The sequence below is a fragment of the Ruegeria sp. CE6 genome (assembly GCF_056537485.1).
The window spans coordinates 55067-167233 of sequence record NZ_JBQFRR010000003.1; the positions used below are offsets into that span (position 1 = coordinate 55067).

112 protein-coding genes, 1 tRNA gene and 2 pseudogenes (2 of these 115 only partly in view) are annotated in these 112167 nt (G+C 54.8%); 66 read left to right on the forward strand and 49 right to left on the reverse strand.

Annotated elements, in window-relative coordinates:
• The 4 genes in view from flgG to ACR0DK_RS14180 are tightly spaced (at most 11 nt apart) and all read left to right on the forward strand, a layout consistent with a single transcriptional unit that may run on beyond the window.
• Positions 1-589: the 3' portion of a flagellar basal-body rod protein FlgG gene (gene flgG / locus ACR0DK_RS14165; RefSeq protein WP_170395277.1), read on the forward strand. Its footprint begins 197 nt before the window's first position; only the last 589 of its 786 coding nucleotides appear in the window; its start codon lies off the left edge, out of view; the stop codon is at positions 587-589.
• Positions 589-1002, forward strand: coding sequence for a flagellar basal body P-ring formation chaperone FlgA (gene flgA, locus ACR0DK_RS14170; RefSeq protein ID WP_170734156.1), 414 nt, complete (start codon positions 589-591; stop codon positions 1000-1002). Before flgG ends, flgA begins: the two co-directional genes overlap by 1 nt.
• Entirely contained in the window at positions 1002-1733 is a 732-nt protein-coding gene (flgH, locus tag ACR0DK_RS14175) for a flagellar basal body L-ring protein FlgH (protein WP_170395282.1), read from the forward strand. The genes flgA and flgH overlap by 1 nt, the downstream gene beginning before the upstream one ends.
• Before the next feature lie 11 nt (positions 1734-1744).
• The gene (locus ACR0DK_RS14180; protein ID WP_170408681.1) at positions 1745-2239 is read left to right on the forward strand and encodes a flagellar basal body-associated FliL family protein; all 495 of its coding nucleotides are present in this window, start codon (positions 1745-1747) and stop codon (positions 2237-2239) included.
• Positions 2240-2250: 11 nt separating this feature from the next.
• On the opposite strand, the gene ACR0DK_RS14185 is transcribed toward ACR0DK_RS14180, so the two are convergent.
• The 7 genes from ACR0DK_RS14185 to ACR0DK_RS14215 form a co-directional block, all read right to left on the reverse strand.
• Positions 2251-2610 (reverse strand): hypothetical protein, encoded by a 360-nt coding sequence (locus ACR0DK_RS14185; RefSeq protein WP_480736710.1) that lies wholly within the window; start codon positions 2608-2610, stop codon positions 2251-2253.
• A gap of 23 nt (positions 2611-2633) precedes the next feature.
• Positions 2634-3719 carry a flagellar type III secretion system protein FlhB gene (flhB, locus tag ACR0DK_RS14190; protein ID WP_480736712.1) on the reverse strand — a complete coding sequence of 362 codons (1086 nt, stop codon included), beginning with the start codon at positions 3717-3719 and terminating at the stop codon, positions 2634-2636.
• Positions 3716-4489, reverse strand: coding sequence for a flagellar biosynthetic protein FliR (locus ACR0DK_RS14195; protein ID WP_170664349.1), 774 nt, complete (start codon positions 4487-4489; stop codon positions 3716-3718). Before ACR0DK_RS14195 ends, flhB begins: the two co-directional genes overlap by 4 nt.
• The gene (gene flhA, locus ACR0DK_RS14200; RefSeq protein WP_170515397.1) at positions 4486-6573 is read right to left on the reverse strand and encodes a flagellar biosynthesis protein FlhA; all 2088 of its coding nucleotides are present in this window, start codon (positions 6571-6573) and stop codon (positions 4486-4488) included. The genes ACR0DK_RS14195 and flhA overlap by 4 nt, the downstream gene beginning before the upstream one ends.
• A 9-nt stretch (positions 6574-6582) precedes the next feature.
• Positions 6583-7251, reverse strand: a complete 669-nt coding sequence (locus ACR0DK_RS14205; protein ID WP_223117450.1) for a transglycosylase SLT domain-containing protein — start codon at positions 7249-7251, stop codon at positions 6583-6585.
• 72 nt (positions 7252-7323) lie between these two features.
• Positions 7324-7752 (reverse strand): Lrp/AsnC family transcriptional regulator, encoded by a 429-nt coding sequence (locus ACR0DK_RS14210; protein WP_170613652.1) that lies wholly within the window; start codon positions 7750-7752, stop codon positions 7324-7326.
• A gap of 56 nt (positions 7753-7808) precedes the next feature.
• On the reverse strand, positions 7809-9128 hold the full coding sequence (locus tag ACR0DK_RS14215) for an MFS transporter (protein WP_480736716.1): 1320 nt from the start codon (positions 9126-9128) through the stop codon (positions 7809-7811).
• A gap of 143 nt (positions 9129-9271) precedes the next feature.
• On the opposite strand from ACR0DK_RS14215, the gene ACR0DK_RS14220 reads away from it, so the two are divergent.
• The 7 genes from ACR0DK_RS14220 (at position 9272) to ACR0DK_RS14250 (ending at position 14051) form a co-directional block, all read left to right on the forward strand.
• Complete coding sequence (locus ACR0DK_RS14220; RefSeq protein WP_480707575.1) at positions 9272-9886, forward strand: ribonuclease D; 615 nt, start codon at positions 9272-9274, stop codon at positions 9884-9886.
• The gene (locus ACR0DK_RS14225; protein ID WP_480736718.1) at positions 9883-10845 is read left to right on the forward strand and encodes a KpsF/GutQ family sugar-phosphate isomerase; all 963 of its coding nucleotides are present in this window, start codon (positions 9883-9885) and stop codon (positions 10843-10845) included. The genes ACR0DK_RS14220 and ACR0DK_RS14225 overlap by 4 nt, the downstream gene beginning before the upstream one ends.
• Positions 10846-10849: 4 nt before the next feature.
• A complete protein-coding gene (locus ACR0DK_RS14230) occupies positions 10850-11458 on the forward strand; it encodes an LPS export ABC transporter periplasmic protein LptC (protein WP_170408672.1) in 609 nt (202 codons plus the stop codon).
• Positions 11459-11461: 3 nt separating this feature from the next.
• Positions 11462-11953 carry an LptA/OstA family protein gene (locus ACR0DK_RS14235; RefSeq protein ID WP_255611996.1) on the forward strand — a complete coding sequence of 164 codons (492 nt, stop codon included), beginning with the start codon at positions 11462-11464 and terminating at the stop codon, positions 11951-11953.
• On the forward strand, positions 11953-12711 hold the full coding sequence (gene lptB, locus ACR0DK_RS14240; protein ID WP_170395315.1) for an LPS export ABC transporter ATP-binding protein: 759 nt from the start codon (positions 11953-11955) through the stop codon (positions 12709-12711). The genes ACR0DK_RS14235 and lptB overlap by 1 nt, the downstream gene beginning before the upstream one ends.
• A gap of 252 nt (positions 12712-12963) precedes the next feature.
• Positions 12964-13527: a ribosome hibernation-promoting factor, HPF/YfiA family gene (hpf, locus tag ACR0DK_RS14245; RefSeq protein WP_039541074.1), complete on the forward strand. Its 564-nt coding sequence runs from the start codon at positions 12964-12966 to the stop codon at positions 13525-13527.
• Positions 13528-13586: 59 nt separating this feature from the next.
• Positions 13587-14051, forward strand: coding sequence for a PTS sugar transporter subunit IIA (locus tag ACR0DK_RS14250; RefSeq protein ID WP_170395318.1), 465 nt, complete (start codon positions 13587-13589; stop codon positions 14049-14051).
• A 72-nt stretch (positions 14052-14123) separates the two neighbouring features.
• Here ACR0DK_RS14250 and dalA read toward each other — a convergent pair whose 3' ends face one another.
• A complete protein-coding gene (dalA, locus tag ACR0DK_RS14255; protein ID WP_255611997.1) occupies positions 14124-14639 on the reverse strand; it encodes a divisome-associated lipoprotein DalA in 516 nt (171 codons plus the stop codon).
• 169 nt (positions 14640-14808) lie between these two features.
• Here dalA and ACR0DK_RS14260 point away from each other — a divergent pair, with 169 nt between their 5' ends.
• Both ACR0DK_RS14260 and ACR0DK_RS14265 read left to right on the forward strand, forming a co-directional pair.
• Positions 14809-15408 carry a L,D-transpeptidase gene (locus ACR0DK_RS14260; RefSeq protein WP_170395325.1) on the forward strand — a complete coding sequence of 200 codons (600 nt, stop codon included), beginning with the start codon at positions 14809-14811 and terminating at the stop codon, positions 15406-15408.
• A gap of 139 nt (positions 15409-15547) precedes the next feature.
• Positions 15548-15730 (forward strand): hypothetical protein, encoded by a 183-nt coding sequence (locus ACR0DK_RS14265; RefSeq protein WP_010442520.1) that lies wholly within the window; start codon positions 15548-15550, stop codon positions 15728-15730.
• 76 nt (positions 15731-15806) lie between these two features.
• Here ACR0DK_RS14265 and hemH read toward each other — a convergent pair whose 3' ends face one another.
• Entirely contained in the window at positions 15807-16856 is a 1050-nt protein-coding gene (gene hemH / locus ACR0DK_RS14270) for a ferrochelatase (RefSeq protein WP_480736723.1), read from the reverse strand.
• 55 nt (positions 16857-16911) lie between these two features.
• Positions 16912-17742, reverse strand: coding sequence for a methyltransferase domain-containing protein (locus ACR0DK_RS14275; protein WP_480736725.1), 831 nt, complete (start codon positions 17740-17742; stop codon positions 16912-16914).
• On the opposite strand from ACR0DK_RS14275, the gene ACR0DK_RS14280 reads away from it, so the two are divergent.
• From ACR0DK_RS14280 to ACR0DK_RS14300, 5 genes are read left to right on the forward strand one after another with little or no spacing between them, the layout of a single operon-like run.
• Positions 17723-18487, forward strand: coding sequence for a double zinc ribbon domain-containing protein (locus ACR0DK_RS14280; RefSeq protein WP_480437386.1), 765 nt, complete (start codon positions 17723-17725; stop codon positions 18485-18487). The genes ACR0DK_RS14275 and ACR0DK_RS14280 overlap by 20 nt on opposite strands.
• A 37-nt stretch (positions 18488-18524) precedes the next feature.
• A complete protein-coding gene (gene grxC / locus ACR0DK_RS14285; RefSeq protein WP_223117456.1) occupies positions 18525-18782 on the forward strand; it encodes a glutaredoxin 3 in 258 nt (85 codons plus the stop codon).
• Positions 18782-19612 carry a carbon-nitrogen hydrolase family protein gene (locus tag ACR0DK_RS14290; RefSeq protein ID WP_480736728.1) on the forward strand — a complete coding sequence of 277 codons (831 nt, stop codon included), beginning with the start codon at positions 18782-18784 and terminating at the stop codon, positions 19610-19612. The genes grxC and ACR0DK_RS14290 overlap by 1 nt, the downstream gene beginning before the upstream one ends.
• Before the next feature lie 14 nt (positions 19613-19626).
• Positions 19627-20067, forward strand: coding sequence for a MarR family winged helix-turn-helix transcriptional regulator (locus tag ACR0DK_RS14295; RefSeq protein WP_170395340.1), 441 nt, complete (start codon positions 19627-19629; stop codon positions 20065-20067).
• 36 nt (positions 20068-20103) lie between these two features.
• Positions 20104-20793, forward strand: a complete 690-nt coding sequence (locus ACR0DK_RS14300; RefSeq protein ID WP_223117458.1) for a hypothetical protein — start codon at positions 20104-20106, stop codon at positions 20791-20793.
• 71 nt (positions 20794-20864) lie between these two features.
• On the opposite strand, the gene ubiG is transcribed toward ACR0DK_RS14300, so the two are convergent.
• Positions 20865-21611, reverse strand: a complete 747-nt coding sequence (ubiG, locus tag ACR0DK_RS14305) for a bifunctional 2-polyprenyl-6-hydroxyphenol methylase/3-demethylubiquinol 3-O-methyltransferase UbiG (protein ID WP_170664356.1) — start codon at positions 21609-21611, stop codon at positions 20865-20867.
• 48 nt (positions 21612-21659) lie between these two features.
• Between ubiG and pip the strand changes: the two genes are divergently transcribed.
• The 6 genes from pip (at position 21660) to infB (ending at position 28939) form a co-directional block, all read left to right on the forward strand.
• Positions 21660-22637 (forward strand): prolyl aminopeptidase, encoded by a 978-nt coding sequence (pip, locus tag ACR0DK_RS14310; RefSeq protein WP_170636522.1) that lies wholly within the window; start codon positions 21660-21662, stop codon positions 22635-22637.
• The gene (locus tag ACR0DK_RS14315) at positions 22634-23446 is read left to right on the forward strand and encodes an ABC transporter substrate-binding protein (protein ID WP_170408665.1); all 813 of its coding nucleotides are present in this window, start codon (positions 22634-22636) and stop codon (positions 23444-23446) included. Before pip ends, ACR0DK_RS14315 begins: the two co-directional genes overlap by 4 nt.
• Before the next feature lie 160 nt (positions 23447-23606).
• Complete coding sequence (gene rimP, locus ACR0DK_RS14320; RefSeq protein ID WP_480736733.1) at positions 23607-24197, forward strand: ribosome maturation factor RimP; 591 nt, start codon at positions 23607-23609, stop codon at positions 24195-24197.
• Positions 24197-25810: a transcription termination factor NusA gene (gene nusA, locus ACR0DK_RS14325; protein WP_170423355.1), complete on the forward strand. Its 1614-nt coding sequence runs from the start codon at positions 24197-24199 to the stop codon at positions 25808-25810. Before rimP ends, nusA begins: the two co-directional genes overlap by 1 nt.
• 22 nt (positions 25811-25832) lie before the next feature.
• Positions 25833-26456 (forward strand): RNA-binding protein, encoded by a 624-nt coding sequence (locus tag ACR0DK_RS14330; protein WP_170395356.1) that lies wholly within the window; start codon positions 25833-25835, stop codon positions 26454-26456.
• 8 nt (positions 26457-26464) lie between these two features.
• Positions 26465-28939: a translation initiation factor IF-2 gene (gene infB / locus ACR0DK_RS14335; RefSeq protein ID WP_170395359.1), complete on the forward strand. Its 2475-nt coding sequence runs from the start codon at positions 26465-26467 to the stop codon at positions 28937-28939.
• A gap of 58 nt (positions 28940-28997) precedes the next feature.
• Here the strand turns inward: infB and ACR0DK_RS14340 are convergent, their stop codons facing one another.
• From ACR0DK_RS14340 to ACR0DK_RS14360, 5 genes are all read right to left on the reverse strand, one after another.
• A complete protein-coding gene (locus tag ACR0DK_RS14340) occupies positions 28998-29828 on the reverse strand; it encodes an alpha/beta hydrolase (RefSeq protein ID WP_223117460.1) in 831 nt (276 codons plus the stop codon).
• 3 nt (positions 29829-29831) lie between these two features.
• A complete protein-coding gene (locus ACR0DK_RS14345; RefSeq protein ID WP_223117461.1) occupies positions 29832-30707 on the reverse strand; it encodes a tryptophan 2,3-dioxygenase in 876 nt (291 codons plus the stop codon).
• Between the two features lie 63 nt (positions 30708-30770).
• Positions 30771-31799: an L-threonine 3-dehydrogenase gene (gene tdh / locus ACR0DK_RS14350; RefSeq protein ID WP_170818669.1), complete on the reverse strand. Its 1029-nt coding sequence runs from the start codon at positions 31797-31799 to the stop codon at positions 30771-30773.
• Positions 31800-31813: 14 nt separating this feature from the next.
• Positions 31814-32998, reverse strand: a complete 1185-nt coding sequence (locus ACR0DK_RS14355) for a glycine C-acetyltransferase (RefSeq protein WP_480736739.1) — start codon at positions 32996-32998, stop codon at positions 31814-31816.
• A gap of 109 nt (positions 32999-33107) precedes the next feature.
• Positions 33108-33671 carry a helix-turn-helix domain-containing protein gene (locus ACR0DK_RS14360; RefSeq protein ID WP_170395365.1) on the reverse strand — a complete coding sequence of 188 codons (564 nt, stop codon included), beginning with the start codon at positions 33669-33671 and terminating at the stop codon, positions 33108-33110.
• Positions 33672-33783: 112 nt separating this feature from the next.
• Here ACR0DK_RS14360 and ACR0DK_RS14365 point away from each other — a divergent pair, with 112 nt between their 5' ends.
• Positions 33784-34959 carry an acetyl-CoA C-acyltransferase family protein gene (locus ACR0DK_RS14365; protein WP_170647239.1) on the forward strand — a complete coding sequence of 392 codons (1176 nt, stop codon included), beginning with the start codon at positions 33784-33786 and terminating at the stop codon, positions 34957-34959.
• Between the two features lie 97 nt (positions 34960-35056).
• On the opposite strand, the gene ubiB is transcribed toward ACR0DK_RS14365, so the two are convergent.
• Together ubiB and ubiE are read right to left on the reverse strand one after the other, a co-directional pair.
• A complete protein-coding gene (ubiB, locus tag ACR0DK_RS14370; protein WP_170408659.1) occupies positions 35057-36586 on the reverse strand; it encodes a 2-polyprenylphenol 6-hydroxylase in 1530 nt (509 codons plus the stop codon).
• Positions 36587-37339: a bifunctional demethylmenaquinone methyltransferase/2-methoxy-6-polyprenyl-1,4-benzoquinol methylase UbiE gene (gene ubiE / locus ACR0DK_RS14375; protein ID WP_223117462.1), complete on the reverse strand. Its 753-nt coding sequence runs from the start codon at positions 37337-37339 to the stop codon at positions 36587-36589. It lies immediately after the preceding gene.
• Positions 37340-37425: 86 nt separating this feature from the next.
• Between ubiE and mutM the strand changes: the two genes are divergently transcribed.
• The 6 genes from mutM (at position 37426) to recF (ending at position 44021) form a co-directional block, all read left to right on the forward strand.
• Entirely contained in the window at positions 37426-38277 is an 852-nt protein-coding gene (gene mutM / locus ACR0DK_RS14380; RefSeq protein ID WP_170567539.1) for a bifunctional DNA-formamidopyrimidine glycosylase/DNA-(apurinic or apyrimidinic site) lyase, read from the forward strand.
• A gap of 66 nt (positions 38278-38343) precedes the next feature.
• A complete protein-coding gene (locus tag ACR0DK_RS14385; protein ID WP_170395375.1) occupies positions 38344-39120 on the forward strand; it encodes an enoyl-CoA hydratase in 777 nt (258 codons plus the stop codon).
• Between the two features lie 227 nt (positions 39121-39347).
• Positions 39348-39611 carry a 30S ribosomal protein S20 gene (gene rpsT, locus ACR0DK_RS14390; RefSeq protein WP_010442545.1) on the forward strand — a complete coding sequence of 88 codons (264 nt, stop codon included), beginning with the start codon at positions 39348-39350 and terminating at the stop codon, positions 39609-39611.
• A gap of 543 nt (positions 39612-40154) precedes the next feature.
• Positions 40155-41537 carry a chromosomal replication initiator protein DnaA gene (gene dnaA / locus ACR0DK_RS14395; RefSeq protein ID WP_223117463.1) on the forward strand — a complete coding sequence of 461 codons (1383 nt, stop codon included), beginning with the start codon at positions 40155-40157 and terminating at the stop codon, positions 41535-41537.
• Between the two features lie 225 nt (positions 41538-41762).
• Positions 41763-42884: a DNA polymerase III subunit beta gene (gene dnaN, locus ACR0DK_RS14400; protein WP_010442547.1), complete on the forward strand. Its 1122-nt coding sequence runs from the start codon at positions 41763-41765 to the stop codon at positions 42882-42884.
• 39 nt (positions 42885-42923) lie between these two features.
• Entirely contained in the window at positions 42924-44021 is a 1098-nt protein-coding gene (gene recF / locus ACR0DK_RS14405; RefSeq protein WP_480736748.1) for a DNA replication/repair protein RecF, read from the forward strand.
• Here the strand turns inward: recF and ACR0DK_RS14410 are convergent.
• A complete protein-coding gene (locus tag ACR0DK_RS14410) occupies positions 44018-44584 on the reverse strand; it encodes a carboxymuconolactone decarboxylase family protein (RefSeq protein WP_170423365.1) in 567 nt (188 codons plus the stop codon). The two genes, recF and ACR0DK_RS14410, sit on opposite strands and share 4 nt — an antisense overlap.
• Positions 44585-44683: 99 nt before the next feature.
• Between ACR0DK_RS14410 and ACR0DK_RS14415 the strand changes: the two genes are divergently transcribed.
• From ACR0DK_RS14415 to ACR0DK_RS14425, 3 genes are all read left to right on the forward strand, one after another.
• On the forward strand, positions 44684-45256 hold the full coding sequence (locus ACR0DK_RS14415) for a TetR/AcrR family transcriptional regulator (protein WP_170613687.1): 573 nt from the start codon (positions 44684-44686) through the stop codon (positions 45254-45256).
• A 102-nt stretch (positions 45257-45358) separates the two neighbouring features.
• Positions 45359-47776 carry a DNA topoisomerase (ATP-hydrolyzing) subunit B gene (gyrB, locus tag ACR0DK_RS14420; RefSeq protein ID WP_170734132.1) on the forward strand — a complete coding sequence of 806 codons (2418 nt, stop codon included), beginning with the start codon at positions 45359-45361 and terminating at the stop codon, positions 47774-47776.
• A 1253-nt stretch (positions 47777-49029) separates the two neighbouring features.
• Positions 49030-49218 carry a hypothetical protein gene (locus tag ACR0DK_RS14425; RefSeq protein ID WP_223117465.1) on the forward strand — a complete coding sequence of 63 codons (189 nt, stop codon included), beginning with the start codon at positions 49030-49032 and terminating at the stop codon, positions 49216-49218.
• A 248-nt stretch (positions 49219-49466) separates the two neighbouring features.
• Here ACR0DK_RS14425 and ACR0DK_RS14430 read toward each other — a convergent pair whose 3' ends face one another.
• Together ACR0DK_RS14430 and ACR0DK_RS14435 are read right to left on the reverse strand one after the other, a co-directional pair.
• Complete coding sequence (locus ACR0DK_RS14430) at positions 49467-51011, reverse strand: ShlB/FhaC/HecB family hemolysin secretion/activation protein (protein WP_480437374.1); 1545 nt, start codon at positions 51009-51011, stop codon at positions 49467-49469.
• A gap of 124 nt (positions 51012-51135) precedes the next feature.
• A complete protein-coding gene (locus ACR0DK_RS14435) occupies positions 51136-51435 on the reverse strand; it encodes a hypothetical protein (protein ID WP_170513675.1) in 300 nt (99 codons plus the stop codon).
• Between the two features lie 569 nt (positions 51436-52004).
• Between ACR0DK_RS14435 and ACR0DK_RS14440 the strand changes: the two genes are divergently transcribed.
• From ACR0DK_RS14440 to ACR0DK_RS14455, 4 genes are all read left to right on the forward strand, one after another.
• Positions 52005-52520, forward strand: coding sequence for a DUF805 domain-containing protein (locus ACR0DK_RS14440; RefSeq protein WP_170395437.1), 516 nt, complete (start codon positions 52005-52007; stop codon positions 52518-52520).
• A 116-nt stretch (positions 52521-52636) separates the two neighbouring features.
• Complete coding sequence (locus tag ACR0DK_RS14445) at positions 52637-53365, forward strand: hypothetical protein (protein WP_480736755.1); 729 nt, start codon at positions 52637-52639, stop codon at positions 53363-53365.
• Between the two features lie 1271 nt (positions 53366-54636).
• Positions 54637-56526 carry an SLC13 family permease gene (locus tag ACR0DK_RS14450; protein WP_480736756.1) on the forward strand — a complete coding sequence of 630 codons (1890 nt, stop codon included), beginning with the start codon at positions 54637-54639 and terminating at the stop codon, positions 56524-56526.
• A 229-nt stretch (positions 56527-56755) separates the two neighbouring features.
• On the forward strand, positions 56756-57661 hold the full coding sequence (locus ACR0DK_RS14455) for a haloalkane dehalogenase (RefSeq protein ID WP_480736758.1): 906 nt from the start codon (positions 56756-56758) through the stop codon (positions 57659-57661).
• Positions 57662-57693: 32 nt separating this feature from the next.
• On the opposite strand, the gene ACR0DK_RS14460 is transcribed toward ACR0DK_RS14455, so the two are convergent.
• Positions 57694-58581 (reverse strand): LysR family transcriptional regulator, encoded by an 888-nt coding sequence (locus ACR0DK_RS14460; RefSeq protein ID WP_170567635.1) that lies wholly within the window; start codon positions 58579-58581, stop codon positions 57694-57696.
• A 104-nt stretch (positions 58582-58685) separates the two neighbouring features.
• On the opposite strand from ACR0DK_RS14460, the gene ACR0DK_RS14465 reads away from it, so the two are divergent.
• The 8 genes from ACR0DK_RS14465 (at position 58686) to ACR0DK_RS14500 (ending at position 63982) form a co-directional block, all read left to right on the forward strand.
• Positions 58686-58976: a putative quinol monooxygenase gene (locus tag ACR0DK_RS14465; RefSeq protein WP_170408604.1), complete on the forward strand. Its 291-nt coding sequence runs from the start codon at positions 58686-58688 to the stop codon at positions 58974-58976.
• 26 nt (positions 58977-59002) lie between these two features.
• Positions 59003-60016: a zinc-binding alcohol dehydrogenase family protein gene (locus ACR0DK_RS14470; RefSeq protein WP_170408725.1), complete on the forward strand. Its 1014-nt coding sequence runs from the start codon at positions 59003-59005 to the stop codon at positions 60014-60016.
• Complete coding sequence (locus ACR0DK_RS14475; RefSeq protein WP_223117470.1) at positions 60017-60397, forward strand: VOC family protein; 381 nt, start codon at positions 60017-60019, stop codon at positions 60395-60397.
• A 145-nt stretch (positions 60398-60542) separates the two neighbouring features.
• Positions 60543-60926, forward strand: a complete 384-nt coding sequence (locus tag ACR0DK_RS14480) for a nuclear transport factor 2 family protein (RefSeq protein WP_223118240.1) — start codon at positions 60543-60545, stop codon at positions 60924-60926.
• Between the two features lie 136 nt (positions 60927-61062).
• Complete coding sequence (locus ACR0DK_RS14485) at positions 61063-61566, forward strand: aggregation factor core (protein ID WP_480736761.1); 504 nt, start codon at positions 61063-61065, stop codon at positions 61564-61566.
• A 25-nt stretch (positions 61567-61591) separates the two neighbouring features.
• Positions 61592-62032 (forward strand): TspO/MBR family protein, encoded by a 441-nt coding sequence (locus ACR0DK_RS14490; RefSeq protein WP_480444246.1) that lies wholly within the window; start codon positions 61592-61594, stop codon positions 62030-62032.
• Between the two features lie 65 nt (positions 62033-62097).
• Positions 62098-62598 carry a CIA30 family protein gene (locus tag ACR0DK_RS14495; RefSeq protein ID WP_480736763.1) on the forward strand — a complete coding sequence of 167 codons (501 nt, stop codon included), beginning with the start codon at positions 62098-62100 and terminating at the stop codon, positions 62596-62598.
• A gap of 211 nt (positions 62599-62809) precedes the next feature.
• Positions 62810-63982, forward strand: coding sequence for an adenylate/guanylate cyclase domain-containing protein (locus ACR0DK_RS14500; RefSeq protein WP_170513686.1), 1173 nt, complete (start codon positions 62810-62812; stop codon positions 63980-63982).
• A gap of 351 nt (positions 63983-64333) precedes the next feature.
• Here ACR0DK_RS14500 and ACR0DK_RS14505 read toward each other — a convergent pair whose 3' ends face one another.
• Positions 64334-65866 (reverse strand): phospholipase D family protein, encoded by a 1533-nt coding sequence (locus tag ACR0DK_RS14505; RefSeq protein ID WP_170408446.1) that lies wholly within the window; start codon positions 65864-65866, stop codon positions 64334-64336.
• Positions 65867-66109: 243 nt separating this feature from the next.
• Here ACR0DK_RS14505 and ACR0DK_RS14510 point away from each other — a divergent pair, with 243 nt between their 5' ends.
• Positions 66110-66970 (forward strand): hypothetical protein, encoded by an 861-nt coding sequence (locus ACR0DK_RS14510; protein ID WP_480736764.1) that lies wholly within the window; start codon positions 66110-66112, stop codon positions 66968-66970.
• Positions 66971-67007: 37 nt separating this feature from the next.
• Here ACR0DK_RS14510 and ACR0DK_RS14515 read toward each other — a convergent pair whose 3' ends face one another.
• The 5 genes from ACR0DK_RS14515 to ACR0DK_RS14535 all read right to left on the reverse strand — a co-directional run bounded on the left by ACR0DK_RS14515 (position 67008) and on the right by ACR0DK_RS14535 (position 71553).
• Positions 67008-67457: a MarR family transcriptional regulator gene (locus ACR0DK_RS14515; RefSeq protein WP_170647199.1), complete on the reverse strand. Its 450-nt coding sequence runs from the start codon at positions 67455-67457 to the stop codon at positions 67008-67010.
• Positions 67447-68547 (reverse strand): Acg family FMN-binding oxidoreductase, encoded by a 1101-nt coding sequence (locus ACR0DK_RS14520; protein WP_480736766.1) that lies wholly within the window; start codon positions 68545-68547, stop codon positions 67447-67449. The genes ACR0DK_RS14515 and ACR0DK_RS14520 overlap by 11 nt, the downstream gene beginning before the upstream one ends.
• Positions 68548-68762: 215 nt before the next feature.
• Positions 68763-69440 (reverse strand): GntR family transcriptional regulator, encoded by a 678-nt coding sequence (locus ACR0DK_RS14525; protein WP_170395106.1) that lies wholly within the window; start codon positions 69438-69440, stop codon positions 68763-68765.
• Entirely contained in the window at positions 69437-70468 is a 1032-nt protein-coding gene (locus ACR0DK_RS14530) for a Gfo/Idh/MocA family protein (RefSeq protein ID WP_480736769.1), read from the reverse strand. The genes ACR0DK_RS14525 and ACR0DK_RS14530 overlap by 4 nt, the downstream gene beginning before the upstream one ends.
• Positions 70465-71553: an isocitrate/isopropylmalate dehydrogenase family protein gene (locus ACR0DK_RS14535; RefSeq protein ID WP_480736771.1), complete on the reverse strand. Its 1089-nt coding sequence runs from the start codon at positions 71551-71553 to the stop codon at positions 70465-70467. The genes ACR0DK_RS14530 and ACR0DK_RS14535 overlap by 4 nt, the downstream gene beginning before the upstream one ends.
• A gap of 135 nt (positions 71554-71688) precedes the next feature.
• On the opposite strand from ACR0DK_RS14535, the gene ACR0DK_RS14540 reads away from it, so the two are divergent.
• From ACR0DK_RS14540 to ACR0DK_RS14580, 9 genes and pseudogenes are all read left to right on the forward strand, one after another.
• Positions 71689-72696 (forward strand): Bug family tripartite tricarboxylate transporter substrate binding protein, encoded by a 1008-nt coding sequence (locus ACR0DK_RS14540; protein ID WP_170513339.1) that lies wholly within the window; start codon positions 71689-71691, stop codon positions 72694-72696.
• Positions 72697-72752: 56 nt separating this feature from the next.
• Positions 72753-73502: a hypothetical protein gene (locus tag ACR0DK_RS14545; RefSeq protein WP_480736773.1), complete on the forward strand. Its 750-nt coding sequence runs from the start codon at positions 72753-72755 to the stop codon at positions 73500-73502.
• A gap of 4 nt (positions 73503-73506) precedes the next feature.
• Positions 73507-75018 (forward strand): tripartite tricarboxylate transporter permease, encoded by a 1512-nt coding sequence (locus ACR0DK_RS14550; RefSeq protein ID WP_170465851.1) that lies wholly within the window; start codon positions 73507-73509, stop codon positions 75016-75018.
• Positions 75018-75305, forward strand: a complete 288-nt coding sequence (locus ACR0DK_RS14555; RefSeq protein WP_223117478.1) for a putative quinol monooxygenase — start codon at positions 75018-75020, stop codon at positions 75303-75305. The genes ACR0DK_RS14550 and ACR0DK_RS14555 overlap by 1 nt, the downstream gene beginning before the upstream one ends.
• On the forward strand, positions 75302-76102 hold the full coding sequence (locus ACR0DK_RS14560; RefSeq protein ID WP_223117479.1) for an N-acyl homoserine lactonase family protein: 801 nt from the start codon (positions 75302-75304) through the stop codon (positions 76100-76102). The genes ACR0DK_RS14555 and ACR0DK_RS14560 overlap by 4 nt, the downstream gene beginning before the upstream one ends.
• A complete protein-coding gene (gene otnK, locus ACR0DK_RS14565) occupies positions 76096-77373 on the forward strand; it encodes a 3-oxo-tetronate kinase (protein WP_480736777.1) in 1278 nt (425 codons plus the stop codon). The genes ACR0DK_RS14560 and otnK overlap by 7 nt, the downstream gene beginning before the upstream one ends.
• Entirely contained in the window at positions 77370-78011 is a 642-nt protein-coding gene (otnC, locus tag ACR0DK_RS14570) for a 3-oxo-tetronate 4-phosphate decarboxylase (RefSeq protein WP_223117481.1), read from the forward strand. Before otnK ends, otnC begins: the two co-directional genes overlap by 4 nt.
• 438 nt (positions 78012-78449) lie before the next feature.
• A pseudogene (locus ACR0DK_RS14575) lies at positions 78450-78569 on the forward strand (Hint domain-containing protein); the annotation flags it as partial.
• A gap of 197 nt (positions 78570-78766) precedes the next feature.
• The gene (locus tag ACR0DK_RS14580) at positions 78767-79798 is read left to right on the forward strand and encodes a GlxA family transcriptional regulator (RefSeq protein ID WP_170408434.1); all 1032 of its coding nucleotides are present in this window, start codon (positions 78767-78769) and stop codon (positions 79796-79798) included.
• Here the strand turns inward: ACR0DK_RS14580 and ACR0DK_RS14585 are convergent.
• Genes ACR0DK_RS14585 through ACR0DK_RS14615 form a run of 7 tightly spaced genes read right to left on the reverse strand, consistent with a single transcriptional unit; the run spans position 79776 to position 87253 of the window.
• Positions 79776-80708 carry a 3-hydroxyacyl-CoA dehydrogenase NAD-binding domain-containing protein gene (locus tag ACR0DK_RS14585; RefSeq protein WP_223117482.1) on the reverse strand — a complete coding sequence of 311 codons (933 nt, stop codon included), beginning with the start codon at positions 80706-80708 and terminating at the stop codon, positions 79776-79778. The genes ACR0DK_RS14580 and ACR0DK_RS14585 overlap by 23 nt on opposite strands.
• Entirely contained in the window at positions 80708-81448 is a 741-nt protein-coding gene (locus tag ACR0DK_RS14590) for an SDR family NAD(P)-dependent oxidoreductase (protein ID WP_223117483.1), read from the reverse strand. Before ACR0DK_RS14590 ends, ACR0DK_RS14585 begins: the two co-directional genes overlap by 1 nt.
• A complete protein-coding gene (locus tag ACR0DK_RS14595; protein ID WP_223117484.1) occupies positions 81448-82866 on the reverse strand; it encodes an aminobutyraldehyde dehydrogenase in 1419 nt (472 codons plus the stop codon). The genes ACR0DK_RS14590 and ACR0DK_RS14595 overlap by 1 nt, the downstream gene beginning before the upstream one ends.
• 10 nt (positions 82867-82876) lie before the next feature.
• Positions 82877-83809: a 3,5-dioxohexanoate:acetyl-CoA acetone transferase gene (gene kce, locus ACR0DK_RS14600; protein ID WP_480736781.1), complete on the reverse strand. Its 933-nt coding sequence runs from the start codon at positions 83807-83809 to the stop codon at positions 82877-82879.
• Positions 83809-84576: an SDR family NAD(P)-dependent oxidoreductase gene (locus ACR0DK_RS14605; protein WP_255612000.1), complete on the reverse strand. Its 768-nt coding sequence runs from the start codon at positions 84574-84576 to the stop codon at positions 83809-83811. Before ACR0DK_RS14605 ends, kce begins: the two co-directional genes overlap by 1 nt.
• A 32-nt stretch (positions 84577-84608) precedes the next feature.
• Positions 84609-86135, reverse strand: coding sequence for a choline-sulfatase (betC, locus tag ACR0DK_RS14610; protein WP_223117486.1), 1527 nt, complete (start codon positions 86133-86135; stop codon positions 84609-84611).
• A complete protein-coding gene (locus ACR0DK_RS14615) occupies positions 86132-87253 on the reverse strand; it encodes an aromatic ring-hydroxylating oxygenase subunit alpha (protein ID WP_223117487.1) in 1122 nt (373 codons plus the stop codon). The genes betC and ACR0DK_RS14615 overlap by 4 nt, the downstream gene beginning before the upstream one ends.
• 666 nt (positions 87254-87919) lie before the next feature.
• Between ACR0DK_RS14615 and ACR0DK_RS14620 the strand changes: the two genes are divergently transcribed.
• From ACR0DK_RS14620 to ACR0DK_RS14630, 3 genes are all read left to right on the forward strand, one after another.
• Positions 87920-88282 (forward strand): hypothetical protein, encoded by a 363-nt coding sequence (locus ACR0DK_RS14620; RefSeq protein ID WP_170567680.1) that lies wholly within the window; start codon positions 87920-87922, stop codon positions 88280-88282.
• A gap of 1305 nt (positions 88283-89587) precedes the next feature.
• Positions 89588-89800 carry a hypothetical protein gene (locus ACR0DK_RS14625; RefSeq protein ID WP_170395513.1) on the forward strand — a complete coding sequence of 71 codons (213 nt, stop codon included), beginning with the start codon at positions 89588-89590 and terminating at the stop codon, positions 89798-89800.
• A gap of 241 nt (positions 89801-90041) precedes the next feature.
• A complete protein-coding gene (locus tag ACR0DK_RS14630) occupies positions 90042-90851 on the forward strand; it encodes a hypothetical protein (RefSeq protein WP_170395515.1) in 810 nt (269 codons plus the stop codon).
• 341 nt (positions 90852-91192) lie between these two features.
• Here ACR0DK_RS14630 and ACR0DK_RS14635 read toward each other — a convergent pair whose 3' ends face one another.
• The 4 genes from ACR0DK_RS14635 to ACR0DK_RS14650 all read right to left on the reverse strand — a co-directional run bounded on the left by ACR0DK_RS14635 (position 91193) and on the right by ACR0DK_RS14650 (position 95652).
• Positions 91193-92140 carry a DMT family transporter gene (locus ACR0DK_RS14635; protein ID WP_480437132.1) on the reverse strand — a complete coding sequence of 316 codons (948 nt, stop codon included), beginning with the start codon at positions 92138-92140 and terminating at the stop codon, positions 91193-91195.
• 471 nt (positions 92141-92611) lie between these two features.
• Positions 92612-93976 (reverse strand): alpha/beta fold hydrolase, encoded by a 1365-nt coding sequence (locus ACR0DK_RS14640; RefSeq protein WP_480736786.1) that lies wholly within the window; start codon positions 93974-93976, stop codon positions 92612-92614.
• Positions 93977-94456: 480 nt separating this feature from the next.
• On the reverse strand, positions 94457-94963 hold the full coding sequence (locus ACR0DK_RS14645; RefSeq protein WP_480736789.1) for a luciferase domain-containing protein: 507 nt from the start codon (positions 94961-94963) through the stop codon (positions 94457-94459).
• Positions 94964-95061: 98 nt separating this feature from the next.
• A complete protein-coding gene (locus tag ACR0DK_RS14650) occupies positions 95062-95652 on the reverse strand; it encodes a YceI family protein (RefSeq protein WP_480437128.1) in 591 nt (196 codons plus the stop codon).
• 124 nt (positions 95653-95776) lie between these two features.
• On the opposite strand from ACR0DK_RS14650, the gene ACR0DK_RS14655 reads away from it, so the two are divergent.
• Positions 95777-96358, forward strand: coding sequence for a TetR/AcrR family transcriptional regulator (locus ACR0DK_RS14655; RefSeq protein ID WP_170408611.1), 582 nt, complete (start codon positions 95777-95779; stop codon positions 96356-96358).
• 195 nt (positions 96359-96553) lie between these two features.
• Here the strand turns inward: ACR0DK_RS14655 and ACR0DK_RS14660 are convergent, their stop codons facing one another.
• The gene (locus ACR0DK_RS14660; protein ID WP_480736795.1) at positions 96554-97141 is read right to left on the reverse strand and encodes a TetR/AcrR family transcriptional regulator; all 588 of its coding nucleotides are present in this window, start codon (positions 97139-97141) and stop codon (positions 96554-96556) included.
• An 80-nt stretch (positions 97142-97221) separates the two neighbouring features.
• On the opposite strand from ACR0DK_RS14660, the gene ACR0DK_RS14665 reads away from it, so the two are divergent.
• Positions 97222-97695, forward strand: a complete 474-nt coding sequence (locus ACR0DK_RS14665; RefSeq protein WP_480736798.1) for a cupin domain-containing protein — start codon at positions 97222-97224, stop codon at positions 97693-97695.
• A gap of 261 nt (positions 97696-97956) precedes the next feature.
• Here the strand turns inward: ACR0DK_RS14665 and ACR0DK_RS14670 are convergent, their stop codons facing one another.
• Positions 97957-98598 carry a TetR/AcrR family transcriptional regulator gene (locus tag ACR0DK_RS14670; RefSeq protein WP_480736800.1) on the reverse strand — a complete coding sequence of 214 codons (642 nt, stop codon included), beginning with the start codon at positions 98596-98598 and terminating at the stop codon, positions 97957-97959.
• Between the two features lie 171 nt (positions 98599-98769).
• Between ACR0DK_RS14670 and ACR0DK_RS14675 the strand changes: the two genes are divergently transcribed.
• Both ACR0DK_RS14675 and ACR0DK_RS14680 read left to right on the forward strand, forming a co-directional pair.
• Positions 98770-99846: an efflux RND transporter periplasmic adaptor subunit gene (locus tag ACR0DK_RS14675; RefSeq protein ID WP_170465870.1), complete on the forward strand. Its 1077-nt coding sequence runs from the start codon at positions 98770-98772 to the stop codon at positions 99844-99846.
• A 12-nt stretch (positions 99847-99858) separates the two neighbouring features.
• Positions 99859-103002: an efflux RND transporter permease subunit gene (locus ACR0DK_RS14680; protein WP_480736802.1), complete on the forward strand. Its 3144-nt coding sequence runs from the start codon at positions 99859-99861 to the stop codon at positions 103000-103002.
• A gap of 278 nt (positions 103003-103280) precedes the next feature.
• Here the strand turns inward: ACR0DK_RS14680 and ACR0DK_RS14685 are convergent, their stop codons facing one another.
• The 3 genes from ACR0DK_RS14685 to ACR0DK_RS14695 all read right to left on the reverse strand — a co-directional run bounded on the left by ACR0DK_RS14685 (position 103281) and on the right by ACR0DK_RS14695 (position 107282).
• Positions 103281-104180 (reverse strand): hypothetical protein, encoded by a 900-nt coding sequence (locus ACR0DK_RS14685; RefSeq protein ID WP_480736804.1) that lies wholly within the window; start codon positions 104178-104180, stop codon positions 103281-103283.
• Between the two features lie 169 nt (positions 104181-104349).
• Entirely contained in the window at positions 104350-105963 is a 1614-nt protein-coding gene (locus ACR0DK_RS14690) for a mechanosensitive ion channel family protein (RefSeq protein ID WP_223117489.1), read from the reverse strand.
• A complete protein-coding gene (locus ACR0DK_RS14695) occupies positions 105960-107282 on the reverse strand; it encodes a mechanosensitive ion channel family protein (protein WP_170567857.1) in 1323 nt (440 codons plus the stop codon). The genes ACR0DK_RS14690 and ACR0DK_RS14695 overlap by 4 nt, the downstream gene beginning before the upstream one ends.
• 963 nt (positions 107283-108245) lie before the next feature.
• Between ACR0DK_RS14695 and ACR0DK_RS14700 the strand changes: the two genes are divergently transcribed.
• Together ACR0DK_RS14700 and ACR0DK_RS14705 are read left to right on the forward strand one after the other, a co-directional pair.
• Entirely contained in the window at positions 108246-108398 is a 153-nt protein-coding gene (locus ACR0DK_RS14700; RefSeq protein ID WP_223117490.1) for a hypothetical protein, read from the forward strand.
• Positions 108399-108542: 144 nt separating this feature from the next.
• Positions 108543-108773, forward strand: a complete 231-nt coding sequence (locus ACR0DK_RS14705) for a hypothetical protein (protein ID WP_223117491.1) — start codon at positions 108543-108545, stop codon at positions 108771-108773.
• Positions 108774-109204: 431 nt separating this feature from the next.
• On the opposite strand, the pseudogene ACR0DK_RS14710 reads toward ACR0DK_RS14705, so the two are convergent.
• The 5 genes and pseudogenes from ACR0DK_RS14710 to ACR0DK_RS14730 all read right to left on the reverse strand — a co-directional run.
• A pseudogene (locus ACR0DK_RS14710) lies at positions 109205-109381 on the reverse strand (integrase); the annotation flags it as partial.
• Positions 109382-109437: 56 nt separating this feature from the next.
• A complete protein-coding gene (locus tag ACR0DK_RS14715; RefSeq protein WP_223117493.1) occupies positions 109438-110214 on the reverse strand; it encodes a nuclease-related domain-containing protein in 777 nt (258 codons plus the stop codon).
• 234 nt (positions 110215-110448) lie between these two features.
• Complete coding sequence (locus tag ACR0DK_RS14720; RefSeq protein ID WP_370644341.1) at positions 110449-110886, reverse strand: helix-turn-helix domain-containing protein; 438 nt, start codon at positions 110884-110886, stop codon at positions 110449-110451.
• Between the two features lie 63 nt (positions 110887-110949).
• Positions 110950-111025: transfer RNA gene (locus ACR0DK_RS14725), tRNA-Ala, on the reverse strand.
• A 137-nt stretch (positions 111026-111162) separates the two neighbouring features.
• Entirely contained in the window at positions 111163-111486 is a 324-nt protein-coding gene (locus ACR0DK_RS14730) for a TIGR02300 family protein (RefSeq protein WP_170395552.1), read from the reverse strand.
• A 100-nt stretch (positions 111487-111586) separates the two neighbouring features.
• Between ACR0DK_RS14730 and ACR0DK_RS14735 the strand changes: the two genes are divergently transcribed.
• A protein-coding gene (locus tag ACR0DK_RS14735; RefSeq protein ID WP_255612001.1) for a M48 family metallopeptidase crosses the window boundary here: on the forward strand, positions 111587-112167 show its 5' portion. Its footprint extends 112 nt past the window's final position; only the first 581 of its 693 coding nucleotides appear in the window; its start codon is at positions 111587-111589; its stop codon lies off the right edge, out of view.

Here is a 112167-nt window from a genome sequence, read left to right on the forward strand (position 1 = left end):
TCAGTTGGGGTTGGGCGTGCGCCCTGCCGCCGTCACCGTACAGCTGGAACAGGGCGGGCTTTCGGCAACGGGCAGTGATCTGGATGTCGCCATCGAAGGGCGGGGTTACCTTGAGGTCACCATGCCGAATGGCCAATCCGCCTTTACCCGAGACGGAAGCCTGAAACGTTCGGCCGAAGGTCTGATCGTAACTTCTGATGGCTTTGCCGTTGCCCCTGAAATTACCATTCCAGACGATGCCAGATCGATCTCGATCAATGCGGCGGGTGAGGTCTATGCCTATTTCGATGATACGGCCGAGGGGCAGTTGCTGGGCGAGTTTACGCTGGCCAGCTTCTCGAACGCCAAGGGTCTTGAGGCCATTGGTAGCAACCTCTTCAAGGAAACCGAAGCCTCGGGTGCACCGGTGGTCGGCACCCCGGGCGAAGATGGGCTGGGCACATTGCGGCAGGGTTATCTTGAGGACAGCTCTGTCGATGCGGTGCGCGAGGTCACGGAACTGATCGAAGCGCAGCGTGGCTATGAAATGAACGCCAAAGTTATTTCCGCCGTCGACCAGATGATGGGCGCGACCACGCAGGTCCGGTGATGCGCCTGTTAACCCTCATACTATGCATGATGCCGATGCCAAGCTTGGCCGAGATCGTTGTGCCGACCCGCACGATCCGCGCCAAAGAGGTCATTGTCTCATCCGACCTCGAAATCAAAACCACTGAGGTCAATGGGGCGGTTCGTAGGCCAGAGGATCTTATCGGTCAGGAGGCACGTGTTGCGCTTTATCCAGGTCGGCCAATCCGCCCTGCCGATGTCGGTCCGCCTGCGATCGTGGACCGAAACGATCTGGTGACGCTGGTGTTCGATCACATCGCGCTATCGATCACTGCCGAAGGCCGCGCGTTGGGCCGGGGCGCAGCAGGCGAGCGTATCCGTGTCATGAATCTGGCGTCTCGCACAACAGTAACGGGCGTAATCCGTCCCGATGGACAAATTGAGGTTAAATGATGCCGAGCCTTTCGAAACCCCTGCTATTTGTCGTTCTGAGTGTTGCGGCGTGTGGACGATTGGACCACCTTGGCAAGCCGCCCAGCCTGACACCAAACACGGAATCGCCCGAACATGTTGCCATGCTGTGGCCCGGGCTTCCGCTGCACAGCCAGCCGCAGCGAACGGTCGACCAGTCCTCTTTGTGGAGCGGTGGGCAGCATTCTTTGCTTGGGGATCAGCGCGCGATGAAAAAAGGGGACATTCTAACGGTCGTGATCGAGCTGGATGAAAAGGCCGAAATTTCCAACGATACCAATCGATCGCGCGCGGGGTCGGAAAGCCTTGCAGTGCCGGAACTCTTCGGCTTGCCGCAGCGTGCAGGTGAACGACTACCTGAAGGGGCCTCACTTGATGATGCCGTTTCAATTGACTCGGCTTCGGTCAGCAAAGGGAAGGGATCGGTCAAACGCAAAGAAAAATTGACCTTGCGCGTGGCGGCAACGGTCGTCGACGTGTTGCCAAACGGTGTGCTTTCGATTTCTGGATCGCAAGAACTGCGGGTGAATTTCGAACTTCGGGAACTGCTGGTCTCGGGTTATGTCCGCCCCGAAGATATCTCGCGCCAGAATGAAATCACCTATGACAAGATCGCGTCAGCGCGGGTGTCTTATGGTGGCCGCGGGCAGATCACGGATGTGCAGCAACCACGCTATGGACAACAGATACTTGATACCTTGCTACCTTTCTGAGGGCCGCGCTTATGGGAAAACTACTACCGATCGTTTTTCTGGTTTTCGGCCTGGCTGCCGGTGCGGGCGCCCGGATCCTATTGTCCCCTTCCGGGGAAGCTGAAGATCTTGCGGAGGCTGGGCAAAAACCCAATGAAGACAAGAAAAACAAAACTAAACCCGGCAAAGATGATCAATCAGAAACACATGAGTATCTGAAACTCACCAAACAGTTCGTGGTCCCCGTGGTTTCCGAGGACGAGATATCGGCGCTCGTCACCATGTCCCTCAGCCTTGAGGTGAGGCCGGGGATTGCCGAAGCGTTTTATGAGATCGAGCCAAAATTAAGGGACCGGTTTCTGCAAGTTCTGTTTGATCACGCCAATATCGGCGGGTTTGACGGCGCATTCACGCGGTCAGACAACCTGACGGCATTGCGCAATGCGTTGCTGGAGGTTGCGAGAAAGGATCTGGGCGAAGATGTCTCGCAAGTTCTGATCATGAGTGTCAGCCGACAGGATACCTGAACGGGTTGGGGTTACGAATCCTGAGCCTTAGATTGTCGCACGCGTCGCTTGTGTTCCTGCAGGCGGCGCGACAAATCGGCAACGGCCAGTTTGCGCCCAAATGCCCCACGCAATTCTTCCATTGCCGCAAGCTTTTGTGATCGCAGGCGCGCCAACTCGGTGTTCAGGTTGCGCCGTGTCAAAGATTCCCAGCCGTGCCACAACAGGTCTGCGCCGGTGACCTCATAGCCATCCGACTGTGAACTCGTCGATTTTACTTCGGCTAATTGAGAATCCAGACGCGTCAATTGCTGAAGCAACTGGGCTTCGCGCTGCAACAAAGGGTGCAATTTTTGGTGTTCCCGTTGATAAACAGCTTCGGCGACGGTCAAAAGGTTGCCCATGCGATCTTGCGTCATCCGACCTGACCCTTCGCTCGTTTGCGCATGGCTTCGGCAAACCGAATAGCAGCTGCAACGGGTCGGTAGTATTCTTCGGTAATTTCCTGTCCGATCCCGACGGTCGCGTGCAATGCGCGTGCTGTTGGTGGATCGGAATGAATAGGAATGCCTGCGTCTCCGGCCGTGGCCCTGATTGTTGCCGCGATTTCATCTACCCCTTTGGCGACGCAAACCGGAGCGCTGCCACTTGTTCGCGACCATTTCAGCGCCACCGCATAGTGCGTCGGGTTGACGATCACCACATCGGCCTTGGGCACATCCGCCATCATCTGATTGGTTGCTATGTCCTGCGCGCGTTGGCGACGCTGCTGTTTGACGTGCGGATCACCCTCGGAATCCTTGGTTTCATCCTGAATTTCTTTGCGTGACATTCTGTTTTTGCGAAGGTGTTCGGCATGTTGCCACAGATAGTCGATCACGCCGATCGCCAGCGCGATCATTATGGCGATAAACAGAAATTGGCTTAGTAAGTTCGTCATCAACAGAATTGAGGATCTCGGAGCGGCTGCACTAGCTGTCAGAATCTCTGGCAGGTGGACGTGTAAAAATAGGGTCAGGCATGTTCCATAGATCAACAATTTAACAAAGCTCTTGGCGAATTCGAACAACCCGCCCCGGCCAAACTTGTTCTTTGCGTTTGAGACGATCGAGATGCGTGAACCGCGTGGTTTCAGCTTTTCCGGCGCGAAGATCAGTGCGCGCTGGGCGATCAGGCTGAGCAACACCGCGACTGCCGGAACGATAAACAACGCGGCGATTGGTGCCAGAGTTGATCTCAGAATCCCAGCGACGGTGGATGTCGCGGGTCCGACAGTCAGCAAGCTTGCGAATTGATCTGATTGGTCGATCAAGACCACGAACACAGTCCCCAGGTGCTCTGCCGTGAATTGCCCCGTGAGCAAAAGTGCGACGAGCAGTCCCATGTATGCAGCCACCACCGACAGATCATTGGACTTCGCCACCTCGCCTTTTTTGCGGGCTTTTTCCAGCTTTTGCGGGGTCGCCTCAAATGACTTATCACTGTCGTCTGATGCGCTCATCTCAGCCCTCCCAGAGGGTTTTGGAGAAAGGTGAACAAAGCGTCAGACCAGGTTGCCAGGATCAATGGTGCCCCGGCGAAAAGCAGGAAAAGGCCTGCGAAAGTGATTGCTGGGGCACCGACAAAAGCGACCATGAGCTGCGGCATGGCGCGGTTAATTACGCCCAGTGCGAGGTTGTAGATCAGCGATGCGATGACAAAGGGCATCGCCAGCGCAAAGGCCAGTCCAAAGCTGCGGGCGACTTGCGCAACGCCCCATTGCGACAGATCAGGCGCAGTTGGAAGCGCGCCCATCGGAAACAGCATGTAGCTGTGGATCATGAACTGCGCTGCACGGATATGAAGGCCAAGCAATACCGCCAGCGCCAAGCCGGCCAGCGTCAGCAGATACCCCATCGCCGGGACAGGTTCTGCGGCCGCTCCGCCCAGGATCTGAGACAAGGATGTCGCTTGCGCCGCGATTGAACCTGCAGTTTGTAGTGCAAGGACAAATAGGCGCAACCCGATGCCGAGCATAAGACCGATCAAGACTTCGATGGTGATTAATCCAATCATTTTGTGAAAGCCTGGCATAACACCCGATGCGGGTATGGCGGGAATGACAATCATTGTGAAAGCAACTGCCACGCCCAGTTTGACCCGCACAGGGACGCTGCGTTCACCAAAGGCCGGTAGTAGCGAAACCAATGCGGACACACGAAGAAATACGGCAAACAGATGCCACAGGTTTTGCCCCAGATGTGGCAAAAGCTCTGACGGGACTGAGATCACGCGGGCACCGTTCCGACCAAGGCGGGGCGCGCCTCAAGCCCGATCTCTTCAAAAGACAGGACGGGGTTGGCGACGCCGCGCGCGTGCATAATGGTCCTGAGCAATCTGCGTCGGCGGGTCGTGGTTACGACCGCCGGGAACAACCCGTGATCTGCTGATTTTGCGACGCTATCGACAACTCCATCGGCCAGCTTATTGAACAGGTTGGGCGGTAGTGCCACGTCGATACCTGCGTTCGCGGCGTCGATCTGGTAGGTGGCAAATGTGTCCTCCCATTCCGGCGCGAGTTGGATCAGAGGGATCGAGCCGTCCTCGCGCTTCATGTCGGCAACCAGTTGAAAGCCCAGCCGCTGGCGGACCAGTTCGCAGATCCCTTCGGGCTGGGTGGTGGTCAATCGTGCTTCGGCAACGCTTTCAAGGATCAGCGCCATGTTCCGGATCGAGACCCGCTCGTCTAGCAACAGCCGCAGAACAGCATGCAGTGTGTCGATCGGCACCTTGTCTGGGATCAATTCGTCCAGCATTTTGCGGTTGGCTTCAGCTCGGGTCGGATCGCTGAGCCGCGTCATCTCGGACAGCAGGCGGCGAAGGGATTTCAGGGTCAAAAGGCGCGAGAAATTCTGTTTGATGATCTCAAGCAGATGGGTCGCCAGAATTTCAGGAGGGGTGACGATGGTGGCCCCATTCAGTGCGGCGACCTCCTGGTCCTTGGGCAATATCCAGCGCGCCGGGGCACCGTAGACGGGTTCGGTCACATCGGTGCCATCAGGTAGAAAGTCGTGCCCGTCCTGTACCAGTGCGAGCACGAGTTCAGAATTCAGAACACCACGCGCCTGTTCGACCCCTTGTACTTTGATCACATAAGTTCCGGTCGGAAGATCGGCGCGGTCAGTCAATCGAATTTCGGGCAGGATAAGCCCAAAGCTTGAGGCGACATAGGTCCGCATGTTGGCGATCCGCGCGTCAAGGCCGGTACCGGGATTCAGCACCATGCTGACCAGATCGGGGGCGAATTCTAAGTGAACGTCGTCGAGGTCAAGGATATCACCGATGGCCTGTGAAACCGGAGTGTCAGACTCGGCCTCGGGCGTCTGTGCCTCTGCCTCGCTGGCGTTGCGTTTTCTGAGGCCTGAATAAGCCGCATAGCCCAGTACCCCGGCCCCAAGAATGAACGGTAAGAACGGCAATCCAGGCACCAGGGCGAACAGCACCATCAGAACCGCTACGGTGCCCAACGCCGCCGGGTGGCGTCCAAGCTGCGAGAAGATCGCATTGTCGGTTGCACCCTGCGTACCGCCACGCGCCAACAGCAAGGCGGACGCAATCGAGATGATCACTGCTGGTATCTGCGACACCAACCCGTCCCCAACGGTCAGGATTGCATAGGTTTCGAAGGCGGACGATACCGGCATCCCATGCACGATGACCCCCATGACCAATCCCATCACAAGGTTGAGAAGTGTGATCAGCAACCCGGCAATCGCATCGCCTTTGACGAATTTCGACGCGCCGTCGAGCGAACCGAAAAAGGTGGTCTCCTGCTGCTCGCGCTCGCGTCGTTCTTTGGCTTGCTGGTGATCGATGGCTCCAGCCGACATGTCACTGTCGATGGCCAACTGTTTGCCTGGCATCCCGTCCAGCGCGAACCGGGCACCCACTTCGGCCATGCGGGCCGCACCCTTTGTGATGACCATGAAGTTCACGATCAGCAGAACGCCAAACACCACAAGGCCCAGAAAGATGCTGCCGCCCATGACAAACTGGGCGAAACCTTCGATCACGTCACCAGCGGCGTTGGTGCCGGTGTGCCCCTGACCGATGATCAGCTTGGTTGAGGACACGTTCAGCGACAAGCGCAACATCAGTGAGGCCAGCAAGATCGTCGGGAAGGATGAGAAATCCAGTGGCCGTTCGATGAACAGCGTCAATGTGAAGATCAGTATCGCCAGCGCAAAGGATGCCGCCAGCCCCACGTCCAGTACCCAGGCTGGCATGGGCAGGATCATCATCACGATGACCGCCATCAGCGCCAGCGCCAGCAATATGGTCGGAGAGAACAAGGTGCGGGGATCGATACGGGGCACTATCTGCTCCTAATTGAAAGCGATAAAGGCGGTGGCTGTAGAGGTTTCGGGAACCAGTGATCCCAGCGCGTTCTGGCCGACCGGATGAGCGTTCAGCGGGATGAGCGGACTGGCAGATGCTGTGAATGGATCGCGTTCGTGGGCTGTGCCCGAGCCATCCAGCTGCGCCAGGACGGTCTGAAAACGATCAGAATATGAGGCCGCAAGGTGCTGCGTGCGCGAGTGGTAGGCGCCGGCAGCGGCAGGCCATGATCCAAGCTCCGCATAAAGCTGGGCCAGAAACCGCGCCGCATAGGTTGCGTTTTCATCCGGATCGAACATCGCGTCGATCGAGCGAAAAGCCTTGCCGTGCCAGCGATAGTTGATCTGAAAGCAACCGACGTCAAAGCTGCGTACACCGGATTTGAAGATGTCGAACACGTAAGACTTTGCCTCAACCTCGGAGGCAAACCAATATCCCTGTCCTTCACGATTGACGGTCCATGGCCAGGGTTCCAGTGCTCCGTTTTGCGTGCGGCCTGTTTCTACGCGGGCAATTGCCTTTAGAACATCGAGCGGAACGTCTTCGGCCAGCGCAGCCCGTTGCGCTGCGCGGTCACAAAGAGCTGCCGTTGTCGCCGCGTCTGCGGCCTGCGCCAAAAACATAAGCGCCGCAATCAGGAGGTTTTGAATTGGCATTCTGCCGGTCCGGGATTCTGATCAGTCCGGGCCAAGCTATCCAGTTACCTGTTTACAGAGAGTTAGCGTGCCTTAGTTCCGATCAATCTTTCGACCGAAGACCACGCTGGTGTTGGTGCGCGACACGCCAGGGATGCGCGCAAGTTCATCGACCAGAATGTCGAGGTCTTCGATCCGTGGCGCTTCGGCGGAAAGCAGCAGGTCAAATTCGCCATTGATCGACAAACACAGTTTGACCTCGGGATAAGCTTCAAGCCGCTTGATGATACGTGTGGTCTCTTTCTGCTGCACTTCAAGCAGGACGATGATCTGAACGCGTGGCGTATCTTCGGTTTCGCGCAGGACGACCGAGTAACCAGCGATGACGCCCCGCTCTTCCATTCGATTGATGCGTTCATGCACCGTTGTTCGGGCGACGCCAAGCTTAGAGGCGATGAGGGTCGTCGAATCGCGTGCATTGTGTTGCAAAGCGGCGATGATGCGTCGGTCAAGCTGGTCCATTGCGGCTCCGGGTTCAGGCAACTTCGCCTCGGTTTAGGGTAGTTTGGTGTTCGGGCTCAAGGCTGGTGCGGATAACGGGGATGCAGTTCATCAATGATGATCGGATGCGCATGAGGTTTTGGCCCAGACAGGTGGGGGTGATCCTGTGGAAGGTCAGGATGATTATGGACCACCGCATTGTCTTCGCGCCGTGGCCAGGCAATGAGCACAAGAACCAGACCCAGAATCGCGGCAGTTACCATTCCGGCCATGGCCACAGTTACGCCAAAGCGGGTCATCAGCCACCCGGCCAGGGGATAAAGCACCAGCCAGCAAGCATGAGACAGAGTGAACTGTGCGGCAAACACAGCGGGTCGATCTTCGGGGTGGGCGGATCGGGTCAGCAGGCGGCCCGAGGGCGTCAACGTGCTGGAGTATCCAAAGCCGACCAATAGCCAGGTCGTTGTCAGTAAGCCCAGCGTCATCGGTAGGGTGGCAGATAGCAGCGCCGCTGCTGCCATGGTGCCCGTCGCCAATGATGCACCTCCCAGCATGACGCGACGCTCTGGAATGTGATCAAGAAGGCGTGGCAGTGCAAATGCTGCGAGCATCGAACCGCCACCGAACCCGGCCAGCGCGACGGCAACGGCGCTTTCAGAAAGACCAAGATCGCCGCGCACGATCACGACCGTGTTGACGATGACCATCGAACTGAGCGCGGCCGCGCTCCAACTCAGCGCCAGCAGGCCCCGCAGGCGCGGGGTTTTAAGGTAAATTCGAATGCCGCGCGTTGTGCGGTCATAGATGCCACGCGGCTGGGATGGTTTGGGTGAGGGCAAAGTTGCAGACACCACAAGCAGGGCCGAGGCGACAAAACCGACACAGGTGCCCAGAAACAGGCTGTCGAAACTGACGAACAGCAGCAAGGTGGCGGCCAGCATCGGGCTCAGCAGGCTTTCCAGATCGTAAGCCAGCCGCGACAGGGACAGGGCTTTGGTATAGTCCTGTTCGTTGGTCAGCACATCCGGGATGGTGGCCTGAAACGCGGGTGTAAATCCGGCTGAGGCGGATTGCAGCACAAAGATCAGCACGTAGACCTGCCAGATTTCGGACACGAAAGGCAGGCAGAGCGCAACCACAGCGCGCACCAAATCCAGTGCGACCAGCATCCGGCGACGATCCAGCCGCTCGGCAAAGGCAGCAGCAAGCGGGGCAACGGTGACATAGGCGATCATTTTGATCGTAAGAGCGGTACCAAGGACCATCCCGGCGGCCTCTCCGGCCAGATCAAAGGCTAACAGCCCCAAGGCAACCGTCGCCAGCCCGGTTCCGGTCAGCGCCACGATCTGCGCGGCCAGCAGATGTCTGTAGGTACGGTTTTTCAGGATGCTGAGCATTGTCGGAATTTCTCAATCGCGGTGTCGCATCCATAGTTCTCGTGTTGGCCATAAGGTCAAGGGTGCCGCTTTTCCAAGGACGGCGTTGAGTTTGCGGACCAAACCGCCTATCTCGGGGCCGAAAGCGCACAAAGGACATTTCCGTGGCGAACCATCTGTATAAAAATGACCTGCCGGACGGGCTGGATCTGGGCCCCATCGTGGCCATTGACTGTGAAACCATGGGGTTGAACCCGCATCGAGATCGCCTGTGCGTGATCCAGATGTCAGGAGGGGACGGCAACAGCCATATCGTTCAGGTCGAGATTGGGCAGACGCAGGCGCCGAACCTCTGTGCGATGCTGGAAAATCCGAATGTTTTGAAGCTGTTCCACTTTGGCCGCTTCGATATTGCTGCGATGTATCACACCTTCGGCGCTTTGGCCGCCCCGGTCTATTGCACCAAGATCGCCAGCCGCTTGGTGCGCACCTATACTGATCGTCATGGTCTTAAGAACCTGTGTCAGGAACTGATTGGAGTCGATATCTCGAAACAACAACAGATGAGCGATTGGGGTGCTGAAACGCTGACCGATGCCCAGTTGGACTATGCGGCATCGGATGTTTTGTACCTGCACCAACTGCGGGATGCACTGGACGGACGTCTGGCCCGCGAAGGCCGCACCGAAATGGCGCAGGCGTGTTTTGACTTCCTGCCAATGCGTGCGAAGCTTGACCTCGCAGGCTGGCCCGAAACCGATATTTTTGCGCACTCATGACTGACACCGAAGCATTCCTCAGAACCGCCCGGCAGGTCGTTACCGACGAAGCCCGCGCATTGGAGGCCCTTGCCGAAAGCTTGGACGAGCATTTCGCCGAAGCCGTGCAACTGATCCTGCAGGCCACTGGCCGCATCATTATCAGTGGTATAGGCAAATCCGGCCATATTGGCCACAAGATCGCGGCGACTCTGGCCAGCACTGGCACGCCCGCCTATTTTGTCCATCCCGCCGAAGCCAGCCATGGTGATTTGGGCATGGTCTCGAAAGGCGATGTGGTCCTTGCGATCTCGAACTCAGGTGAAGCGCCGGAACTGGCGAACTTACTGGCCTTTACGCGTCGCTTTGGAATTCCGCTGATCGGGTTGTCAAGCAAGCCGGAAAGCACCTTGATGAAACAGGCGGATGTGCATCTGCTTATCCCTTCACTGGGAGAGGCCTGTGGTTTTGGGATGGTGCCCTCAATCTCGACGACGCTGACACTGGCGATGGGCGACGCGCTGGCGATTGCGCTGATGAAGTACCGGGATTTCAAACCCGAAGACTTCCGCGCTTACCACCCCGGTGGAAAGTTGGGGGCGCAACTGTCTACTGTGCGCGATCTGATGCATGAAGATTTGCCCTTGGTGACCGCTGGCACCCCGATGAGCGAGGCGCTGCTGGTCATGAGTCAGAAGAGCTTTGGAGTTGTGGGAGTCACTGACCAGGCAGGTCGTTTGCTGGGTATTGTGACCGATGGCGACCTGCGCAGGAACATGGACGGGCTATTGAGCAAAAACACCGAAGAGGTGATGACCGAAAATCCAATGACCATTGCGCCAAGTGCCATGGCGGAGGAGGCGGTTGCAATCATGAACGATCGCAAGATCACGTCACTCTTTGTGGTTGATCCTGACACAAATGGCCCAGCCTTGGGTCTGCTGCACATACATGACTGTCTGCGTGTAGGATTGGGTTAGGAAGATGGCAGAAGTTGATCGCCATTCCCGATGGGTGCAGTTCCTGAAGGTACTGCTACCGCTTGTGGCGATTTTGTTGCTGTCTTCTGTCTTTCTTCTTTCTCGCAGCGTCGACACCAATGTCTCGGTGCCGTTCAGTGATCAGGATATTGACGACCGGCTGACAGATCAGGTGGTCACGCGGCCCGACTATAAAGGTGTCACCCGCAAGGGCGAGGAAATCCGCGTCGAAGCCCGAAGGGCCAGTCAGGGTGGCGATGGCGACACGCCGACGGCAGCCGAAGTGCAGGGCCGCTTTGGACTAAGCAATGGGGGCGAGATCACACTCGAATCCAACACAGGCATCATCAGGCCAGACAAGGGTACTGCAACGTTTGCAGGGGATGTGGTCATCACCACCAGAGACGGCATCCAGGTCACCACCGACCTGTTGAATACGTCGCTGGATGAAATACGTGGTGATAGCCCTGGCCAGATTGACGGAACCGGTCCGATTGGCGACTTTACTGCCGGAAGAATGGTGTTTGGGACCGAAAAAAAGGACGGTCCGGTTCATATTCTTTTTACAGGCGGCGTGAAGTTGATATATGAGCCGCAAAAAGCAGAAAGATAACTTGTGTTCGATTTACGTGTCGCCTTTTTGTGTCTAGCCGTGGCCGTCGGAGCCACACCTGTTTCTGCACAAGAGGCTCAGGTGGCGTTCGGCTCGGTCAATGCCGACCCGACGCTGCCGGTCGAGGTGACGTCCGAGACATTGAACGTGAATCAGGAAGATGGATCGGCCGAGTTTATCGGCAACGTCATTGTCATCCAGGGTGAGATGCGCCTGACGGCAGACCGGGTTCTTGTCATCTATAACGAAGAACGCTCGGCCATCGAACGGATGGAGGCCACCGAAAACGTGGTTCTGGTCAGTCCGCCCGACGCAGCCGAGGGCGATTGGGCAGAATACACCATCGACTCCGGCGTGATTGAGATGAAGGGCAACGTGTTGCTGACGCAGGGCCCAAGTATCATCAGCGGCGACGAGATGATTGCAAATCTGACGACGGGAACTGCGACGATGTCAGGGCGTGTCAAAACCATTCTGCAACAAGGTGGCAACTGATGAACCGGCCCGAACTCTCCATCGCTGAAGGTTCTTCCGGTCTGAAGATCGAAAAGCTACGAAAGTCTTATCGCAAGAAGACCGTCATTCGCGATGTGTCCATGGAATTGAACCGCTCCGAGGTCGTGGCGTTGCTAGGCCCGAACGGATCGGGCAAGACCACCACTTTTTATTCTGTCGCCGGTCTGGTTTTCCCCGAAGCGGGCACGGTCACGATTGATGGGCAGAGCGTCACGACCCTGCCGATGTATCGTCGTGCACGGATGGGGATCGGATATCTGCCGCAGGAGATGTCGATTTTCCGCGGGATGAGCGTTGAAGACAACATCGCTTCGGTTCTAGATATCACGGTTAAACATGCCCATCGCCGCAAGGAGCGGCTGGAAGAGCTGCTATCGGACTTTTCCATCGAACACCTGCGCCGAGCGCCTGCATTGGCATTGTCCGGCGGGGAACGCCGCCGGGTCGAAATTGCGCGCTGTCTGGCCGCCGATCCGAAATATCTGCTGTTGGACGAACCATTTGCGGGTGTCGACCCGATCAGTGTCGGTGATATCCGGCATCTGGTGGCCGATCTGAAAAAGCGTGGCATCGGAGTGCTGATCACGGATCATAACGTCCGGGAAACGCTGGAGATTGTGGATCGGGCCTATATCTTGCATGACGGCCAGGTTTTGATGTCAGGCACGCCCGATGAAGTTGTCGAAAACGAAAATGTTCGCCGGGTCTATCTGGGTGAAAACTTCCGTATTTCATAAGGTTGTGCGGAGATGCGCCTGATGCATGACGGAAATCACGTATATACACACCTGTTTTGATTGACTCTTCCCTCACCTCTTGGCTCAATTGGCATATGGCATTTCTTCGGTTCCAAACTGGATCTCGATCTCCCTTCGTTGAAGGGCCGGGCCAACGGCAACCGCAGACCATGCCGATACCCCCCACCCGATAAAAACAAGTCAGTCGCGTTACGCGACGTCAGAATGGGTGTGAATTGTGAAGGAGATCACATGCGTTACCAAATCAGCGGAAAACAGATCGACATCGGTGCGGCCCTGCAGACCCATGTGCAGACCGAACTGGGCGAGGTCGTGGGCAAATATGCCCAGCGGCCTACAGACGCCAACGTCGTCTTTTCCCGTTCGGCGCATGAATATGTATGCGAAACCACCGTGCATCTGTCGACCGGCCTGACCGCACAGGCCAAGGCGCACGCGACCGAGATTTACGCGGCATTCGAAGGCTGCTGCGACAAGATGGAGACACAACTGCGACGCTATAAGCGCCGCCTGAAAGACCACCACAAGGATCGGTCCGAGCCGGTTGAACTCTTTGGCGCGTCCTCTTATATCCTCGCCTCTGACGAATCGGAGACGGCAGACGAACCCGAATCGCTGCAGCCTATGATCGTGGCTGAGATGGAAACCAAGATCCCATCGCTCAGTGTTGGTGAAGCCGTCATGCAGATGGAACTCGCTGGTGCTCCGGTACTGGTTTTCCGAAATGAGAACAAGGACGGATTGAATGTCGTTTATCGCCGCGAGGACGGCAATATCGGTTGGATCGATCCGTAACAGGCAAGACTAATCGGCCTGCCCCCGAATAGCCGGGGGCACGGCTTAGGAGCAAAATGATGGAGCTTTCGAGCATTCTAAAGCCAGAAGCGGTGCGTGTACTGTCCGCTGCTTCCAGCAAGAAGCGTTTGTTTCAGGAAATTGGCGATGTGGGCGCCGCGACGCTTGGGCTGGATGCTCAGACGATCGTAGACAGCCTGCTTGAGAGGGAGAGCCTTGGCCCAACTGGTGTTGGACATGGTGTAGCACTTCCGCACGCACGGCTTTCCGAACTGGAATCGGTTTCGGGCGTGTTTGTCATGCTGGAAAAGCCCATCGACTTCGGGTCGGTCGACCGTCAGCCGGTCGATTTGGCGTTTTCCCTGTTTGCGCCAGAAGAGGCGGGGGTTGAACACCTTAAGGCGCTGGCGTTGGTCTCGCGCACGCTGCGCGAGCAATCGGTCTGCGCCAAGCTGCGGGCCAACCCTGACCCGGTAAAGCTATATGCCATTCTGACTGAAGCGCAATCGATGCAAGCTGCCTGATTGGCCCACTTATCAACAAAAAAAAGCCCCCGATTTGTCGGGGGCATTTTTTTGTTTCTTTAGCTGGCGTGATCAGCCGCCGGATCCCATTTCCAGCGTCCACCAGATCTTGCCACCGCCTTCTTGGTGCCAGGCGAATCCCATCTGGGTGGCGCGCGGGTCCATGATCACAGCACGAGGACCGGGTTCCTGCATCCATGCGGCCAGCGTTTCGGTCTCGGTCTCAAAGGTTTCCGAGATCGCTTCACCCAGGAATGTACCGAAGTAACCGGCGCGCGCCGCGCGATCCAACGGAGACGAACCGTCAGAACCGAAATGCCATGGCCGATTCTGTCGCGCCATGTCTTTCGCATGAGTGGCGGCAGCTGCATTCAGTTGCGAGTTCAATTGGACCTGTTGCAAGCCAGATGCCTGCCGCAAGGCATTCACCGAATCCAGCATTCTAAACTGCAGCTTTTCAGGGTTGCCACGAATTTTGTACACGGATGGCAGCGGCCTGCCATCGGCGCCAATAGCGGATGTGCCCGAATCGGTACATGCCGCAAGTGCGACAAAACAAATCGCTAGTAGAGAAAGAATACGTGTCATGATCGGCCTAAATATTGTGTCGAGAAGGGAAATAGCCTGCTTGACCGCCCGGAGCAAACCTACAATGCCCCAACCTTGCGTGATTCTGCCGGTTTGATTTGCGACTGAAGCATTCTGGCCATAAAATGCCTTAGATTTTGCATTTGCTGTTAGCAGAGGACCGATCTCCATGGTCAAGAAACATATTCTTACTTCGACGCGCCGGGGATTCCTGGCCGGTGCAACCGCCAGCTTGGCCTCGCCTGCGTTGGCTCAGTATATTCCGGGCGACCCGCTACGCCCTGCCCCGGAACCGGAAGCTCCGGTACGCCGCAATGTGTCGGGATTCCGTGCGCTGGACTGGCAGCCCTATTTTTCGAACACAAGAAACGGTGCCATTCTGGTGGATACCGTATCCAGAGCGCTGCATTATTGGTCAGATGATCAATCCGTATACAAACTGTACCCCTCTTCGGTGCCTTTGACCGAGGAATTGACCCGTCGCGGGCGCACCAGTGTCATTCGCAAGGTGGAAGGCCCAAGCTGGTCTCCGACACCATCGATGAAGAAGCGCAACCCTGAATGGCCGGATTATATTCCGCCGGGTCCCGATAACCCGCTGGGAACACACGCTTTATATCTGAGCTGGAAGTATTATCGCATCCATGGCACCCACGATACGCGTAAAATTGGACGCCGGTCGTCGAACGGGTGCATTGGCTTGTTCAACGATGACATCGCCGAACTGTTTTCTATGGCCAAGGTCGGCACGCAAGTGTTGCTAATTTGACGACATTTTCGCGCACGAACCCGCTTGCGGGACAAGTTGCAATTGCAATCCGCCTGCATTGCTGATTAGAAAAACTCACGAGGTAAGTCTTAGATGCGTGGTTTCGCTATTGGGAATCGCGCAAATTCTGGAGGTTAATATGAAGAAACTCGTTCTCGCTGCTGCTCTGACTGCTGCTGCTTCGACCGCATATGCTGGCAACCTGGAAGAGCCGGTTGTTGAAGCACCTGTTGTTGTCGAAGAAACCCAAGGTTCGTCGCAGGGCATCATCCTGCCGCTGATCCTGCTGGTTGTTGTTGCCGCAGCTGTTGCAGCAAGCTAAGTCGACGAGACTTTATGCACTTAAAAGGCGGTGGTGCAAACCACCGCCTTTTTTCGTGTCTGGTGAAAGCGCGCGATTAGTCTAACCAACCACGCAGATTGTCTTCGATCACCTTGCTCAGCGCGGCGATATGCGAATCATCGTCGTTAAGGCAAGGGATATAGGTGAACGATTCACCGCCTGCCTCTTCGAAGCTCTCTTTGATCTCTTCGTTGATCTCTTCCAGCGTCTCAATGCAATCGGCAGAGAAGGCAGGTGCGATGACGGCGATGTTCTTCTTACCCTGACGCGCCAGATCAGCCACGTGATCGACGGTGTAGGGCTTCAGCCATTCTTCCGGTCCAAAGCGCGATTGAAAGGTCGAGATCAGCTGATCATCCGTCCATCCCAGACGCTCTTTCAGTAGCCTTGATGTTTTCACGCATTGGCAGTGATAGGGGTCCCCTTGCTGCAAATAGCGCTGGGGCATCCCGTGATACGAGCAGACCAGGACATCCGGTTTTGTCTCCATATCTGCATAGGCGCGCTCGACAGAGCTCGCCAACGCATCGATATAGGCAGGTTCGTCGAAATAGGCCGGAACAGTTCGGCTGGCAGGCTGCCATGTCTCCTTCATCAACGCGTGGAAGAACTGATCATTTGCTGTAGCAGTCGTGGCACCGGCGTATTGCGGGTAGAGCGGGAAGAACAGGATGCGATCACAGCCTTCTTCTACCATCTCTCGGACTTTCGACGGAGTTGAAGGATTGCCGTAGCGCATGCAAAAATCCAGCATCACCCGATCGCCATACCGCTGCTGCATCGCTGCGCGCAGCTTGGCAGTCTGATCTTTGGTGATCGTCATCAACGGGCTTTCGCCCTTATCGTGATTCCAGATTGACTTGTACGCCTCACCCGAACTGAAAGGCCGCTTGGTCAGAATGATGCTTTGCAGAATCGGCTGCCACTTCCACGCCGGGTAGTCGATCACGCGCTTGTCCGACAGGAACTCGTTCAGATACCGCCGCATAGGCCAATAACTGTAGTCATCTGGAGTTCCCAGATTAGCCAGCAGGATGCCGACGCGGCCCATCTTGACCTTGGGATGGTCTGCAGGGGCATGGGTTGGACGAGTGGCATCAAACATTGAAAGCTTCCTGATTTGTGGTGTCTGGCCTGAGATATAGGGAAAAGGCCGGTCGTCAATCGGGCAGTTTGCCCTCATCCGTACCTAGCGCATCAGCCAGCCGCATCTTGGCGGATCCCGGACGCAAAGGTTTGGGTTGGCTGTCATCGGGGGTCCAGCCCGTCAGACAGATCAGTTCAAAGGTTGCCGTCAGGCGGCCCTGTGGCGATTTGTAATGTCCGGCATAGATGTCTTGCGCTTTGTCAAAAACAGCACGTCGGGTCGCGTGTTTCAGGCGATCGGCCAATGCGTTGGTTTCTCCCATTGCACGCAGGTCACGCATCAGATGCAGCAGATCGCGGTATTCCGCAGACAGTGTCGCCTTGTCGGCGACGGGCAAAGCCAGCCCGGCCCGCTGCAGCAGCCCCCCCAGATCACGAAGCTCGGCCATGGGAGCAATACGGGGGCTGAGACCGCCAGTCACCTCGATCTCGGCTTGACCCAAGGCCGCGCGTAATTCCTGAAGGGTGTCGCCCCCTAAACATACCGCTAACAGCAATCCGTCGGATTTTAGGGCGCGATGGCATTGGATCAGTTGGCCGACCGGGTCGTTTGCCCAATGCAGTGCCATCGCATGTATCAAGAGATCATGCTCTCCTGGAGTTAGGTCGAGAACATCTTCATCCCTGATCACCCGAGCCTCGGGCCACAACCCCTCCCAGATATGGGGGAAGGGGGTCACGACGGCGGGCGCCTTAAAGGTTTTGTTAACCATGGACAGACGATCCTGCACTTCGTCAACGGCGGCACGGTGCAGGAAAAGCGCCTCGTCCCGCACGCGGCTGCGGTGAAGCGCAAGGACGGCGCGGTCAAACAGAGAGGGTGCAGTGTCGGACGGAAGCTTCATAAGCCGCAAGTATCGCATTCGTCAGGGGATTCAAACAGCTGTCGAGATGATCTACCCACCGCGTTGCTTGTCCTGCGGAGCACTGACCGAATCCGATTTTGGCCTCTGCGGTGCATGCTGGCGCGACACGCCGTTCATCGGTGGCACCGTCTGCGAAAGCTGCGGCATGCCACTTCCCGGCGCGCAGGACGGACACCGGATTGAATGTGATGACTGCCTCAGGGCACCGCGCGCGTGGCAGCATGGTCGGGCAGCGTTGCAGTATCAGGGGGGCGCGAAGGCACTTATACTTGCCTTTAAGCACGGGGATCGGCCTGAGCTGGCCCGCCCTGCCGCCCGCTGGATGGCCCAAGCCGGGCAAGAGCTGTTGCACCCGAACATGCTGATCGCACCGGTTCCGCTGCACTGGACCCGGCTGATCAAGCGTCGCTACAATCAATCGGCGCTGCTGGCGGGGCATCTGGGCCGGGAAGCGGAGTTGAGTGTCTGCCCCGATCTTCTGGTACGCACGGTACGCACCCCTGTTCTGGATGGAAAAACTGCAGTTGAGCGATCCCTTGCGTTGTCCAACGCCATATCCCTGCACCGAAAACGTGCTCCCATGATCAGAGGCCGGGATATTCTTCTGGTCGATGATGTTATGACCTCGGGTGCGACGTTGGACGCCTGCGCGCGTGTCTGTCGCGCGTCAGGGGCAAATCATATTTTCGTGTTGGTACTGGCGCGCGTTGCCAAGGATGCCTAATTCGCCCAAGAATGTGCGAAACCCAAAGGGACGGAATATGAAGCCGGTAGAAATCTACACCTCGCCGCTGTGCGGCTTTTGTCATGCGGCCAAGCGGTTGTTGAAACAGAAAGGCGTCGAATTCAAGGAAATCGACGTGCTGATGCATCCGAAACGCAAACCTGAAATGATCCAGCGCGCGTCAGGAAAACGCACTGTGCCGCAGATTTTTGTGGGTACCACCCATGTTGGTGGGTGCGACGATCTTTATGAGCTTGAACGTCAGGGCAAGCTGGATCGCCTGCTGGCGGCTTGATGAAAACCGCTTTGCTGCAGATCACCGCGTCGGATGATCCGACCGAGAATCTGGACATGGTGCGAACCATGATGGCCGATGCGGCTGCGCAAGGTGCGCAGTTCATTCTGACGCCTGAGGTCACGAATTGCGTCTCAACCAGCACCACTCGGCAGCGCGAGGTTTTGCAGCATGAAGAAGACGATATCACTCTGGCGGGCCTTGGCGAACAGGCCGCCAATTTGGGTGTGTGGCTGCTGATCGGGTCACTAGCGATCAAAACGCATGATGCCGATCGCCGCTTTGCCAACCGTAGCTTCATGATCGACCCGCAGGGGCAGATCGTGGCGCGGTATGACAAGATTCACATGTTCGACGTGCAGGTCACGGAATCCGAGACCTTCCGCGAATCGAAGAACTACCGCCCCGGTCAGAAAGCGGTGATTGCCGACACCGATTTCGGTAAAGTCGGCCTGACCATCTGCTATGATATTCGATTTCCCCACCTGTATGCCGCTTTGGCGCAGGCAGGCGCGCGGGTTCTCACCGTCCCGGCGGCGTTTTCGCCGGTCACCGGTGCGGCCCATTGGGAAGCACTGCTGCGCGCGCGGGCCATTGAGACAGGCTGCTGGGTGTTGGCCCCGGCCCAGACGGGCGAACATCCGAAGACACGCGGAAAGATCCGTTATACCCACGGCCACAGCATGGTTGTCGCCCCGTGGGGAGAGGTTCTGATCGACGCAGGCACCGATCCGGGCATTCACTTTTTTGATTTGGATGATAGGTCTGTTACAGAGGCGCGACGACGCGTGCCTTCACTAACACATGTCCGCCCCTTTGACGGACCCTGATCCAGAACCGGACCATGACTGACGAAAAAAATGCCCTTGCGGTCACGCTGTTCAGCGAGATCCTGACCGCCGATCAGCTATTGCGCAACCGGCTGAGCCGGGTGCTGCCCAAAGGCATGGAAATCTCGCATTTCTCGGTGCTGAACCATCTGGTGTTTGTCGGCGACGAGCGAACCCCCGCGCAATTGGCCAACACCTTCCACGTGACCCGAGGCGCAATGACCAACACTTTGGCCAAGCTAGAATGGGCCGGTTATATCCACATCCGCCCCGACTGGGACGACGCCCGCCGCAAGATGGTCGCCATCAGCCCCGCAGGCCGACGCGCACGCGATCAGGCGATTTCCTCGATTGCCCCGCTGATCAACCGCGTGGTCGGAGAGCTGGGGCTGGAGCGGGTGCGCAGCACGCTGCCCGTGCTACGGGATTTGCGGTTGCAGTTGGAGGGGGAGTAGGGGCTTTACGCCAACTGCGCCAAAGGATCGTAAAAGATGACGGATGAAATTTGGGTTTCAGACATTACCGTCGGGATGGACCTGCAGAGGCCATTCCGGGCGCTTGTCCCCGATGATTTTCCTGAAGAACCAAGTGAACGCTTCAAGGCCTTCAGGTGGCAACCCGGATCAGGATATCATGCGAATCTGTATCGTTGGCAGCGCCACGGGGAGCCGCTGGAGCAGCAGGATATCTTGCCGGATTTCTTTCAAGAGGTTGCTCCTGAAGATCATGATTTTGAGCCTCACTACGGGGAGTATTCTCCTGTAATCACTTTGTTTGGAATTCTGGCGATCCGATCAGATGTGGCTGATATCCTCAAAAATCTCGAATTAGGGCAAGGGGGGCTTTATCCCGTCAACCTGTTCGAAAGAGACAAGATCACACCGATTGAGCAGGACTACTCGATCCTGTGGATCGCAAACAAATCCGGCACGCTGAACATTGCTGAGTCAAAAAGTCTTCGACGAGCCCGACCCGACCGGGATGACCTTTTTCGACTTCCTGAATGGAAGGATGCCAAGCCCGGGGACGTTGTCTGCAATGCAGATGCGGCGTCCGGGATCGACATTTGGCGCGACCCGGGCGTACCACATCGCGTTTTTCTAAATGGGCGTCTCAAACACTCGTTGGACGAAGCTGGTTTTGCCTCAGCGTTTTACCTTCACCGTTTAGCCGTAAAATAATCAAGCGTAGGATGGGTTTTAACCCATCGCTTAAGATCGAAAACGCTTGCAAGATGGGTTGAAAACCCATCCTACCTAGGCTTCACACTCGCCGTCACGTAATTCACGCTCAAATCCCGGTCCGAGATCGACCAGCTCCACAGGATCGGGTTGAAGACGAACCCCTTGCGGTCCACCGGATCCAGCCCGGCCTGGCGCAGCAGGTCGAACAGCTCATCCGGGGTGATGAACTTGTTCCACTCGTGCGTGCCGCGCGGCAGCCAACGCATGACGACCTCGGCCCCGATGATGGCCATCGCGTAGGATTTTGGGTTGCGATTGATGGTTGAGCAGATCAGTAACCCGCCCGGTTTCAGCAATTGCTGCGATGCGGTCAGGAAACCCAACGGATCAGCGACGTGTTCGACCACTTCCATATTCAGCACCACATCGAACTGTTCGCCTGCGGCGGCCATGTCTTCGGCGGTAGTGTGGCGGTAGTCGATCTGCAGCCCCGATTGCTCGGCATGGATGCGAGCGACAGGCAGGTTGCCTTCGGCGGCGTCGGCGCCCACGACCGTGGCGCCCAAACGCGCCATCGGTTCGCTCAATAACCCGCCGCCGCAGCCGATATCCAGCAGGCGCAAGCCTTCGAAGGGACGCGGAGCTTTCAGATCACGGTCGAACTCGCCTGCGATCTGCTGTGTGATATAATCCAGGCGACACGGATTCAGCATGTGCAGAGGTTTGAATTTCCCATGCGGGTCCCACCATTCCGCAGCCATCGCCTCGAATTTTGCGATCTCGGACGGGTCAACCGTGTTCGGATGCGCTTGCATTCCTGTCTCCGTGTGCTCTTTTACGCTTAAGGACTATATAGGGCCGTAATGGATAAGTACCCGGACCAAAAGCGCGCAGTTCAATATCTTTACCCGCCGATCGATCCGTTCGATCAGCGCGTGGTCGATATGGGCGATGGGCACCGTATTTATGTGGAACAATGCGGTAATCCCAATGGGATACCAGTGGTGATCCTGCATGGCGGGCCGGGCGGCGGCTGCAGTCCGGCGATGCGACGGTATTTCAACCCGGATGCCTATCGGGTGATTCTCTTTGATCAGCGCGGATGTGGCCGGTCGCGGCCAACCGCGTCGGTCGAAAACAACACGACATGGCATCTGGTGGCGGATATCGAGCGTCTGCGCAAATTGTTCGACATCGAAGATTGGATCGTCTTTGGCGGCAGCTGGGGCGCGACACTGGCGTTGATCTATGCCCAAACACATCCAGATCGGGTAAATCGGCTGGTATTGCGCGGCGTGTTTCTGGCCACACAGGCCGAGCTGGACTGGTTTTATGGCGGTGGTGCGGGCAAATTCTGGCCTGAACAATGGGCCAAGTTCACCTCTCTCTTGCCCGAACATGAAGTAAATGACGCAATTTCGGCCTACAACAAGCGCCTGTTTTCGGGCGACCGCGCGACCGAGATCCTCTATGCCCGCGCGTGGTCACATTGGGAAAACGCTTTGGCTTCGATCCACACCAACGGATCGGTCGGGGAAAGCCCCGGCGAATACGCGCGAACTTTTGCGCGGCTTGAGAATCACTATTTCACGAACAAGGCGTTTCTTGAGTATGACGGGCAAATTCTGGATCAGATGGACCGGATTGCCCATATTCCCGGTCATATCGTTCAGGGACGCTATGACATGATCTGCCCACCGCAGGCTGCATGGAACCTGTCCGAGCGCTGGCCCAATGTCGAACTGAAGATGGTGCGGCAGGCCGGTCACGCCCTGTCAGAACCGGGCATCAGCGCGGAACTGGTTCGGATCATGGATCGCGTGTCGGAGGAAACGGTATGACTCGCATCGACCGTCGCGCATTATTTGCCTCGGGCGCCGCCGCCGCTTTGCTGGCGGCGACAGGAGCGTCTCTGGCCGATACGCCGAAACAGGGCGGCACCTTACGGCTGGCGGTGCCACGCGACAACAGTCTGGAACAGGTGGCTCGGGGCGCAGTCTTTGACAGCCTGACCGAGATCGCGCCTGATGGTACCCTGCGCGGAGAGCTGGCTACAAATTGGCAGACCGATGCTGATGCGCGGGTCTGGAACTTTGATTTGCGCGACGATGCTGTGTTCCACGATGGCACCAAGCTGGACGTGAACGATGTTCTAGCTGTTCTGGAAGATATTGGTCAGGCCGAGGCCATTGCACCTGATCGTGTGCAGCTGCAATTGGCCGAGGGCAACCCGGGACTACCATTCTTGCTGGCTGGGTCACGGTTTGTCATTGCGCGAGGGGGCGTGACGCCACTGGCTCAGGCCAACGGCACAGGATGCTACCGGGTTGAGCGGGCCGAGGATGAACGTCATTTCCGCGCACGCAGGGTGTCCAATCACTACAAAAGCGGAACGGCAGGATGGGTTGATACGCTTGAGATTATCGTGATCCCGGACGCCGGGGTGCGGGCCGAAGCATTGCGCGATGGATATGTAGATATCGCAGCGCTCCCGGCTGGTGAGGAGCTGACCGCGCAACGCGGGCTGCGATATCATCCGTCTGAGGCCGAGATGGCGTTGGCAATGGCCTCTCATGTCGGTATGCCGCGCCAGATCAGCCGGGCTGCGCTGGATGATGGGCGCATCGCCGAACGGTGGTGGCTGGCGTAAATTTGATCACGATTTGCGCCGGGGGTTGCAGACTCAGGAACTCCTGCGTATATGCAGTTGCAACAGCGGCGCGTCGGACTTCTGGTCCGGGGCTCCACCGGAAAATTCGACGGGCCGCGCGCCCGTTTTTTTGTGCCCGATAGCAGGGTAGAGAACCTGAATGACAAACGACCTGATAGCCAAAGCTGCCATCGACCGGCGACTGGCCGAGATCATCACCCCTGTGATCGAGGATCTGGGGTATGAGCTTGTCCGCATTCGGCTGATGAGCGGCAAGACCACCACGATGCAGATCATGGCAGACAAGCCCAATGGCGGCATCGAAGTGGATGACTGCGCCGAGATTTCCAATGCGGTCAGCGCCACGCTGGACGTCGAAGACCCCATTTTGGACGCCTACACGCTTGAAGTTTCCAGCCCTGGAATTGACCGCCCTCTGACCCGTCTCAAAGATTTTGAGACGTTCGAAGGGTATGAGGCCAAAATCGAAACCGCAGAACTGATCGACGGTCGCCGCCGCTTCAAGGGCGAATTGGCCGGGATCGAAGGGGATGAGGTTCTGATCAACATCCCCGAGGGAGACGAGACCATTACCATCGGTCTGCAATTTGACTGGCTGAGCGACGCCAAGCTGGTTCTGACCGATGACCTGATCAAGGAAATGCTGCGCCAGCGCAAAGACGCTGGTGCCCTGAACGAAAACGCTTTCGACGAGATTGAGACCGAAGGGTCCAAAGAGGAGACGAACTGATGGCAATCACCTCAGCCAACCAGCTGGAGCTGCTGCAGACCGCCGAGGCCGTGGCCCGCGAAAAGATGATCGACCCCGGTCTGGTTGTCGAAGCGATGGAGGAATCGCTCGCACGTGCCGCCAAAAGCCGTTACGGCGCGGAAATGGACATCCGCGTGTCCATCGACCGCAAGACTGGCAAGGCGACCTTTACCCGTGTCCGCACGGTGGTCGAGGATGAAGAGCTTGAGAATTATCAGGCCGAGATGACCGTCGAGCAGGCCAAGCAGTACATGGAGGCGCCCGAGGTTGGTGACGTCTTCGTTGAAGAAGTCCCGCCCGTGGAAATGGGCCGTATCGCTGCTCAGTCCGCCAAGCAGGTCATCTTGCAAAAGGTTCGCGAAGCCGAGCGTGATCGTCAGTACGAAGAATTCAAGGATCGTGCCGGCACCATCATCAACGGTGCGGTCAAGCGTGAAGAGTTTGGCAATGTGATCGTCGATCTGGGCGGTGCCGAGGCTGTTCTGCGCCGCAATGACAAGATCGGTCGCGAAAGTTATCGCCCGAACGACCGTGTGCGTGCCTACATCAAGGAAGTCCGCCGCGAGGTTCGTGGCCACCAGATATTCCTGTCGCGCACTGCGCCGGAATTCATGGCCGAGCTGTTCAAGATGGAAGTACCGGAAATCTATGACGGCATCATCGAGGTCAAGGCCGTTGCTCGTGATCCCGGCTCGCGCGCCAAGATTGCCGTGATTTCTTATGACGGCTCGATTGACCCCGTCGGCGCTTGTGTTGGTATGCGCGGCAGCCGCGTGCAGGCCGTTGTGAACGAGCTGCAGGGCGAAAAGATCGACATCATTCCGTGGAACGAAGATCAGCCGACTTTCCTTGTCAACGCTCTGCAGCCCGCCGAAGTTTCAAAGGTGGTTCTGGACGAAGAAGCCGGCAAGATCGAAGTTGTGGTTCCCGAGGAGCAACTGAGCCTCGCCATTGGCCGTCGTGGTCAGAACGTGCGTCTGGCCAGCCAGCTGACCAATCTGGACATCGACATCATGACCGAAGCCGAAGAATCGGCGCGCCGTCAGAAAGAATTCGAGGCCCGTACCCAGTTGTTCATGGAAACGCTGGATCTGGACGAATTCTTCGCTCAGCTGCTGGTTTCTGAAGGCTTCACCAACCTCGAAGAAGTGGCATACGTTGAAATCGACGAACTGCTGGTCATCGACGGTGTGGATGAAGGAACCGCGCAAGAACTTCAGACACGTGCACGCGAATTCCTGGAAGCTCAGGCCAAGGCGGCGCTGGATGCAGCCCGTGCGCTGGGTGCCGAGGACAGTCTTATTGAATTCGAGGGCCTGACACCCCAGATGGTAGAGGCGCTGGCCAAGGATGATGTGAAGACTCTGGAAGACTTCGCAACCTGCGCCGACTGGGAACTGGCCGGTGGCTGGACCACGGTCGATGGCGAACGCATCAAGGATGATGGTGTACTGGAGCCCTTCGGCGTGACGCTGGAAGAAGCGCAGGATCTGGTCATGACCGCGCGCATCATGCTGGGCTGGGTTGATCCGGCCGAGCTGGAGCAGGCCGAAGAAGACGGCGAAGCAACCGATGAGGAGGTCGAGGCCTGATCTCAGGCCTCGGGTGGCTGACATGGGTCGCGGTGGCGTCCATAAGGATCGGTCGGAAGGCCCTGAACGCAAGTGCATCGCCACGGGCGAGGTTCAGCCCAAATATGGCTTGATCCGCTTTGTAACGGGGCCCGACGGTCAGGTCTTTCCCGATGTCGCGGCAAAACTGCCGGGGCGTGGGGTTTATGTTGCGGCGGATCGTGCGGCGCTGGACAAGGCGGTGAACAAGAAACTGTTCTCGCGCGGGTTTAAGGCACAGGTGAGTGCCGCCAAGGACCTGACCGATGAGGTCGAGAAACAGGTGGCGCGTCGTGTGATCGAACTGATCAGTCTGGCGCGCAAATCCGGAGATGCGGTCGCCGGGTATGAAAAGGTCAAGTCGTGGCTGGACCGGGAAGAGGCCCAGGTGCTGATTCAGGCCTCAGACGGATCGGGGCGCGGCAAGTCGAAACTCAGCACGCCGCACTTCGGGAAATACATCGGCTGGCTGACCGCAGACGAGCTTGGGGCGGCATTTGGGCGCCAAACCGTGATTCATGCGGCCTTGGCCTCTGGCGGACTCGCCAAACGTGTTGTAGAGGAAGCGCAGCGCCTGCGTGGCTTGCGCGAAAAGGATGACGGCGGCAAGGGCCGCTCGGAAGGGTAAGAAGCTTTATGAGCGATAGTGACGGCAAAAAGACATTGGGTCTTCGTGGCGGGGCACGCCCCGGAAATGTGAAACAGAGTTTCAGCCACGGACGCACCAAGAATGTCGTGGTGGAGACCAAACGCAAACGCGTGGTCGTTCCCAAGCCGGGCGCGACCAAACCAAGTGGTGGTGCGACACCTTCGGGTGATCCTTCGCGTCGCCCAGCGGGTATTTCCGATGCGGAAATGGCGCGTCGTATGAAGGCGTTGCAAGCCGCCAAGGCACGTGAGGCTGAAGAGGCCGCTGCCCGTGAGGCGCAGGAAAAGGCGCGCGAAGAAGAACGCGCACGCCGCCGGGCCGAACAAGAGGCCAAGGAACGCGAGCAGCGTGAAGCTGAAGAGCGTGCCCGTGCCAAGGCCGAAGAGGAAGAACGCAAGCGTAAAGAGGCCGAGGAAGCAGCCCAGCGTGCTGCCGCAGCCCCGGCACCCGCCGAGCCCAAGGCCGCACGCAGCCCATCCAGCAAGCCTGCACCTGCTGCGGCACCGCGCAAGCAGGATCGCGAGCGTGAGCAGCGTGGCCGTGGCAAGGGCCGTGACGACAACCGCCGCTCGGGCAAGCTGACACTGGGTCAGGCGACCGGCGGTGAAGGCAATCGCCAACGCTCGATGGCCGCGATGAAGCGCAAGCAGGAGCGTGCGCGCCAGAAGGCCATGGGCGGCACGGTCGAGCGGGAAAAGGTGATCCGCGACGTTCAGCTGCCCGAGGCGATCATGGTCTCGGAACTGGCCAACCGTATGGCCGAGCGCGTGGCTGACGTTGTCAAATCGCTGATGCAGATGGGCATGATGGTCACGCAGAACCAGACCATCGACGCTGACACGGCTGAACTGATCATCGAAGAATTTGGCCACAAGGTCACGCGTGTGTCCGATTCGGACGTTGAAGACGTCATCAAAGAGGTCGAAGACAGCGATGACGATCTGCAGCCGCGTCCGCCGGTCATCACCATCATGGGTCACGTTGACCACGGCAAAACCTCGTTGCTGGATGCGATCCGCGACGCGCGTGTTGTTGCCGGCGAAGCTGGTGGCATCACCCAGCATATCGGCGCCTATCAGGTGAAAACCGATGGCGGAACTACGCTGACTTTCCTGGACACTCCCGGCCACGCGGCCTTTACCTCGATGCGCTCTCGCGGTGCTCAGGTCACGGATATCGTGGTTCTGGTTGTTGCCGCCGATGACGCTGTGATGCCGCAGACGATCGAGGCGATCAACCACGCCAAAGCGGCCGAAGTGCCGATGATCGTGGCGATCAACAAGATCGACAAGCCCGACGCGAACCCCGACAAAGTCCGCACTGACTTGCTGCAGCACGAAGTGATCGTCGAGAAGATGTCGGGTGAGGTTCAGGACGTTGAGGTCTCGGCCATGACTGGTCAGGGTCTGGACGAATTGCTGGAAGCTATTGCACTGCAGGCCGAGATTCTGGAACTAAAAGCCAACCCAGATCGCGCCGCCCAAGGTGCCGTGATCGAGGCGCAGCTGGATGTGGGCCGTGGTCCCGTCGCCACCGTTCTGGTTCAGAACGGCACGCTGCGTCAGGGCGATATCTTCGTTGTGGGTGAGCAGTACGGTAAGGTCCGTGCGCTGATCAACGACAAGGGCGACCGCGTCAAAGAAGCTGGCCCCTCAGTTCCGGTCGAGGTTCTGGGTCTCAACGGTACGCCCGAAGCAGGTGACGTTCTGAACGTGACCGAGACCGAAGCGCAGGCCCGTGAGATCGCTGCTTATCGTGAGCAAGCCGCCAAGGACAAACGCGCTGCTGCTGGTGCCGCGACCACCCTTGAACAGCTGATGCAGAAGGCGAAGGAAGACGAAAACGTCACCGAGCTGCCTATTCTGATGAAAGCGGATGTGCAGGGCTCTGCCGAAGCCATCGTTCAGGCGATGGAGAAGATCGGCAACGACGAAGTGCGCGTACGCGTTCTTCACTCGGGTGTTGGTGCGATCACCGAGACGGATGTCGGCCTGGCCGAAGCCTCCGGTGCACCGATCTTTGGCTTCAACGTGCGTGCGAACGCATCGGCGCGGAACACCGCCAACCAGAAAGGCGTCGAGATTCGCTACTATTCGGTGATCTACGATCTGGTGGATGACGTGAAAGCGGCAGCATCTGGCCTGCTGAGCGCCGAGATTCGCGAGAAGTTCATCGGTTACGCCGAGATCAAAGAGGTCTTCAAGGTTACCGGCGTCGGCAAAGTTGCTGGCTGTCTGGTCACCGAAGGTGTTGCCCGCCGCTCGGCTGGCGTACGCCTGCTGCGCGACAACGTGGTGATCCACGAAGGCACGCTGAAGACCCTCAAGCGCTTCAAGGATGAAGTGGCCGAGGTACAGTCGGGTCAGGAATGCGGTATGGCGTTCGAGAACTACGACGATATCCGCGCTGGCGACGTGATCGAAATCTTCGAGCGCGAAGAGGTCACGCGTACGCTGGACTGATCCGGATCTAGAAAAAACTTGAAACAGCGGCCCCACTAGGCCGCTGTTTTCATTTAGGTTAGTCCGTGCGCGACGACAGAAACGTGCCCGAAGGCATGATGATGTCAAAATGATGCTTGCCCTTCTGCAGATCGAAACTGACCGAATGTCCGGCCTTGCGCAGTAGTTCAGCATAGTCACGGCTTTGGCGGATAAACTCGGGCGTATCCCGCTCGGCGACTGTCACCCTGTAACGGGGTCCCGGCGCGGGCAGGTTGAGGCAGGGTGAGAAATCGTGAATCTCGACTTTGGTCAGTTGCAACGGATCATTCACCGAGGTCAGGCAGATCGGAACAAGGTCATAGATCCCGCTAATCAGGATCACATTGCGCACCCGCAGGCCAGCCTGCGCAAATGCCTTCGAAGATGTCGCCATCACCATCGCAACCAGATGGGCACCTGCACTGTGACCCGATAGCGTGATGTTTGATGGATCAAAACCCAGTGTTTCGGCCTGTGACGCAAGCCACAACAAGGCGGTACGGCATTCGTCGACCATCTGCCCCAATCTGGCATCGGGTGCGAGCGTATAATTCAGCGTGGCAAAGGCTTGCCCGTTCTCGTGCAATACCGGTGCCATAGGGGCCGACTCACGCTGGCTAAGCGCCTGCCAATAGCCACCATGAATAAAGACATGCAAAGGCGCGTTGGCGCCAGGTGCGGGGAAGAAATCCAGAACTTGCGTCGGGCTGTCGCCATAGGAACGGTTTTCCTGCATCCTAATTTCAGACCGTGCCTGTGCGCTGAGGGCAGAATAGCTGGCTAGATATGGCGTCAGATCACCGCCAATCATTGAGCTAGGGGAATACTCCTGCTCAAGCTCTTCTTGGGTGAATCCGCGATACAGCATGGCCTATTCCCCAGTATACATCAGTTCGGTTCGCACGTCGTAGAGGTCGTGGAAAAACCGCAACTCCAGCGCTTTGCGCAGGAAGGCCACGCCGCTAGATCCACCCGTTCCGGGCTGCATTCCGATCACGCGCTCAACCGCGGTTGCATGATCGAATCGCCACCTCTGGAACAGAGATTCCACATCCATCAGTTTTTCGGCCAGCGCGTAAAGATCCCAGTATTGTTCCGTGTTGCGGAACACTTCGACCCAGATTTTGACGATACGCGGATCGCCGGAATAGGGCTTTGCGTAATCCCGCTCGATCAGCTCCTGCGGCACGTCAAACCCTTGCCGGGCCAGCAACCGCAGCACTTCGTCATAGAGCGAGGGTTTGGTAAGAGCCGCGTTCAGCATCTCCATCACTTCTGGGTCATGCGCATGCACTTTCAGGGTCGCGGGATCTTTGTTGCCCAGAATAAACTCGATTTGGCGATAGCCATAGCTTTGAAAGCCTGACGAACTGCCTAATGCGTCCCGAAACGTCATGTAGTCCGCGGGGGTCATAGTCAGTAGCGTCTCCCACGCGGCGATCAACTGCCGTTGGATCGCCTTGATCCGGTCGAGGTTCTTCATCGCGGGACCGAAATCGTCCTGCTGCAAGAACCGGCGGACTTCGACAAGTTGATGGTGCATCAGTTTCAGCCACAGTTCGCTGACCTGATGAATGATGATGAACAACATCTCATCAGGTTGGGCCGGGTCCTGAAAGGTCTTTTGCAGGTTCAGCAGAGTCTTAAGTTGCAGAAAATCCCCATAGCTTTTGCGGTGAGTTTCTGTGAAATCGGTGACCAGAGACTCTTCGATTCCCCGTTCTGTATACCTGTCTTTGTCGCCCATGTGCTCCTCCAGACGCGCGGGTTTATCCCTGTTTAGGGACAAAACCCGCACGGTTCCAGAGCGTTAGGTCCAGTCCAGAACCACCTTGCCTGATTGACCGGATTTCATGGCCTTGAATCCCTGGGCAAAGTCATCGACCGCGAACTGGTGGGTGATTACGCGGCTGACATCCAGCCCGTTCTGCAACATGGCGATCATCTTGTACCAGGTTTCGAACATCTCGCGCCCATAGACACCCTTGATGGTGATAGCTTTGAACACGATGCGCGACCAGTCCACCGGAGATTTTCCGGGCGGAATCCCCAACAGTGCGATCTTGCCGCCCATAACCAGCGCTTCGACCATCTGGTCCAGCGCGGCTTGCGAGCCCGACATTTCAAGCCCGACATCAAAGCCCTGAGTCATGCCCAGTTCCGCGATGACATCCTGCAGATCCTCTTTGGACACATCAACGGTGCGTACCGTTGGTACCACGTGTTCGGCCAGTTTCAGGCGGTCGGGGTTGATATCGGTGATCACTACATGCCGGGCACCGGCATGACGGGCAACGGCGGCGGCCATGATGCCGATGGGGCCTGCGCCAGTAATCAATACGTCCTCGCCCAGCAGATCGAAGCTGAGTGCAGTGTGCACGGCATTGCCCAGCGGGTCGAGGATCGCCCCGATCTCATCCGGTACGTCGTCAGGCAGGGGCACAACGTTAAAGGCAGGCAGTTTAAGGTATTGCGCAAAGGCTCCCTGTTCATTCACACCGATACCGCGCGTGCCGGGATCAAGGTGGAACTTGCCCGCACGGCTCTGGCGGCTGTCAGGGGTGATCAGATGCCCCTCGCCTGAACAGCGCTGGCCGACCGTCATCCCTGTCACGTTGCGACCCAATTCAACAATTTCACCCGCGAACTCGTGGCCGGTGATCATCGGGATCGGCACGGTGGCCGCAGCCCATTCATCCCAGTTCCAGATATGAATATCCGTGCCGCAAATCCCGGTCTTGTTGATGCGGATCAGAACCTCGTCTGGGCCGATCTCGGGTACCGGGGCCTGCACCATCCACAGGCCTTCCTCGGGCTTGGATTTCTCAAGGGCTTTCATCGTGTTGGGCCGCATCAGATTATCCCCAATTCTTTGCCGACCCTGCCAAATGCCGCGAGCGCCCGGTCTAATTCGTCGCGTGTTAGAGCCGCATTCATCTGCGTTCTGATTCGGGCCTGACCACGCGGCACGACAGGGAAGAAAAAGCCCGAAACATAGACGCCTTCGTCAAACAATCGCGATGCCATATCCTGCGCCAGGGTCGCTTCACCCAGCATGACCGGGATGATCGGGTGTTCGCCCGGAAGTAGGTCGAAGCCGAGATTCTCTAACCCGGCGCGCCAGTGCTTGGCATTGCCGAACAATTGGGCGCGCAGCATGTCACCTTCTTCAACCAGACGGATTGCCTCAAGCCCTGCGGCAACGATGGACGGCGGCAGCGAGTTTGAGAACAGATAGGGCCGCGCCCGCTGCCGCAGCAGGTCGATCACTGGCTGCGGCCCGGCGATATAACCGCCGATTGCCCCCCCAAGTGCCTTGCCCAAAGTTCCCGTCAGAATATCCACGTCGACGCCGAAGTGGTCCGGCGTGCCCGCTCCGTTTGGCCCCATAAAGCCGGTGGCGTGGCAGTCATCGACCATCACGATGGCGTCGTATTTGTCGGCCAGCTCGCGAATCTTCGGCAGATTGGCCAGATAGCCATCCATTGAGAACACGCCATCGGTTGCGATCATGATATGCCGCGCCCCGTCCTCGCGCGCTTGTTTCAGCCACGCTTCGAGGTCATTCATGTCGTTGTTCATGTAGCGATAGCGTTTTGCCTTGCACAGCCGTACCCCGTCGATGATCGAGGCATGATTTAGACTGTCAGAGATGATGGCGTCTTCGGGCCCTAACAAAGGCTCAAACAACCCGCCATTGGCGTCGAAGCAGGCAGCGAACAGAATTGAATCGTCCTTGTTCAGGAACTTTGCCAGCTTCTGCTCAAGTTCACGATGGATGTCCTGCGTACCGCAGATGAACCGGACCGAGGCCATGCCGAACCCCTTGGGCTCCATTGCGCCTTTGGCGGCGTTGATCAGCGCAGGGTGATCGGCCAAACCCAGATAGTTGTTGGCGCACAGGTTGATCACCTGCTTGTCCCCCACTGTAATCTCACCGCCCTGAGGCGAGGTGATCATTCGTTCGCGCTTGTACAGACCCTCTGCCTCAATCTGCGCGAGTGTATCCGAAATATGGGACAGGAATGCATCAGCCATGGCGACCTCCGTTAATCTGAGTCGCACGTCTAACATAGCGGATGAAATTCCCAAATAGGAGAATTACAGTATTTGGGAAAAATATCCGTGAAGGCGGAATCTTGCCCGTTCAGGCGTTTTTTACGATCAGGAAAACGCGGGCCGGGTTTTCAGCGCTTATCGAATGCGTAATATCGGCGGCATACCGGGCGGTATCCCCTTGTTTCAGATCGCTGGATGCCGTTCCCGAAGTGACACGGACGGCGCCTTCCAGCACAGTCAGTTGCTCCCGTGCGCCGCGCGCATGAGGTTGGCTGTTCAGGCTCCCATTGGCCTGAAACTGAATATCATAGACCTCGTGTCCTCCGGCCTCTTCGGGGGGAGAGAGGATGCGAATCCGGCATTTCTCGCCCATATTGTCGATACTGGGCACTTCTGCTTGACGCAGCACTTCGATCTGGTCGGTCGTTTTGGCGTCTTCCAAAAGTCCGGCGAAATCCACCTGCAGAGCGCGTGTCAGGTTCCACAGAGTCGAAATTGTGGGGCTGCTTTCGCCACGCTCGATCTGGCTGACCATGGAACGCGAGACGCCGCTGAGGTTGGCGACCGCCTCAAGCGACAGGCCTTTGGCGCGGCGCGCCTCTTTCAATCGGGCGGGCAGGCGCGTCAGAATATCGTCTGTGTTTTCCGTCATGACGGAATCCATGGGTGTTGCGCAACGTAATGTCAATTCCGGCGTGACAGTGAGTCTAATATGAAGATCATGCTGCAGGTGCATAATGGGCGCGAGACTTGGAGGAGAAAACATGACGGACATAGTAATACTGGACGGTGCGCGCACAGCCATCGGGACCTTTGGCGGTGCGTTGGCCTCGACCGCTCCGATCGATCTGGCGACCGTGGCGACCGAGGCGGCAATGGAGCGTTCGGGCGTTGAAGGCGCGCAGATTGATCATGTTGTCTTTGGTCATGTGATCAACACCGAACCGCGCGACATGTATCTATCGCGTGTCGCCGCAATGCAGGCGGGTATTCCGAACGGGACTCCGGCGATGAACGTGAACCGGCTGTGCGGTTCGGGGGCGCAGGCAGTAGTGTCGGCGGTGCAGGCGCTGATGCTAGGCGATGCCGAGTTTGCCGTGGCGGGCGGTGCGGAAAGCATGTCGCGCAGCCCTTATGTCGTACCGCAGGCCCGTTGGGGGGCGAAGATGGGCGATGTCAAATCGCTCGACATGATGCTAGGTGCGCTGAACTGCCCATTCGGCACCGGGCATATGGGGGTGACCGCCGAGAATGTGGCAGATGAACACCAAATCAGCCGCGAACAGATGGACGCGTTTGCGCTGACCAGCCAGACCCGTGCGGCTGCGGCGATTGAGGCCGGGTATTTCGACAGCCAGATCGCGCCGGTGCAGGTCAAGGTCAAGCGCGACATGGTCGACTTCAAGGTCGATGAACATCCCAAGGCCACCACTGCCGAGGCGTTGGCCGGATTGCGCCCGGTATTCCAGAAAGATGGGCGGGTGACGGCGGGCAACGCCTCGGGCATCAATGACGGCGCGGCGGCGATGGTTTTGGCGACAGCAGATGCTGCAGAAAAGGCGGGCTTGAAACCTAAAGCGCGCGTGATTGGCTATGCCCATGCCGGCGTGCGACCCGAGGTGATGGGCATCGGCCCGGTTCCAGCTGTGCAGAACCTGTTCGCAAAGACGGGTCTGTCTTCGGATGATTTCGACGTGATCGAAAGCAACGAGGCGTTTGCGGCGCAAGCTCTGGCCGTCAATCAGGAATTGGGTCTGGACGCTGCAAAGGTGAATCCGAACGGTGGGGCTATTGCGCTGGGCCATCCGGTGGGCGCCACAGGGGCGATTATCACGCTTAAGGCATTGTATGAGTTGGAGCGTATTGGCGGATCGAAAGGTCTGATCACCATGTGCATCGGCGGAGGTCAGGGGATTGCCCTCGCCATCGAGCGGCTCTGAGTTGGACCGGGGCAAGGGGGGGCTGTCTGCCCCCCATCGCGCCGGGGCGCGATTCCCCCCGAAGGTATTTTTGGCCAGATGAAGCGGTCGGGTTGGTTTAGCTGAGTGCGAAGATGACAAGCGTCGCGGCTATGCCTGCGGCCGCGCCGATCGCTGCTGGCAGAAGGTTTGCGATGAAACCAGGGGTCTTTGGGTCGTCTTTTTGGGTCTGGGCAATCAGGGCATTTTCCACCAGACCGGGCAAGCGGGGGCCGAAACGGGCAAGCACCAGGGCGGTTTTACCAAAATCGCGCAGGGCGGCGCGGGGGCCGATGGATTGTTTGATGTAATCCTCGACCACCGGTCGGGCGACTTCCCAGATGTTCATGTGATCATCAAGCGAGCGGGCGACGCCTTCGACCACCACCATGGTGCGTTGCAGCAGGATCAGCTCGGTGCGGGTTTCCATGCCAAAGCGTTCAGTGACTTCGAACAGGTAGCTTAGCAGCCGACCCATCGAGATATGGGTGGCGTCCATGCCGAAGATTGGCTCACCTACCGCGCGCAAGGCGCGGGCGAATTCGTCGACGTCCTGATTGGCAGGCACATAGCCTGCTTCGAAATGGACTTCAGCCACGCGTTTATAGTCGCGGCGGATGAAACCAAAGAGAATCTCGGCATATACCCGGCGAGTATATTCATCGATATGACCCATGATGCCGTAGTCATAGGCGATAATGTCCCCGTTCGCAGCGACCTTGAGGTTGCCTTGGTGCATGTCGGCGTGAAAATAGCCGTCGCGTAGCGCGTGCAATAGGAACAGGCGGAGCACGCGCTCAGCCAGATCGCGGCGATTATGTCCGGCAGCGTCCAGCGCGTTGTTATCTCCCAAGGGAATGCCATCAGCCCAGCTGAGCGTCATGACGCGGCGTGCGGATAGCGACCAGACCACCGGAGGCAGCCAGAATCCGGCATCATCCTTGGTATTGGCAGCGTATTCCGAGGCGGCGGCACTTTCCAGACGCAGGTCCAACTCGCCGCGTACTACGCCGTCGAAATGCTCGATCACTTCCATCGGGCGTAGTCGGCGCGCTCCGGGGGCGCAAAGTTGCACCATACGCGCGGCGAAATAGAACGCGTCTACATCCTTGCGGAAGGCGCGCTCGATACCCGGTCTCAGGACTTTGACAGCAACGTCTTCGCCTGTGCTGGTCAGCTTGGCCTTGTGAACCTGAGCAATCGAGGCAGCGGCGATGGGTTCACTGAACTCACTGAATATCTCTGACGTCGGTTGGCCTAATTCTTTCTCGACCTCTGCCATTGCTTCAGCTTTGGAAAAGGGCGGCAGCTTGTCTTGCAGAACACGCAGTTGCTCGGCCAGTTCATTTCCCACTACGTCGGGGCGGGTCGAAAGCACCTGCCCGAATTTGATGTAAGCCGGACCCAATGCGGTCAGGGCACGGGTGGCGGGCGGCATCTCGGGGTCGCCCTTGTAGCCCAGCCATTGGAACGGTTTGCCCAGCGTATGCGCCAGAATACGTACGGCGCGCGGCGCTTCAAACGCGTCCAGCACCACATTCATGGCACCGGTGCGTTCCAGCGTGGCGCCCGTCCGGACCAGGCGAATGATGTTGTGGGGGCCGCGCATCTAGATCTTCCAGCCAGAATGCAGTGCGGCAATGCCCATGCTCAGGTTGCGGTATTTGGCGTTTTCGAACCCGGCGGTGCGGACCATGTTCAGGAATGTCTCCTGATCTGGGAACTTGCGGATCGATTCCACAAGGTACTGATAGCTGTCGTAGTCGTTGGCGATCAGCTTGCCCATACGCGGGATGACATTGAAACTGTAGAGGTCGTAAAGCTTCTGCAGCCCGTCATTGGGTAACTGGCTGAACTCAAGCACCATCAGACGACCACCGGGCTTCAGAACGCGATAGGCCTCGTTAAGCGCCTCTTGCGGGCGGGTGACGTTCCGGATGCCGAAGGAGATGGTGTAGACGTCGAAGGTGTTATCCTCAAAGGGCAGCGCCATCGCATCGCCCACCACCCAACTCAGGCTGTCGGACATCTGGTCGGCCTCGGCGCGCTGGCGGCCTTCGACCAGCATCGGCTCGGTCAGGTCCAGCACGGTAGCATGGCCGTGGCCTGCGCGCTTCAGAAAGCGGAACGAGATATCGCCGGTGCCGCCCGCCACATCCAGAAGCCGCTGACCGGCGCGCGGGGCAAGCCAGTCCATCATCGCGTCTTTCCAGACCCGGTGGATGCCCATCGACATCACGTCGTTCATCACGTCGTATTTCGAGGCGACCGAATTGAACACGCCCTGCACGCGGCCGGCTTTTTCAGCCTCGCGCACGGTTTCGAACCCGAAATGGGTGGTCTTGTCGTTGGTGTCGGACATTTGCCTTGCCGTTTGTCGAATTTCGCCTCTGTTATAGGGCGATAAGAGGCGGGCACAATGCGGCCCTTTGGAATAGGAGCCCTGTAATGCCCGAATTGCCCGAGGTCGAGACAGTAAGACGCGGCCTGAGCCCCGCAATGGAGGGCGCAGTGATCGAAAGGGCGGATGTGAATCGCCCCGATTTGCGTTGGCCTTTCCCGGCTCGGATGGCCGAGCGGCTGACGGGGCAACGGGTGGATCGGCTGCGGCGACGATCGAAGTACATTCTGGCGGATCTCAGCAGTGGCGAGACGTTGTTGATCCATCTGGGCATGTCGGGGCGGATGACGGTCTCTGGCGATCCGCTCGGACAGTATGCGCATGAGCATCCGATGGCGCAGAAACATGATCACGTGGTGTTTCATATGGCTAATGGCGCACGCATCATCTTCAACGATCCGCGCCGGTTCGGGGCAATGGACCTGCTGCCGACGGCAACGGCGGAGCAGCACAAGCTGCTATCGGTTCTGGGACCTGAACCGTTGGGTAATGATTTTCACGAACAGCACCTGATAGACGCCTTCAAAGGCAAGAACAGCCCGGTCAAATCGGCGTTGTTGGATCAGGGAATCGTTGCCGGTTTGGGTAATATTTACGTCTGCGAAGCGCTTTATCGCGGCAAGGTGTCGCCACGTCGCAAAGCGGGACAGATTTCTGCGCCACGCGTTGCGGCCCTTGTGCCGATCATCAGAAAAGTGTTGCAGGACGCGATTGAAGCGGGTGGGTCATCGCTGCGCGATTTCCGCCAAGCCGATGGAGAACTTGGATATTTTCAACACAGTTTCGACGTTTACGGCCGCGAAGGAGAGCCTTGTCGAACTGAGGGTTGTGGCGCTGAAATCAAGAGAATCACCCAGTCCGGTCGCTCATCCTTCTATTGCGCGCAATGCCAAAGATAACTTGATCCAGCGAAATCGCGTGATAAGGAATCGTACCTGAACGGAACAACCGGAAGCTTACACCTCATGGCTTTTGAGACGATCATCGTCGAAATCGAAGACCACGTCGCCCTTATCAAGCTCAACCGCCCCGATGCGATGAACGCGCTGAACACCCAGTTGCTGGGTGAGCTGTGCGAGGCGCTGGAAGATGCGGATAGCAATGACAAGGTGCGCTGCATCGTCATCACCGGCTCGGACAAGGCCTTTGCCGCCGGTGCGGACATTAAGGAAATGTCCGAGATGAGTTTTGTCGATGTATTCGACGTCAATCTGTTTGCAGACGCCAACGATAGGGTTTCCGCGATCCGTAAACCTATCATCGCTGCCGTTGCTGGTTACGCGCTGGGCGGCGGGTGTGAACTGGCGATGCTGTGCGATTTCATCATCGCTGCCGACACCGCCAAGTTCGGCCAGCCCGAGATCAATCTGGGCGTCATCGCGGGGCTTGGTGGCAGTCAGCGTCTGACCCGCTTCGTTGGTAAGTCCAAATCGATGGATATGAACCTGACAGGCCGCTTCATGGACGCGGAAGAGGCCGAGCGCGCGGGATTGGTCAGTCGTGTCGTGCCCGCCAAAAAGCTGATCGAAGAGGCAACCGGTGCGGCGCAGAAGATTGCAGAGAAATCGCAGATCACGGCCATCGCGGCCAAAGAGGCTGTGAACCGCAGCTATGAGCTGCCGCTGAGCGAAGGCATGCTGTTTGAGCGTCGGGTGTTCCATTCGATGTTCGCGACAGAGGACCAGAAAGAAGGCATGGCCGCGTTTCTGGAAAAACGTGCGGCTCAGTTCCGCGACAAGTGATCATAATCGTCGCTTAGTGATATTAGGCGGGCAGACCCCGCCTTTTTCCCTCATCACATACTGGAAGAATCAGCTTGGCAAACCTGCCAAACTTGGTTAGAGACCGCCGTCATACATGCGCGTGCGGCCCGCTTGGCCCGACTCACACTCGTGATTTCTGATCCGGTGCGGATATGTCCGTGGCGCGCAACCCAAGATAACCGTACCGAACAAAAGGTCAGAGACACATGGCAAATTCGCCCCAGGCAAAGAAACGCGCCCGTCAGAACGAAAAGCGCTTCGCCGTCAACAAAGCGCGTCGTTCGCGCATCCGTACCCACCTGCGCAAGGTTGAAGAAGCGATCGCATCCGGCGACAAGGACGCAGCTACCGCAGCCCTGCGCGCCGCTCAGCCTGAGTTGATGCGTGGCGTCACCAAAGGCGTCTTCCACAAGAACACCGCAGCCCGCAAAATGTCGCGCCTGTCGGCGCGCGTCAAAGCGCTGGGCTGATTCTTTGGGAAAACGCGTCAAGCGTTGATTTGCGAAAAAGGCGTCGCTGATTGCGACGCCTTTTTCATTGTTGCCGGAAAGCCGCGTCTTCACGAAGCCGAGAGATTCTTTCGCCCAGAACCCCGAGTCAATATCAGAGTTTCGTTGCCCGGACCCTTGGGCTCTTGCTACGACTTAATCAGCGATTCACTCGCTTGGGGGGACAGGCTGTTCCAAGGATCTGACCGACGGGCATCGGAAAGATTTAGGAACGAATGTTCGAAAGCTGGCTTCGGTCAGTTGGACGATCTGCTCTGGGTCTCGGGTTAGCCGAAGATCCTGGCCCTGTCGATAAATTGGAATATCATGCGCATCCCGGATTCCGGGTGTGCCCCCATTTTGGGGCCGTGCTGTATTGGACTGCGATGATATTCGAGCGTACCCGCCAGACCATCAGGTTTGGCGTAACGTTCCCTTGTGTGTGAGCGCCATAAAGGCCCGTAATTCGGGACACATTAAAAAAGGCCTTAAGGCCAATAATGAATGGGATGCGTGAGGCGCCGAATGACACAAGAGAAATGGGGACAACTGCGTAGCAAATTGATGAAGGCGGTTGGGAAGAACAATTTTACCACCTGGATTGAACCCTTGGAGTTTCAGGAGTTGCAGGATGGTGTAGCGGTGTTCTCGGTGCCGACCAACTTCATGGGCAACTATGTCAGTCAGAATTTTGCGGACCTTATTCTCTATGAGTTGAACACATCGGGCGAAAAGGTTCAGCGCTTGGCATTTCGCACAGCGGCCAATTCGTCAGCCCGTCCCACATTGGTGGAAGAGCCCAAGCCGTCTCCCGCGCCAGAAACCCGGCCCGCTGTTACAGATACAGCCAACGATGCGCTTGAAGCACTACAGGCTGCGCCACTGGATCCACGGTTTACCTTTGATAGCTTTGTTGTTGGCAAACCCAACGAACTTGCACATGCCGCAGCTCGCCGCGTATCCGAGGGCGGCCCGGTAACTTTCAATCCGCTTGTTCTTTACGGTGGTGTTGGACTGGGTAAAACCCACCTGATGCACGCGATTGCGTGGGAGTTGAAAACCAAGCACCCCGAGTTGAATGTGCTTTATCTGTCAGCGGAACAGTTCATGTATCGCTTTGTGCAGGCTTTGCGTGAGCGCCGCATGATGGATTTCAAGCACTTGTTCCGTTCGGTCGATGTGCTGATGGTCGATGACGTGCAGTTCATCGCTGGCAAGGATTCGACGCAGGAAGAATTTTTCCACACGTTCAACGCGCTGGTGGATCAGAACAAGCAGATCATCATCTCGGCCGACCGCGCGCCGGGCGAGATCAAGGACCTTGAAGACCGCGTAAAGTCACGCCTGCAATGTGGCCTTGTCGTCGATCTTCATCCCACAGACTACGAATTGCGTCTGGGAATCCTGCAGAACAAAGTGCAGCAGTACAGCAGCACTTATCCCGATCTGACCATTGCTGATGGTGTATTGGAGTTCCTTGCACACCGCATCTCGACCAATGTGCGCGTGCTGGAAGGGGCGCTGACCCGCCTTTTTGCCTTTGCCTCGCTGGTCGGGCGCGAGATCGATATGGAGCTGACGCAGGATTGTCTGGCCGATGTACTGCGCGCCTCCGAGCGCAAGATCACCGTCGAAGAGATCCAGCGCAAGGTCTCGGATTATTACAACATCCGCCTCAGCGATATCATCGGCCCTAAACGCCTGCGGTCCTATGCGCGTCCGCGTCAGGTGGCGATGTATCTGTGCAAGCAACTGACCAGTCGGTCGCTGCCTGAGATTGGCCGTCGATTTGGCGGGCGCGACCACACCACGGTCATGCATGGCGTGAAGCGCATCGAAGAGCTGAAGTTGACCGATGGCCAGATTGCCGAAGATGTTGAGATGCTGCGCCGGGCCTTGGAAGCCTAAACCGCACTGAATCCTTGAAAAACACCCCGGACTATTGCGTTCGGGGTGTTTTCTTGTGCGCTATTGTCCACGGTTGAGAATGATCTGGTGTGTTTCACGCGCGCTGCTCTTGACCACCGAGGCAATCCGACCCAGAAATCCGTAAAAAATCCTTGTGCCTCAGGGCTGAGACGCTAACGTGCCAGTCCCGCCTATTTCGGCACGCAAGTCAAAGGAACAGAGGGTATGAAGATCAGCATCGAACGCGGCACCCTTCTCAAGGCCGTTTCGCAGGCCCAGTCAGTTGTCGAACGTCGCAACACCATTCCCATACTTGCCAACGTGCTGATCGAGGCCGAAGGCGATCAGGCGCTGTTTCGTGCCACCGATCTGGACATCGAAGTGGTCGACAAGGCCCCCGCGCAGGTCGAGAAAGCGGGCGCCACGACTGTTGCGGCCACAACGCTACATGAGATCGTACGCAAACTGCCCGATGGGGCGCTGGTGACCCTAACCGCAGATAGTGCAGCTGGGCGGTTGACCGTGGAAGCGGGGCGCTCGAATTTTTCTCTGGCCACGCTGCCGAAAGAAGATTTCCCGGTTATGGCGTCTTCAGAATACCAATCGAACTTTACGGCGTCGGCGGCATTGTTGCGCCGGCTGTTCGATAAATCGAAGTTTGCCATTTCCACGGAAGAGACGAGATATTATTTGAACGGCGTTTACATGCACGTTGCGGATGGTTCCGAGGGCGGCAAGGTACTGCGTTGCGTGGCGACTGATGGTCACCGCTTGGCACGGATCGATGCGGATCTGCCGGATGGTGCAGCGGATATGCCGGGCGTGATCGTGCCCCGCAAAACCGTGGGCGAACTGCGCAAGCTGCTGGATGATGACGAGATGGACATCGCCGTCTCGGTCAGTGAAACCAAGGTGCGGTTTGCAACGCCTGACATCACGCTCACCTCGAAAGTGATCGACGGAACGTTCCCGGATTACACACGTGTCATCCCGCAAGGTAACACGCGCAAGTTAGAAGTGGACGCGGCTGAATTCGCGCAGGCTGTGGATCGTGTGGCGACAGTTTCGTCCGAGCGGTCGCGGGCCGTCAAACTGCAATTGGATGCGGATAAGCTGGTTCTGTCAGTGAATGCACCCGACAGTGGTGCGGCTGAGGAAGAGCTGGCAGTTGCTTACGGGGATGAGCGCCTGGAGATCGGGTTCAACGCTAAGTATCTGCTCGAAATCGCGTCTCAGGTGGATCGTGAAAATGCGGTGTTTATGTTCAACTCGGCAGGTGATCCGACGCTGATGCGCGAAGGCAACGACCAAAGCGCGGTATATGTCGTAATGCCGATGCGCGTCTGATTGCCTCGACTGGGTGATCTCTAACGAAAGAGAGGGGTCATGGGATTGGCCCTGACCGAGCTTACGGTCTCGCATTTTCGGTCTCATAAGCTGGCGCGCCTGTCGTTGGACGGGCGGCCAGTCGCGATCCATGGGCCAAACGGTGCCGGTAAGACCAACATCCTGGAAGCGGTTTCTCTGTTTTCACCCGGGCGCGGGATGCGGCGGGCAAGCGCCGCTGAGATGACACGGCGCCCCGAGGCGCTGGGGTGGAAGCTGATTGGGCTATTGAATGCGCAAGGACAGAATTTCGAGATTGAAACCTGGTCCGAAGGTGGTGCGGCGCGGCAAGTGCGGATTGATGAGAAAACCTCAAGCCAGATTGAATTGGGAAAGCTGGCGCGGGTAGTTTGGTTAATCCCATCGATGGACCGTCTCTGGATCGAAGGGGCTGAAGGGCGGCGGCGGTTCCTCGACCGGATCGCGCTGAGTTTTGATCCGGCACATGCCGAGGCATCTCTGACCTATGAAAAAGCGATGCGCGAGCGGAACCGGTTGCTGAAAGAACAAGTTCGCGATGCCCATTGGTACGCGGCGCTGGAAGGGCAGATGGCCGAGATGGGGCATCGCATCCACGCCACGCGATTGAGTGCGTTGGAGTATCTGCGCTCAGCACAGGATAAAGCTGAGACGGCCTTTCCGTCAGCGGATCTTGAATTGGTTCAAACCGAAGGTGCAATGCCTGAGACGGCGGAAGACTTGCGAGAAGCTTTGGATGAAAGCCGGTTTCGCGATCTGGCCGCCGGGCGGACTTTGGTCGGCCCGCATCGATCAGACCTGTATGGTGTATATTCCGCCAAGGGCGTTCCTGCCAAAGATTGCTCGACCGGTGAGCAGAAAGCACTGCTGGTATCGCTGATCCTATCAAACGCGCGAGCGTTGGCGGAGATGGTTGGAGCACCTCCTATTGTATTGCTGGATGAGGTGGCCGCGCATCTGGATGCGAGTCGGCGCGCTGCGTTGTATGATGAGATATGTGCGCTGGGTGCACAGGCCTGGATGACGGGCACCGGGCCTGAGCTATTTGCGGAATTGGGGGATCGAGCCCAAACGCTGGTCGTTACCGAAGGCGACGAGGGCTCGGTCGTCAGCGTTTAGGCAGGCTCGCCGACTTTGCGTTCCCAAAGGAAGCCGCGCATCACTTCGTCGACCGGGGTTTTGGCCATGTGGTTGACGTAGTTCGACATGGTTTTTTGTGCCAGACCCAGTACGACATCCAGGACCGCACGGTGGGAATAGCCAGCGTCAAAGAAGGCCTGCAGCTGTTCTTCAGTCGGGTTTCCACGGGTTTCCATCACTTGCAGGGTAAAGGTGCGTAGCGCTTCCAGCTTGGCCGTGGGCAGCGGAGTTTCGTTGCGCAGCGCCTCGGTGATCTCGTCAGAGACTTTCATCATCTTTGCGATGCCGGTATGCGCAGGCACACAGTAATGGCATTCGTTTTCGACATTGATGGTTTGCCAGACAACGGTTTTTTCGTCGTTGTTGAAATCGGTCTGCAGAAACAGGCCGTGCAGAACCTGATAGCCTTCCAGATGCTGGGGGCTTTCGGCCATTACTTTATGAAGACCGGGCAGGCGGCCGAATGCAGCCTGAGATTTCTCAAGCAGCGGCTTGGACCCTTCCGGGGCGGTTTCTAGGTCGTGAGACGGGAAATTGGCCATGTCAAAACTCCTGTTTCTGGCGCGATGAGTCGTATTTAGGGTTTCTTGAGCGATCACTCAAGTATATATTTGAGCGAACGTTCAAGAATTGGTGAAACGATGCCCCGCAAACCCTCATATGACCGAGACGCGCTTATCGCGCAGGCGCGAGATATTTTCTGGCGTCACGGTTGGGCGGGGACGTCGCTTAAGGATCTCGAGCGAGAGCTGAAGCTGAAACCGGGCAGCTTCTACGCGGCGTTCGGGTCGAAAGATGCGCTCTACGCCCTGGCGTTAGAGCGGTATACTCAGGAAGGGGTTGCCAATATGAAGGCTTTGGCGCAGGAATTGGGCCCGCTTGGTGCTCTTAAGGTGCAACCTCGTCGTGTGATCGAGGCGTCGGAGCTGCCAACAAAAGCCTGCATGTTGGCGAAGACTTATGCGGAATTGCAAGCCAAAGACCATGATCTGGCTGATCAGGCGCAGTCCCATATGGCTGACATGAAAGTTTGTTTTGCGGACCTCTTTCGCAGCGCGCAGAAGGCCGGAGAAATCGCGCCAAGTCATGACCCGGATCGCTTGGCGGCGCGCTATCAATCCGACCTTCTGGGGTTGCGATTGTCAGCCGAACGGGACGATGTGAACGCGGCAGAAATTGCCGAGGATATTGCAGCAGACCTTGATCGGCTTTGATCCGCAAATTAAGCGGATCAGAACCACAAAATATGGGGGGAGCACGTGACAATCCCCACCAGAAAACGTATAAGTTACCAAAATAATATAGGTACTAACGGCATGTCCGAAGACGCACAGGCACCCCAAGAATACGGCGCTGATTCCATCAAAGTTCTCAAAGGCTTAGAGGCAGTTCGCAAACGTCCCGGTATGTATATCGGGGATACGGATGATGGTTCGGGTCTGCACCATATGGTGTACGAGGTTGTCGATAACGGAATTGACGAGGCACTGGCCGGTCATGCCGACCATGTGACTGTAAAAATTCACGCGGATTCCAGCGTTTCGGTCAGCGACAATGGACGTGGAATCCCGGTGGATATCCACCCCGAGGAAGGCGTTTCAGCGGCTGAAGTCATCATGACCCAACTGCACGCTGGCGGTAAGTTCGACAGCAACTCGTACAAGGTGTCAGGCGGTCTGCATGGAGTGGGCGTCTCGGTGGTGAATGCGCTATCCGATTGGCTGGAACTGCGCATTTGGCGGGCCGGCAAGGAACATGTGGCGCGTTTTGAAGGTGGAGAGACGGCGGAACATCTGAAAGTCGTTGGCGAGTGTGGCGATCGCACGGGAACCGAGGTACGATTTCTGGCCTCGACCAACACGTTTTCGAACCTCGAATACTCGTTTGAGACGCTGGAAAAGCGCTTGCGCGAGCTGGCTTTCCTGAACTCAGGCGTGCGGATTATTCTGATCGACGAACGCCCTGCTGAGCGGCTGGAAACCGAACTGTTCTACGAGGGTGGCGTCAAAGAGTTTGTCAAATATCTCGACCGGTCCAAGACACCGGCGATGCCCGAACCGATTTATATCAAGGGCGAGCGTGACGATATCGGCGTGGAAATCGCGATGTGGTGGAATGACAGTTATCATGAGACCGTGCTGCCCTTCACCAACAACATCCCGCAGCGCGATGGCGGCACCCATGTGGCTGGCTTCCGTGGTGCACTGACCCGGACGATCAACAACTATGCTCAGTCCAGCGGGATCGCGAAGAAGGAAAAGGTCAGCTTTACCGGTGACGATGCACGCGAAGGCCTGACCTGCGTGTTGTCTGTGAAAGTGCCCGACCCGAAATTCTCGTCCCAGACCAAGGACAAGCTGGTCAGCTCTGAGGTGCGCCCGGCGGTCGAAGGTCTGATGAACGAGAAGCTGGCTGAATGGTTCGAAGAGAACCCGAGTGAGGCTAAGGGGATTGTCGGTAAGATCATCGAGGCAGCTTTAGCGCGCGAGGCCGCCCGTAAAGCTCGCGAACTGACCCGCCGCAAGACTGCGATGGATGTGAACTATCTGGCTGGTAAGCTCAAGGATTGCTCTGAAAAAGATCCGTCCAAGACCGAAGTTTTCCTGGTCGAGGGGGACTCGGCTGGTGGTTCTGCCCAGACCGGTCGGGATCGGCTGACACAAGCTGTTCTGCCTTTGCGTGGCAAAATCTTGAACGTGGAACGGGCGCGGTTTGACCGGATGTTGTCGAGCCAAGAGATCGGTAACCTCGTGATGGCGCTTGGCACCGGCATTGGCCGCGACGAATTCAACATCGAAAAACTGCGTTACCACAAAATCGTCATTATGACGGACGCAGATGTTGACGGCGCGCATATCCGCACCCTCTTGTTGACCTTCTTCTACCGGCAAATGCCAGAGTTGATCGAGGGCGGGTATCTCTACATCGCTCAACCACCACTATACAAGGTTTCTAGAGGTAAATCAGAGGTTTACTTGAAGGACCAGGCCGCGCTGGATGATTATTTGATCAATCAGGGCGTCGAAGGCGCAGTACTTAAATTAGGCTCGGGCGAGGAAATCATCGGCCAGGACCTGACCCGCGTAGTGGATGAAGCGCGCCAGCTGAAGCGTGTGCTGGACGCCTTCCCAACGCATTATCCGCGCCATATTCTGGAGCAGGCTGCTGTAGCCGGTGCTTTCGTGCCCGGCGCTGTTGATGCCGATTTGCAGGGCGTGGCCGACAAGGTCGCGGCGCGCCTTGACTTGATTGCACTGGAATACGAACGCGGCTGGCAAGGCCGCATCACACAGGATCACGGCATCCGCCTCGCGCGCATCCTGCGCGGTGTGGAAGAAGTACGCACACTGGACGGCCCCATGTTGCGTTCGGGTGAGGCCCGCAAAACCGGCAGTTTCACCCAAAGCCTGCAAGAGGTCTACAACACTCCCGCAACGTTGGTGCGTCGCGATCGGGGTCAAGTCATACACGGCCCGCTCGACCTGCTGCGCGCGATTCTGGAGGAGGGCGAAAAGGGCTTGTCGCTGCAACGCTACAAAGGTTTGGGAGAGATGAACCCCGATCAACTCTGGGAAACAACGCTGGACCCGGACGCACGGACCCTGTTGCAAGTACGCGTGGATGATATGGTCGAGGCCGATGATCTGTTCACCAAACTCATGGGTGATGTGGTAGAGCCACGCCGTGAATTCATTCAAAAGAATGCTCTGAGCGTGGAGAATTTGGATTTTTGAGCGGTTGTAGGTTTGCGCATAACACTTCGCACACCCCATAAATTTGCGCAGTTCGCCCACAGTTTTGCACTGCGCGATTGTCGGCATTGGCGACGAATTCAATCAGTTTTGGCCTAGTCGTTGTGGTTTCGACCCTTTGCATTTCTCAATCCCGCAAAGGGCAACTCTAAGGAAACTTGGATTCTCGCGAAGGTCTGCGATGCGCAGAAAGCTGACATTGCAAAGTTGCCGTTCAAAGTTTCGCTTGCCCGACCTGACCGTCCCAGATGGTCGGAGGCTCTTCTTGGAAGTGCGGCACTTTAGATTGTTGGCCTAATTGAGGCAAATTTAGGTACAGAGCATTTTTGGGCTACGTCAGCCAACGTAAACGCCAGGGAATATGGGCAATACGAAATCCAATTATCCAGATGACAATTGACGAACTATTGGTCGACTAATCTCATTGTCCGAGTAAAACCTACCATGCGAGCCTCAGCGCTGCTTTCGTTTGACCGAAATAATGCATCCAGAATGTTTTGGATGCCTTGCAGGCACATCCCTTGCCATAGCGTCCACGTTTCCGAGGTGCCGCAACGCTCCGTTGTTCAGCAATACGCCTCGCCCAGCATCATACCGGCGCTGTCCGAATCCGCTGGCTACGCATTCCCAGTCTTCCTTGGCTGCCGCGTCGCGGAATCTCGGTAGGTCATGCGGGTCATGTCGTCCAGGTGTTGATGCGACGTGATCGTGTTTCTTCGCATTACTTTGGTGGGTTAAATGGTGGGTCACTTGTGTTGTGCTGGGTTGCTGGACACTACCGGTTGTCGGCCTCGGCTTGGGGCGCATGATTGTCACGACGCCTTGAGGTTTCGGATGTCCTGGGACGGCCACGAGAGTTGCCGTCGGTTTCGGCGTCAACTGTGGAACCTGGCTAGGAACCGCCGTGGGAACCTGATTGGGGGTTGCGGTTGGGGCAAGCGGTGGTGTCGCCGTAGTACCGCTGGGTTGCGGAACACGGCCGGGCACTGCGACCGGAATCTGGTTTGGTGTTGCAGTCGGGACGAGCGGTGGCACAGCAGTTTGTCCAGTGGGCTGAGGTGGGACCTGACCAGGAACTGCGACTGGTATTTGGTTTGGCGTTGCGGTTGGCACAAGTGGCGGTACCGCTGTTGGGCCGGTAGGTTGAGGCGGAACCTGGCCAGGGATAGCTATCGGAACTTGATTAGGAGTTGCAGTCGGAACTTGCGGCGGCACCGCGGTAGGACCGGTAGCCAATGGTGGAACCTGATTGGGAACGGCTGTCGGAACCCGGTTTGGTGTCGCGTTTGGTGCCAAAGGCGGAGTTAGCGTCGGCGCTACTATCGGTGTGGGAACCTGACCAGGAACCGCTATTGGTGTCGCAATTGGAACCTGACCGGGAATTGCGTTCGGAACCGCGCCCGGAGCAAGGACTGGAACAGTAACGGACGTGGGTGTTTGCTGCGTTCCCTTAGGCGGCAACTGATTTGCCACCGGCTGAGTTGGGCCAGTAACTTGATTACCTGCCCCTTGCCCACCAGCCTGCCCGCATCCTTGGCTCGACTGGTGCGGGTTCCCTACGCCTCGGCACCACCCGTAGTGATTTCCGCGGGCAACGACCTGAGTAGCGGCCAGTTCTGCAATCAAACAAGCTGCAGTAAGTAAAACAATGCGGTTCCGTTTCATAACATCCTCACCAACTTGTTGTCAGAGCAAGATACGCGCCAGGATCGCCAGATTCGGTTAAAGGGCCGTCTCTCAAAGGGACACCGACGTATCCGGACAGAAATAGGTTTCGCTTGAACTCGATGTCCAAACCCAGACCTGTGGATGCCAGTGTAGCATTATCAACTTCAAAACTCGCAGGGTCATTGTTCGAGATGTAACCCACGTCGAAAAAGGCAAAGGGCGTTAGCCGATGAATGCTCTGAGAGCTGGGGAAGTAGGAGTGAGATACTTCGAATATCGCAGAAATCCCGGAATCACCGTCTACTTCGTCAAATCGATATCCGCGCAAAGCATAACGATCACCAAGGAAGTACTCTTCAACAGAGGGCAACCGGTCTGTTGTGTACTGCCCCCAAATCTCGGTGCGCCAAGCTGTGTTGGGCGACAAGCCCGTAAGTGGGCTTTCGTATCCGACGCCGCCTCGTAGATGCCAGAAAGAAGAGTCCCCGTCGTCAAAACTCGCGTCTGTCGTGTCGTTGTCATTGTCACCAAAAGATAAGGTTAGCCCCGCTTCCAGAGCTTGTCCCTTTGGATAGTTTTGCCCGTAAAGATACGTAAGGCCAACGACATTCGCGTCACTGGATAGTGGAACGCCACCACTGACTGAATCCGCTTTTGAAAGGCGATAGTCCAGCAGAAGATACCCATAACGGGCCACATCGCGGATCACGGGGTAACCCATCGCGACTGTGAAGTTCTCGCCGTCAATATCTGTTCTCGCAAAGTCCCCCGAGAGGTCACGTTTTGCGTTTATGTTCCCGTAGAAGATCTCACCGTATAGACCATTGCTGTTCAGCGGCGTGCGATAGGTAAGTGCGCCCCACAATGAGTGTTCATCGTCTTTGTCCCAATTGTAATTGCCTGATCCCTCAAATCGCAGCAAATCTCCGACGGTCAGCGTCGAATAAAACTCTTGTACGACATAAAAACTAAGCGCTTCTCCAAGCTCACGCGGAGGGTTGTCGAGTGTCGCACTACCGGCTTGTTTTCGCAGTGGCTCTCCCAATACTCTCAGCCGAGCACCAGTCTGATCCGGGTAATCAAGTTCGGTCGACAATTCCAAGTCAGGTATGTCCTCGGCCAGCATCACTGCCCGCTCAAATCGTTTCAGCGTTATGGGATAGGAGGTGGTGAGGGGCTGAAAAATCTTCTCTAGTGTTTGAAACGTACGCGTATCTACACCTTCAATTTCGATGGTTTGAATGCGCCCTTCATCAACAATTATGCTCTGCCCATCGGGACCGGGCCAGGCTTCAGCCAAAAAATAACCGTCTTCTCGGTAGATCTGAGTGATCGTTGATGCGACCTCCACCGCTGTGATGCGCCCTGACCGATTGAAGGCCAATTGACCGGCAAAAGTTAACAGCTCATCCGTATCATACACCGTTACGCCGTTGACTGAGTGCTGTGATGCTATGTCCCAGGTTTGTGCAATGCTGTATTTTGGAACCGAAACAATGGCCACAAAAGTGCAAATGATCGCAATTACAACTGAGTTGGTTACGGGCATTTTCTACAACCTTTGCATGATTGAGAATGTTAGAGCCTAATCCTATTACGAGGTTTGAATGTCTGAGCTTGCCGTTATTCAAATTTGATCACGACTGGTGCTTTCGAGATACACAGCAAACAGACTACAATGCGCCTTCGTCGCCCAGGAACTCGATACCAGCGGTCGCGCCATCACTGTAGGCAATGCAATTCCAAGGAGCACGATCCTCGCCAACACCGACAGTGACTTGTGTTCCAGCCTCGCTAAACGCGGATGAGAGCACAACGACTTGCGAATTGTTCGTCGTGTTGGCTACATCTCGCAAACATGCTTGCTGAGCCGGTGTGAGCTCGGCGGACGCACTGGATGTACTCGTGTCGTCACAGGCCGCAAGCATTGCGAAACAAGTTGCGCCTGAAATCATCACCATCTTGTTGGTCATTTTCTTCTCCCTCTGGGTCCGTTGAAATTAGTGAAATTGGATGCGTTTATTTGAAGCTCTCGCGTCTGCGCAGCCAATAGAACTTACCTCGATCCTTTGACTATCTTTCCCAAAACTTGCCGCGTGGGGCTTGCTCGGCGGAACAACATTTCGTTGACCATCGGGGCCGCCGACAATGTGCGAAGGCCGAATGACGACACTGGCGAAAGCTAGAACAAACTCTGGAAAGAGGGGGAGTACGTTAAGCTTCAGCATCGCGTCCTCCCAATGCTTGATCTTTGTTTGAGGGCCTCCGACCGCCAGCACTCACTCCAGCAGTCGGAAGGGCCCGACAAATCGGGCGACAGCGACATCAACGGAGGTAAAATGAAAGTTATGTCGAATTCGCATGTTTGAATCTATTTTTTCATAAATCAACATTTTTTCCGCGCGTAAATTTCTCTACGCTCTCGTACGATAGGCCTCTGCATTCAAACAAAAAGGTAAGTGAGAGCATCCATACAGGCGAGTTTGTTCTTCTAGGTGGCGAAACGTTTTGAGGCCGCACAGAGATTAAGAAAGGAATGAAAATGGGATTTATTGAGGCCGTTAAAACGTGTTTTTCAAAATACTTCCAGTTCTCCGGCCGGGCTATACGTTCAGAATACTGGTGGTTCTTCTTGTTTGTGGTTCTAGTGAGTGCTGCTTTGGCTGTGCTGGATACGATCCTATTCGGGACTAACCCCGAGACAGGGCAAGGATCTCGGGTTCTGTCCTCTGTTTTTCAACTGGCTGTTCTCATACCTATGCTGGCCGCCGGTTGGCGAAGGCTGCATGATACAGGACGACCTGGCTGGTATTTGCTGCTGCCGATGGCGCTCAGCATTACAACGCTTTTTGTTATGCTGGGTGGCGTGGCGTTCTTTTCGGTATTGGAGCAAGGGACCGAGAACCCTGACGCATTACGAGGACCCGCGGCAGTCCTGGGCGTGACCGGTATTGTTGTTGTCTCAATTCTTCAATTGGTTCTGTCCATTCTGATGATCTGGTGGTTGACGCGCCCTTCGGAAGAAGGCGCAAACGAATACGGCGAACCTGTTTCCTGACCTGGTTGCCGGGGCAATTGGCCGGAATCTCAGGCTGAATGACAGTGCGAACCGTAACACCATGGAGAGAGAAAAAGAGTTTCAAAACGATTTCCACTGGGACGCTAATGATGGTTATGGCGACCACTGCATCAGCGGAGTGGTCGTTCAACTCTGGGCCTATTCCCAATGCATTTATTCAAACCGGAAACATGACGCTGGAACTTCAGTGTAACCGTATTCGCTTTGCTCCGGCTGGATATGAGGACAGCCAGGACATTACGGACAAGCAGGGGCTTTCCATTCGTTTCTTGAAGAACGGAGCCACCGAAGTTGGAGCATTTCAGGTTGGCGCAGAAAACGCTGCCGTACAGATCGTTGATAACTATCCCGTCGAAGTTAGTTTCAATAGTCAAGAGGACTATGGTTTTGTACTGGGCCAGCTTGCGGCCAATGCATCTGTTAACCTGTCGATGATTGATCAAGATGTCAGCTACGGAATCTTTGACATGAAAGGTTCCAGCGCGGCAATTCGGTCCCTTCGTTCCGCCTGCGATTCAGATCCTAGCCAGCGGTCCTCCTACGAACCCCCCGAAGGCATCGTATATTGTGGTGGCGGAGCGATAGAGCGCGTGATCGAACCCGTAATTTTGGACAACTCGGGGGAAGAGTGGGACGCGCGAGTAACAGTCAACGGCGAGTCGATCAGAGCCATGACTGCTTACAGTTACTTCGGAAATTCTGAGCCGCCAGCCGGATTTGTCGTGGCCCTGCTTGGGGAGGACAGGTCCGAGTTTCTGATTTTTAACGAAGGCTCGGCAAACTGGCTGGAATATGGGGACTACCGATATGATCAGTGCAATTGATACCTTGTGCCAACCAGCTTTCCAAATAGCGCGTCAGATGAAGTGTTTGGTCGCCGGGATTGTGCTTGCTTCGGGCCTTGTTTGGACCTCACCAGATGTCGCGGCTGATGTATCGCGCCTTCCGCCCGGTTTGCAGGCGAAGGTTGATCTGGCGGCACGAGCCTGTGCGGAATTCAACGACGCTCAATTTGACTTAGATTGGGGTGCGGTTGAAAAGGTCGATCTCGACGGAGACCTACAACGCGATTGGGTTCTGAATGAGTCCGGTCTTGCGTGTTCAAGCGCCGCCTCTCATTTTTGCGAAACGGGGGGTGCATGTCGCACTTCCTGGTAGAAGAGGAGGCTCATTCCTTGCTCAATCAAGGCTGGACTGTTGCTGATTTGGGCGTCAACGCGTTGTCCTCGCAAACGTCCATGGATCCAATTGCGACGGAATAAATCCCACGTCATGCGTCAGCGCCAGTGCTTGGGATGGCCAAGCAAACACTTGGCGCTCGTCTGCTTGTTATTGGGAGTAAGTTGCATCTGGGCATCGCAGATAAACCTGAGAGCCTGTTTGTTCAACGAGTTCTATGTAGCATGCAAACTTATGGGCAAATCGTGCAGACTTATGCGCAAATACCGCGCAGAGTTATGGGCGAACTTCCAAGATTTTTTTAATGAAATCAATGTCGGCATTGCAGCGTTATGAGCGCCCCTACAGCGGTTTGTAGGGGCGCGAATAGCATTGCATTTCGTCTAAAGAATTGCGTATTTGGCATCCAAAGATAATTCTGCACAGTGCAAATTTTAGTTGGATTCATGCCATGATCGTGGCTCACGTGAAGCTTGAAGTCTGCCGCTTCCAGCTCAATGCGGCCTTTCGCGGTGCGACCCGCAACAGTATTCCGCAGTAGAGAAGATCAGGATCGTGCTGGACGGCCTAAAAGGCGAGGACAGCAATGCAGAGCTGAGCCGTCGTGAGGGCATCGCGCAGAGCGTTCCCTACTTGGCAAGTATAATTGACTGGATATGAATGATAACGATACGGAAAATCCATTTGTGTGTATTTTAGAAAGTGTGAAAGTTCATTTCGCATTGTGATGCTTAGTTAGGCTTATGAATTTGTCATCTACCTCTCTTTGGGTTGGCAGAATCCAGGTTTCAGCAGATACCGCGCCCGAAAAAGCGAGCCGCGTAAGCAAGCCCAATGTCTATTGGCCTTATCTGCCGCGCAGAGTTGGTCCTTCGTATTTGCTGGTAGTCAGGTAACGTTAGTTTGGGAGTAAGATATGGAATTACCAACACTAACGTACGAAATGATAGCCGTGCTGAGTCTATTGTCTTTTACGGTCTTACTTTTTGTTACCGAAATCATACGGATCGATGTTGCAGCAATTCTTGTTATGGTTTTGCTTGGCGCACTGAGCTATCTACCGGGGCTGGGTAATCTAGCCGATGTATCTAAGCTCTTTGAAGGTTTCTCCTCCAACGCTGTGATGTCCATCATCGCAGTTATGGTAATTGGGGCGGGGCTTGATAAGACTGGACTTATGTCAAAGGTTGCGGCCTTGATCCTCAAGAATGGTGGCACGACAGAGGCCCGGATAATCCCCATAATATCAACAACGGTTGGTGTCATCAGTTCCTTCATGCAGAACGTCGGAGCTGCTGCGCTTTTCCTTCCTGTTGTCAGCCGCATCTCAGCACGTACAGAAATCCCGATGAGTAGATTGCTGATGCCTATGGGGTTTTGCGCGATACTCGGTGGTACGATTACATTGGTCGGGTCATCGCCCCTGATCCTGTTGAATGACCTGATTGTTTCAGCAAACTCATCCCTTCCGGCTGACCAACAAATGGAGACATTTGGGTTGTTTTCCGTCACGCCTATCGGTGTGATGCTCGTGCTGACAGGGGTGCTTTACTTTGTACTATTTGGTCGTTGGGTCCTCCCAGCGCAGCGGGAGCGTGGGGAAGACGCAAGCTCAGCCCGGTCCATGCAGACCTATGTCGAAAACACCTATGGGCTTAGGGCCGATATGTTCGAGATACGTGTTCCTGAAGGTTCGATCATCATCGGGCAAACGCTCGCAGATCTAATGGTCGCCCATAACATGTACATTCTTGGCACATCTTATCGCGGCCACAAGGTCATCGCGCCGATGGCTGATACCAAGATCGAAGCCCCGGCGCGGCTTGCAGTACTTGGCCTGCGTCGGGTGGTTGAGCAACAGTTCGCTGAGCCTTACGGATTAGAGATCCTACCCCAACTAGATGTCTTTGCGGATGATTTCGCCGCGACGCAGTCTGGGGTGGCCGAGGTTGTTATTCCGCCCGGTTCTTCAGTGATCGGCCAAACTCCGATTGATCTGCGCCTCCGTCAGACACATGGTTTGTCTCTGCTGGCCATTCAGCGCGGCGAAGAAACACTGAGCCATGTAGAAACCGAAGATCATTCAGCAACGCATATCGGACAAGTCCCTTTGCAGGCCGGTGATACGTGTGTGGTGCACGTGCAGTGGGATCGTCTGACACGACTGAAGTCAGACAGGGATTTCGTCGTTGTCACCTCGGACTTTCCCCAGGAAGAGTTGCGGCCGCACAAGGTCGGCTGGGCGCTTGCCTTCTTCCTAATAGCGTTGAGCCTAATTCTGTTTTCCGATCTGCGCTTGTCATTATGCCTGTTGATCGGCGCTGTTGGCATGGTGTTGAGCCGGGTGCTCTCGATTGACGAAGCCTACGAGTCGATAAGTTGGAGTACTGTTTTTCTACTCGCTTCACTGATCCCGCTAGGTCAGGCGGTTCAGAACACCGGCACTGCGGATTGGATTGCAGCGCATGTGTTGGCCCTTCTGAAGGGGTGGCCGATCTGGTCTTTGCAAGCAGGGATTGCCGTTTTGGCAACGGCGTTCACGCTGGTCATGTCCAATGTAGGCGCAACTGTCCTGCTGGTGCCACTAGCAGTTTCTATTGCCGTATCCGCGGGTGGCAATCCGGCTGTGTTTGCTCTCACGGTGGCAATATCAACGTCCAACTCATTTTTGATCCCAACACACCAGGTGAACGCGTTGATCATGGGCCCAGCAGGCTACCGGGTGGTGGATTTCGTTCGCTCCGGTGGAATTATGTCTCTCCTTTTCTTGGTTGTCTCAATGACCGGGCTTGCGATTTTCTTCTGAGCCGCCTCTCGGCGATCCGTACAGAAGAACTCACAATATAAGGTTTTTGAGACCAAATTTTTTGGCGCGGGTTCAAAACGTCTGCAAAAAGGGCCTCCTCCGCGAGGGACCGAAGTAATGTGTCCAACTCAACCAAACCTGAAGTCGGTATACGCTGGAACTGGACCGTTCTTGTTTTATCGATCACTGTTATTGGACCAAGACCGTCGGCATTTTTGGAGAGTTCACGATGAAGTTCCTTCGTACACCGGACCATCGGTTTGACGGGCTGCCAGATTTCAACTTTGGCCCGAACTATCTTGATGTGGATGACACCGAGGGAAGTCTTCTCCGACTGCATTATTTGGACGAGGGACCGGCTCATGCATCACCAGTATTGTTGATGCATGGAGAGCCAACCTGGTGCTTCCTTTACCGGCGCATGATTCCGTTATTCAAGGACGCTGGCCATCGAGTTCTGGCTCCTGATTTGATTGGGTTTGGAAGGTCGGATAAACCAACAGAGCGATCCGACTACACCTACCAACGCCATGTAGACTGGATGTCCGAGTGGTTGCGGAAGGTTGACCTGACGGGCATCACGTTGGTTTGCCAGGACTGGGGTGGTCTAATAGGCTTGCGGTTGGTTGCGAGTATGCCCGAGCGGTTCTCGCGCGTAGTTGTGGCAAACACGGCCTTGCCCACCGGTGACGCACCCTTGGGTGATGCATTTCTTTCATGGCGGGAATACTCACAATCCGTACCCGCATTTAATTCGGGACGCATCGTATTCGGCGGCACGACATCTAAAATTTCAGAAGAAGAGGTCGCAGCCTACAACGCACCATTCCCGGATGCGCGCTATCTGGCAGGCGCTCGCGAGTTTCCAGTGTTGGTGCCCGACACACCTGATAATCCAGCTTCTGAAGCCAACCGAGCCGCATGGGAAACCCTCAAGACCCTCAACACCCCGTTTCTGACTGTTTTTGGAGAAGACGACAGGGTTATGGCGGGCGTAGACAAACTGTTCCAAAAGTCGGTCCCTGGGGCAGTTGGTCAAAATCATACAGTTGTGCCAAAAGCCGGGCATTTCATCCAAGAAGATGCTGGCACTGAGCTAGCACATGCGACTTTGAAATTCATTGAGCAGACATAGCAGCTATCAGATTAGTGTCTTCCCCTGCGGCCTCAACTCACACCAAATTTGCGACGCAAATGCTCAGCTAAGGCTGTTATGCGACGTGGTTGGGCCCGGCTCGGTGGAAACATCATTTGCAAAGGTTTCGGCGGTGGGAGGAAGTCGCGCAAGACAGAAACAAGTCTGCCAGATCGAACATCGTCGCCCACATCCAGTTCGGACTTCAATACGACCCCATGGCCTGCAATCGCCCAATCGCGGATGAGTGAACCATCATTGACTATTCGATTTCCCTTTACCGAAACGCGCTGGGCATTTGGTCCTGATCCAAACTCCCAAACGTTGTCGATCATGTCGCCAAACCTCATGACCAAGCAGTTGTGGTTTAATAGATCTTCTGGTTTTTCAGGCGTTCCAAATGAGGCCAGGTAACTTGGGGACGCACAAACGAAACGTTGGTAGCTTCCCAGATTTCGCAACCTGAGCGAGCTGTCTGTGATGTTGCCGAAGCGAACGGCGAGGTCAAAACCCTGGCCTACGAGGTCGACATAACCGTCCGAGAGGGACAGTTCGATTGAGACGGCAGGGTTCTTTTCGGTGAATTCGGCAATAACCTTGGAGACAATGCTCCGTCCCAAGTCAATGGGCGCGCTTATGCGAATTGGACCAGACAGAGTTTCGGCGCCGTGCCGAACAAGTGTGTCCAAGTCCGCAACCTCACTGAGAACGTTTCTTGCTCCATTAGCGAGTGTCCGGCCTTCTTCGGTCAGGCTAATGGAACGGGTGGTGCGGTTGAACAAAACCACGCCGTAATGTGCCTCCAGAGCCGCGAGCCGTTCGGACACTGTCGTACTCGACAACCCTGTCTCGCGCGCCGCGGCCACCAGACTGCCTTTCTCGGCTATGGTCAGAAACAAGCGAAGATTGTCTAAAAGCATTAAACGGAATTTCCGGATTATATGTTCGATCTTGCCCTGTTTATCCCGAAGGAGCTGCGGCGTAAATCTTGCGCATCGCTCAATAACACAAGGGATCTATTCCAATGGCCAAGCTGACAATCGTCGCCAACATCAAAGCCAACCCTGACAAAATTGACCTCGTAAAGGCCGAGCTGATCAAGCTCATCGACATAACCCGAGCCGAAGAGGGTTGCATCAACTATGACCTGCACCAGGACAACGACAACCCGGCTCATTTCGTGTTCTACGAAAATTGGGAAAGCCGAGAGCTTTGGCAAACCCACATGGGTGCTCAGCACCTTGCGGCTTACCTGGAAGCAACAGAAGGCGCCGTTGCAGAATTCGCCCTAAATGAGATGACAGTCATCGGTTGATAAAGAACCGGACAAAGGAGCACGTTATGAAAGCCGTGGGATACCTAAAGACAGGGTCGATTGATCGGGCGGACGCCTTAATCGACTTCGAGGCCGATAAACCGACGCCGAAAGGGCACGACTTGTTGGTGAAGGTGCAGGCCGTGTCAGTGAACCCAGTCGATACGAAAATTCGTCAAAAACGTGCTCCTGTAGGTCCAGCACCAGATATTCTGGGGTGGGACGCAGTAGGGATCGTCGAAGCAGTTGGCGAAGCGGTTGAGACTTTCAGTCTGGGAGATACAGTTTGGTACGCCGGGGCAATAAACCGGTCGGGAACCAATGCCGAGTTTCATCTGGTGGATGAACGTATCGTCGGGTCAGCGCCAAAGTCCATACCTGCAAAAGCAGCTGCGGCGATGCCGCTAACGACGCTTACTGCTTTTGAGATGCTGTTCGACCGCTTGCGGGTCCAAGATGCCGTTTCCGGCGGAACCAATACGTTGCTGGTTATTGGTGGCGCAGGCGGTGTAGGGTCAATCACCATTCAATTAGCACGGGCCCTCACTGACATGACAGTGATAGCGACGGCGTCCCGACCCGAGACACAAGACTGGGTTCGAGAGTTAGGTGCACACCAAGTCATCAACCACGCGGAACCTTTTGGCTCACAACTCAAGGCTCTCGGTATCGACAGCGTGGATTTCATCTATTCGACAAACCATTCCCAGCTTTATGCGTCCCAAGCTGGAGAGGTGATGACGCCCCAAGGTCGCTTTGGGTTGATCGATGATCCTGAGACCTTCGACATCGCGCCGTTCAAACCCAAATCGATCTCATTGCATTGGGAGTTCATGTACACTCGGTCGCTTTTTGGGACTGGAGATATGAATCGTCAAAGCGAAATCCTGAATCAGGTCGGCGGTTTGATAGACAATGGAAAGATCAGATCCACAGCAACCGATACACTTGGTAGGATCAATGCTGCAAACTTAAAGAAAGCGCATGCTATCCTTGAAAGCGGTAAGGCCAAAGGAAAACTCGTGCTTGAGGGTTTTTAGATGAGAATTGAGCGGCTGGATCATGTGAATATCGTGACGACTAGGTTGCCTGAGATGGTTACTTGGTATGAAAAGGTCCTGGGTTTGAAACCCGGGGCCCGGCCCGATTTTCCGTTTCCCGGAGCATGGTTGTATGCGGGTAATCACGCCGTGGTTCATCTTGTGGGTCACGAAGGAACACCTAACGTTGGCTCTGAAGTGAGGCTCAAGCTCGAGCATTTTGCGCTCTCAGCCACGGGGTTGAGCGCATTCGAAGAAAAACTGATCTCGAGTCAGATCCAGTATCGCAAAACTGAAGTCCCTGGGGCTGGAATGGTGCAAGTCCATGTGGCCGATCCTGATGGAAATCACATTCACATAGACTTTGAAGAAACCGAATAAGTGGCTAACCCGCGAAATAGTCGCAACGCAAAATCAAGCCGGTAACTTCTTGCCGATTAGGGAATGAGGTCCTTGCCGGGTTGCTTCCAAGACTTGCGTGGGACAACATTTATTGGGCGGTGCAAACGTCGATTTGGAGATCAGTATGCCGGACCTCAAAACTAACAAGAAAAACGTCATCGCTTTCTACGAAATGATGTTCAACGAGTGTCGACCTGCCGAGGCCATAGATATCTTTGTTGGGGAAACCTATACGCAGCACAACCCGCATGTTGGCGACGGAAAGCAAGCCTTTGTTGAGTACTTCGAGCGCATGGCCGCCGAATACCCGGGAAAGCGTGTGGACATCAAACGTGCGTTTGCTGAAGGCGATCACGTTGTTCTGCATTGCCATCAAATCTGGCCCGATGGTCTCGAGTACGCAGGGATTGATATTTTTCGCCTGGATGCTGATGGCAAGGTTGTCGAACACTGGGACGTTCTTCAGGAAGTTCCAGCAAACAGCGAGAATGACAATGGTATGTTTTGACTTCGTCGTTCTGACAGCGGTGCATGGAACTTCGAATGGGCCTGTCAGCTAAACCACCATAGTCAAAGGGCATAAGTCTGATCCAAGAGATCCGCCGAAGCGTATCTATCAAGAACCAATAAGGAAGGAGATAAATATGCTCCCGAAGAGTATTCTTGCGGCGACCCTTGGACTATTTGCAGCCACTTCGCTTCAAGCCGGAGTTCAAATTCGCTTCATAGAAGGCGCACCCAAAGACCGTTTTGTTCTGACAAATGTCGGATCGTGCGAATTAGAAACCTCGACCGTCAAAATTGACTTGTCGCAATCTGCTGGACGTCTGATTTTCGACGTTACCGAAAAAGGCGCGGGTGTAGAGGTATTCCAACCGCTCGAATTCGTTGAGGGTGCGGATGCACTGCGTCAATTTCCTTCGGTCGTGGACGGGCAGAATACAATTGAACTTGAGATCGTTTCCCTCGCAGCTGGGGACAAATTAGCCTTTACCATCGATGTGGACGACACGATCGGGCAACGCGAAATCACCGTAACGGAGTCGGAGATCGAAGGCGCCACGGTGTCATATACCGACGCGGATGAGACCAGTACTGCGACCTTCTCTTCCGAAGCGCTTGTCAACGTGACGACCAAGGGCTGCTGAAAGCTATCCCACAATGTCGAATTGGATGGTCCGCATAGCATTTCTTGCGCTCGTGTTGGGAGGCGGCATCCTGATCGGGATATTGACCGCGCCTGGCGATTGGTATGCGCAGCTTTCTAAACCTGCTTTCAATCCACCAAATTGGATATTTGGCCCGGTCTGGACGGTGCTTTATGTCTTGATCGCCATGGCGGGTTGGCGCCAGTTCGAAACAGACCGAAGCTCGACTGCCATGAAGCTGTGGTGGGCACAGATGGGTCTAAACTTTTCGTGGTCCCCAATCTTTTTCATACTGCAACTACCGTGGTTTGCGTTTGTTGTAATTGCCGCGTTGCTGGCTGTCATCGTCATGTTCATCGCTCTGGTCAGGAGCTCGGATCAGGTTTCCGCACTAGCCTTCCTGCCGTACTTTGCATGGGTCGCATTTGCCACTGTCTTGAACCTTTCTATTGCAATACTGAACTGAGAAAAAACGATATGCTTGGAAACTTCGCTGGGCTTGTTTCAGGTCTTGTTATCATCGGATCTATAATGGCACAGGCTGATGAAAATCTTGCAGAAGACTTCTCCAAGTCTCCGGAGACGAGTTGGGACTACGTCGCCGACACCGTCATGGGAGGAGTTTCTTCAGGACAGGTGCAGTTTCGTTCGGAACGTGATGTTGCGTTCGCCCGGTTGACCGGAACCGTCAGCACAAAAAACAACGGCGGCTTTATCCAGTTCCGACGCAAGTTGTCTGATCGACCAGATGAGGGTGTATCGGGCGTCAGGCTGTTGGTACGGGGGAATGGCGAGCAATACTTCGTCCACCTCAGGACACGTGGCACGGTGCTTCCATGGCAATACTATCAGGCCGCGTTCGCAACTTCTGACAGCTGGACCGAAGTCTCTTTACCTCTCTCAGGCTTCAAGGCTTCAGGTGCCATGTTGCGCGCTATTCCTGTTGCTGACGAAATCACCTCAGTTGGAGTTGTAGCCTACGGGAGAAATCACGAGGCCTGCGTAGATGTCAGCGAGATTGGTTTCTATTGAAGGTTTCCCAAGAGAGGGCTGCAATCTTCAAATTGGTCTGTTTGGAACCGCGCGGAATCTAAATTTACCAAACCATCTTCCCGATGAAATACATTCCGTAGATGCCCAAGCATCAACTTGGACAGGTCTGATTAGCCTGCTCAACAACAGCAACCGACATTGCCAATCCAATTGTCTTTGCTCATCGTTTCCAAGCGACTAAATTGGGTCCATGGAAGAAGTCACTCGACTGACCGAATGGATGATTACAGAAGGTCGTCGCTCCGGTGATCCTGTAAAGGTGGTGTCACAGTTTTGTTCCTCCTTGATCGAGGCCGGAGTGCCGCTTTGGCGTGCAAACATTGGCCAGCGCTTTGCCAACCCATTGCTTATTGCCTGGGGGGTAGTTTGGACGCCTGAAGGCACCGACAGCTACGACGTCACGCATGAGACGATGTTGACAGATGGCTATGTCGGGAGTTCATTCGAGTATATTCTTGCGAACAGAAAGCCACTTCACAAAAGTCTACGGCGACTAGACTTGGAAACAGAGCATTCATCCTATCTTGAATTTGCAGAGCAGGGTGGCACCGACTACTACGCTACTTTGCTCTATTACGGCGATGGATCGCTGCATGGATGTACGTTCGTTACTCAGGCAAAGGATGGATTCTCGCCCGAACATCTTAGGCTGATTGAAGCGGCCTTACCGGCCCTTTCTTCCGCCTTGGAACCTGTCACGATGCGAAAATCGTCTAAAGGTCTGCTTCGAACTTATTTAGGAGATGGACCTTCCGAGGCCGTCTGGAGCGGCAATATAAAGCGCGGAGAGCGAACAACTTTGGATGCAGTGGTTATGTTCTCTGATCTGCGAGGTTTTACGGCACTTTCCGAGACCTCTCCGGAAGAAGATATCTTCGACACGCTTAGCGACTATTTTGATCTGGTGGTTAAAGCCGTAGAGGACAACGGTGGAGACGTCCTCAAGTTCATGGGCGATGGCATCCTGTCGATCTTTACTATTGAAGCGCAAAAAGACCATGCCGACCGCTGCAGAATGGCGGCTCTTGCAGCGCAGAGTGTGCTGAGTGGTTTGAACGATCTCAACACCAGACGAGACGGGTTTCAAAAACCGCCTTTGGATGTTGGTATTGGAATTAACGTCGGGCAGGTCAGCTATGGTAATATCGGCAGCCCCGGCAGGCTTGATTTCACAGTTCTGGGCGGGGCGGTGAACGTTGCAAGCCGAATTGAAGGTTTAACAAAATCAACTGGTCGGAGAGTGTTGGCGACGTCAGCCGTTGCAAGTGCTGCTCCGAACATGTTCGTTAGCTGTGGGGATCACGAAATACGTGGCCTTGCGCAGCCCATTGAATTGTTCTTTCTCACAGAAGATGCACAATAATCAGCTATAGTTATTCAAAACAATCTACCTTCGGCATCTTACGACATTAGATGATCGCTAGAAATGAAACACAAAGCGCAAAAATCCACTAAGGCACGGCAAGCTGAACGTAACTGTTAGAGTAACCGGAAAACGGGACTTGCCCGTTGTCGTTCAGCTTCCCTGGAATGATGAACATGGCCATTGACTTTGGTAGCAGGCATTTTCCCGCCAGCATTTGATGAAATGAATATCTAGTCTGTATTAAGAATTGGATATTGGGAAATATCTGTGACTGATGACCTATGTCTTTTCTGCCGCCATCTTCGCAGGCGCCGGTGATGGCCAAGCGATCAGGTAGTTTGCAGAAACCTAAAGCTGGGACCCAATTGGTAAAATACTTAATAGCCCGGCAACTATGTGATCCCAGGCCGATCCTGTCGGCTCGAATTGGTATTCAAGAATGGTGCCATCATTGGCTCTTGTCGTCCATTTAAGCTGGCCAGCTTGCTCGAGCGTCACGTTATATGTGTATGCGGGTAGTGCGTCGTCCAAGGCTCCCATCGTCTGCGCAGTCAATGCTGGCGAGTCAATCAGAATTCCCATCTCGGTGTTGATGTTGACAGATCGCGGATCCCAGTTGAATGAACCCACGAACAAGTACTGGTCATCAATTGCAAATGCCTTGGAGTGCAGGCCTGACCTGGACTGAGCCCAGTTAATACCGCGGCGTTGGACTTGATAAGCGTCGGGTCGCAGCTCGTAGAGTTCTACTCCACCGCGTAGTAGTGCTCGGCGTTTCTTGGCGTAGTGTGCGTAAACGGGTGCGACGTCGTTAGATGCAAGTGAGTTGGTTACAACCTTTACGTCGACCCCGCGGTTCTCGAGTTCGGTCAGCCATTTCACACCGTTGTTGCGCGGCACGAAGTAGGCGGACACGATGTTCACTTCACTGCTGGCATTCTCAAAGTACGGAAGCAATTGAGATGCAAGAACGGGACCTGAGTTCTCGAGGCCCGCGGCCTTTGAAGGCGGATCAGCATAAAGTTTCGCTGGCAGCCAATCCAGTAACAGGGCGCCATCCGCGAAGTTCTCTTTTGCCGACTTTCTGAGCGCTGCGCCGTACTGCGTTTGCTTCGCTTCCTCGACGAGCTCATTCAACCTGCTGCGTGCATCGCTCAGGTCAAATTCTTCGGGTTCTCCGACAACCACGCGAGCCGGAACAGCGAATTCGCTGTTCCAGTAAGCGTCAAAGCTACGTGACACTTCGCGTACAACTGGGCCTGCGGCCAGCACATCAAGATCAGCATAGTTCATTTCTTCCCGCGCCAAAAAATACTCGGCACCGATGTTTCTCCCACCTACAATCGTGAACACGTTGTCTGCTGTCATGGACTTGTTGTGCATTCTGCGATTGATGCGTTTGAAATCAGTCAGACCCGCGATCAAAAGGCTCTGATCTCGCCAGAACGGGTTGAATAGCCTTATTTCAATGTTTTTGTGATTGTCCAACGCAGCGGTCATCGCGTCGTAGCCGGACGTATCCATATCATCCAACAACAGCCTGACACGAACACCTCGATCCGCCGCTTGCAATAGGCTGGCAGCGAACAGGTGACCAGTTGGGTCGTCGTGCAGAAGATAGTATTGCGCGTCTATCGTTCGCTCGGCCGCAGTGGCCAACAACAGCCGTGATACGAGCGCTTCTTCTCCATCACTGATCAGCTTGATGCCTGACCGACCGTCTTTAGGATCCCCAAGGCGATTGGCCGCCTGACCCAGAGCCGTGCTGGAATTTGCCGGTAGCGCAGCTGATACCGTCTTTTCATACGTGCGGGTTTTCGGAGCGCAAGCGACAAGAAACAGCGCGCAATAAACACTAATCACGAACTTCCACAGCGCCATTGGCTTTCTCCAACCCTATGCCCTAGGTGACTACGCCCGAGCACGCGATTGCAAGTTTGTTCTATGAAGCCTGAGGTTGTTTCGTTCGCTAGTGTTGATTTCGTAACTCTCGCAAGCGCCATGTTGTTGGTTTGCGATTTCGACACACCCCTAGATCCCACGGACTATGGCAGAACCCAGATGCGTCGAACCACACCGCTCGTAACCAGTTTCCGTGTTATAAGTCTCTGATCAGGTAAAATGATGCTCTCTGATTTTGGAAGTTTAGGTGCTCTTAGCATTGACGTGTTACGATTCCGCCCCACAGTTTTGACGCAGATTTTCGGAGCATGCAGAGTGTTTGTGAGGACCACCGCCTTATTGATTTTTGCTGTGTCGACCCCGGCCACGGCATTGCAGCTTCGCGAAACAGGGCGTTATGAACTTAATCAGCCCGCAAGTCTTGACTACGATCCGACCTTTTGTGGGTTGTGGATTGCGAACGAGGGGCCCGAGGCAATTCTCGTTACATTGCAGGGTGATGAATTGCGCCGTATATCCAGCGATCTCTTTCGGATCAAAGCAATTGCTGTTGAAGGGGATCACTTGTTGCTGGGCGATGGTCACGGCAGTCTTCAACGTGTCACCAAGGACGGATCACGCCTGGGAGCACCCTTCGAATTGGAAGGTGGTTTCGCGGATACGGAAGGAATTGCGATCAACGCCAAGGGACAGATCGTGACCGTCGAGGATGACCCCGAACGGTTGTCGTGGTTCACTTCAGAGGGTGCTTTGACGGCGAGGTTGGATACCATGAAGCTCTCTCCTCCCTTGAGTGAGGCGCAGGGCATCGCGATTGATCCGCGTACCGGCCACATGTTGATTGTTGATGACTGGGAAGGGTCAAACAGCCTGTATGAGTTCACGGCAGATGGCCAACTTCTCGCCCAGCAAAGTTTGTTGGAATTCGGAACCGATCCAGAAGGCATCGCCATTAGGCCGGGGTCCAATCAACTGTTCGTTGCATTCGACGGTGGCGCGAAGATTGTGACATTTGACTACACGCCCACTTTGCCTGAAGGATCGCCGCCGCTCCCGCCGGGCGCGGATTGCATGATGTTCTGAAAATTTGGTTGCTTGATTCGGCTGGCGCAGGTTTCGGCTAGTCGCGCTCGCTGTCCAAAGTTTCGCGTATGAGCGTCAGATTAGGCAATGATTCATGGAACGGTTCAGGCCCGAGTTCGGACAAAACTGGAGCCAGGGATTCCGACATCCGCTCCATACAAGCTTTCAAAAACTCCGCGCCTTGCGGTGTAGGCCGAGCAATTTTCGAACGCTTGTCATTGGGGTTGGCTTCAAGAGTAATCAGGTCATGATTTTCAAGACTGGAAAGCATGTGCGTCATCGAAGTTTTAGGCACTTGAAACGCGTTCGAAAGTTGCTGTGGAGTTTCACCCTCGGGACGCCGTACCAGATGGCCCAAAATTCCGAATTGAGTCGCCGTCATTCTACCAGGCAAGAACGCTTCCAGCTTGGTCGAGATCAACTGATTGATGATCCCGACCTCGGTGAAGAACCGGTAGACTTCATTGGTCTCATCTTCAGGCTTCATTCAGAATTCGTGTCTCCAGCGGCCAGCGGGGTGTGGCAATTGGTTCGGGTCCATACCCCAAGCGCAGCAACATTTGCACTGTGTGGCCCGGTGACGCAAGAAGCTCATGCGCCAGAGCGTATTCATCGGCCATCTCGGGATATTCCTGAAGGGCCTGACTGACCGGATGAACGCCCAGGCCCATTTCTGTTGTCTTCAGGTAGAAACGCATCAATTGACGTCCGGCATCGAGTTGATCGCTTCGCGTATTTGTGGCGGTTGTGAGGACTGCGTATTGCGGCGTCGCGTCTAGCATAGCGAAGTAGCCTCGCATGTGTGACTGAGTGCCTGGGTGATCAACGTTCATAAGGGTCTCGTTGTCCAACAGGCCGGTAAGTCGCAGCGTTTCCAGCATGGGATCGCGTAATTCAATCCCGTCTGGGTTGGCATTGATTTCTGCTTTCCCGATCCGCATCAGGTCGACGGATTCTTTCAGGGTCTGCGGCGTTCGCATTTCGATTTCAAAGGCGCGTTTCGTGAGGTCTCGAACACGGGCCGCTAGATCCCCATCGGAAATCAGAGTGGCATAGTTTTCAAGGACCAACATTTCCGCCTCGGACAGCCGCTGTTCAGTGTACGGTTCTTTGTTTGAATGTCGGTTGAGGATTTGATCTGAAAGTGGATCGGATGCCCCGCCCGGCACAAACACTGCTTCTGCGACGGGTCCGTCATCCCCATCTGGCAGCAACTTGACCTCAGTATCAAAACCGAGAGCACTTGCTGCCAGAACCATCGTCTCAACAAATGCGCCGAGGCCAATATAGAGCTGGCGGTGGTAAGGATCGGTTTCAGGAAGCTCACGTTCAGGATCACGGTGGATGCGCACTTTGTCTTGCCCAACCAACTCGATCAGCCAAGGTTGCAAATTGTGCGGATTGGGGGCGAGAATTGCGTAGGACAAAGCAGCCTTGCGTGGGTCATCATACGGTTTTGGCGTCCACGGAGCTAAAGCTTCATGGGGCGTACGTGTCGTGAGAAACCCTGCCGCGCCCGTTGCCGCCAGTATTGTGCCTCCGCCTAGAATCTTGAGAAAACGTCTTCGGTTTGGCATCTTGACTCTCCAATAGTACGATATCGAACTAAAATAATACGAAATCGTACTATTTCAACCCCAATCGATGCAGTGATTGTTTGAGCGACTAGAAAAAAGAAAATCAGAGCAGCCGGAGGCAACTGCGGGTTTCCGTTATCAACAAGTATTCGGAGCGCCTTTAGTACCGAAAATAAGCAGTTATTTTAGATGATTATTTACCGGATACGAGAAGATCAGAGGCTGTTGAGCCGATGCTTTTCGAGTATCTCGCAAAGCATAGCCTTGGCTTGCAGCCTGTGTTCTCGATGACGTTCACGGGCGACATCCGGACGACCTTCACTAATCGCTTGGAAAACAACCCGATGATCTTCATTGGATTTGACGGGCAGGGGTCTGATGAACAAGGTCGTTGCGCGCGCGCGGCGCACCTGGTCGCTCATCATGGCGACAATCGCTTCGACCCGTTTGTTGCCGCCCAACCGAACGAGCTCTTGATGAAATAACTCATCGGCCTCGGCCCAGGCTTCAAGATCTTCGGCTTCGATGGCTCGGTCCATCTTCGCAATTGATCCAGCAAGTACCGAAAGTTCATCTTCTGAATAACCCGCTTCGGCAGCGCGTTGTGCAGCGAGGCTCTCGAGCTCCGTCAGGATGTCGTAGATTTCACGCATATCGTCTGATGAAACCGGCAGTATCCGCACGCCTTTGCGGGGCCGCATCTCCAACAACCCTTTGCTTTCCAACATCAGCGCAGCTTCCCGTATCGGGGTGCGGGACATACCAAGGGTTTCGGCGAGTTCCGACTCCAGGTGGTCCGTTCCGGCTGCAAGTTCGCCGGACAGGATCATCTGCCGCAAATCCCTAACGGCGCGTTGCGTATTGGAAAGAGTTTTTGCGTCTTGACCCTTCACGGCGTCTCCAGGTTGATCTTTCGTCCTTCCGCAGCCGAGAGATAGATGCTCTCTTCGATGCGGATCACGTCCAAATAGTCTCGAGCCGTGTTTTCCAGCGGCGTGCCCTTTACAAGGCCTGAAACGACGTGACTTTGCAAGGCGTGGACGCAATCGCCGCCAAATCCATTATGATCGCTTGGAGGTAGAATTTGCTGCTGCGTCTGCTTTCCAAAAGCGCGGAGTTCAACTGAACCATCGCCGTTAAGAACCAATGATCCTGTTGTTCCTTCAATGAGAGCTTCACCCATAGTTTGACGCAGATTTTTGGCGCAGTGGTCAAGACACCTGTTCCCATCGAACAGAGCTTTCAAACCGTTGGGATGATCAAACAGGATATAGCCGGCATCCTCACCCGCGATAATGGGGTTCACTTGGCGCAAGTCCGCATAAACTGCGCTGGGCGCATCGAACAAGAATCGGAATGTGTCGACCCAGTGAACCGCTGTTTCATGAACCAGGAAACGCGGCATGTCCTGAAAGTACGGCTGCCGGTCAAGATAGGCTCGTGGTCCCTGTCCGTCGCCGGGCCGAAGCCGGAAAGTAGCTTGCAAAGGTGTACCAATTCGACCCTCGGTCATCGCCTCTTTGATTGCGCGATACCAAGGTTGAAAGCGAAAGTTCTCGTGTACAACAATAGTTGCTCCTACCGCTTCGGCCTCTGAAACAATTTTCTCAGCTTCATGCAACGACATGCAGAAAGGTTTTTGGCAGATCAACCACTTTATTCCAGAGTGCAGCGCCGTTCGGATGGCATCGGCCTGCGCAACAGGCGGAAGGATGATGTCCACGAGATCTGGTTGTTCCGCCTCCAGCATTTTCGATAGATCATCGTAAGCGGCCAGTCCTGTTTCTTTCGCCTTTTTGATGTCACGGTTGCAGGATGCAATCGGAACCGCTCCGGGCATTCGAGACCAGCTTTCGTAGTGGAACTTGCTGAAATACCCCGCACCTACGCACGCGACGGTGATGGCTTGTTGAGTATTCATGCCAGCAATGCTTCCAATACCGATGAGGCTGTGTCCTGCGTTCCTGCTGTGCCACCTAGGTCACGCGTCAGGTTTTGACCGCTCTCAGTCACCTTTTCCACGGCTTCCCGTAAACGTTCGCCATCTTTGGACAGTTCTGGATGATTATGGGTCAACCCTAACCATTCAAGCATCATTGCTGCAGACAGGATCATCGCGAAAGGATTGGCAATGTCTTGTCCCGCAATGTCCGGAGCAGAGCCGTGACAGGGTTGGAACACGGCGTGGTTCAACCCGATATCTGCTGAAGGAGCCAATCCAAGACCGCCCATAAGACCGGCGCCAAGGTCAGAAAGGATGTCGCCGAACATGTTTTCAGTCACCAAAACATCGAATTCCCAAGGCTTCTGCACCATCCAAAGCGCAGTGGCATCAACATAAGCATGGTCTGCCCGCAATTTGGGATGGCGAGCGGCTTCAGCGTCAAACATCGATCTGAAGAATGCAAAGGCGCGGAACACATTGGCCTTGTCGACACAGGTAACCCGCCCCTTGCCACGCCCTGAAGCCTTTCGGTTTTTGGCAAGTTCAAACGCGAACCGGAATAGCTTTTCAGATATCTCGCGCGTGATCAAAAGGGTTTCACGTGCCTCGTCTTCGGTGACTTCCCCCGCGCCTTGAGTGAAGAACAACCCTTCAGTGCTTTCACGAATCAAGACAAAGTCGATCTCTTTTCCGGGAGGCAGCGCCAAGGGGGTCATTTGTCCGCTGCTAACCTTTACCGGACGCACGCCGGCAAAAAGGCCGAGCTGCTTCCGCAGGTCGATCTGTGGTGAAATCTCGGTTCCGTCAGGGTAGCGAACATCCGGCAAACCCATTGCAGATAGCAGAATCGCATCAGCCTTGCGTGCAGTTTCAAGTGAACCAGTCGGAAACGATTCTCCAGTTTTGGCGTAGTGGGCTGCGCCCGCCGGAGCGTCTGTAAACACCAGTTCGTAGGAAGGACTGCCGCGCGAGAGCTGACGCAGAATTTCAAGCGTAGGGGCCATAATTTCCGGGCCGATTCCGTCCCCGTGGAACACTGCCACATCATAACTTTTCTTCATCTTAGCCCGCTTCCTTCCCGTTTCGCATTCATAGCGCGATAGCAGCTTTCACTACAGTTCGTTGACAACGCATTCTTTAATGTATACGCAAATAAATGCAATAATAAACGCAAAGATGTTTGGGAGGACTTGGAAATGAAACTGAAGCTAGGGCAGTTGGCGGCCGCAGCCGTGATTGCAACCGGGATTTCAGGGGCTGCTACCGCGCAGGATTACCCTTACCGTGATATCACCACAGCTGTGGTCTGGGGGGCCGGTGGCGGCACGGACACGATCAACCGAATGATCATGGCCGAAATGGAAAAACACCTTCCAGTCTCGATCAATGTGATCAACCAAACCGGTGGGGTCGCAGGCTCCAACGGCATGGTCTACGTCATGAACCAACCAGACGATGGCTATACACTGGTTGGTCTGTCTGAATCGAACGTCACCGCTGCTGTGCAGGGTGGTTGGGATAAGAAATTTGACTTTTGGTATCCGTTTATTGTTGGCGGATCACCCGATCTGATCTCGGTTCCGGCGGACAGCCCTTACAACACTCTGGAAGAACTGGTCGACGCTGCCAAAGCCGCTCCTGGCACTATTCCCGCTGCCGCGTCCGGCGCGGGTTCGATCCACCACTTGAATCTTCTCGCCATCGAGAAAGGGTCCGGTGCAGAGTTCAAGTTTGTTCCATACAAAGGCTCAGCGCCCGGGCAGGAAGCGGCGATAGCAGGTGAGGTTGCGTTGGTTGTGACTTCGCTGGCTGAACAAGCTCCTTTGATCGAAGGCGGACAATTGAAGCCACTTGCTATGTTGACACCGGAAGATGCGCAGATTGCCGGAGCTACAGTGCCATCTGCCTTTGGCATCTATGACGGTCTCGACAAGTATCTGCCGCTAAAACAAGCCATCGGATTCGCCGTTCACAGCTCGGCTGGAGATGATGTGAAGGCGGCCCTCGGCGATGCGTTCGAGCAGGCGATTGCATCCGATACCGTCGCTGAATGGGCTGAGGCAAACAATTATGATGTCGGTGGTCAACACGGCGAAGAAGCTCAAGAATTGTTTGCGAACCTTGAGGCTACTTTTGCCTATACCTTGCAAGATTTGGGCGCTGCCACGGTCGATCCAGCCTCGCTGGGTATCGAGAAGCCCTAATCCGATCAATTTTGGAAGGGCGCGTTTGATCGCGCCCTTTCCTCTAGGAGGCAGGCATGGACAAAATCGACGAAACACTGGTCATGCGGACCCGCGATTTCTGGGCTGCTATTGTTCTAATAACAGTGTCCGTCTTTTTCCTTTGGAAAACGTTGGACATCCCACTTTGGGGTGAAAACCGCGCAGGTGTAAGTGGGTCGGACTGGTACAACTCGGCTGCAATTGTACCGTTGTTCATCTTCGGTGGATTGCTTGTGTTGTCCTTCGTCTTGCTGGCTATTTCGATCTGCTCAGGTGGAGCCCAGAACGCGCTCACGGCTTTGGGGATCGGATGGGATAAGTGGGAAGCCTATCGAGCATCAACAATAGGCTTGATCCTTCTTGCATATGTCGTCGGACTGGTTCCCAGAGTGGACTTCATATTGTGCTCGGGGTTACTGATTACAGCTTTGACTTACGGCTACTACGGCGGTCACGCGCGGCGTGCTTTGGTAGCTTGTATCGCAGTTGTCTCTGCCGGGCTTTTTGCGTTCGCCGTATTTCCCGCGCAGGCGGAATGGAATGCACACAGTGATGATTGGTTTACACTGGCCCTATGGGTCTCGCTATCACTTTTGGTGCTGACCAAAGCGGCTTCCGAACGCGTTTTGCGGGTCGTTCCTTTCGTCGCGATATTGGCCCCGCTCATCCTCGTTTGTGCGATGGCCTTTGTTTTCCGGCAGAACGTGCCCGCGCGCGGCGGGCTGATCTTCAAGCAAATCGAATACCACTACTACGTGACGCTTCGTCCGCTATGGAAAGACTGACCGGATGGACTTTATTCTTTCGCAACTGGCTGGATTTGGGACTGCCTTCGTGGGTCTGGCAGTGGACCCGCTGACCTATCTGTATTTGATCGCATCCGTGTTCCTGGGCATCACGTTCGGCGCATTGCCCGGCCTTACGGCAACCCTGGCTGTGACGATCCTGACGGGATTTTTCGGCAACAAGATCCCATTGGACTATTCGCTTATCGCTTTGCTCGGGGCCTATGTCGGCGCGATTTACGGCGGCTCTTACCCGTCTATTCTGCTGAACATACCTGGCACAGCAGCCAGCGCGGCGACGGCCATGGATGGCTACCCTCTGGCCAAAGCAGGTCGAGGGGGCGAAGCACTTGGTCTGACCACAACGGCCAGCTTTATCGGTACGGTTATCGGGACTATCACGCTTTTGATTTTTGTCTGGGCACTGCTTTTGGTTTCGAAGAACATCGCGAGTCCGGAAAAAGCACTCTTGGCTTTGTTTGGCATCCTTCTATCTGGCACACTTATGAGCGAGGATCTGGTGATCAAGGGATGGATCGCCGGTCTGATCGGGCTTGCAATGTCTATGGTGGGGCTCGATCCGCTTCTGTCTGAGCCGCGCTATACTTTCGGCTGGTCTTACTTGTTGAGCGGGTTTCAGGTCGTGCCAGTTTTGATGGGGGCCTTCGCCATCCCCCAAATTATCGACGGCTTGAGGCACGTTGAGGCCGGGAAAGTTCTGGCCCTGAAAGGTCGCATCCTTCCGAACCTACGCTCCATCCGACGCTACCTGCCCACCATTGGCCGGTCAGGAGTGATTGGGACCGGGGTAGGAGCGCTTCCTGGCGTCGGCGAAGATGTCGCCGGTTGGGTCAGCTACGGTGTCGGCAAGACCGTATCTGCTGAGGGCGATAAGTTTGGAAAAGGGTCATTGGAAGGTCTGCTATGCTCTGAAACAGCAAACAACGCCTGCATTGGGGGCGCGCTAATCCCGCTTTTGGTTTTGGGCATTCCCGGTTCACCACCCGCCGCGGCTTTGATGGGGGCTTTCAAGATCAACAACGTGATCCCGGGCCCCACGATAGACCCCGAGATCATTCTGCGCGTAGTCGCAATCCTAGTGCTGGCATCCCTGACTATGTTCTTGATGGGCCTGTTCACTGCTCGGGTCTTTATCAAAATACTCGCCATACCGCAGACCATCTTCTTGCCGGTTGTGATGGTTCTGACAACAATCGGGTCCTTCAGCGTCGGTGGTGGCATCAATGATCTCTACCTGATGCTTGGTGTCGGCGCCGTTGCCTATTTTATGAACCTGATGAAGTACCCAATCGCTCCATTGGTCATTGGGGTTATACTTGGAAGCCTGTTTGACGAAACTTTCCGCCGGTCGCTGTTCTTGTCGGACGGGGATCTTTCGGTCTTCTTTTCGCGACCCGGTGCGGCCATTCTACTTGTGCTCAACGTTGGTTTGATCCTCAGCCAACTGCCCATGGCAAAGCGCGCTTTCTCACGTTTGAAAGGACTTTCCGTCTGATGTTTGTGGTTACCGTCACCTTCACTCTCAAGCCCGGTACGAGAGAAACCTTTTTGCCGCTAATGGTCGAAAACGCTTCAACCTCTCTGCGTGAAGAACCCGGATGCCAGCAGTTTGACGTTTGCCTCGGCGACGATCCCGAGACAGTTTTTCTCTATGAGGTTTATCATGACAGCGTGGCGTTCTCCGCCCACCTAGAAAGCGCGCATTTCCAGTCCTTCGATACGGCTGTGGCTGATATGATCGCCACCAAGACTGTTCAACAGTATTCCGAGGTCATCCGATGAACGATTGGGAAATTCACGCCGTGAAATACGCGGATCGCAATGCCCGCACTCGACGCGACAGCTTCATATTGGATGACAATCACGATGCACCTCACGCGATGGACTATTTCGTTTGGGTGCTCAAGCGTGGCAACAAAGTTATTCTGGTCGATACCGGATACGACGGCGACGAGGCAGCCGCCCGTGGTCGTCCCATTGCGATGGACCCACGCGAGGCTTTGCGCCCATTAGACATCATGCCTGAAGCGGTGACCGAGGTTATCGTGACCCATCTCCATTATGACCACGCTGGGGGGCTGCATATGTTCCCAAATGCGAAGTTGCACATGCAATCGGCGGAAATGGCCTTCGCCACAGGTCCCTGCATGTGCCACGACCACTTACGTGCGCCTTTCTCGGCGGGCCATATCTGCGAGGTCGTAAAGCGCCTCTATACAGGCAAGGTCGTGTTCTACGACGGAGAGGCCGAGATAGCAGATGGGGTGACCGTACACTGTATCGGCGGGCATTCGCGGGGGTTGCAATGTGTTCGTGTAAGAACAGCAGCCGGGTGGATGGTTCTGGCCTCGGATGCCTCGCATTACTACGAGAATTTCATGGCGCGAAAAGCTTTTCCCATCGTTGTCGATTTGCAGGACATGATGGATGGTTTCAAGACCCTAGAGAGGTTGGCCTCACATCCTCGACTTATCGTGCCCGGCCATGATCCACTTGTGCGCGAGATTTTTCCCGTCGGAGCAGCACCGCACATCCATAGGCTGGATCCAGGGCCGACGAAGGACATTAAGATATGCTAATCGGCGTCATAGCGGACGATTTCACTGGTGCGAGCGACATTGCGAACACCTTGGCAAAGGGCGTCGAGCCGGAAGGTGGATTAAGAACCGCGCAGTTTCCAGGTATTCCGGATACCCCGGCCGACAAAGAGATCGAAGCGGGCGTCGTCTCACTCAAGATCCGCACTGCACCTGTCGAAGAATCTGTTGCGGACAGCCTGCGAGCCCTGCGATGGCTTAAAGATCAAGGATGCCGCCAGTTCATCTTCAAGTATTGCTCGACCTTTGACTCCACTAGGCAGGGAAATATCGGCCCGGTTGCGGAAGCGTTGGCCAACGAACTGGGCGCGCAAAAGGTGGTTTTCTGTCCAGCCTTTCCGACAACGGGGCGCACCATCTATCACGGCCATCTATTTGTGCTCGGCAAGCTGTTGAACGAGTCCGGGATGGAAAATCACCCTCTTACTCCGATGACGGATGCCGACATCAAGCGTTGGTTGCAGTATCAGATCCAAGAAGCGGTTGGGTTGGTTTCAATTGACGCCGTGACGCAAGGACCAGAGGCGATTGCTACTGCTTTGCGGAACGTCGACGAACGCTTTGTGATCGGTGATGCGATTTCGGACGAGGATTTGCTGGCCTGGGGCGAGGCTCTGAAGGATGCCCAGCTCATTACTGGGGGATCTGGGATAGCGCTGGGGCTACCCAAGAACTTCGTCAGAAGAGCTTCGTCCAAAAGAGGTGGCAGTGTATTCACAGGTATCGCTGGGCCCGCCGCTATCCTTGCAGGGTCTTGCTCAGGTGCGACCCGTGGTCAGATCGATGTTCATGCTAAATCCCATCCGACCTTCGCCATTGACGTTCCGGGTGTTATGTCCGGGGATGTGACCACGCAAACGCTTCTGGATTTCTTTGAAACGCATCCGGGTCAGGCACCGCTCGCCTATTCATCGGGAAGCCCGGATGATGTGCGCGCGGTACAAGGTCAATTTGGCCAAGAAGCCGTGGCGGAAAAGCTGGACAATCTCTTTGCAGATACCGCGCGCGAGCTTGTTCAGAAGAGCTACAAGCGATTGGTGGTTGCCGGAGGGGAGACGTCGGGAGCTGTCGCCAAGGCTGTCTCTGAGGCACTGGGATCACCGGCCATGTCACTAGGGCCAGAGATCGACCCGGGCGTACCAGTCTTGAGCGTTGGAAAAACTGAACCCATTGCGCTGGCTCTAAAGTCTGGAAACTTCGGCGCTCCGGACTTTTTCGCTAGGGCGCTCAAAATGATGGAGGCCGGCAAATGAGTTCTAAAGAACAGGCGCTGCGAAAGCAGATGTCGGACCTGTGTGCATCGCTGTTTGCGCGCGGATTTTCCGTCGGCACTGCTGGCAACGTCTCTGCGCGTCTGCACGACGGCATCCTCATGACACCAACCAATTCCACCTTGGGCGATATCGACCCCGAGCGCATCGCTAAGATTGATTTGGATGGCAACCACGTCTCCGGCGACAAGCCGACCAAGGAGGTCTTTCTGCATCAAGCCTTCTATGAGACGAGGCCACAAGCTGGTGCAGTGGTGCATCTGCATTCGACCTGGGCCACTGCACTGTCGTGTCTGGAAGACACCGATCCAGACGACTGTATTCCACCGCTTACGCCATATGTGGTTATGCGTGTCGGCACAGTCAAACTGGTTCCATACGTCAAGCCGGGCGACCCGACGTCCGGTGATTTGATCCGTGAACTGGACGGCAATTATAGTGCTGTTCTGCTGGCCAATCACGGACCCGTCGTATCGGGAAAGGACCTCTTCTCAGCGATCTGTGCGGCAGAAGAGTTAGAAGAAACAGCCAAGCTGCTCGTGACACTGCGCGGCCTGCCAACCCGCCTACTGGATGCAGAACAAGTCGCAGAACTCAAAGAGACTTTCGGAAGGATTTGATCTGGCACCAAAATGGTGCGTGTGCAAACTATCGGGCAAATCGTGCAAAGTTATCCGGTGACTTACCTCAGCAGATCTCAAGCGATACAACCCAGCAAACGATTGGCGGAGAACGAGTTTTTTATAAGGCCACGTTCACCACTATAGACGGTACTGATAACTATGTCCTCTACCCTTTAGAGGTATCGACGACAGCGGGTGACTATTATGGCGGGGCAAGTAGCTGGTTCTTTTCGACGACCGGGCCTTGCTAGAAGGCGTTCCGCTTGCATTAGCCAGCATAAGCACAAACAATCCGAACAAGATGAATTACGTATGCTTTGTCGATGGAACGCAATCGAAACAGCCACAAGTAGCGTAATTGTTCAAGGCCTCTCAGGCGGTGATGAGATGATCCAGGCGGATGGGAGACCAGTTAAGATTTGATGGGTTGGCGCTCATGATGTGAGCCTTGCAGAATGCCTTGCAAATCAGAAGCTTTGGCCTGTGAAGACTGATATGAATGCGCTTGGACGCGGAATCCCGAATTGTGATCTCTTTGTCTCGCAACAACACTAAGTTTCTAGCGGCCAAAACGGACTTTCGCCGCGGTGGAACGAATGTCGGTTTTTTGGATTTCAGAAACTTAATGAGCGCTGATCTCCCGCGGTTTTTTCCCCTTGTTTATGCTGTGTTTGCCTTAGTAATTGGACTTTTTTTGAACCAGTGGTAAGTTCATTGTTGACAATTTTGGACTCCATTTTACAGAATCGGCCATGATCCATCCAATTGATCGCACGCTAGATATCGTTGTCCTGGTGAGTCCGCATTTCAATGTTTCGGCGACTACGTCTTTCGTGGATCCTTTCAGAATAGCCAATTACCTGACAGGTTCGGCTCGATTTTCTTGGACCTATGTCTCGGACCTCGGTGGACCAGTTGAGTCTAGTAGCGGCCTAGTCGTTGACACTGCCCCATTGGCGGCCGTGACTGGGCGCAAGCCCTGGCTGGTTCTGGTGAGTACAAGTTGGTCACCTGAACGTCACGGAACATCTCAGTTTAAGGTGGCCCTTCAGAAGTGGGAGGCGTGCGGGGCAATCGTTGGCGGCTTGGATACTGGTGCGATTGTTCTTGCGGCTGCTGGACTGCTTAAAGGCAAGACAGCGACGGTTCACTATGAGCACATCGATGCCTTTGCTGAAATGGCCCATGATACCACAGTGTCAGAGAACATGATTGTTATGGATGGAAAGATGTTCACTTGTTGCGGGGGTTCCGCAGCGACCGATCTGGGTTTGCGGTTTGTGCACTCTGTCGATGGCGAGAGTATCGCCAATGCATCTGCGCGATATCTTTTTCATCACAATGTACGCGGTGAGGGCCAATCACAGAACCCCAAAGACGTGGAGCCACTGGGGTATGTCACCTCTGGGGTGGTAAGGGACGCGATCGACTTGATGGAGGCGCATTTGGAAGCCACTTTGTCAATCCCTGAAATATCAGCGAGGTTGAAGATTTCGCAACGACAACTTAGCAGATTGTTTCAGCAATATGTCCAGAAGTCGCCGATCGAGTACTACCGTGACATACGCCTTGATCGCGCGCGTGGACTAGTAACCCAAACAGAGCTGAAATTCAGCGAGATTGCAGAAGCCTCAGGATTTAACGGGCAAGTTCATTTCAGCCGGGCATATCGAAGCCGTTTTGGCCTCACACCAACTGCAGACCGTATTGAAGGCCGCACGCCATTCGAGTTCCGCGCTTGGCCAATGTTCAAGCCAGATATTAAGTCCGAAGGTGTTGGGTAGCTTTTTGCATCGCCATAAGCATCTTGTCGCGTTGCGCTGATAACTCTTCGGTACTTTGCCCCTGAGTTTGATCGTTAATGCCATCGACCAGTTTATTGATGACATCCTCATCAAGACGAGGGTTGCCCAGGTCGTCCCACCAGCCATTGAATGTATCCTTGAAATGGTCACAGAAGGCCCGCAGACCGCCGTCGCCTGCACCCAGGTGGAAAAGCGTCGTCGGACCCATCGCGGCCCACCGCAATCCGGGGCCGGCCCACATCGCTTTATCGATGTCTTCGACACTGGCAACGCCTTCAATCGCCATATGGACGGCCTCGCGCCATACTGCAGCTTGTAAGCGGTTTGCGACGTGTCCGGGCATGCCCTTCTTGATCCGGATCGTGACTTTGCCCAGGTCTTCGTAGAACGTCTCTGTTCGGTTCAGAACATCTGAGCCGGTGGCGTCGTTCGCCGTCAACTCGACCAGCGGAATGAGATGTGGCGGGTTGAACGGATGACCTAAGATGAGCTTACTCGGATCGCGCCATCCCTGTTGGAGAGCCTCGAGTGTTAGGCCGGATGTTGAGCTTGAAACTATTGCATCAGCGCTCAACTCTGGCTCAACTTCCGCATAGGTGGAATGTTTGATCGGCAACCGCTCGGGCACATTCTCCTGAATGAACTGCGCGTTTCGCACGGCCTCAGCTGCGGTCGGTGCGAAGGTGATCGCATCTCGGGTGGCGTGGCCAACTTGGCCCAATTCTTCCAACGCAGGCCACGCCTTTTCAATGTATTTACGGACGGATGCTTCAGCGTTCGGATCGGGATCAAATACGGTCACACTGCGACCCGACGCGAGGAACAGCGCTGCCCAGCTTGCCCCGATGACACCGGCTCCGAGAATGGCGGTTCTTTCGATTTCCGACATCAGAACAGTCCCGGATTCAGGGGGGAGGCCGCAGTCATACCACCGTCTACAGTGAACAGTTGGCCAGTCGCAAAAGACGACTCGTCAGAAGCTAGCCAAACAGCCATCGCAGCAATGTCTGCGGGCTTACCAAAGCGTTTGACCGCATGGCGTGCCAGCGCGTCTGATCTAGCCTTTTCTGGGTCATGGGCGAGTTCGAATGCTGCGTCCAGCATGCCCGTCTCAATCCATCCCGGGCAGATTGCATTGCAGCGCACCGCAGGTCCATGGTCCACCGCGATAGAGCGTGTAAGCCCATGCACAAACGCTTTTGAAGCATTGTAGAGCGCCATCGATGGGTCAGCGGCATTGCCCGAGATCGAACCAATGTTGATGATCGAACCACCCTGAGACATTTTCGGAATAAAGGCGCGGCAACAGTTAAAAACGCCTCGTGCGTTTACTCCCATCACCAAATCCCAATCCGCGTCTGTGCTTTCGGTCACTGTTTTTTCGACCTGAACGCCGGCGTTGTTTACCAGGATATCTACCAGGCCGATTGTTCGGGCAGTACGTGCAACCGCTTCGGGATTGGATACATCCAGCGTGTACCAGGTTACTTGATCCGGTAGAGCATCTGGTTGAGGGCCGCGCCCGCAGGTGGCGACAGCCGCACCTTCGGCTGCGAAGGCCTCAACGATGCCGCGACCAATGCCCTGTTTGCCGCCTGTAACAAAGGCGCGTTTTCCCGCTAACCGCATCAATGTGCCACCATAACGTGACGGACTGCGGTGTAAGCATCCAGCGCATAGACAGACATATCGCTGCCCGTGCCCGAGCCCTTCATCGCGGCCCATGGCATCTCGGGGGTCGCAACCCCATGCGTGTTTACCCAGGTGAATCCATAGCGCAACTTGGACGTCATTTGCATTGCTCTCCCAACATCTCGTGTCCAAACCGATGAGGCCAACCCGTAAGGTCCGTTGTTGGCGATCTTCAACGCATGTTCTGCCTCAGAAAACCGAGAGACAGTTACAACGGGTCCAAAAACCTCATTGCAGGCAATCTCTGCAGTGTTGTCGACATTTGCGATGACTGTCGGCTGGTAGAAAAAGCCGTCTTCTTCGCCAGACACCCCACCGGAAACGATTTCAGAGCTGCTGCGCGCGCGATCCACAAAACCCGCTACACGATCCCGCTGTGTCGCAGAGACAAGCGGGCCCATTTCCGTTCCTTGAGCTTTCGGTGCACCGATCTGGATCTGGCCAACCTGATCGGCAATCGCGGCCACAAGTTTGTCGTAAACTCTGTCTGCAACCATCACGCGGCAAGGCTGTGCGCAGTCCTGACCGGCATTGAAGTAGCTGCCATATCGGATCGTCTCGGCCACAGCATCGAGATCAGCATCATCAAAGACAATGACTGGCGCCTTGCCGCCCAATTCCAGATGAACGTGTTTAATTTTCTGGGAAGCAGCCCGCATTGCAGCCATGCCTGTCGCCGGAGAACCCGTAACACTGATCCCTTCCATCTGTGGGCTGTTCATCAGGGCATTCCCCACGCCGGGCCCGCGACCATGGATCACGTTAAGCACGCCTTTTGGCAGAACATCTTGTAACAGTTCTGCAAGTCGCAGAGTAGATAGCGGCGTGATCTCGGACGGTTTCAACACCACCGAACATCCTGCCGCAATTGGTGCAGCAATCTTCCAGGACGCCATCATCAGCGGGTAGTTCCAAGGGGCGATGGCGGCGACAGGGCCAATGGGGTCGCGCCGGATCATCGACGTATGACCCGCGACATACTCTCCAGAGGCAGACCCCATCATGGTGCGCGCAGCCCCGGCGAAAAAGTGAAAGACATCAATCGTCAGCGGCATTTCATCATCATGAGCCGATGGCCAGGGTTTTCCCACATCTAGGCTCTCAAGTTCTGCCAACTCCTGGCTGTTCGCCTCGATAACATCAGCTATCTGAAGCAAGATTGTAGCGCGTTCTGCAGGGGTCGTAACCGAAAAGGTCTCAAATGCCTCTGCTGAGCCGCGCACCGCCGCCTCGATCTGTGCATCGCTGGCTTCTTTTGCGGTACCAATAACCTCTCCTGTTGCAGGGTTCAGGATGTTCAAGGCGTCGCCGGTGCCTTCAACCATTTCGCCGTTGATCAACATGTTCGTCTGCATATGCGTCTCCTCAGAAGCCAACCTGATCGCCGCCTTTTAGTGCGAGCCGCATGCGCGCTTCTGCTGGCGTCGCGACCGTAAGGCCAAGGTTTTCAACGATTGATCGGATGCGCGTGACCTGTTCCGCGTTAGATTTTGCCAACTCACCCTTGCCGATGAACAGGCTGTCTTCGAGACCGACACGCAGGTTACCGCCCCGCATGGCGCTTTGGGTCGCAAATGGCATTTGGTGACGACCAGCGGCAAGGACCGACCATTCGTAATTCTCTGCTCCGAACAGCTTATCGGCTGTGTTGTGCATGTGGGTCAGATGGTCGGCATCTGCGCCAACGCCACCCAAGATGCCAAATACCATCTGAATGAAAAATGGCGGTTTGATCAGGCCCTGATCCACGAACCATTTGACGTTGTAGAGATGTCCAAGATCATAGCATTCGAACTCGAACTTGGTGCCGTGATCTCCACCAAGTTTTTCGATGGCGTAACGAATTGTTTTGAAAGTGTTGGGAAAGATAAAGTCTTCCGTCATCTCCAAAAATGGTCGTTCCCAGTCGTGCAGAAACTCGGTGTATTTCTGCAGCATCGGAAAGATACCAAAGTTCATGGATCCCATGTTGAGCGATGCCATCTCTGGGCTGGTAGATGTCGCCGCCCGCAGCCGCTCATCCATCGACATCCCCAAGCCGCCGCCGGTCGAGACATTCATCACAACATCGGTGGACTGCTTGATTACGGGTAGAAACTGCTTGAACAGCTCAGGTCGGGGATCGGGTTTTCCTGTCTCCGGGTGCCGTGCGTGCAGGTGAATGATTGATGCCCCTGCCTGGGCCGCCTCAATACTGGCCGTCGCAATCTCGGCCGGTGTAATCGGCAGATGCGGAGACATTGACGGCGTATGGATGCCTCCGGTCGGCGCGCAAGTGATAATGACTGGCTTGGGCATCAGAGCTTCATCTGCTGCACTTGTGCAGACAGCCCCCCGTCCAGAACCCACAACTGGCCAGAGGCATAGCGCGCCTCGTCCGAGGCAAGCCAGTTGACCAAATTTGCAATATCCTCGGGCGTCCCGTAGGTCCGCATTGGATGAACATCGCGCACGGCCTTTTGCAGCGTTTCAATGTTGCCACCTCCTCCGCCGGATCCATCGCCGTTGAAGAAGCTCTGCAGCATTGGAGTGTCGATATAGCCAGGGCAGATGGCATTCACCCGGATACCTTCTGGGCCATGATCGCAAGCCATTGCGCGGGTCAAAGCGTGAACTGCACCCTTGGTCGCGCAATAGGCCGCAAGCCCAGGGTCTGCGATGAACCCGTCGTAGGAGCCAAAGTTGATAAGGCTTGCGCTATTCCCTGTCTTCGCCGCTTCGCGCATTAGGGGGAGGGCGTATTTCGAGGTCAGGAAAGTGCCTGTGGAGTTTACGGCAAAGCTTTGGTTCCATTCCTCCAGCGTAGTCTCCTCAACCGTTTTTTCGATCTCGATCCCCGCCGCGTTCACTAGGATGTCCAACTTTCCGTGTGCGGCGCGCACATGATCCATCGCCGCAACCGAGTCTGCTTCTTGAGTCACATCCAGCTTAACAAAATGACTGCCGTCGTCGTCGTGTTGATCTAACGACCCTTCCGGTGTGAGATCAGCGGCAAATACCGTTGCGCCTTCTCTTAGAAACCGAGCGACAATCGCGCGCCCGATTCCACCGCGGGCACCAGTCACGAGAGCAACTTTTCCGTTCAGCATCATTGGTTTCAATCCTTCAATGGCGGATAGCGGTAGCGGCGTGCAGCCACTGTCCAATCCATATTGTTGCGTACATACTGCTGACTTGCATCGGACGGCGGGTTGTAGTCCCAAGGCTCGCTGGCACCGGCCTCCATCGCGGCATGTAATGCACGGCGCGATTTTTGCGTGGCGATTATCTTCTTTCGCAAAGCACTGCCGTCCCACCGTTCGGCGACTTCGGCTGCAAAACGAGTTTTCGCGTCGGAGTAGCTTGGGTCCGAAGCTAAATTCTTCGTTTCCATCGGGTCAGCACTCAGGTCATAGAGCTGCGGTGGGTCGCTATCACAATGAATATATTTTAAGGGCCCGCGCCGGATCATGATCACAGGATAGCCCGTCATCTCGGCACAATATTCTCCGATCGCCTCATCAACTGGATCTTCTTCACCCCGAGCCAAAGGCATAAGGCTACGACCGTCGATCGGCTCTCCGATCATCGTCTCATCACCGCCGCCGATGTCGATAAATGTCGGCAACAGATCGACCAGTGACACCGCATTCTGCGCCGTCCCAACCGCAATGCCCGGCCCGGCCATGACTAACGGAACTCGCGCGGAGTGCTCAAAGAAGTTCATTTTGTACCACAGCCCACGTTCACCCAGCATGTCGCCATGGTCGGCTGTGACAATCACAATGGTGCTGTCCAACTCGCCCGTTTCTTCGAGGGTTTGAACCAGCTCTCCGATTTTGCTGTCGAAGTAACTGACGTTTGCCAGGTAGGCATGGCGCGCGCGCAGGATTACTTCCTCGGTCAGTGGCACATAAGACGCTTCGATCCCATCCAATAAACGTCGTGAAAAGGGGTCTTGATCCTCCAACGCGGGCACAAACGCGGGCAAGTCAATTTCATCTTCCGCATACAGGTTCCACCATTCTGGTCGGGCTACATATGGATCGTGCGGGTGAATGAAGCTTGCAACCATCGCAAAAGGCGCGTCATTGCCAAGCGCTTTGTCTCGGGCCGCATCGAACAGCCAGCGTTTGGCAGCAAAACCGACCTCGTCGTCATAGTCGATCTGGAAAGTCGCGTGGGCAACGCCGCTTTCCTTCACCGTTTGCATGTTGTGATACCACTTGTCGATCCGCTCGTCCGGGACCTCCCAATCCGGGGTCCACGCGAAATCAGCAGGATAGATGTCGGTTGTCACACGATCCTCAAATCCATGCATCTGATCCGGTCCGACAAAATGCATCTTGCCTGCCAAACATGTACGATAGCCCAGCGATTTCAGATAATGCGCAAATGTCGGCACCGAAGCCTTGAACTCGGATGCATTGTCGTAAGCTGCGATGCGACTGATGTGCTGACCCGACATAAAGGAAAACCGTGAAGGCGCACAGAGAGGGGAATTGCAGTAAGCTGCATCGAAGCGCATGCCGCGCGCGGCCAACGCGTCAAGATGTGGCGTCTTGGCGACCTTATGCCCGTACGCCCCTGTGAAATGCGGAGCCAATTGGTCCGCCATGACCACAAGGATGTTTGGCCGCGTCACGTGGCACCTTTTGCGTAAGCGTCCAAGACTAAGCCATGGAAGTGATGAACGGCGTGCTCGGACTTGCCAGACCCATCCGGGTCATTGACGATTCGACCTTGGGTGAACGCAGGCGTTTTCATCCCGCGCTGTACGCTTTCGACGAGGCTGATATCTTCGACCTGAAGTACCTCGTCCAGATAGCGAATTGCATCCAGCTCCATCGCGTCAGGTTCCGGCGTCTCAAGGAAGAAGTCGTAAGTTTCAAGCGTCCGATCTGGCCCAACAGGGATAATGTTCAACACGATCATGCTGGACCGTCCCGGATATCGCATCAGGCAAGTGGTAGGATAGAGCCACCAAACCGCGTGGGTTTTTACCGTGGCGTTCGAGACGTCATAGGCGGTATTTGGACTGTTGCCTGCGTCAGCCATATGGCTGGAGTAAATGCCGTAGGTCGTAACCTTGTAGGTACCCATATCCACGAGGTCACAAAAATCCTTATGGGCCGTAGGGCAATGATAGCACTCAAGGAAATTGTCCACGACGTTCTTCCAATTCGACTTGATGTCGTAGGTCAGACGGTGGCCAAAAGTGAGTTGATCCACATCCGGTGCCCAATGGCGCACCTCGGTTTCCAGGTTTCCGGATTGCTCTGACAAAGAGGCAGCAGTCGGATCCAAATTGACAAAAACAAAGCCGCAAAATTCTTCAACCTGTACAGCATCGAGACAAATCTCATCCTTGTTGAAGTCTTCGAGGTTTTCAGTATGTGGCGCACGCGCCAATTGCCCGTCGAGTTTATAGACCCAGGCATGATAGGGGCACATAATCCGTGTGGTATTGCCTTCGCCTGATAGCAGTTCATGGGCACGGTGTTTGCATACGTTGTAAAAGGCGCGAAGCTTACCCTCTTTGTCACGCACGACCGCAATAGGCTGACCGGCAACATCCACCGTTACATATGATCCCGGCTCACGTGTTTTCTCGACATGACACACCCATTGCCAAGTTTTGGAGAGGATGGAGCGAAGGTCTGCGTCAAACCACTTGCGCTCGGTGTAGGCAGCGGCCTGCAATGAGCTGGAGCGTGATGGGTCAGCATGATAGCCAAAGAAAATTGCACCTGAATCAGTCATGATAGCGTCTCCGATGTTAGGTTAAATCTATTGCGCGTGGGATTCGAAGCTATGTTTAATCAGCCGCTAGTTTGATTATTTTCGCTAAGCATTTGGCTTTCGGGGACACCGTATTAACCCATCAAGCACTGCGTTTAGCTGACAAGCGAATGCTGGGCCCTTGACTGCATCTGTTATGCGGTCATTCGTGCACACTGCAGGAATCGGCAAAATGGGCTCAAACCGAACATTCTCTGCACTGCGGTTGTGGGAATCTGGCGGAGTGTCTGGATTGCGGGACAAAGTCGCCTTTTGTTGACGCCGCTTTTGCTCACGCAGCATTTCCTCGCATCTGCGGCAGCGTCCTCTCGTTGGTGCAGCAAATTTCACGAGACCGGACATTGAAGCCCATTCGGTTAGTCGGCTTTCAATCCGACCTTTCGCCGCGACCAACCTCAATCACCAAGGGGCGGACGAAGCCAACATTCATTCGTTGAACGTTTTCGACGGGTCGTCCAGTGTAAAAGGGCGTGAATCGCACATAGCTGTACGTGGAGTAGTATTGACCCTTTGGAAAAGGCTTAGAGAACGTTCAAGCGACCGGAATTCGCTGGGCCTGATCACAGGAGCAGGGAAGCATTTATACGCAGCTTTTGTCAGGACTACAAAGCCTGGAATGATCATTGCATGGCGATAAGCACCGCAACCGAGTGTCTCAAACGCCCAGAAATGATATCAGAGTTATCGAAGGCTTACTCTGATTTCGTTGGCAAATACGCCACTCCCGACATCGAGCTACAATTGATATCTTTCGGAACGGATGCATCCTTCGACCCAAGCAGGCTGACGTGCGGAACTGCGGGAATAGAAGGCTCTCGTCTGAAGCAACCGTTTTTAATCAAAAGCGTGCACGGGGATTGGTCTGATGAGTACATAGCACATAACAAGGAAAGCGTGGACGGCTCGTTTCGGCTCGAACAGATTTACTTTATAGATCCATTTCCTGAGGATAATAAGGAGAACGAAGCCGCTTTTATTCCTATTTTGTGAACGTCAAAGTTGGGCTTTCCTGGCACCTTCGTCGCAAGATCTATGAACGACCGCTCCAAGATGGAGCTCCCTTTGCTGTGCGTCGTATGAATGGGCAAGATGCAGGACAAATCTGCCGTTCAACTTTTCTGTGGTGGTGTCTGCTTATCTAATAGTCGTATAATCCGTTCAGTTAGTTATGCTTGAACCAGAACAGGTAATTTGATCGTGCAATTTGGTGTTGTTGACCTTCAAACCTGACAAATTTGGATTTTCTATCAGGTCGCTGCTCAGACTCTCACATCGCTCGACGAACACCCACCTTGGCGTTAAGTTGCCCGAACAGGTTGGCGAAAATGATCAACCACGAAGGCACGGATTGGGCGGAGGCAACAAAGCATTATGCCTGAGAAAATTTAATGACATCGAGATTAACGCATTTCTTCCAAAAAGCACTTGGCCGTAAGCGCAATAGTCACAGGTTATCGAATGAGGACGAAAATTTCGTCGGCAGCGCAGCCGCGGGAATGTTGGCACAAATTCAGCACGAAACGAATATGCGCGCCGCGCGTGGGAACGAGCCGATCTCCGTTCGTCTTGTCCCCCAAGTGCCAGTACGGGATGCGGATGCCGCGGCGGGTTGGATCGGAGGAGGGGCTTGTCGGTTACTTTGCCCTCTGGCGCCATAGCTCGTGTAGAAGCGATTTCAGACCTGAATGTCGAGAGCTTCGCGCCAGGCGAGGACAGAAATCAGCACCAGGTTCTCGCCAATTGGACTGCCCGTGTAAGCGGCGGTCATTGGGGGCATCTACATAGGCAAACGGTTTCTTATCGCGGCTTGCTGGATGTTTCGCGGCATGGCGACCATTGAATGCTTGATGACCTGACGATTATCAGCGCCAAAACAGGAGGGTAATTCAGTGGCTGAAACGCGGCCTCAAAACCAGTCATTTGAGCACTTATCGGAAATTGGACTCACAATGCGAGCAGGGAGCTGACATTTCAGTGTTTCGGCATTCACTTGAATTGCCACCAATCGCCAATGTCCCGAAAGGCACCAAAAGTACGGCAGTGCGTTGGCAGTTCATTTTGAGGCCGAAACGTCTTAGGCTGTGAAATGGGCCGTAAACGGAGGAACCAATCGTAATACGAACAATCGCACTCGCGCTTGTGGCAAGCGTCATTGCAAACCCTTCTTTTGCAACGTTTCTTGTTTCCTGCGAAGCGCCTGATGAGTCAGGCGTTGCGGTAGCATTTGGCTTTGGATCTGTACCCGGCCTTGCGATTATCAGCGCGACGATCCACGCGGATGGACAGGACTGGAGCATGACAGAGACAGAAGGTGCGCTGCCCATTGTTTTGGCGCAGGGGGCCTCGGAGAACACACACACATTGCTGGATTTCGCCGATCCTGAGTTTGATCGCATTGTTGCATCCGTGCGGCTGATTACGGCTGATGAAGGCGATGACCAAATCACCGTTGGCACGCTTAAGATCCCAGAGGTCGGGGTCTTTCCGCTGGTCTGCGAAGGACCATGACCCATATCTGTGCCAGAAACGTGTGGGCGGGGCAGAGAGAGAATTCCGATGCCCATGACCTAGTGAAAGAACATCCAGTTATAGCTTCATTCTCCGTTTTTTGGCGATCTCGGCCCGCCCTGACCTATAGATATGAGGTCAACACCCCGGACAAATTCAGACGTGGCATTTTCTAGCTGGATTCCGCACCACGCCCACCCGGCAACCTTCTAGCGGCCACGCCACCTCAGGAGACAGTCGCATGATCCAAGAAATACAACAACCTGGAGATCCAGTAGCCGACATTCTCTTCAATTGGCTTCCATTTCTTGGGATGGTTGCGCTTGGCGTAGTGGGATTGATCATCACCGCGCGGGGCTATCGGCACTATCTCAATTCGACGTATCTAAAGCGAGCCGGCCGACCTGGGCAGGCGCGCGTGACCGACAAGTGGGTCAAGAAGGGCCACGTTGGTCGCAACGAACGGCATCGTACGAAACCTTCGAAACGTTACTTTCTGCGCTTCCAACTTTTGGATGACCCGCGCGCATTTTCCCTAAAAGAAGTCGCTCCGGTAGACCTTTGGAACGCGGTCGAGGTCGGCGACGCGGTCGACGTGCTCTATCACCCGAGGCGGCGCTTGATGCGCCTTGCTGCCTGGACGAAGTACAGCGGGACAAACGCAGGTGCGGCCCAGATGGCGATTGGTGCGATCATGCTGTCAGCAGCCATCGCTTCGGTTGCAGAAGGCGCAGTCTCCGCTTTGCGAAGTCCTGAGCAGCGCATTGCTGGCGAAAGATGGGTTCGCAGCAAGGCAGAGGTTTTGAACATGGGCAAGCCTGCGGATCCGTATCTGCGTATGTTTGCCCCAGGGTCTCGGATGATCCGTGTCGTGTTCGGAGAGACCCATGGCGGCGCATTCTTAGGGAATGAGCGCTTTATCCGTGTGACCCCAGCAGAAATTGAAACTTACGCCATCGACGACGAAGCGATCCTGGTTGCCTGGATGGACCCGGAGAATGAATTCAATGCCGTTCTGGACCTTGAGAGGCGTGACACAGATTTGCGCTGATTGTTTTGACTAAAAGTAAGGCGACAAATACACTCAGATGGCGAGTTGGCCCGAATTACGTGACTGATCTTGGTTGCAAAGAAAGTGCACTTTTGATTCTGGAAAAGTCGAAGTGCTGAATAACCAGATTGGCAATGCAAGCATCAACATCGCTTTATGTCTGCCGCATGTGAACACGTGCTACGACAGCGCTCTCTGAAATTCAAAAATCTAGAAGGTCCGCGAGTCGCACGTTGATTATTGGTCTGATGCTGCGTTGTTGATGAATGTCCGGTTCGAAGGGCCTCGCCGCAGCAACTTGACCAGGATGTGTAGGTCGGCTTTAGGCCGGGCATGTAGCCTTAGATTGGAGGTACGGCGCGTTCGGTGACCAACTGTCTGGCCGCCACCCTTTCGCGATGTATCATGTACAGCCCTGCACTGATGATGATCGCAATGCCAATCAGGCTAAGCGTATTCGGGAAGTCATTGAAGACAAGATAGCCGAACAAGGTCGCGACCGGCAGCTCAAAATACTGCAGCGGTGCCAGCGTGACGGAAGGCGCAAAAGACAGCGCATAGGTCATCATCATGTGGCTCACCGTCGCGAAGAAGCCAGCGCCCAAAAGCCACAACAGAGCGGTGTCTGTTGGCCAAACGGGATCAAACAAATCAGAGCCGGAACCTTGCGCAACAATTAGAGCTGGAATGCAAAACAGGCTGGCGATCAGACCGGTGTGGAATTGCAGGGTCACGGGGTGCACCCGACGCGACAATCCCCGGGTCACAAGAATGTAGAAAGCGAAGGCAACTGCCGTTCCTACCGGAATAATAGCGACCGCGCCGAAAGCTGCGAAACTGGGCTGGATGACGAACAACACCCCGACAAACCCCACAAGCGCCGCGCAGACGCGACGCGGGCCGACATCTTCACCAAAATAGAACTTGCCGACCAACAAGACGATGAACGGGGCCACGAACACGATTGCTAATGCATCGGCAAGGGGCATCACCCGGATCGCGGCAATGAAGCAAAATGTTGCGAACACCAACAGCAATGAGCGGAAAACCAGCACCATCACCTGACCTTTCGCCACGCGCAACGACAGTCCCATTATCCAGATGAATGGCGCCATCAACGCGCATTGTACCACAAACCGAGCAGCCGTAATCTGCCCAACCGGCACACTGGTTGACGCGAGTTTCGCAGACACATCCAGCAAAGGAGCGGTTAGGCAAAACCCCAGCATCAGCGCAACGCCAACAAGTGTGCGATCCGGAGATTGAGGTATGCGTTCAGCTGAGGTCATCACTTTATTTAGAGATGTCGCCAAATGCGTGTCTGTTCTCAATACGACGACAGGCAAAAATCCCGCTATCCACGAGTTCGGGTTGAATTGGATATAGCGCTCGTGGCGAATGTCTCTTCTGACGGTCCGCACAGTCGCATCAGATGGCCGGGCCAAATGGCAGCTAGGGCCGTTATCACACATCCCAACAAACTGACTTATCGGAAGCTTTGTCCGCAGAGCGGTCATTCGGGGTGAGGCGATCAGTGTCTGCTGTGCGGACAAAGTTGCCATAGGCTCAATGGTTGTTGAGGACCGGTCTCAGCTCAAACCGGACATTCGTGACAAGACTTTGCAGTTTCCGAGATCAGGACAAAGCGGTCGATGACGAGAAGCTTAGAGTTTTCAAATTCCAGTATCGAAAATCAAAGGGCGCACGGCATCTTCCTACCTTCGAACAATAAAGGCTTGGCAAAGAACAACGTACACTGCTCAAATTGAACTCAAGAAACGCTCAATTTCCACTAGGGCTTTAGGCCAGGCAGGATCATACTCTGGCATCGTGTTGTTTGCTGTCTCAAGGCCAATAAAGCGCGCATTCTCGATGCCGGAGGCGAATATCCTACCTTGTTCAACACTGTGCATCCTGTCTCGATTAGCGTGCATGACAAGAGCCGGACAGGTGATCCGCGGAAGTAGATCGGTTACGTCGACCCCTGCGACCAGTGGTCCAATCTTGAGCCAATCCTGATGGTCCATTGCCACTTTCATAAATTCTGCATAAGTGCGCTGGTCATGCGGACTTGCGGTTGGAGCAAATGATTGGGCCATCAAGTCTCTTGCAGAAGGGTATTCATCGTTCCAACCTTCAAGACTCATATCCATCATTGCTTGCCCAAGCGCGGCAATTCCGGGCTGTGAACGCACCGCGAGTCCTTGTGCAAATCCACCGAGTAGAACCAACCCCGAAACACGGTCAGGATTATGTGCGGCAAAAGCCGCCGCAATGGTTGCCCCAAAAGATATGCCAAACAATGGCATTTTTTCGATCCCGACTGCGTCCAGTACGGCCTCAACATCTTCGACGATTCGATTCAAAGACACATCCTGCACGCCCCGCTGGGACAAGCCATTGTTTCTACCATCAAACCGATAAAGGCAGTGATTTTCAGAAAGCAGCGGCAACCACCCGGCAATGGTGTTCATCGTCCAATCGTATTCCAGATGCCTGAGCCAGTTTGGTGTGACCAGTAACTTTCTACCGCTTCCAGTGGATGTCCAGGCAAGCGTTGTACCGTCTTTTGATTTTGCAAAGCGGACGTCTTGAGAGTTAGCCAGCAGCTTGTTCTTTGCGTGTCTTTTGTCACCATCTAAATCAATAGAGTAGGCTTCCACTGGATTTGGAATTCCCTTCAACCGTATCGAGCTTTCTGGTCGCAAAGCATCCGCCAGCGAAGTTCCTGCAACTTCAGCAGCTGTCTTGCTGACGAGACAACTTCCAATATGCGCGCTGGATTGAAGGCGCGACGCAACATTCACGGCCTCTCCGAACAAGTCTGCGCCATTTGGCATTACGTCGCCAACGTGGAGACCTCCTCGAAGTGTTACGTCTTCATCTCTCATCTGATTGAAAATCTGGCTGGCAGCATTAATTGCGTCAGTGGCTGCAGCAAACTCAACCAAAGCACCATCTCCCATCAGCTTGAATATTCGTCCATTGTTTTCATGGACCAACGGTCTGATCACATCGTCCAAAATGCGTTGTAGAGTGTTCAGCGTGGTCTCAGCATCCTCTGACATGCGCTTGGTATATTCGACGACATCGAGGCTTAGGATCGCAGCAATTTTCCGCTTCATCAGTCGATGTGATCCTTTTAGCTAAACCAATTCCTCTGAACCAAAATTAACAGACGAATAGATTTTTGTGGCTAAAACTTGTGCCTGGGTATTTTGCTAAGCCGGCAAGTTCCAAAACTTGCGTTGAAACACACAGCCGAGCAAAATGTCTAATTGGCTGGCGAAACCTAGAATTGAGGTGGAGTAGTTAGCGCGTTTCGCGTTACTAACAAAGGTTCACTTTGCAATATCCATTCTGAAAGTGTCAGCCCGTTGCTCTCTTCATCTGTGACCGATGGCAGCCCGAAGCGGAACTTCGACTCTGAGCTTTGCAAAATCTAACAAGCGGACGGCAGCTACCATTAGTGTGAATGGCTTGAAGGTATCGAGCGCTTCGCCACGGCGACAATTTAAGAAAAAAATGACTGTGAGAAACAAGGTGGCTGAAACTGCTCTCTGACAGGAAACAGGTGTCCCCGCACACTTTCGCACAATTCGAGCTTAGCCCAATGTGTTGCCGGTGATGAAGGTGTACGAGCTTTCTACCAGATCGATGACGACATCCAACTCTTCTGGTGTGGTTGGTGTATATATCAAGACAAAGCCGCTCCACCCAGGACGTTGCTTGGCCCAAGGGTGAGCTACGGCCCAGCCAGCCTCAATTGCCCGCCGCGCCATTGCCGGATGCAGCGAAGCGTGCAAGCTGCCATCAGGATGCATATGCGCAAATTCAAACCCACCGACGATAGAGCTCGGTTGAGACAACAACATGTCGGGATCAAGCTGAAAACCAATTGCGCCAGGTAGTGATATGCGTGTGGGGCCAGGTGTAACCCCCGGGAATTGAGCAACTCGCTCCAGCAATAGCTGGGCCAATTCGGCATCAATTTTGACACCAATCTGAGTATGCGGTACGCCGCTTGTCGTTTCAGGACGGTGCGAGGTGCGCTCCGGCAAGGAGCGCTCTTGCGCGGACGCCATCGAGCACATCAATGCCACTACCGTCATAGCAACCGCCAATGTTCTCAGGTGCACATTCATTTTGTTGTCAGCCCGTCAAAAGTAAAGATTGAGTGCTCAGCGCGGTTTCGGTGCCCCTGCACGCATCATTCAGCTTTTAACGCCTCGATATTGATCAAGAGATCTATTTCGTCGCTCACGGCTGGTGCAAAGGCCCCAAGTCCGAATTCAGACCGCACGATAGTCGCCGTTGCTGCCAGCCCCAAGGTCGGTCTGCCCTCCTTTTCGCCAAAAGGGTATGGCGCTGACTTGTTAAGCGTTGTTTCCATAACAATAGGTTTGGTGATGCCATTCATGGTCAGGTCGCCAGAAATATTCGCGGAATTGTCCCCGGTGACTTCGATGCTGGTTGAGGCGAATGTGACCACGTCACCGTCAGTCGCGCCAAAAAAATCATCGGACATGAAGTGTTGCAAACGGGCATCCCAGCCCGTGATCATAGATTTTACAGGCATAGACACTGTGACAGATGATGCAGACGGATCATCTTCGTTGAACTTTATCTCACCGCTAAAACCTGAGAACATTCCAAATGTTTCTGAGAACCCGATGTGGTCGTAGCTGAACAATACCTGGCTGTGTCCAGGATCCAGCTCGTAGGTGCCACTCTCGGACAAAGCGGTTGTCGCGCCCATCGATAAGAGTACCGCCAGCGGGGTTGCTGCCACTTTGAACATTGATACGCTCCCATTTTGACAAGACGTGTTTGTGGAATTGAGTTTTGCGATTTAGGTATTGGCTGACCATACTTTTAGGGCAAAATGTTCTACAGCGCAACAATATGTTCTATAGGAGGGGCGATTGAAAGAAGATCCCAGGCTGATCGCCACACGACAGGCCGCACTTGATGCGGCGCAAAGGATACTGATGGATGAGGGCGTGCTGCACGTAACTCATGGCGCGGTTTCAAAGGCAACGGGCATTTCGCGCAGCACACTTTACAGGCACTGGCCAGATGCGCGCGGTCTGCGTGATGCAGCATTCAGGCGCATCGCAACACCGCCTAACATACCACCCAAAACAGATGGCCCGCTGCGATCTGACCTGCGCTGGTTACTCGGAGTACTGATGGGAGCCTTGAACGACACACCATGGGGCCAAATTGCGCCTCAAGTTGTCGCTGCTGCGTCCACCGATGCAGAAGCGCGCTTGGTGATCACTGAATTCATGAAAGACAGGTTTGCAAGTGTTGAAGCCGTGCTTTCAGCCGCAATAGATCGGGGTGAGATCGCCGCCGACGTTCCGGTTGACCAATTCATAGAACTGGCAGTCGCTGCACCTTATTTCCGCAAGCTCATTCGTCACGAGGCGCTGAACGAAGAATGGTTGGACAAACATGTCGATCTGCTTTGCAGTATCGCGAAAACCAATTCAGGACAGTGACCATCGCCTGACTTTGCAATCACAGCGACCTTCAACTGGCGCGAGATTTCGACAAAACAGCAAGTTATGATCAATAGCCTGTCCAGCCGGTTCCTCATAACTGCTGCTCCAAAAGGTCTCGGCAAACGTTCGCTATGATCGTTCGTTGAGGTTTGCAAAGTCTGCTTTCTGCGCATTTCTGTAATTCGGCCATCCTCAGTTTTTTGGCAAGTACCGATCCAACAGAGCGTCGACCAACCCTTCCTGAAGTTGGTAACCAGTTGCTTCGTCTACACGCAGAATGTCTTCAAGAATGATAAGTTGTTCCATTCCCGTCGTCATGGACAACCGCTTCGCTAGGTCGTCAACGTCCTTCGGCTCCATCAATGAATGAATTGGCGCTAGTGCTTCAGAGAAAGCCGTCACTCTTCTAGCGCCACGCATTTTAACCGTTCCTTCCTCAAGTGATGCCTTGAGTGATTCAGCCAGAAACTGCCTGAAGTGCGCCTCATGAACCCGAGAAAAATCCAGATAGTAACGCGCAACGACATGTACACGGCTCCTGACGTTATTCAGCCCCTCGAGAAGTTCTGACGTTGGAGTAACTTCAAGATCGAGCGTCGCGTCCAAAGCCAAGACACTTGGGTCAGAAAAGTAGCGATAGACCGTCGCACGGCTGGTTTTGGCGCGTTCAGCGACTTTTGCCAGCGTGACTTCCTTGCCTTCCGACATCAGGTCACGTGCTGCCGAAAGAAGTGCTTCTCGCGTCCGGTTGATTTGATTTGTACGAGGCGCCAATCTCAATCCCTTTGTGATACACTTGTCTCATAAGTAGATATGTGTATCATAAGTGCAGTGTTATTCAAGTAAAGGGAGTCGCAGCAATGACAGAACCTCGCCCGCGAATTTATCATCTTCTTGGGAACCTGCTGACCTTTCACGCCTTTCCCAGTGAGACCGGAGATCGTTGTACTATCATTGAGATAAAGACGGCGCCTGGTGCCGGTGCGCCGCCTAATCATCACGCTGGCGAAGATGAGAGCTTTTATGTGCTCGATGGAGAATTCGAGTTCTTATTGAATGGCGAGACAGTCAACGTCAAATGTGGTGACTTCGTTAAGGTTCCGGACGGCGCAGTGCACGCCTTTACATGCACCGGAGAGCGGCCTGGCCGGCTACTTTGCATTAACGCCCCCGGCGCGATGCATGACACTTTTTTTACCGAAGCCGGTGAAGCAATGCCTGACGGCACGACTGATATTCCGGCACCAGATGGACCACCAGACATTCCGGCGATCATGGCTGTGGCAGGTCGAGTGGGAATGACGATCCTGGCGCCTGCGGACGTTCCCAGCTAACGAACGCGCGTGCATAACTCCGGGTTGCGAAACGGAGGCTTTGGAACAAAGCTTCTGCCGTACACCCTAACTTGTAATACTGGCTCAACCCGAAGCCGACATTCACGACGAGACCTTGCGATTCTGGATAGCCGACATTAGCGGCGCTTTCCAAAAAATGTCTTCTATGTGAACCTGAGCAATCGTTTAGGCGCAGGCGTGACAGCGGCTTAGATCGTCTGCTATGAGTGCTTGGTTGAATTCGTTTTAGTGTGAGAACGCTCAACTCAGCATTCTTTCCGAAACGTCCTCAAGAAGGGTATGAAGATCGAATTCTTCACCTTTCTCTGCAAGCCCTTTGTCATGCAAAATGAAGGACAGCCCGTGCACGAAACTCCACAACAAAAAACCACGGCGGCGAACTTCGTCTGTGATTCCCGGTTCACCGAGACATTTTGCTACTTCAGTCAAAAGAATCCCGAAACTTTGCTGGCCGCCTTCCTCCAGCCGGGGATCCGCGATGCGGTCTGTGAAGCCGCCAAATTTCAGTCTGAAGATCCCGGGCTCATTTAACGCAAAGGCAATATACTCCATCCCTATGGCAGTAATGCGCTCGGGAGATCCTTCAGGAACGCCTTCCAGCGCAGTAAGCATTTTGTCTCGGTGCCGATCCATTCCCTCAAGGACAGTGGCGACCAGCATTTCTGTCTTGTCTTTGAAGTGCTTGTAAGGTGCCGCAGTCGATACGCCCGCGCGTCTGCACGCCTCGGATACGGAAAAACTGTCCGGACCTTTTTCTTCTACCAACTGTCGGGTTGCTTCGATCAGTGCAGCGCGGAGATCACCGTGATGATAGGCTTTCTTGCTGACGGAAAGACCAGCCGTTTGTCTGCTAGTCGAAAGATTTTTTTCGAAGCTGCTCATGATCCAACATGTGCCAGATCACGTTTCTCTTGTCAAAGTAAGAACTTCTAACATATGTTAGAGACGCTAACTTGATGAGGTCCCCAAATGCCGAATCCTGCTAATTCATCTACTGAAGCGACCAAACCGAGCCTATTTGCACGTGTGTTACGCGGCACTGTGCGTTTGGGAGTGACCGTCAGTTTTATAGCCGTTGCAGCGGCCGCCGTTCACTTTGGCGCATCCGAGCTCACCCGTAGAGCGGAGGCGGTGCCCGCACCGGATGCCGCCGCTGTGACACCGGTGTCCGTGACGCCGATAACGTCCGAGAGCGCTTACACGGTCGACCGTGTGTTCATCGGGCAGGTCGAACCTCAGCGTTCGGCAGATATCTCTTTCGAGCTGAACGGGACGCTCGATCAAATTCTGGTGGATGAGGGTGACAAGGTTGCCAAAGGTCAACTTCTTGCGACACTGGACATTGCACTGCTGGAGGTCGAACGCGACCGTCTGACATCATCACGCGATGCCATTGCAGCCCAGCTTGCATTTGCAAGAAAGACGGTCGAGCGAAACGCGAAACTCATTGAACAAGGCTTTACCAGTCAAGCCCGTTTGGACGAAGCCGTTTCTCAGCAAGATGAATTGTTATCCAGAATTGGCGAGTTGGATGCGGCCTTGCGCGATGTTACCGTTCGGATTGAGAAATCCAGCATCGAGGCCCCATTTGCCGGTCAAATAACCGCGCGACACGTGGACGGCGGCGAAACTCTGCGCTCGGGCGAGCTGGTTCTAGGAATGGTCGAGGTCGTGTCGCCGCAGGTTCGGATCGGTGTTCCTCTCGATGTTGATCCGGCGCTTCTGACTGATGTTGAGATCGAAATATCAGCTAAAAGCTACCGGGCTGAGCTTGCAACCTTGCGGCCCGATATTGACCCGGTGACCCGAACCCGCACTGCGCTGTTCGATCTGAAAAACGCTCCCGACGTTGCTTTCGGACAAACCGCACGTGTGCATGTACTCGATCCTGTCCAAAGTGCGGGAACCTGGGTGCCCACAACATCGCTGAAGGAAGGAACGCGCGGGCAATGGACACTGCTGGTTGCCGACGCGCAAAAGACTGTGCGCCTGGCGACGGTCGAAGTGCTGCATGCCGAAGACGACCGCGTCTTTGTGCGTGGCGCGTTTCCGGAAGGCACCGTCCTGATCGATCAGGGTCCGCAGCGGGTGAGCGTTGGTCAGCGCGTCGCCTTCGACACTGGCGAGTAACGGAGCGATCTGATGGAAACCCTTACCTTTCGCCATCCCCGGCTGGTTGCCCTCATCATTTTGGTGCTTGTGTCTGCAGGGCTGTCTTCGTTCCTATCGCTTGGGCGACAGGAAGACCCCACGATCACCAACCTCTTCGCAACCATAACCACGCAGTTTCCTGGCGCAGACCCCGAACGGGTTGAAGCACTGGTTACCGCAGAAATCGAAGAAGAACTGCGAAAGATCGCCGAGGTGGATGAGATCAGTTCTGTCTCCCGCTCGGGCGTGTCTGTCGTTTCTGTTGAATTGCTGGAAACACTAGACGAAGCCACCATTGAGCAGGTTTGGGCCGAGGCTCGGGACGCCGTGGAAGATGCGCGCCAGAACTTCCCGGCAGGAGTATTGCCACCGGAATTCGATGCCGAGGGTATTGCTGCCTATTCCGCTGTCATTGCAGTTGCGGCCGAGGACCCCGACTTCCCGATAACTTTGCTGTCTCGTCATGCCGAAGCATTGGGTGACAGATTGCGCGCGATACCTGCGACACGAGCCGTCGACTATTTCGGTCAGCCAGAGGAAGAGGTGCTCGTAAGTGTCGATATGGACAAGGCCGCTGCGCTTGGGCTTGGCGCTGCCGAGATTTCCCAGCGGATCGCCGAAGCAGATGGGAAGGTTCAGTCTGGGCGGCTGCAATCCGATGTCGACCTAACCATTGGCGTCAGCGGAGAAATTGAGAGTCTGGATCGCATTCGGAGCATCGTCCTGCGTGAAAACGCGGACGGTGCAGTGGTGCAGCTCGGCGATATTGCCAGCGTAGACCGGGGCGCACGCGAACCGCAGTCCTCAATCGCTTTTGCCAACGGGATGCCCTCCGTTTTGGTCGGAATTCTGGCGCAGGACGGTGTGCAGATCGACCGCTGGACAGGCTTTCTACGGGATGAGCTTGAGGCCGGCGCCGCAGCGGTACCTTTGGGCATGCAGGAAATACTGCTGTTTGATCAAAGCCAGTACACGACGGATCGTTTGTCAGAGGTTGGGGTCAACATGGCCATTGGCGTGGCTCTGGTTGTGGCAGTTTTGTTTGTTACGTTAGGTGTTCGGGCAGCCGCGATCGTGGCTTTGGTTTTGCCGGTTGTCTCATTGGCGACCCTGGCGACGATGAACATGATCGGTTTGCCCATTCACCAGATGTCCGTGACGGGTCTGATCGTTGCCCTCGGCCTGCTTGTTGACGCAGCCATCGTGATGACCGATGAAATTCGACGTCGTCTGCAGGATGGGATGGAGCGACTTTCAGCCGTGCGAGATGCTGTTCGCCGGTTGGCCGCGCCTTTGCTGGCGTCGACCGTTACTACAGCGCTTGCCTTCACGCCGATGATCTTGCTGCCGGGACCCGCCGGCGACTTTGTCGGTGCTATCGCTATCGCCGTGGTGCTGATGCTTGTTTGGTCCCTGGTTGTGGCCTTGACTGTGACTCCAGCGATTGCGGGCTGGCTACTGTCCGATCGCCCAGACGCAGGAATGCTGAGCCGCGGTATCAGCATCCCGCCACTTGCCCGTATGTTCGAGGCCTCAATTCGATTGTCAGTCACCAATCCGGTGCGATCTATCGCGTTGGCATTGATCTTGCCGGTGCTTGGCTTTGCGGCCTTTCCAACGCTGACCGCGCAATTCTTCCCGGGCGTCGACCGCAACCAATTCTATATCGAAGTCGACATGCCGGGTGGAACGTCAATTGCCACCACCGAAGCAACCGCCCGCCAAATCGATGAAATGCTGCTGGCTGACGACGGCGTCAAAAGTGTCTACTGGACCGTCGGAGAGTCCGGCCCGGCATTCTACTACAACATCGTTGGAAACCGCTCACGAGAGCCTGGGTTTGCACAAGCTATGATCACGACCGGCACGGCAGACGACGCCGCCCGCCTTGTTGGAACTTTGCAGAGTCGTCTGGATACTGACTTTCCTGATGCGCAGATCATCGTTCGCAGTCTTGTTCAGGGCCCTCCGGTCGCCGCACCGGTTGAAGTCAAAATTCAGGGGCAGGACATCACGGTTTTGCGTGATCTGGGCGACGAGGTGCGTTCAGTCATGGCCAATCTCGATCTAGTAACCCAGGCGCGCGCCAGCGTGAACGGCGGCAACCCTCAAATCCGGTTCGAGATTGATGAGGTCAACGCGCGTCTGCTGGGACTGGATGTGGCGGATATAGCTGGTCAGCTGGACACGGCGCTTGTTGGCATTACCGGTGGATCACTGATCGAAGGGACCGAACAGTTGCCGGTGCGTGTTCGACTGGGTGACGAGGTGCGATCAGACCTAAGCGCCATTGTCAGTATGCCCATCCTGCTGCCCAATGCTGCCGCCGTATCCGCCACAAGTGTTTTCCCTGCTGTGCCGTTGTGGGAACTAGCCAGGCCGGTGATCGAACCAGCGGAAAGCGTCATAACCCGAACGGATGGCGTGCGCGAAAACACTATCCAAGCGTTTATCGTCCCCGGTGTTTTACCCGAAGAGGCGTTGCAAGACGTACTAGAAGCGCTTAATGCGTCCGGGTTTGTGTTACCGCAAGGCTATTCGATGTCCTTAGGTGGCGACAGTGATGCCCGATCCAACACCGTGGGCAATCTGCTTGCCTCTGTTGGATTGATTGTCACACTCTCCATTGCGACCATCGTTCTCACCTTTAACTCGTTCCGGCTGACGCTCGTGACATTGGTCGTGTGCGTGTTGTCTGCAGGCCTTTCAATGCTGTCGCTGGCCGTTATGCAATTCCCGTTCGGAATAACGGCGATTATCGGTGTCATCGGCTCGATCGGGGTTTCGATCAACGCGGCGATAATAATTTTAACCGGGTTGCAACAAGACGTTGACGCAAGCCAAGGCGACCGGGTGGCGATGGCGCGTGTTGTGACTGGTTCAAGTCGGCATATCATCTCGACAACGGTCACAACCTTTGGTGGTTTCCTACCCCTGATCATAGCTGGAGGAGCATTTTGGCCGCCATTCGCCGTTGCAATCGCTGGGGGCGTACTGTTGTCGACTGTCGTATCGTTTTATTTCACTCCGCCAATGTTCGCCCTGGTGCATCGTGGAAAGCTTGACCAACCGCTTGAGGCAAACAACCAGCATTCCCAGCCTCAAGAAGCTATTGTTGCGCTTGTGGCAGAGTGAGGTTTGAGACTACTTCTCCTTGCAAATTGGTATGTTTCAAAGCCGTCGTTGTTCGAAGCGGGATTCACTTTCTGTTATGGGCCGCACGCCGGACTTTGCAAAGTCTGGTTTCTGCGCATTGCTGTAATTGGGGCATCGCGCAGCATCGGTCAAAGTGGGCTCGGTGCAGACCTTCGCTGCGTTCCAGCTAACAGACCTCTTTGCGGACAAAGCGGACGTTCGAACTCAGACGCAATAATAACTCCGCGCACAATTGGCAAACCGGCTCAAGGCTGTGATCAGAACCTGACCCTAAACGCCAGCCCAACCAATGGCGCTGTTTCATAGGTCTGACGACTAATTTCCGCTCCATTCGCATCATCTAGCGTCAGGCGGCCGTCAAATTCTGCGCCTGCAAATACGCTCAATGAAACTCCAGGATTTGGGTTGTATCCAACGGAAAGTACGACGGGGATACTCTTGTCTTCGCCCACCCCGTCCTGCGCGAGACCTTCCCCATCTAACCTGAATCGAATTCTCTCCGATCGTGCGGTTAAGGAAAGATCTATGGTCTCAGTCAACGTATAGCTCAGGGTCAACCCGGGGCCTTGTGTCGCACCAATCCCTGAGCCAGTGTTCAAGTTCCAGCGATCATTTAGGTCCCAATCGATCAGCAGGGCCGGAAAAAAATCTGTACCACCATCGTCAAATTGAGAGAACGCGCCAAAGGCCGGTCCTATCGTCAGACGCTCGTTAAGTTGCCAAGCAATACCCGCAAAAACACCGTAGGTCCTGCCATCAGATGAGGAAGCTCCACTTTGATAATCCCACCTGATCTGCGGTGACACAAAAACTGTTGCTGTATCGCTCGCACGAAATCGCATGGGAACAGCAACGCGCAAGTCACGGATGTTCTCCCATGGCTGATTGTTCGATTGACTGAAGCTATAGTCCAGCTTGCCGAAGCTGGTTGAAAGCCCAATGGAGTTTCCTCCTTCCAGATTGTAAAGTGCGGTAGCACGTAGAAATGCTCGGCTTGCAGAGAATTCACCGCCGTCACTCAAATCCGCGTCCCCTTGAAACGCAGCAAGCCCATCAACCTGATACGCCCAACCTAGCCGAGGCTGCGCGGCTGAAGGTAATGCTGCAAATCCTAGAGAAATAGCTCCAAAGCAGCACGTTAGAAAAAGGTTTTTCATATGGCATTTCCCACGTGAGGCTGATTCCTTTTGAGTTGCCATTCCTGAACGAGCGTTTCAAGTCCCTAATGGTCGGCTCTGTGGACTGCGGAGACATGGCTACTCAATGACATATTTATACAATACGAAGCTTAAGCACTGACACTGATAACCTATAGCTGAATGCAGTTTATTCAGCGTGATGAGCAAGCTTGCCGTCCCATTCCTCTGACGAAACTTTGGGTTCCGGCGGGTCCGCAATGTACGACGGTGTCATTATCTGTGTTCCGTTTTCATTAAACACATCGACAATGTTTTCGCGCAAATCGGACAAAATCTTAGGCAAGCTCGATCCGCGCGAAGTGTATGCGTTGATCTCATAATTGATTGCGTAGTCAGCCAGCTGCGTCCAAAGCACAAAAGGTTCAGGGTTCTTTCTTAACCCTTGAGTACGATGAGCTGCCTCTATCAGCATCGCTTTGATTTTCTTTGGTGGCTCCTCGTATCCGATCCCTACTGTCGTGTGAACCAACAGCCCTCGACCATCCACTTTGCGCGAATAGTTTACGACTTCGGAGTTGAGCAGCTGTGCATTTGGAATGCTAATCATCTCGTTCTTTATCGACTTAATGAGTGTTTCCATCAGTTTGATCTCGGTTACATCCCCAATCTTGTCGCCAACCTGAATTCGATCACCGACATTGGTACTGCGTCTATAGATGACAAACAGACCGGCCATCATATTCGAGACGACCGTGTTCGACCCTAACGATACCATGATACCGGCAAGGATAGTCAGGCCTTGGAAGGCTCGAGAGTCAGATCCGGGAATATAAGGGTATGCAAACACCAGCGCGATAACAATCAGCAAAGCCCTGCACAGCATTTTTGTTGGTGCAATCCAATGATCTTCAAAATCTTTCAGTTGGAAAGCGCCGCTCTCGACGTTGTCGAAAAAAAGATCGAGGCCTCGAATTCCCAACCGTGTCACAGCTGCGATGATTGCGAGCATGATCAAGTTGGGGATATATTCAACAATTGCCAAAACGACGGTTACGAGCGGCTCGCTGACATACTTCAAGAGGATCTGGGCAATGCCCTGGGTCTCGGCAAAGGAGAGCAGCACCAATGAAAGGTAGTAGTAGAAAAAGAACAGAAACAGGACCCACATCAATATGTGTATTGAATAGACGATAATCGACGCGATTGCCCTGCTTCTCAAGAGCGATTTCGTGGCTTCCTCAACACCTTCAGCTCTCTTTTCCAAGATGTTTCTAAAGTAGTCTAATAACATTCGCCGTTTCGCAAAAAACGCATAAGAAGTGAGGGCAAAGACTGCTGTCCAAGCAAAGGCAGCCATCGCACTATCTACTCTGCCCTCATTGGACCGAGCATCTCGGTATTGAAGGATTGCAGCCTCAATCGCTTCGGATTGAAGCCCAGCTAGAACTTCAATAGCCATTTGTTCGTGCTCTGCATCAGCTTGGGTGGTTATCGTAACCATCTGCCCGTCAACGCGTATCATTTTCCCAAATTCGGCGTCCGATATCTCAAGCTGAACTGAAGCTTTCGCAGATGCATCGGCGACTTGAGCGATCCGCTCCTCAATTTTTCTCGCTCGTTCGGTTGCGGGCAGCGCACTTGAACCGCGAACCACGAACAATTCTTCGCCATCCACTATGACCGGCGCAATAAACTCGGGATCCTCTCTCTCTTCAGCCGGTGCGAGGATTTCTTCAGACTGAGCAAGCGCTACAGTGCAGGAAAATAGAAGAGGCAGTAACCATAGCGTAAGAGCCCTCATGATTTTGCTCCTTCTGCGGGAATAATATGCACATCGCGTTGCGGGAACGGTATAGATATGCCTTCTTTATCAAACCGCTCTTTTGCTTGACCGGTCAGGTCCCAATAAACGGTCCAATAGTCATCAGACTTGGACCATGGACGGCAGAAGATGTTGACGGAGTTGTCTCCCAACTCACCCACGAAAATTTCTGGTTCTGGTGCCTTCAGACAAAGCTGGTGATGCGCAACCAAGTCTTTGAGCACTTCAATTGCTTGGGCAGCGTTGTCCGAATAGGCGATGCCAAAGACCAGATCGACCCGACGTTCTTCGGATGCACTTACATTGGTAATGACATCCCCCCAAATCTTGCTGTTCGGAACTATAATAATCTGGTTGTCGAATGTTCTGATCTTGGTTGAAACCACCGACATCTCATCCACAAACCCAGATGAACCGCCCACTTGGATATAGTCGCCAGTGTCGAATGGCTTGAGGACCATGATCATCAGACCGCTTGCGAGGTTTCCCAGCGTTTCCTGCAATGCGAAACCTAGGATGAACGACAAACCACCGAGCACGGCAAAAAGCGGTGTGACGTTAACTCCGAACAAAGCTAAAACGACGAGTATACCAAGGACGAAAACGGCCCAGTATACGGCGGTGGCAATGAAGCGTTTCAGCATTCTGGAGATAGTTGGAATTTTGTTCAGACCCCGTTCAGTGACCCGGCGCACCATCCGAGCAATGAACATCATGGCCCAAACTGCCAACAAAACACCCAGACCGGCCATCAGCAGGCCTACGCCACCATCCCACGAGAACAACCAGGCCCAAGCGTTCTGAAAAAGCGTTTGAAGGTCGGTAGTTTTTAGGGCTCCCGTTTTCAACGCGAGAATATAGTCAGAATGTGGTTCTAGATCTTCCGCCTTCGCGCCTTTCAGGGCCCATGCTTCGAGCACCAGACGATAGTTGTTGAGAGTTTCTGATCCAGAGTCGTTCAAAGAGGACAACTGAGAGCGCAAGTTGTCTTCCCGAGCTCCGCTCGCCGACCGAAGTTGCAAGTTTACTTGCGCGACTTCTTCGAGCCGAGAGCGCACATAACTCTGCCAAGTACCAGCGACTTGGGAAAGCTCTTCCGCGGTTAGGGGAACAAGTAGGATCTCGAGATCGTCAGCCGCAATCATCTCATCAACGACTGCATTTTTTAGATCGTCATTCTCGACTTCCACAGCCTCTTGGTCGGCCTCAGTCTCTTGCGCGCCGGCAGGAAAAGCACTCGCTAATGCCGTGAACCAAATGAATGACCAAATCTTCAACGTTCTCAGTGCTCGTCTCATCTGTCTGTCCCTTACTTCTTTAACGGTCGAAGAGAGCACACACAGATGCAACAAATCCAGACTTATGTTTATGTTTGAATATTTCCTTGTGACGAACCCCACGGATTTTTTGGGTCGCCGTAGATATAGAGAACCTCTCAAATTCGCGGAACCACAGATCTGCGACTGAAACAGAAATTTCCGCAAAGGGGTCATAGACTTGCCGTGCACGTAGAATTGGGAGCCTTTTCCATTAGACCCATTAAACCGAGAATAACGGCCTCCTGGCGACACCACTCACTTGCGTCTCCAGGAGGCAACCAGACAAGTCTGGCGAATGCGCGAGCAACAGAGGTAATACAAATTCGCCACGCATTCGAATACTTGAATCTAAAATACAACAAATCAAGTAATTTTACGCGCGCCAAAAAGTTTGCTCTCGCGTGCATGAGAAATTCTTGTTTATTCCAGCTTACACGTCCGCTTCAGAAAACGTGGCGGCGCTGTGCAGATGGCGGGTGACGAACTTTGACTGTAGCGAACAGAATTTGCGCTCATGCCAACTTGGTTGACTAACAGCGGCCAACCGCACATTCGACTTAGTCTGGCCAGTCCCATGGTCAGACTAAATCCCCGCGTTGCCCATCATCCCAGATAGAGGTGACGCGGGGAACTTTGATCCATCTTTCAATCAGTACCGTAACACCAACACCCCAAAACTACCGCCCGCGTTGTTAACCTGGTTTCCCTCCGAACGATGCGGGTTTTTTTTGGGGGGGATGGGGATATAATGAGTTTCCATTTTGCAGAGCGACCGACTGGACCTTCTACTTCTGGTTTGGTCGATGGCGCACGTGTTGGCCTCATTACCACCTGCTTTTCAAACCATTCGAAAGGACGCAGCCATTCATTTTAGTTTGAAGATTCGCGTTTTCGGTTTTCCCTCACATCTTCATTCTGCAATATTATAATGGGATTGTTCCTATGAAAACGACAACTAAGACCCTTGTTGCCGCTGCCGTTCTTGCATGCGGAGCAACCGTAGGACATGCTAAGGACAAAAATATTCTGCCAAAAGACAACGCAGAGTTCGTAAACTATGGCGAGGAATCCGGCTGGAATGTGTTTGTGGATTAGAGCCGAAATACTTGCCTGATCGAACGGGTGGATGAAAATACCAACGTTGTTCAAATGGGTCTGACCCCAGACAAAGATTTTGGCTACATGGGTGTTTTTACAAAGGCAGACATCGAATTTGAGGATGATAAAGTCTAGCTGCTCATGGACAACAAATTATACTATGGCGATACAACAGCGGCGCCACCTAATTTGGCGGACGGGTACAAAGGCGGTTATCTCATTGCCAACAATCCCGACTTCGTCACAGACGTGATGGAGCGCGAAACCATGATTGTAATGCCACAGTCTATTTTTGCCTTCGAATTAAGCCTTGCTGGCACCAAGAAGGCAATTGAAGCGGCGCGTGAGTGCAATGCTTCTCTGACGAACTGATCGGTGTCGATACTTCAAGGCCGTCCACTTTGTGGGCGGCTTCGTTTGTGACTGCGCGAACCCTGTGTATCGAGGAAGCCTATAATCGATTTCAGGCTTCAATTTCGATCAACTCTGTTTTGTAACTTAGATAGTTTGTCCCTTTGTTCCAAAATAACTTCTTAGAGGCGCAAAAATACGTCCGCTTCGGGCTCGAAGGGGACGTTCGCCTCACTTTACATGAGTGACTGCTTACTTCCCCAAGCACTCACATGGGAGTGAGCGATGATGCCCCAGTTACTGACCTGAGCCCGATGATCCTTGCGGGAGATTCAACTCAATCGACGACGATGGTGACGCTCGTCTCGGCTCGAAAGTCCGGTGGAAAGTCATCACTTATGCGACAATTGCCAATCACGAAATGCGGACGACTCTTGCTGCTCGCTCAATCTTCAAACGTCGATCTTTTCTGCGATATTCAGCGCGTCTTCCAATTCAACGCCAAGATATCGAACTGTGCTGTCAACCTTGGTGTGGCCAAGCAAAAGCTGCACCGCGCGTAGATTACCTGTTTTCCGGTAGATCAGTGCCGCTTTTGTGCATCTCAGCGAATGCGTGCCGTATTTGCTCAATTGAGGGAGGGCTTAAGCTGAACCGAAAAACGGACAGCATTTTCTCCAACCTTCTAAGTAGCCTTTCGTGTTCCCCGGCACTTGGGAAATTCCACGCACCCAAAGAAAGCACTACCCGATTTCCTGTTAGTGCGTTTGACCATATTAGCGCCGCATCTCGGGCAAGATGTTCGGCCTATTCGCCCGCTAGGCCTGTCTGTCGAGCTTTTTACTTTGGAAGCAGCCATCCTCTCCAGGTTTTTCAGGTGTTCTTTCTTCGTCTCCCTGCTGTTTTCCAATGCTATGTTGCGTAGTTTCGCTACGTACGCGGTCACTTGTACGTCCGAGAGTGCAATCTTCTTCTCGACTGCAATTAGCCTTCCGAGGTCTTGCAGTCCCCAAGCGACGCTTTCTGGCATCGCCGTTTTTGGTCGGGCCGAGCCCGTAAACACCACAAAGTTGTGTAAAAGACTTTCCTCAATACCCAAGATGACTTGGACGGCCTTCACGTGGGCATAGTTCTGCCGAAGCGGATTTTGAAAACTGCGGCGCTTGCCGCCTTTTAGCACTTGGGTCCAACTACGTTGGTCGGAACTGCCAAAAATCCAACCGGACATGTTCTTTGTCTCAACAACAAAGATGCCATAGCGAGAGATCAGGAGATGGTCGATCTGAGTAGTGCCACCGGCTACGGGAAGCGTTAAATCGGACAAGACCTGATAGTCTTTTTCGTTCAATACTGATGTGAGTGCTGAATGCACCCGACGTTCACCTCTGGCGCCTTTTCTTTCAGGTGTATTGTAACTTGCTTCAAGTGCCCAAAAAGCGGATTTCAACAGGAATTTTAGCATAACAATTCAAACCATTCCTTTGTTGAAGTTGATCTAACGCTGCACTGCTGTGCACCAGGCTCAGAATTTGAATGGACATTTTGTTACTTGGGTTTTTTGAAGTGCGACCGCTTGTTAGCGGGCGCCAAAAGGTTGTTAGATTATGACAAATCTGGTGCACCCTAAGTGCAAAGAAGATAGATTGTTTTGAGCAATGCGCACCAAACAAGAGCCTTTATACATCTCGAAGAAAAGCTATTGTCGAGCACTAAGTATCCGATACACGGACGCCCGACCTATACCCAGCCTACGCGAGATTTCCGTAGCGCCGATCCCTTCACTTGCAAGAGCAATCACATCAACCGACTTTGCCTTTGCCGTAGGTTTGCGACCCTTGTACTTACGCGTCTTTGCCTTATCTAGTACTACCGCAAAGTACTTATACACCTGTGTGCGCAGTTCGCCGTGGTTCATGCCCGATGCTTCTATGTGCTTTGTTATTGTGTCGCCGCACACTGCAAGACGCCGTGCCAGAGTACCAGCCTCTTTAGGGCGTCGAGTACGTAAAGACACCCGAAGGGTCCTACGTGTGGTGCATGGTCTAGTGTGGGGTTTTGGTCTTGTGTCGGGCAGTGGCCAACGGAAGTAATAGATGCCGTGTCTGGACAGTGAGAGATACGCATGCAGCTTCATTTTGTGTCACGCCTGTGTGTCACACCGCTCTAATGCTTGCTATCCAGTTGTATTGTTAGGTTTTGGTGGAGCCTAGGGGAGTCGAACCCCTGACCTCTTGCATGCCATGCAAGCGCTCTCCCAACTGAGCTAAGGCCCCATAAAGGTACCGTCGTAACGGTGGACGGACGTTTATGAGACGCCGTCGATGAGTGCAAGTCCTAAAATCGGAATCGGCAAAAAATTCAGACCGACTTCGCGGACCGGGTCGAGGCGGCGGGGCCGCCTCGGGATCCATCAGTTTTCGTCTTCTGACGACATGTCCTTTATATCGTCTAGTGAAACGTTGTCGCTGTCGTCATCGTCGTCTAGCAGATCGTCGTCCAATTCGACATCGACATTATCGTCATCATCCAAAACGATGTCTTCGTCCGACGACGCTTCGCGCGCCTTGACCGATGCGGCATCTTCAGCATCCGCGGCGATCATCCGGCTTTTTCCGGTATCCAGCTCCACGACCTCGCCGGTATAGGGGCTGACGATCGGGTCCTTGTTCAGGTCGTAAAAACGTTTGCCGGTTGTCGGGCAGACACGCTTTACGCCCCATTCTTCCTTGGGCATATCAAATCCCCTTGATATCAGGTGAATCTCATCAATGATTCAGGTCACCTGCCACATGCGGCAGGCACTGTCAAAGCCTTTGCGCAAAGGAGGCCCACCCATGGGGCGACACGCATTGCCCGGAACGCCTCCGGTGCCACTGACACTGCGCAAATCGGCGCGCGCACGGCGGATCAGTTTGCGAATTTCCCAATTGGATGGACGGGTTACGCTGACCTACCCGACAGGGGTGGCTGAAGCCGAAGCGCTGGATTTTGCACAACAGAAAGAGGGTTGGATCCGCGGGCACCTGCAGGATCGACCCAGCATTGAAGCAGTTGGCGTAGGGCAGTTCATTCCGATCGAGGGTACGGCGCGGCGAATCGTTCCTGCATCGGGGCGGAGGGTCTTGCTGAGTGGCGATGCGATCGGGGTTCCGCCCGGTGCTGAAGCACGGCGACTAGCGCGGTTTCTAAAAGAGCTTGCCCGCGATCGTCTGACCGGTGCGTGCGATGATTACGCGGCGATGCTGGGGCGGTCGTACAGTAGCCTTACTTTGCGCGATACGCGTTCGCGCTGGGGGTCGTGCAGTTCTGCGGGCGGGTTGATGTTCTCGTGGCGGTTGATCCTCGCCCCGACAGAGGTTCTCCATTATGTGGCCGCGCATGAAGTGGCGCATCTTGCCGAAATGAACCACTCACC

What these genes read in the sequence shown, in the direction of transcription:
- flgA (WP_170734156.1), top strand. Translation starts at nt 589, where the DNA reads ATGCGCCTGTTAACCCTCATACTATGCATGATGCCGATGCCAAGCTTG.
- flgH (WP_170395282.1), top strand. Translation starts at nt 1,002, where the DNA reads ATGCCGAGCCTTTCGAAACCCCTGCTATTTGTCGTTCTGAGTGTTGCG.
- ACR0DK_RS14180 (WP_170408681.1), top strand. Translation starts at nt 1,745, where the DNA reads ATGGGAAAACTACTACCGATCGTTTTTCTGGTTTTCGGCCTGGCTGCC.
- flhB (WP_480736712.1), bottom strand. Translation starts at nt 3,719, where the DNA reads ATGAGCGCATCAGACGACAGTGATAAGTCATTTGAGGCGACCCCGCAA.
- ACR0DK_RS14205 (WP_223117450.1), bottom strand. Translation starts at nt 7,251, where the DNA reads ATGCCAATTCAAAACCTCCTGATTGCGGCGCTTATGTTTTTGGCGCAG.
- ACR0DK_RS14210 (WP_170613652.1), bottom strand. Translation starts at nt 7,752, where the DNA reads ATGGACCAGCTTGACCGACGCATCATCGCCGCTTTGCAACACAATGCA.
- ACR0DK_RS14215 (WP_480736716.1), bottom strand. Translation starts at nt 9,128, where the DNA reads ATGCTCAGCATCCTGAAAAACCGTACCTACAGACATCTGCTGGCCGCG.
- ACR0DK_RS14225 (WP_480736718.1), top strand. Translation starts at nt 9,883, where the DNA reads ATGACTGACACCGAAGCATTCCTCAGAACCGCCCGGCAGGTCGTTACC.
- ACR0DK_RS14230 (WP_170408672.1), top strand. Translation starts at nt 10,850, where the DNA reads ATGGCAGAAGTTGATCGCCATTCCCGATGGGTGCAGTTCCTGAAGGTA.
- lptB (WP_170395315.1), top strand. Translation starts at nt 11,953, where the DNA reads ATGAACCGGCCCGAACTCTCCATCGCTGAAGGTTCTTCCGGTCTGAAG.
- hpf (WP_039541074.1), top strand. Translation starts at nt 12,964, where the DNA reads ATGCGTTACCAAATCAGCGGAAAACAGATCGACATCGGTGCGGCCCTG.
- ACR0DK_RS14250 (WP_170395318.1), top strand. Translation starts at nt 13,587, where the DNA reads ATGGAGCTTTCGAGCATTCTAAAGCCAGAAGCGGTGCGTGTACTGTCC.
- dalA (WP_255611997.1), bottom strand. Translation starts at nt 14,639, where the DNA reads ATGACACGTATTCTTTCTCTACTAGCGATTTGTTTTGTCGCACTTGCG.
- ACR0DK_RS14260 (WP_170395325.1), top strand. Translation starts at nt 14,809, where the DNA reads ATGGTCAAGAAACATATTCTTACTTCGACGCGCCGGGGATTCCTGGCC.
- ACR0DK_RS14265 (WP_010442520.1), top strand. Translation starts at nt 15,548, where the DNA reads ATGAAGAAACTCGTTCTCGCTGCTGCTCTGACTGCTGCTGCTTCGACC.
- hemH (WP_480736723.1), bottom strand. Translation starts at nt 16,856, where the DNA reads ATGTTTGATGCCACTCGTCCAACCCATGCCCCTGCAGACCATCCCAAG.
- ACR0DK_RS14275 (WP_480736725.1), bottom strand. Translation starts at nt 17,742, where the DNA reads ATGAAGCTTCCGTCCGACACTGCACCCTCTCTGTTTGACCGCGCCGTC.
- grxC (WP_223117456.1), top strand. Translation starts at nt 18,525, where the DNA reads ATGAAGCCGGTAGAAATCTACACCTCGCCGCTGTGCGGCTTTTGTCAT.
- ACR0DK_RS14290 (WP_480736728.1), top strand. Translation starts at nt 18,782, where the DNA reads ATGAAAACCGCTTTGCTGCAGATCACCGCGTCGGATGATCCGACCGAG.
- ACR0DK_RS14295 (WP_170395340.1), top strand. Translation starts at nt 19,627, where the DNA reads ATGACTGACGAAAAAAATGCCCTTGCGGTCACGCTGTTCAGCGAGATC.
- ACR0DK_RS14300 (WP_223117458.1), top strand. Translation starts at nt 20,104, where the DNA reads ATGACGGATGAAATTTGGGTTTCAGACATTACCGTCGGGATGGACCTG.
- ubiG (WP_170664356.1), bottom strand. Translation starts at nt 21,611, where the DNA reads ATGCAAGCGCATCCGAACACGGTTGACCCGTCCGAGATCGCAAAATTC.
- pip (WP_170636522.1), top strand. Translation starts at nt 21,660, where the DNA reads ATGGATAAGTACCCGGACCAAAAGCGCGCAGTTCAATATCTTTACCCG.
- ACR0DK_RS14315 (WP_170408665.1), top strand. Translation starts at nt 22,634, where the DNA reads ATGACTCGCATCGACCGTCGCGCATTATTTGCCTCGGGCGCCGCCGCC.
- rimP (WP_480736733.1), top strand. Translation starts at nt 23,607, where the DNA reads ATGACAAACGACCTGATAGCCAAAGCTGCCATCGACCGGCGACTGGCC.
- nusA (WP_170423355.1), top strand. Translation starts at nt 24,197, where the DNA reads ATGGCAATCACCTCAGCCAACCAGCTGGAGCTGCTGCAGACCGCCGAG.
- ACR0DK_RS14330 (WP_170395356.1), top strand. Translation starts at nt 25,833, where the DNA reads ATGGGTCGCGGTGGCGTCCATAAGGATCGGTCGGAAGGCCCTGAACGC.
- infB (WP_170395359.1), top strand. Translation starts at nt 26,465, where the DNA reads ATGAGCGATAGTGACGGCAAAAAGACATTGGGTCTTCGTGGCGGGGCA.
- ACR0DK_RS14340 (WP_223117460.1), bottom strand. Translation starts at nt 29,828, where the DNA reads ATGCTGTATCGCGGATTCACCCAAGAAGAGCTTGAGCAGGAGTATTCC.
- ACR0DK_RS14345 (WP_223117461.1), bottom strand. Translation starts at nt 30,707, where the DNA reads ATGGGCGACAAAGACAGGTATACAGAACGGGGAATCGAAGAGTCTCTG.
- tdh (WP_170818669.1), bottom strand. Translation starts at nt 31,799, where the DNA reads ATGAAAGCCCTTGAGAAATCCAAGCCCGAGGAAGGCCTGTGGATGGTG.
- ACR0DK_RS14355 (WP_480736739.1), bottom strand. Translation starts at nt 32,998, where the DNA reads ATGGCTGATGCATTCCTGTCCCATATTTCGGATACACTCGCGCAGATT.
- ACR0DK_RS14360 (WP_170395365.1), bottom strand. Translation starts at nt 33,671, where the DNA reads ATGACGGAAAACACAGACGATATTCTGACGCGCCTGCCCGCCCGATTG.
- ACR0DK_RS14365 (WP_170647239.1), top strand. Translation starts at nt 33,784, where the DNA reads ATGACGGACATAGTAATACTGGACGGTGCGCGCACAGCCATCGGGACC.
- ubiB (WP_170408659.1), bottom strand. Translation starts at nt 36,586, where the DNA reads ATGCGCGGCCCCCACAACATCATTCGCCTGGTCCGGACGGGCGCCACG.
- ubiE (WP_223117462.1), bottom strand. Translation starts at nt 37,339, where the DNA reads ATGTCCGACACCAACGACAAGACCACCCATTTCGGGTTCGAAACCGTG.
- mutM (WP_170567539.1), top strand. Translation starts at nt 37,426, where the DNA reads ATGCCCGAATTGCCCGAGGTCGAGACAGTAAGACGCGGCCTGAGCCCC.
- ACR0DK_RS14385 (WP_170395375.1), top strand. Translation starts at nt 38,344, where the DNA reads ATGGCTTTTGAGACGATCATCGTCGAAATCGAAGACCACGTCGCCCTT.
- rpsT (WP_010442545.1), top strand. Translation starts at nt 39,348, where the DNA reads ATGGCAAATTCGCCCCAGGCAAAGAAACGCGCCCGTCAGAACGAAAAG.
- dnaA (WP_223117463.1), top strand. Translation starts at nt 40,155, where the DNA reads ATGACACAAGAGAAATGGGGACAACTGCGTAGCAAATTGATGAAGGCG.
- dnaN (WP_010442547.1), top strand. Translation starts at nt 41,763, where the DNA reads ATGAAGATCAGCATCGAACGCGGCACCCTTCTCAAGGCCGTTTCGCAG.
- recF (WP_480736748.1), top strand. Translation starts at nt 42,924, where the DNA reads ATGGGATTGGCCCTGACCGAGCTTACGGTCTCGCATTTTCGGTCTCAT.
- ACR0DK_RS14410 (WP_170423365.1), bottom strand. Translation starts at nt 44,584, where the DNA reads ATGGCCAATTTCCCGTCTCACGACCTAGAAACCGCCCCGGAAGGGTCC.
- ACR0DK_RS14415 (WP_170613687.1), top strand. Translation starts at nt 44,684, where the DNA reads ATGCCCCGCAAACCCTCATATGACCGAGACGCGCTTATCGCGCAGGCG.
- gyrB (WP_170734132.1), top strand. Translation starts at nt 45,359, where the DNA reads ATGTCCGAAGACGCACAGGCACCCCAAGAATACGGCGCTGATTCCATC.
- ACR0DK_RS14425 (WP_223117465.1), top strand. Translation starts at nt 49,030, where the DNA reads ATGGTGGAACCTGATTGGGAACGGCTGTCGGAACCCGGTTTGGTGTCG.
- ACR0DK_RS14430 (WP_480437374.1), bottom strand. Translation starts at nt 51,011, where the DNA reads ATGCCCGTAACCAACTCAGTTGTAATTGCGATCATTTGCACTTTTGTG.
- ACR0DK_RS14435 (WP_170513675.1), bottom strand. Translation starts at nt 51,435, where the DNA reads ATGACCAACAAGATGGTGATGATTTCAGGCGCAACTTGTTTCGCAATG.
- ACR0DK_RS14440 (WP_170395437.1), top strand. Translation starts at nt 52,005, where the DNA reads ATGGGATTTATTGAGGCCGTTAAAACGTGTTTTTCAAAATACTTCCAG.
- ACR0DK_RS14445 (WP_480736755.1), top strand. Translation starts at nt 52,637, where the DNA reads ATGGCGACCACTGCATCAGCGGAGTGGTCGTTCAACTCTGGGCCTATT.
- ACR0DK_RS14450 (WP_480736756.1), top strand. Translation starts at nt 54,637, where the DNA reads ATGGAATTACCAACACTAACGTACGAAATGATAGCCGTGCTGAGTCTA.
- ACR0DK_RS14455 (WP_480736758.1), top strand. Translation starts at nt 56,756, where the DNA reads ATGAAGTTCCTTCGTACACCGGACCATCGGTTTGACGGGCTGCCAGAT.
- ACR0DK_RS14460 (WP_170567635.1), bottom strand. Translation starts at nt 58,581, where the DNA reads ATGCTTTTAGACAATCTTCGCTTGTTTCTGACCATAGCCGAGAAAGGC.
- ACR0DK_RS14465 (WP_170408604.1), top strand. Translation starts at nt 58,686, where the DNA reads ATGGCCAAGCTGACAATCGTCGCCAACATCAAAGCCAACCCTGACAAA.
- ACR0DK_RS14470 (WP_170408725.1), top strand. Translation starts at nt 59,003, where the DNA reads ATGAAAGCCGTGGGATACCTAAAGACAGGGTCGATTGATCGGGCGGAC.
- ACR0DK_RS14475 (WP_223117470.1), top strand. Translation starts at nt 60,017, where the DNA reads ATGAGAATTGAGCGGCTGGATCATGTGAATATCGTGACGACTAGGTTG.
- ACR0DK_RS14480 (WP_223118240.1), top strand. Translation starts at nt 60,543, where the DNA reads ATGCCGGACCTCAAAACTAACAAGAAAAACGTCATCGCTTTCTACGAA.
- ACR0DK_RS14485 (WP_480736761.1), top strand. Translation starts at nt 61,063, where the DNA reads ATGCTCCCGAAGAGTATTCTTGCGGCGACCCTTGGACTATTTGCAGCC.
- ACR0DK_RS14490 (WP_480444246.1), top strand. Translation starts at nt 61,592, where the DNA reads ATGGTCCGCATAGCATTTCTTGCGCTCGTGTTGGGAGGCGGCATCCTG.
- ACR0DK_RS14495 (WP_480736763.1), top strand. Translation starts at nt 62,098, where the DNA reads ATGGCACAGGCTGATGAAAATCTTGCAGAAGACTTCTCCAAGTCTCCG.
- ACR0DK_RS14500 (WP_170513686.1), top strand. Translation starts at nt 62,810, where the DNA reads ATGGAAGAAGTCACTCGACTGACCGAATGGATGATTACAGAAGGTCGT.
- ACR0DK_RS14505 (WP_170408446.1), bottom strand. Translation starts at nt 65,866, where the DNA reads ATGGCGCTGTGGAAGTTCGTGATTAGTGTTTATTGCGCGCTGTTTCTT.
- ACR0DK_RS14510 (WP_480736764.1), top strand. Translation starts at nt 66,110, where the DNA reads ATGCTCTCTGATTTTGGAAGTTTAGGTGCTCTTAGCATTGACGTGTTA.
- ACR0DK_RS14515 (WP_170647199.1), bottom strand. Translation starts at nt 67,457, where the DNA reads ATGAAGCCTGAAGATGAGACCAATGAAGTCTACCGGTTCTTCACCGAG.
- ACR0DK_RS14520 (WP_480736766.1), bottom strand. Translation starts at nt 68,547, where the DNA reads ATGCCAAACCGAAGACGTTTTCTCAAGATTCTAGGCGGAGGCACAATA.
- ACR0DK_RS14530 (WP_480736769.1), bottom strand. Translation starts at nt 70,468, where the DNA reads ATGAATACTCAACAAGCCATCACCGTCGCGTGCGTAGGTGCGGGGTAT.
- ACR0DK_RS14535 (WP_480736771.1), bottom strand. Translation starts at nt 71,553, where the DNA reads ATGAAGAAAAGTTATGATGTGGCAGTGTTCCACGGGGACGGAATCGGC.
- ACR0DK_RS14540 (WP_170513339.1), top strand. Translation starts at nt 71,689, where the DNA reads ATGAAACTGAAGCTAGGGCAGTTGGCGGCCGCAGCCGTGATTGCAACC.
- ACR0DK_RS14545 (WP_480736773.1), top strand. Translation starts at nt 72,753, where the DNA reads ATGGACAAAATCGACGAAACACTGGTCATGCGGACCCGCGATTTCTGG.
- ACR0DK_RS14550 (WP_170465851.1), top strand. Translation starts at nt 73,507, where the DNA reads ATGGACTTTATTCTTTCGCAACTGGCTGGATTTGGGACTGCCTTCGTG.
- ACR0DK_RS14555 (WP_223117478.1), top strand. Translation starts at nt 75,018, where the DNA reads ATGTTTGTGGTTACCGTCACCTTCACTCTCAAGCCCGGTACGAGAGAA.
- ACR0DK_RS14560 (WP_223117479.1), top strand. Translation starts at nt 75,302, where the DNA reads ATGAACGATTGGGAAATTCACGCCGTGAAATACGCGGATCGCAATGCC.
- otnK (WP_480736777.1), top strand. Translation starts at nt 76,096, where the DNA reads ATGCTAATCGGCGTCATAGCGGACGATTTCACTGGTGCGAGCGACATT.
- otnC (WP_223117481.1), top strand. Translation starts at nt 77,370, where the DNA reads ATGAGTTCTAAAGAACAGGCGCTGCGAAAGCAGATGTCGGACCTGTGT.
- ACR0DK_RS14580 (WP_170408434.1), top strand. Translation starts at nt 78,767, where the DNA reads ATGATCCATCCAATTGATCGCACGCTAGATATCGTTGTCCTGGTGAGT.
- ACR0DK_RS14585 (WP_223117482.1), bottom strand. Translation starts at nt 80,708, where the DNA reads ATGTCGGAAATCGAAAGAACCGCCATTCTCGGAGCCGGTGTCATCGGG.
- ACR0DK_RS14590 (WP_223117483.1), bottom strand. Translation starts at nt 81,448, where the DNA reads ATGCGGTTAGCGGGAAAACGCGCCTTTGTTACAGGCGGCAAACAGGGC.
- ACR0DK_RS14595 (WP_223117484.1), bottom strand. Translation starts at nt 82,866, where the DNA reads ATGCAGACGAACATGTTGATCAACGGCGAAATGGTTGAAGGCACCGGC.
- kce (WP_480736781.1), bottom strand. Translation starts at nt 83,809, where the DNA reads ATGCCCAAGCCAGTCATTATCACTTGCGCGCCGACCGGAGGCATCCAT.
- ACR0DK_RS14615 (WP_223117487.1), bottom strand. Translation starts at nt 87,253, where the DNA reads ATGACTGATTCAGGTGCAATTTTCTTTGGCTATCATGCTGACCCATCA.
- ACR0DK_RS14620 (WP_170567680.1), top strand. Translation starts at nt 87,920, where the DNA reads ATGGCGATAAGCACCGCAACCGAGTGTCTCAAACGCCCAGAAATGATA.
- ACR0DK_RS14625 (WP_170395513.1), top strand. Translation starts at nt 89,588, where the DNA reads ATGACAGAGACAGAAGGTGCGCTGCCCATTGTTTTGGCGCAGGGGGCC.
- ACR0DK_RS14630 (WP_170395515.1), top strand. Translation starts at nt 90,042, where the DNA reads ATGATCCAAGAAATACAACAACCTGGAGATCCAGTAGCCGACATTCTC.
- ACR0DK_RS14635 (WP_480437132.1), bottom strand. Translation starts at nt 92,140, where the DNA reads ATGACCTCAGCTGAACGCATACCTCAATCTCCGGATCGCACACTTGTT.
- ACR0DK_RS14640 (WP_480736786.1), bottom strand. Translation starts at nt 93,976, where the DNA reads ATGAAGCGGAAAATTGCTGCGATCCTAAGCCTCGATGTCGTCGAATAT.
- ACR0DK_RS14645 (WP_480736789.1), bottom strand. Translation starts at nt 94,963, where the DNA reads ATGACGGTAGTGGCATTGATGTGCTCGATGGCGTCCGCGCAAGAGCGC.
- ACR0DK_RS14650 (WP_480437128.1), bottom strand. Translation starts at nt 95,652, where the DNA reads ATGTTCAAAGTGGCAGCAACCCCGCTGGCGGTACTCTTATCGATGGGC.
- ACR0DK_RS14665 (WP_480736798.1), top strand. Translation starts at nt 97,222, where the DNA reads ATGACAGAACCTCGCCCGCGAATTTATCATCTTCTTGGGAACCTGCTG.
- ACR0DK_RS14670 (WP_480736800.1), bottom strand. Translation starts at nt 98,598, where the DNA reads ATGAGCAGCTTCGAAAAAAATCTTTCGACTAGCAGACAAACGGCTGGT.
- ACR0DK_RS14680 (WP_480736802.1), top strand. Translation starts at nt 99,859, where the DNA reads ATGGAAACCCTTACCTTTCGCCATCCCCGGCTGGTTGCCCTCATCATT.
- ACR0DK_RS14685 (WP_480736804.1), bottom strand. Translation starts at nt 104,180, where the DNA reads ATGAAAAACCTTTTTCTAACGTGCTGCTTTGGAGCTATTTCTCTAGGA.
- ACR0DK_RS14690 (WP_223117489.1), bottom strand. Translation starts at nt 105,963, where the DNA reads ATGAGGGCTCTTACGCTATGGTTACTGCCTCTTCTATTTTCCTGCACT.
- ACR0DK_RS14695 (WP_170567857.1), bottom strand. Translation starts at nt 107,282, where the DNA reads ATGAGACGAGCACTGAGAACGTTGAAGATTTGGTCATTCATTTGGTTC.
- ACR0DK_RS14700 (WP_223117490.1), top strand. Translation starts at nt 108,246, where the DNA reads ATGAAAACGACAACTAAGACCCTTGTTGCCGCTGCCGTTCTTGCATGC.
- ACR0DK_RS14705 (WP_223117491.1), top strand. Translation starts at nt 108,543, where the DNA reads ATGGACAACAAATTATACTATGGCGATACAACAGCGGCGCCACCTAAT.
- ACR0DK_RS14715 (WP_223117493.1), bottom strand. Translation starts at nt 110,214, where the DNA reads ATGCTAAAATTCCTGTTGAAATCCGCTTTTTGGGCACTTGAAGCAAGT.
- ACR0DK_RS14720 (WP_370644341.1), bottom strand. Translation starts at nt 110,886, where the DNA reads ATGAAGCTGCATGCGTATCTCTCACTGTCCAGACACGGCATCTATTAC.
- ACR0DK_RS14730 (WP_170395552.1), bottom strand. Translation starts at nt 111,486, where the DNA reads ATGCCCAAGGAAGAATGGGGCGTAAAGCGTGTCTGCCCGACAACCGGC.